The organism is Anaerobiospirillum succiniciproducens DSM 6400 (assembly GCF_000482845.1).
In the GTDB taxonomy this organism is placed as follows: Bacteria; Pseudomonadota; Gammaproteobacteria; order Enterobacterales; family Succinivibrionaceae; genus Anaerobiospirillum; species Anaerobiospirillum succiniciproducens.
Map to the genome: position 1 here is coordinate 1 of NZ_KI519512.1, position 105168 is coordinate 105168.

A 105168-nucleotide genomic window follows, 5' to 3' on the forward strand; every position below is an offset into this window, starting at 1 on the left:
AGTGCAATCAATATATTGCACGCAGTTTTTTAAGAGATCTTTACCAATACTCGAGTCATCCACGTATTGAGATTGATGCATCGCTTGAAGATGTAGTTACCTCTCTCTTCCCTGTGTTTAGCTTGGCCGTAGATTTACCTGAGCAACTGCACTCTAAGGTAAGCCTGATAAAGACAAGCTTACACAGCCTTTACATTGATCATAGATATATTAAGGAGCCCAGCTTAGATAATGCTATAGCCATTTTGTTCCAAGGTGGCTACTTAAGCATTAAGAAGGTTCTATACAACGATGCATACTTAGGTTTAGCCAATCATGAAGTTGCTTATTCTTTAGCCACTTTCTTAATTGGCGAGCTCAGAAATGGGCGACCAGCACTTGCTGATATCAATCATAAGCTCTTTAGCCTGCTTAGTGAGCATGAAGAAGTATTTGAACGCCTGCATCAAGGCCCTCAGAGGATTGCAGATCTATTAAATCTCATACTCAATTGCCTTGATGAAAAGCTCTTCCAAGAGCCAAATTACGATGACGTGCTTACATCGGCTATAACCATGTCACTGATATTTACTGGCTATGCCAAACAGCGTGACGTTCAGTCCCTTTTTGGCCCTGCAGATTTGGTGATTTATAAGCAAGATATTGGAGTCAAAGTACCTAACTTGTTAATTGAGTTTAAGCTAGCACGCTGCAGTGATGATGTCATCAAGAAACTTGATGAGGGCTCTAAGCAAATGGTAGATCGCAAGTATGGCTTTAGTTTGCTTAACTCAGATCCGCATCGCTATTGCATAGTCATTAGCAATGCTCTAAAGCAAGTTGCAGCTGTCTCTAGGATTAACAATGACGGCACTTATGCTATTGAGTATCAACACCCTGATATCAATGCCAATGGTATAGCCCTGACAAAATAGCACAATACAGCCTGCTAAGACGCCGTTTGTCATACTATACATAAGTTATGGCGACGAAAGGCAAGCGTCTTTGGCCTATTGATCGCGGCGCACTGCTCGCGACTATGGAGCATGTTTACTGTTTTTGGTCATGCTCAATTTCTAGGCAAAAGATCACTATGTTGCTGATAGCTGATAGATAGCTGAAAGTTGCATGATTGGTAAGGTGAGGGGATTTTGAAAGGGGACTCAGTGATGAGCGTAAGCATGAATTGATCTTGCCTATGCTCACATGATCTTGCATGCTTGTGTGCAAGATCTTAGAGGGATTGCCCATCAGCAGCCCTCTTGGACTTAAGAGCCTAAGAGGGTGTTTATTAAGCTAAATGATTGCTCATTGCCAAATAGCTTATGCTGCCAACATCTTACGCTGCAAAGATCTGATGCTTTGCTTGGCCTTGTATGTTCTTAACAACAAGTGCTGATGGTGCAATAGTGCAGCACTCTAGTGAGTGCTCGAGCACTTAGTTAGATGCAGTGGCTCTTAGGTTTGAGCATAGCAATTTCTTTAAGTGCTCGGCACTTGTTTAAGTGCATGGGCACTTGATTAGAGGGCGTTGCGATAGATCTGCTTGATGTCCTCGAGGTACAGAGGGCGTGGGCACTTGTCGAAGCCTGGGTTAAAGGCTAAGGCATGCTCGGCCATCTCATCAATGTGCTTGTCATCGATATTGAGAGCAGATAAGTTGTTTGGAATACCAATAGAGCTAAAGAATGCCTCAGTCTTATTGATAGCCTCATTAGCCATAGCATAGCGATCTTCTTGATCTTGCATGAAGAATACGGCCTTACCATAATGGCAGAAGCGCTCAACAGTATCGTCGTTAAGGGCATAGCGCATTAAGTGAGGAGTTAAGATCGCCAGACCAACACCATGGGTGATGTCATAAATAGCAGAAAGCTCATGTTCCATAGCATGACATGGCCATGGACGCTCGCCATTGCCTAAGGAGCAAATGCCATTGCAAGCTAAAGAAGAAGCCCACATCATCTGAGCACGGGCATCATAGTCCTCTGGGTTTTCCATAAGCTTTGGAGCACAATCAATGATGGTACGTAAGATAGTCTCGCAAATGCCATCAGAGATTAAGTTAGTCTCTAAGCAAATGTACTGCTCAAAGATATGAGACATGATGTCAGCTGCGCCAGCTGCGATCTGATACTTAGGCACACTGAAGGTGTACTGAGGATCTAAGATAGAAACCTTTGGGAAGAGCGCATCGTGGCAGATAGCTAACTTCTCATTAGTCTCAAGATTTGAAATCACTGCACCAGAGTCATACTCAGAACCAGTTGCTGATAAAGTGAGCACAGTGATTAAAGGCAGAGCACCCTTAACCTTGCGCCAATCCAGAACCAGCTCCCAAGCATCACCCTCGTAGCAAGCACCAGCACAAATAGCCTTAGCACAGTCTAAAACAGAGCCACCGCCTACAGCTAACACGAGCTCAATACCGTGCTCTTTGCACTTAGCTACACCATCACGTACGGAGTCAATACGTGGATTTGGCTCAACACCTGCTACTTCGTAAATGGTGCAGTCACTTAAACGAGCTAATACGTCATCATACAGTCCAGAGCGCTTAATGGAGTTGCCACCATATACGAGTAAGACCTTCTTACCGACAGCTACGACTTCATCGTGGAGCTTCTCAATCTGACCCTTGCCAAAATGAACCTTAGTTGGTGTGCAGTAAGTAAAGTTATACATAAAACCTCTTTGTTCCTTAACCTCAATTCAGCTCAAGGAGCAGCGTATCGCCACGCACGACAGACACATACAACTGCAGCACTACAACAGCCACTCAAAGCATGAGCGATGCAGTTCATAGCAAAGCTATCTAATGGAGCCAATCGCTATGCTTTACCGTGCTTTGCAATACTGCTACGTGCACTGAAGCTATGATCAACTAAGCTAAGCTCAGTAGTGTGCCTCTTACTTCATGGCAGTGCTTACACGTGCAACCTTTTTGCTATGACAAGATCATAGCAAAACATACCTAGCCTAAGGACAGGATCGATTAACTATGCCCTTATGCTCAAATTTTCAGCTCAAAACATCACTATTCTTTGTGCACAATTTCATCATATGACTGCAAATATTTGCAAAATCGCTGCAAGCCTTTTGAAGGTGCCATTTATACGGGATAGAGCTTTACTCATCTTTTAAATTGATTGAAATCGTTGCATGTGCCTAAAGTGCGCTTACATATGACAGGCTATGAACTTACAACACCAGTAGATCACAGCCATAAAAAGCTGTAGGCACATCCATTTCTCTAACTCATTTAGCCCATTAACTAAAGGGGCTAAGCATAGATGGCAATTAAGCAGATTAAGTGCTCAAGTGATGTAGCCTCACTATTATTTTCTTTGCTCTTCACTTAATTAATTTGACTAAGAGGGTACTTTTGGGGCGATTGTTCCGTTTTGGCCTCTCATGGCCTCGATGTGGTGCACTCATTTAATGTGAATGCGTGGAGCCGATATTTTTGCCGTTGCAGATGCGTTGGCATGAGCGTCTATGGATAAAGGTTTGAGTAACTTTGATAAAAAGTGTCGGCTCAGTAGGAATTTGATCCAACTCACACTTGATTCGTTTATGATTGTGGCTATCATTAATCGTCCTCGCAAGTGCAGATCAGTTTCATTTGCAACTTGTCAGGACAATAGTCTGATGCCAGTTCAGTACGATGCAGCTGCACCGCTGATCAGCTAATGAGAGCTCATGACTAGATGAGCCTAGCCATCTTGAGTACTACTTAAGACTCTTTTTAGTACTGCTCAAATCGCTATCACTCTTAGCGGCATTGTTAGAGGCAGCGCTACTGCACTTGTAAGTTTACTGAAAACTGATGTATCACTCTGGCATGCAAAAGCTAAAAGCCTTTGCAAAACCCAGTAGGCTGCAGCAGCACTTAAGCAAACACAAGCGCGTGAAGTAAAACGCTGTCAAAGGTTAATTCAAACAGGAGACGATATCCCTTCTTGAAGATCACGGGCCTAGTTGAAAGTAACTATTTACTGTCAGTTTTAGGCATGCTCTAAGAGAATATATCGGTTACTACATGTCAAAAGAAAACTTATCAAACGTTGATGCCATTCGTTCCAGCATGTCGCCGCAAGAGCAAAAGCGCCGCTTTGTTAACGCTGCTTTCTATGCTGTGTGTTTGATCGCAGGCATTGGCTTTGGTTTTCTGAACAATGAGTCTGTCAATCAGCTGATGGGCTTCATTGCCACTGTCTTCACTCGACTGTTCTCATTTATCGCAGTCCCAATCATTGCTTTAGCTTTAATCTCCACCTTAGCTAAGCTTGGTAAGGACAGCTCTTCTGGTCGTATCTTTAAGCACACCATCTTCTACACCTTAGCTACCACCATCGCTGCTGCTGTTGTGGGTGCTGCTTTATATGTCATCATTGCTCCAGGCAATGTACCTGCTGAGATCGCCGGTACCGCCACCGTTGGTGACATTAAGAATTTATCTTACTTAGACCACATCTTAAGCATTATTCCTAACAACATTCTGCAACCATTTGTTTCTGGCAACGTACTTTCAGTACTGATCATTGCTGCAGCTTTTGGTATGGCTTTAGCTTTAATGCCAGCTAATGCTCACCGCGATGGCCTGTTAAACACCATCTTAGGTCTGCAAGATGTTTTATTCATGCTCATCAAGTGGATCATTGCTATCCTGCCTATCGGTATCATGGGCTTTACTGCACAGCTCATCACCGAACTTGAGCATGGTGTAGCTTTAGGTTCTGTAGGCACTTACTTTGGTGTTGTAGTTGGCGCAAACTTAATTCAGGCATTCATTATCCTGCCTTTATTCTTAATGATGCGCGGCTTAAACCCATTGAAAGTAATCCGTGGCATGATGCCAGCTGTTGCAGTTGCTTTCTTCTCTAAGTCATCTGCCGGTACCCTGCCAGTTACCATGAACTCAGCTGAGAACAACCTCAATATTAATCCAAAGGTATCTCGCTTTGTTCTACCAATCTGCACCACCATCAATATGAATGGTTGCGCAGGCTTCATTCTCATCACCTCTTTATTCTTAATGCAGAATGCAGGTATTGAGATCACCACTGGCACCATCATCGCTTGGATCTTCATTGCCACCATCGCTGCAGTTGGTAATGCTGGCGTGCCAATGGGCTGCTACTTCCTGACCATTTCCTTAATGTCATCCATGGGCGTTCCTGTATTACTCATGGGTATCATTCTCCCTGTTTACGCTGTTATCGACATGATCGAGACTGCTGTTAACGTATGGTCAGACTCAACTGTAGTTAACATGGTTAACAAAGACTTAGATGGCAAGTTAGACGAGGATGAGGCTAAGCACAGCGTTGCAGCCTAATTCCCAAACTTACCTAAGCTAAGAGCCCCCAAAAGCCACTTAGCTAATGCCAAAAAGGCGGTGCCTCACAACACCGCCTTTTTGCATTTTTACAAAGCTACGAGCAGCACCATGCGTGTCCAACCTTTAGCAGCACTATGGAGTAACCAGCCTCTAGCAACGCCAGGATCTCTCCAAGCACTTACAGCACCATGCGTTTCGCTGCAATCGTCTACACTAAGCTGCGATCGCCTCTTTTCATTGCCAATCTTGCAATGCCTATCTTTGCCCGGCCAATCTTGCAAGGTCTATCTTTGCCTGGCCTAAATTTGGGCAGGATTAAGTAGCTCTACTATGCCTTTGTTGTGAGACAATCGGCCACTATAGTACAATGCGCGCAACTTAATAGTCTTTTTTAGGTCTGTTCGTACTTGCGTCTTTTTAGACGTGAAAGCGCCATAGTTATTGCTGAACATTGGTCGCTTATCATAAGAGTACTCTTTACTACACTAGCTACTCATGATCTTATGAGTAAGCCTAGCTTTTCCGTTTATCTCGAGGTTAGTCAGTATGCGTAAAATGTCAGTACGCCAGCAGGTGTACGTAGCTCGCATCGGTTATTTCCTATCAGGTTTTGCTGTAGCATGCTGGGCACCTCTGATCCCAATCTTGCAGCATAATCTGCAGCTCTCTACTGAAGCTGTGAGCGTCATGGTAGTAACCTTTGGTGTGGGTGCAGTTGTCGGCATGCTCTTAAGCGGACCCATCATGCGCTACTTTGGCTTTAAGATTACTTATGCCTCGTGCTGTTTTTTAATCTCTACCACCATCTGTATTATCGCGTGGATGCCAAGTTACGAGATTGTACTGGGCGCTCTGGTGCTGTTTGGTATCTCGCTTGGTTGTATTGATGTGGCCATCAATGTCTTTGCGGCCTATCTTGAAAAGCGCTATCGCCTACTGCTCATGTCAGTGCTGTATGCCTACTACTCCATGGGCGAGGTAATTGGCGCGATCTTAATGATGTTCTTGCTCACTATCGCTATGTCTCCATCACTGGCGATCTTGATGCTCATCTCCATGATCTACATTGCATCGGCTTACTACACTCCAGTTATCATCAACATTAAGTCGGAGAACAAGCAAGATAACCGCAGCTTTGTTATGCCTGTACAACCAGTGATCTCACTTGCCTTAATCATTGCTTTTACTTACGTAGTTGGTGGAGCGATCTTAGATTGGTCGGGACTGTACCTAACCATGGAGGCAGGTATTCCGCTTAACTATGCAACTCTGGGCTACGGCATTGTTTCAGCCTGTATGCTGGTATTGCGTATTTGGTCACGACCAATCATCAATGTCATTGGCACCTTCAACTTTGCTTTCTTTGGTGCCCTCATCATGATTGCTGGCTTAGTTGCGATGGTGCTCTTTCCAAACATCATCGTCATTATCATTAGCTTCTTTGCTATTGGTATTGGCATGTCTAACATTAGCCCGCTCGTTACCTCTGCCACAGGTAAGCAAGATAAGATGCCACTGGTACCTGCGATCTCATTTTTATCAGTGTGCGGCTACACTGGACTGTTATTAGGCCCTGCAGCCTTAGGCGGCATTGCCTCCTTCATCAGCCTTGGCGGCATTTTCCTCTTCCTTGCCGCCCTCACTGCAGTTAGCGCCGTCCTCATATACACCGTCCGTCGCGAGCTCAATGCCATCGACCCACGCCTCAACACCAACGTCGACTAACCAAACTCCCGCCACTCCTGGCCATAACAGCTCTTGCTATCTAGCAAGAGCTCTATGGTCAGCTGACTCCTCTTTGCCACCCCACTTCTTGGCAGCATCAAACCCCAAAATCTCTTATCTTTGAGCATGTACTATCACATCTACCAGTAGCCATTGGTACTATGTTTGCGTATCTATGGCATAATAATCATATGTGTTTTGCTCAGTAGCAGCGCCCGCACACTTGGTTGTTTTTTCGGGGCTAGTAATCTTAAAGAAAGAGGAGTGCATCATGGCAGATCTGAAACCTGAAGAGCGTGCTCGTCAATGGATTGATAGAAAGCTTAAAGATGCTGGCTGGGAAGTTATCAACCGCAATGACTTTGCGCCTAGCATGAATGCTGTTGCTATACGTGAGACTTTAATGTCAGGTGGTCTTGAAGCTGACTATGTTTTGTTTCTTAATGGCAAAGCAGCTGCAGTTATTGAGGCAAAACGTGAAGAGATTTCGCTTGATAATCCACAACTAATTGCACAAGCTGAGAACTACACTACAAAGGCATTAGAATGGGTGCCTCTATGGGAAAATCCTATCCCTTTTGTTTTCCTCTCCAATGGCAAAGAGATAGCATTTAAAGATTGTCGTAAGCAAGATGCCAAATACGAAAAGCTTAAGAATTTTAAGCGTCCTTGGGATCTGGCCAAAGCACTCTGTCTAAGCGAATTTGCCGGACTACCATACCTTGCACCTGAAGGTCTGAGATCTTGTCAATATGAGGCCATTTCCAATCTCGAGGCTTCTTTTAAAGATGGCAACCGCCGTGCTTTAATGGTTTTAGCCACTGGATCAGGCAAGACCTTTACTGCATGCATGATGATCTACCGTATGCTCGCTTTTACTCCAATGAGGCGTGTACTTTTCTTAGTAGATCGCACTAATCTAGGAAACGATGCCGCTTCAGCATTATCTGGATTCAGCTTAACAGACAACAAAAAACCTTTGTCAGAAATCTTTCTTATAAATAAGCTCGATAGTAAGAATATTGAGAAAAGAGCTAGTGTATTTATCAGCACCATACAGCGACTATACTCTGCTTTATCTGGCAAGAATGACATGCCATCTGAGAAAGAAGAAGATACTGATATCTATCAAAAAGAAGATGCTGATTTATTTGATGATCTGAACAAGTCAGTTGATTTACCAGACAATCCATGTCTACCAGCTGACTTCTTTGATCTTATTATCATAGATGAGTGCCATCGCTCTATCTATAGCAATTGGCAAAAAGTACTGACCTACTTTAAAACAGCCAGACTTGTAGGCCTTACTGCAACCCCAATTCCTGAAACTGTTGCTTTCTTTAATAAAAATATAGTTGCTAACTATAGTTACGAAGACTCGGTAAAAGATAATGTTAATGTGGGCTTTAACATTTACCGTATTAAAACAATGGTAAGCGAAGAAGGTGGTGAGATCGAAACTGGGGATACCATTCTCTCCACCATACGTGGCGAAGATAAATCAAAAGAACAAATTGCCATTTGCGATCGCGAGTTTGATAAAAACAAGCTAAATCGCAGTATTGTTGTTCCAGATCAGATTCGCAAAGTACTACAAGAATACAAAGATGTGGTCTACACAAGCATGTATCCTGATCGCGAACCTAACTATGACTATCTGCCTAAGACTCTAATCTTCGCCGTTTCTGAGGATCACGCCAAGATCATTGTTGAAATTGCTAAAGAAGTCTTTAACCGTAAAGTAGACGATAATAAGTTTGTCCAAAGAATTACTTACTCTTGTGATGATACTAAGAAGCTAATTCAGCAATTCCGTTATGACGTCGATTTTCGTATAGCTGTTACTGTTACTTTAGTGGCTACAGGCACTGATGTACGTCCATTAGAAGTGCTCCTCTTCCTCAATGATATACGCTCTGAGACTCTCTATGCGCAAATGAAAGGACGAGGATGTCGAGTAATTACACAGTCAGAACTTAGAAGCGTAACTCCCAACGCTTCAAGTAAGGATTTGTTCTATATTATTGATGCAGCTGGCGTCACCGAAAGTGAAAAAGTAATGCCAGGAATTGGACCAAGAGACGACAAGATAGTTCAGCCTTCCTTAACACGATTATTTGAGATGATGGCGCTGCGAAATCTATCAGATGATTTGTTTATCTTATTAGCCAATAAACTTAGCGTAATCGGAAAGAAAGTCTCGCCAGAAGATCTAGCTGACTACGAAAGGCTTTGTCCAATCACACCGACTGATTGGGCACAAATTATCTTCGATAGAATTGAAAAAGGAGATTTGCCTCCTTTTGTTTCAGCATCAGAGGACAATACTGAACGACTTGATGTTATTAGAGAACTTCTTGAAAATAGACCAGCACGACATAAACTAATCGAAATAGCCCGAGGCTATGTCAAAGAGCTGCCAAACATGGTAGACAATGTTACATATTCAGGCTTCTCAACTGAAGAGGCCAAGTCTTACACTCAGGCTTTCAAAGAATATATCCAAACTCATAAAGATGAGATTGAGGCACTACGTCTTATTTACAATCACGATGTAGGCAAGCTCACTCGCGATCATATTGACGAGTTAAAAAGCAAGCTTGAATTATCTATCTCTGGCTTTACAATTGACCGCCTATGGAATGACTTTGCTTTATTAGAGCAAGATAAAGTAAAACCACTAAAGAGCGATCAACAAGCCGTTACTAACCTTATTCAACTAGTTAGATACGCATATAACATGATATCTGAGCTATGCCCGCTAACAGCACTTTGCGCTCAGAGATTTGCACTTTGGTGCGGACAGGCGCAGCGTGATATATCTCCCGAACAAAAGGAGCTTTTTAGAGAAATAGCCGCTTATATTGCGAACAATGGCAGTAGTGATTTTAAAAACATCATTAGTGTACTGCCTAATACTGCAAGTGGCCTATTAAGGCACATAAGAGATAGAGCAAAGATAGATCAAGAGATCTCATCTCTCAACGAATTCATACTTAAGGTAGCGTAAAAGAATGACTGAAACCAATGAAACATCTATCGAATCAATAAAGAACAAGCTAGATCAACTATGTAATATTTTGTCTGGCGGTGGTGTTGGCTCTCAAGACTTCATTTCACAGCTCATCTATTTAATTTTTCTAAAAATGGATAAAGAGAAAGTTGAGTTATTTGGCGAAGAGACAATTATCCCTAAAGGTTATCGTTGGGAAGATCTTGTAAGCAATCATGGCGATGATCTTATAGTTCAATATGAGCAAACCCTAGATGTTTTAAAACGTGAAAGCGGTGTAGTCGGAACGATATTCTCTAAAGCTCAGAGCCGCATAAACCAGCCCGCCAATCTAGAAAAGCTGATTTCATATATCAATGAAACATCATGGCTGCTTTTAGACGATGACGTGAAAGGAGCTTTGTATGAAAGTATCTTGCAAAAATATGGTCAAGATAAAAAGGCTGGTGCAGGGCAGTACTTTACTCCTCGTCCACTTGTTGACGTAATTGTTGAATTAGTTAATCCTAAAATTGGAGAAACTGTAACTGACCCGGCGTGCGGCACTGGCGGTTTTTTACTCTCAGCTTTTAAACACATGCATAAACAGTCACTTGATGCAAAAAAGCTGGAGTTTTTACGCAATAACACAATTCATGGAAACGATATAACAGATCTTCTTGTAACAATGGCATCCATGAACATGTATCTGCATGGTATCGGCCTTAAAAAAAGCCCAATAGAGCACAAAGACTCTCTATTAAATGAACCAACCGAGCTTAGTAAGATAGTGTTAGCAAATCCACCCTTTGGAGTTAGAGCTGCTGGATCTATCGATATTAATCGACCTGACTTTATTAAGGAAACTAAAAACAACCAGATGAATTTTATGCAGCACATAATGTCACTACTAGAGCGTGGTGGCCGTGCTGGTGTCGTTGTTCCTGATAACGTGTTGTTCGATAAAGTTGGTACTGTAATTCGTGAAAGACTATTAAAGGATTTTAATCTACACACTATATTACGTTTGCCAGATGGATTGTTCTATGCGTCGGGTACAAAAACTAATGTTTTATTTTTCACTAAAGGTCAACCAACCAAAGATCTGTGGATCTATGACTATCGAACAAACGTTAAGCACACATTAGTTGAAAACCCACTAACTCGCGAACATCTTGATGACTTTGTTAAGTGCTTCAGCGCAGATAATCTCTCCAAGCGCAATGAAACATATGATAAAGACAACAATCCAAATGGCCGCTGGAGAAAGTATTCTGCGCAAGACCTGCTAGCTCGTGACCAGGTTAACTTGGATATCACTTGGATGAATGAGACCAAAAGCGAGGAAGAAACTCTTTCAATGGAAGAACTATTTACTCGCATGTCTGAAAAGGTAGCCACCATACAAAATGCCTTTGCTAAACTGCAAAAGGAGCTTGGCAATGATCTTTAAACGTATGCGTGAACATATTCTAGGCAAAGCAATTAGAGGTAAGCTAGTACCTCAACTTCATGAAGAAGGATATGTTAAACAGATTTGCAATGCTCCAACAAACGTACCTTTTGCAATCCCCTCCACATGGAAGTGGTGTTCTCTTGGAAACCTAGTTGATTATGGTAAAGCGGAGAAAATTTCATGCAACGATATACCTTCTTCAACATGGGTATTAGAGCTTGAGGATATAGAGGAAAATACTGGCAAGATCCTTGAGAAGAAACGTGATGTTGAAGTAAAAAGTAATAAGAACGTTTTTGAAGAAGGTTATTTACTTTATAGTAAGCTTCGACCTTATCTAAATAAAGTCGTCATAGCTGATGAATGCGGAGTTTGTACTACTGAATTAATTCCAATAAATGTAAAAAGTGCAAAAGCTCCTCTTTTACCAAAGTATTTACAGTTTTTCTTGATGTCTCCTGACTTTGTTGATTATGCAAATAGACACTCTCACGGGGCAAAACCTAGACTTGGGACAAATGACGCTAAAGCAGCAAATATTCCTATCCCACCTTTTGAAGAGCAAAATAGGATAGTTGCTAAGATTGAATCGTTATTTGGCGAGATCGACCGTGCAGAAGAGGCATATGAAGAATTGCAGTCCTTGGCAAACGTACTAAGAGGCCAAATTCTTCAAAAAGCCATCCAAGGCAAGCTTGTTCCTCAGCTACCTGAAGACGGTGTAGTTAATCAGATTGGCGATGCTCCTGCTGAAGTGCCTTTCGATATTCCTGACTCATGGAAGTGGTTAACACTTGAAGCAATAGGCTTTTGGAAAGCTGGTGCTACACCATCACGCTCCGTCAAAGAGTATTACGAAAACGGAACAATCCCTTGGCTAAAAACAGGGGATCTAACAGATGGCATAATTAGTACTGTAGAAGAACAAATTACGCAAGATGCACTTGATAGCTGCACTGCACATATAAACTCAAAAGGTTCTGTTCTTATTGCAATGTACGGAGCAACAATTGGAAAGCTAGGTGTTCTTGATATTGATTGTGCTACAAATCAAGCATGCTGTGCGTGCCAAGTTAATTCATCATTAATTTATAATTGGTACCTCTTTTACTATTTAATGTCTCAGAGAGCTAATTTCATTGCTCAAGGTGCAGGTGGAGCCCAAACTAACATTTCTAAAACAAAAATTACTGTATATCCAATCCCTCTACCTCCACTTGCTGAGCAGAAGCGTATTGTCGCGAAGGTCGAAGCTCTTTTCGAGCAAATTGACTTGATGACCAAATAGCTTATTCTAGGCACGACACGGCTGTCCCAGCTTGGTGCTGGGGGCTTAATGGAGTGCAATGCGTTTAGTGCAGCTTTGTAAATGGCTGCACTCTATTGTGGAAGGTTGTTATTGGCCACGGCTTCGGTTGCAGCAGCTACATCAGCTGGCGGCGCTGCAGTTGGCGCATCTGTTGGGACGGCGCTAGCTGCATCTTGTGGCGCGGCTATGGCTGCTTTTTGTGGACGGTTGCCTATTAAGCTGTTAGTGCGCGGTTCTGCATATTCAGGCAAGTCATCGTCGCTTAGGTAGTCATCCTCACTGTCTACTGCTGTTGACTGGTCATGAGCGGGCGCTTGGGCTTGATGGGCCTCTGTGGCCTGATTTGCATCGGGGTCTTGAGCTGCAGGTGCGGCTTGAGCGGAGTTTGCATCGGGCTCTTGAGCTGCCGGTGCTTGGGTGAGGCGGTTTTGTTCCATGCGCTTGAGGATTTCGCCAGCAAGGGAAAGGTAAGCGCGGGAGCCTAGGCAGCTGCGGTCATATAAGATGACTGGGCGCCCCATGGACGGAGCCTCGGAGATGAGCGAGGTGTACGGGATGATGGTGTTGAAAAGCAAGGTACCAAGATTGGACTTTAAGTCCTCGGAAATCTTCTTGGCAAGTGGCTCGCCTAAGCTATAGAGCGTTCTTACAATACCCATGAGACGCACATTACTCATGCCATCGGTCTTGAGCTTTTCAAAGAGACGCAGAAGTGAGCTTAAGCCATCTACCGCAAAGTAATCACAAGTAGTTGGGATGATGAGATCATCAGAGGCACACAGGGCATTAATGGTGAGTAAGTTGAGTGCTGGTGGGCAATCAATGATGATGAGGTCGTAAATAAGACGTAAAGAGCTTAAAGCATTTCTGAGCCTAAACTCTTTGCCCTCTTCATTGATGCAGGAGACGCAAAAGGCAGTTAAGTCGTCATTAGCTGGAACTAAATCAAACTTAGCTAAGTTATACGGCTTGATGCATGGAACTAAGGATGCCTCACTCATCAGGGCATTGCCAGATGAGATAAGTCCAGTAGGACGCTTACGCAGAATCGATACAGTAGCAGAGCCCTGAGGATCGAGATCGATAAGCAAGACGCGACGACGCGTACCAGCAAAGGCACACGCAAGGTTAATTGCAGTGGAGGTTTTACCCACACCGCCCTTGTGATTGGCAACAGATAGAACTATACATTCTGAGCGCATATCTATGCCTTAGCGATAGCACCACATCGCAAGATTGAAACAAAAAGCCTAAAAGCACGCTAAAGACTGCAAATCAGCTTGCACTGTGCATGTACTGCCAATACGGTTATGGCTACACATGCGCCTGTCTTTTAGTTATGTACTTTCAGGTTTAACCTACTTTAACGGACACACCAAGCATCATTGCCTGTTAGCTTATATTAACCATAAGAGCGGTTAAAAGCTACTAAGCTTGGCTTCCTTTTGAAATCTGAATCGTCTTTGCTACCAAAAGCTAGTGCCTCTTGAGGCCATAGCATGCAAGCTTGCATTGTGCTTTGGTAGTTAAAAAGACTTTAGCTATACGCATTAATACGCACAGCGAGCAACGTTATTAGTACAAGAGCTTGTACTTAGGAGCTAAGGTTCATTGTATTAGCAATTGTACAAAAGTTGAACTTACTTAACAGCTAATCTAGGAACCGCTCACAAAGTAATGCTTATGCCCGATTCATGCCACATGATGGTGCCATCCTTCTGACGCTTATCTTGAGCATGCATAAACGCTTTATTTATCGCCTTTACGCTGCACAACATTCGTATTGGATCAGCTCAGATCAAGGATCTGAGCCTTATTACTCATGTTGTATGTACTTGTGCCCAAATTCTGTCATTGGCGCTATGTGGATGTATTGCTTTTGGGGTGCACCTTAGGCCTAGCTTTATGAAGGGTCAGAGTAAGCGCTTGTGTATTGTCATGGGCTGAGCGTTCTATAGCGATTAATCGATAGTTGGCGGGACTCTGCTTTATCCGCCAATCGCCTGCGCTTTATTGTTTGGCAGTACATGGGTGGCTCTTTATTGTTTGGCAGAAAATTGGTGGCTCTTTTGGGTTGTGACGTGATGGTATGCCTGTGGTGGTCTGCACTTGAGGGTGGTTGCGTGCGGTTTTGTTTGATGGCAAGTGGAGTACGGGTGAAGATAGTATGCTCAAAGACGATATTTATAAGAAAAATCTGGGGTAGTTCTCAAATTCAGCAATCTAGATACAACCTTTTCACAATTGCAGCCTAGTTTATGTTCTTGCTGACGCTGCCTAATGATATAATTCAAGCTTTGTTAAGGTTTAGTCATCAACTCTCGATGTATCTTGGGATACGTCTCAACACAATCTTTGCAAAAGCCATTTAGCTGCACGCATATGCTGTTTTTATCAAGAGAGCATAAGCGATTCAAAGCAAATATTTGCTCAGGTGCGCTTGTTATTCGTAATGTAAACTCACTGGTACATTTGCCCTTTTGCTTGTATTACATCCTTTGCTCATAACATGCTTTTATGTGTAGCTACAGTCAGTTTGATGCACAGATTGTTACTTAGATATAGTTCTTATTTGATGTTACCCAGCGCTTAAATAGCCTTCTCATCGTTAAGCGTGTAGATGTGCATATGTAGCGCTAGCTTAGTAGCCTCATGCGTTAAGAGCTTATTGAGCATTGCTTTGTTGGGCTTGAAGAGCTTATGAGGCATGGCTTCGAGCTTTAAGAGCTTATGTGGCATGGCTTGGGGCTTTTGGCGTTAAGAGCTTGTGGGCTTGGCTGTTGGCTTAAGGCGTTGAACTTATCTAAGTATATTTAGGTAGGCAGTGTAGAGCTTGCTCTTAGCTGCTATCCATTGGCAGATGGCGGCTCTTTTGTTGTTTGCATCTGCACTATGGCGTTGACGAAAGATTCTTTGTTTGGGCAGGTACTACCATGTTCAATTTCCAATCTCGATCCGAAGCATATTCTTTATTTCGCAGTCGTACCCGCAAAGCAAAGAAGATCTTTTTGTCTTATGGCACCATTTTATTCTTCGTCTTCTCTATCTTCTTAGTGGCATCTTTATACATGATGCGCGAAAACATTATTGCTAGCTCTAACTCTGCTGGTAATGAGACTGCGCAGCGTTTAGATGTAGCCTTAAAGTACGAGTTTGTTAAAGAAAAGCAGTTCATAGAATTTATCGCCCACTATGCTGATGTCTTCTTAAAAACCCACCGTTCTGATGCTGATGGCGGTAAACGTGCCTTTGAGCTGTGGCTTAAGAAAACCAAAGATGAGTTGCAAGAAAGACAGCGTGACTTCATTATCGATATCTACTCCTCTATCAACGGCCAAATCGTTGCCCCAACCTATTGGGATGGCGATCCTTTCTTAATTCCTGAGGCCCGTACATGGTATCAAGAGGCCATGAAGGCAGAAATTGGTCATGCCACCGTGCTTGATCCATATGTCGATATCTTCACTAACACTGTTATCACCACTATTGCAGCACGTATTGGCAATACCAAGGACGTTATTGCCATCGACTTATATTTAGAAAAGTCAGCTCAGGCCCACTCCTTTGCCAATATGGTGCCGGAGAACTTTAGCTTCTATTTAGTCGATTCAGCCGGCACTGTGATCCTCTACTATGACGATGATGCTTCTGACTACTTTGCTGTGCAGGATTTTGTCTATAGTTTCTTTGACAGTCATGTAAAAAATCATGCTGAGGAAAACCACGAGCCTATCATCGATCCTACGGGCGCTAAACGTAACGTCTTTACCTCGTTTAACCCGATCACGGGCTGGTATACCATCACGACGAGCTTATACTCGGACGTGCTCTTTAGTTATCACACCATCTCCAACCTCTTCTTACTTTTAGTAGTGGTATTTATCATTATTGAAGTATGGATGGTATGGCGCGAGTATCACCTCTCCTCACAAATTGAGACCTCAAATGAGGCCCTCAAGGTATTAGGCAACTCTTATCAAATCATCTTGCGTGTTAACTTCAAGATGGGTACTTTCACGACCTTGAAAGCACCAGATCAAATGCGTCTGCGCTTAGTTACTCGCAATAGCTATGATGATCTCTTATCTGCCCTGTCAGATATGGTGCTCCCAGAGAGTTGGAATAATTTTTACAAGACTTTCTCCATAAACCACTTACGTAACTTAGCCTCACTGTCCATTCGCGACTTTGGTCATGACTATCAGCTTAAGCTTGATAATGACGATCGCTACAAGTGGTTCAATGCCCGTATTCTCTTTGACGAGTCTTTAGATCTCGATGAGTCAATCTTGTGCTTTAAGCTCATTGATGAAGAAAAGATCACCGAGATTGAAGAGCACAAGCTCTTAGCTGACGCTTTAGAGAACGCCAAGCAAAACGAAGAGTCTAAGAACGTCTTCTTTGCCAACATGTCTCACGACATGCGTACACCTTTAAACGGCATCATCGGCTTATGTCAGATTGGTATTAATCATATGAATATGAACGATACCGACTCCTTACCTGACATCTTCCGCAAGATGACTACAGCCTCTAAGCAGCTGTTAGCCTTAGTGGATGACATTCTTGAGGTGGCTCGTCCTCAAATGGAGAACCGCCAAAACCTCGAGCCTTTTGACATTATCAAGGCTGTTGAGGAAAACATTGATGTATTCAAGGTCAATGCTGCTCAGCAAGGCAAAGTAGTTAATCTTAGTTTCGATATTAAGCACAATGTAGTTATTGGTGATGCGGCAAAGTTACGTCAGATCTTAAATAACTTAGTGTCCAACTCACTTAAGTACTCAAACAAGGGCTGCGTGGTCAACGTATCGATTCGCGAAGTACTGCATCTGCACAAGCCATCCTTCATGATCGAAGTGTCAGATACCGGTATCGGTATGGAACGTAAGTTCCTCTCTAAGCTCTTTGATGCCTACTCTCGTGAGCACCGTCTTAACTCTGTACAGGGTACTGGCCTTGGTATGTCCATTGTTAAGAACGTAGTGACCATCATGGGTGGTGACATTAAGGTTAAGTCTGCGGTGGATGTTGGTACTACCTTTACCATCAACATTCCATTCCGCCTAGCTGATGACGATACTGCAAATAAGATTCGTCAAATTGCTAGCAGTGGTGCGGCTGACTTTAGCAATGGCGTTAATGCCGCATTAGAGCAAGCTGCCCTGCTACCTAGCGTTAACAAGAGTGATAACGCCGAAAAAGAACAGCACAGCGAGATAAGCACTAATGAACAAGCCACTGCTGAAGCTAATAGCGCTGATAACACTGCCCGTAATAGCACTGATGTGGCTGCTAACTTCAAGCTTGAAGGTCTGCATATTCTCGTGGTTGAAGATAATGAGCTCAACATGGAAATTGCCTGCGACATTCTGCAGATGAAGGGTGTTAAGGTAAGTTGCGCTTGGGATGGTGCTGAGGCCGTTAAGGTCTTCAAAGAGGCCGATGAGTACACCTTTGATGCCATCTTAATGGATATGCGCATGCCAAATATGAATGGCTGCGAGGCATCAGCTGCTATTCGTGCTTTAGGACGAGCTGACTCTCTGACCGTACCAATCATTGCATGTACCGCTAATGCCTTTACCGAGGATATTACCGCTACTCAAAACGCTGGTATGAATGCCCACGTCTCCAAGCCTTTAGACTTTACTGTCTTAGAGCGTGTACTGCAAAAGCTCGTAGCTACACGTAGAGATCTTGATGTTATGCAGGCCCTGCGTGCTCCTTCAGGAAGCACCGCCGACACTGCAGATGATACAAGCCACAGCCAAGATAGCTCTACTAGCTCTGCCGCTGCAGCATCTGAGCATGATGATGCTCAAGAGAGTGTTGAAGTAACTAGCGCCCCTGAGAGTGTAGCTACTGCAGATCATGACTTAGATACTGAACTTGCTAATAGCCATACAGCTGACAAGACCTCTGTAGCAGCTGCTGAAGATGTCAGCAAGAGCGTAAGTGCTGCTGATGCTGACTACAAGAGCTCAGCGATGGCAAATGCTGCAGGCAATGCTGCTGACAATGCAGCTGCAGATACAGCTGATGTTGTTGCAGCAGCTACTGCAACAAGTGATAGCGACGCTCACGAAGACACAAGTGACAAGACTGCTAATATAAACGAGACAGTAACATCCCACGAGCATAAGCTTACTGACTCTAGCGCTGCCGATAGTGCTGCAAATCAGGATGTCGACAACAAGAGTGCTGCTAAGAGCGATGAGCTTGATACTAGTGCTGCCAAGGCTCAGAGTGCTGCTGTTGCTAATGTAGATACTAACAGTGCTGCTCCTAACGAGGCATCTTTAGAACAAGCTAAGGGCGCTGCAAACGAGCAAGACTCAGAATGTAGCATTGTTAAGACACTGTCAGAGCCACAAGAGGCTCACGCAAGCGAGCAGAAGTCTCAGGCTACTAGCGGTGATACCGTTGTGGTCAATGAGGCTATTAAGAAACTTGCTGACTTAGATAGCATCAACCGAAGCGCTACAGTAAATGCCAAGAAAGATGCTAAGAGCATGACACATGATGCTGCAAGCAATGGTGAGATTCTTAACAAGGACCAAGCATTAGTTGGAGCAAAAACTAACGAACCTATTTTAGATGCTACTCATCGTATCCATGACCTCGATGATACAGTTAAGAAGTCGGTCTCAAATGCTAAGTACTATGAGATTGAGATCAAGGCATCCAATGAAGATGCAACGCCAAGCTTAATCCCTGTGGATAAGCTCTCAAGCTCCTTTAAGATTAATAAGCCTGAGATTAATAAGCCTGAGACTAATAGCGATAAGTCCAATCAGCTCAGCAGCGATCACGACTCAGCGCAGCACAATACCTTTATTAATCTCTTAAAGTTTAAAAAGGCAAGCGCAAAGCCACAGCCGCAGCCACAAGAAGTTGACAAGAAAGACATATCACAGGCTGTTAACTACAGCCAAGATGAGCACATGGTGCCTGAGAGAAAAGCTCCACCACCAAAGATAGCTCACGAAAAGTCTTCTAAGACCACCGTAAGTCTGCGCTCTCAGCTAACTAGAAACGACGATAACGACGACTTTAGCTAAAAAGGCTAAGTATTGCATCCTGCACTAGTAAATTACGCTCGTGCAAGATCTATCCAAGGCGCTAACTTGCATCTATCACAGCTTGTAAGCTCATGGCAGTGACCATGCGTTTAAGGGCATATGATCAAAAGCTTTTTGCCTACTGTTTATGCTCGATGCTTGTTGCTAGCTAAACTTTGCTTGCTAGCTATTCTTAGCTTTATTACTAAGCTTAGCTTGCTTGCTAACAATTGCTTGTTAGCCTGGCACAAGAGCTTTAAGGCTTCTTAGCTTCATGCACACAAGTGCTTTGTGAGCTTGCCACCTTGGCTCTCTTGCTAACTTGGCTCTGCTTGCCTGATTAGCTCTGCGCACGGTTTGTTAGTAGGCTTGGGTCTAGAAAAGCCCTTGCAGCCTAGGCTGTTAAGATTTATCCGCATGCTAAGGTGAGGCTATGTATTTTAGGCGTAGACTATATAGTGCGCTTGATGCATTGAGCACTGTGTTCGATGCTTAAATAGATTTTTGCTCGCTACGAGATATCTAAAAGAGCAAGGTGTTTAAGTGCTTTACACTAGGCGTGTGCACTGTCTATGCCTTAGCTACAAGAGAAGCTAATTTTTACGAGCAAGTCGTTGCTTAAAACGCAACATTGCTCCTACTCAAGTTTGACGAAGGTTTAAAAATGAATTTACAAGAACTCGGTACTGTTGTCGACATCGATGTTAAGGGCTCACTCGAGCGTTTTTCTAACTTTGAGCCAATGTACATCAAGTACCTCAAGAGATTCTTAACTGAGCCAACCTACGCTGCTTTAAAAGAAGCTATCGCTGCTCAGGACTTTAAGGGTATTGAGACTCAGGCCCACACCCTTAAGGGCATTTGTGGCAACTTAGGCTTTACCACCTTATTCGACATGTTCAATAAGGTAGTTCAGGCTGTACGCGCTGGCGACAATGACTTAGCCTTAAAGCTGTGCGCTGAGGCCGAGCCAGAGGTACAAAAGGTCTGTGACGCTATCGCTCAGCTCGACTAATCTTTGTCCAGAGCTAAGACCAACGTCTAACTACAGCATGCTTATTCAAACTAACAGCTCTCTATGTAGCACTTACGGGCAATAGCTTTAAAAGCTAGTGTTTTACAGCTAGTTGTGTGCAAGATACACAATGCATGTCTGTGCTGTGTACTAGAGAGCAACTTTGTTCTTAGAGACATTGCTTCAGCGCCAGAAGCACTTTAGTTTGTTGAGTGCCAGATGAGGCTAACATAGCAACTAGATAGCTTGATGCGACTTAATGTTATCTAAGGTCAATGCTTTTTCTTATGCTCAATTACTTTGCACATGCTTAGCTAATAGCAGCGGCTATGCTTAGAAGTTAACTCCATGGGCTTATAGCTAAAGGGCTGGTTTAACTCCTTAAGCACTGACATCCTTTATGTTTGCAAGAGTCTTAAGAGGGGCTAAAAATCATCATAGATATGCCGTTTTGTCATATCTTGTCATACAAGCTCGATTGTGTGCCTAGATCTCACTTTAAACATTTATTGCACAGACAATATTTCAGGTAACAAGCCCCTGATTCACTTAAAGCTATCATGTCAAATTGTTGTTTTTACTCAAAGAGGTCTTGCTAGATCTAAGGTGTAATTGTACTTGCGCCAAGATAATTGCCATATTTTATGAGCTATCAGACCATCTCAAGTGCGCTTAAAAATGGAGTTTTTCTCCATCTTAAGCTGCAAAAGTGAAAGCCAATCCGTCATTATTTATCATTAGGTGTTTTTCTATCCTTATGAAATAGCTTACAATAGCTATAGCAAGACAAGCCTCTAAAATGAGGCGCATTGGCCACAGCAAGCTGATGTTTATGCCAAAGCATAAGAAGATAAGGTCTCACAACAAGCATTTTCTTAGGAAAACGCACATACTTTTGATGTATCTAGAGTAAATTAAGTTAGCTGCTAATTTAGCAGATAGTTACGCGCTAAAGGCTCAATACTTTTCAAAACTTGCTCTAGTTGTGGACTATGTCATTTATGCATTGTTGTTTATTGCTATACAATAGCTTCTAGATGTTTATATGTAGATGCATAAGCTAACAATAGTGGCCCTTGCACAGATTTCTTTAATGCAGTAGCTTCTTTGCCAAAGCTAAACAGCTCTTAGCATTAAGACATGCAAAGTTATGTTGCTGCAAATTATGACAGAGTATAAGTAAACATTCATATGGGCATATGAGCACAAGCTTGTAGACACACGCTCATATGAATCAACAACCTAAATCACTAAGATCTTGCTTGCTAAATGAGCTTAGCAAAGTACTTAGTGACTTTTAGATCTTTCGGAGGTTTGATGGACATTCAAGATCAGAACACTATTCTTATCGTGGATGACATCGAGATGAATCGAGAGATTCTCGATTGCATTTTCAACAAGGATTTCAAGACCCCGCAGTTTGACAATGGTCTAGATGCATTCTTATACACGAAAGATCACGCCGATGAGATCGTGGCAGTACTGCTCGATATCACTATGCCTGTTATGGATGGTTACGGCTATCTTGAGAAGATCCGTGAGCACAATCTGTTAAATGGCGTGCCTATCTTCCTCATTACTGCAGAAGATCGCGATCAACAGTTAGCCGCTTTTGAATACCAGATTTCTGACATTATTGAGAAGCCATTCACCCCTGCTTTCTTATTAAAGCGTGTAACTTCTCAAATTGAGTTATTTAAGATTCATCGCTCCTTAGAGTACAAGAATCTTCTGCAAGAGCGTGAGATTGCCCGTAAGAACAAAGAGTTCTCCGAGCTCAACGTTAAGGTTATCTCTACGCTGGCTTTATCCATTGAGTTCCGTTCTGGTGAAACCGGTAAGCACGTTCTCTCCATCCGTAATATCTCTTATGCGCTGCTGCACAAGCTGCGTGAGATTAAGTTTGGTGAGTGCGCCTTCTTAAGCGATGAGGATATTAACAATATCGCTTACGCCTCCATCTTGCATGACATCGGTAAGATTGCTATTCCAGATGCCATCTTAAATAAGCCAGGTCGTCTCACTCCAGAAGAGTTTGACATCATCAAGACCCACACTGTACGCGGTGCTGAGCTGATTAAGAAGATTGGTATTAACACCTCTAGCGTGCTTAAGTATGCATACGACATCTGTCTGCATCACCATGAGCGTTATGATGGTCGTGGCTATCCTGAGGGACTTAAGGGCGATGAGCTGAGCATTTGGTCTCAGGTAGTGGGCCTTGCTGACGTATACGATGCTTTAACTCAAGAGCGTTGCTATAAGAAAGCCTTTAGCCATGAGACAGCCATTGAGATGATTTGCTCTAATCAGTGCGGTGTCTTCAACCCAGCTCTGATTGACGTGTTCAAGAACATCATCGATGAAATCGTAGCTAACGATCTCCACCAAGAGATCCCTGCTTTAGCCATCTCAGACTAAAAAAGCACACACAAATTACCTAAACGCCGTACCACAGCAAAAGTACGGCCTCAAGCAGCCTGCAGCAAGCTTAGATATCATCAAGCCACTGCAGGCTGTTTTGTTTTTAAAAGTACCCACTTGCAACCACCTCAGCCCTTGCAAGCGATAACACCTACTAAGCCCTACCCAAGCGCCCGTACATCCAAGCCATTCATCCTCTGCCAAAACTAAAATGACCATTGCCACATCGGCCACCACTGCCTTTTGCCAAATTGAAATGACTATTGCTACAGTGGCCACTACTGTCTTTTGAGCAAAAGAGATGGCCATTGCCACATCGGACACCACCGTCTTTTGCCAAAATTGAAATGGCTATTATTTCTGCGGGCTTCTTGGCCTTTTGCCAAAATTGAAATGGCTATTGTTACTGCGGACACCTTAGCCTTTTGCTCAAAAAGAAAAGGCCATTACTACAGTGGCCACTACTGCCATTTGCCAAAATTGAAATGGCTATTGTTACTGCAGACAACAATAATTGTGGCTCACAAGCCTCTATCCACAATTAGAAAAAGCGATATAGCTTTTTGACAAACTATAAATGATCTTAATTACTTAAGGCTAAGACTAGCTTAGAGACAGTGACACCTTAGAGCTTTGTGTCTAATTCTTTGGTGCTCAATATGGTTCATATGTGGTCATTTTCGATGCACGATGTACGCTCTTGATGGATGATACTTGTTAATTGAGTGCACGCATCAAATATTGTGGCTTATACACCTCATCGCTGTTACAATGGCGCTGACTTTTTCAGGCTCATTGTTCTTGTACATTTCTGTCTGACTACAGTCGCTTTTCTTTGCAGTGGGAGACGTTTTGCCTAAACTCTATTGGTTTTGAGTTGCGACGGAAATTGAGTGTAATACTCTTGGCTTAATTAAGCTTATCTGTTTGCGGCAATGCGTCAAACCATATTTTTTTAAAACCACATTTGGGGGAAACGGTAGTGCGTTTCAAACAAATTGCTGCCTGCTGCAGCGGCATCCTTTGCGCAGCTATGCTGAGCACTTCTGCTCAAGCCGATGAGGCCAATAAGGTCAACATCTGGAACTGGAGTGACTATATTGCTGAAGATACTGTAAGTAACTTCGAGAAAGACTCAGGTCTTAAGAGCAATTACGTCATGTTTGACTCAAACGAACTGGTTGAAGCCCGTATGCTCTCTGGCAATACCGGTTTTGATGCCATCATGATGACCTCATACTATGTTCCTCGTCTTGCCAAGGCCGGTGCCCTGGAAAAACTCGACAAGAGCCTGCTGACTAACTACGAAGGTTTAGATCCAAAGCGTATGGAGCTCTTAGCTAAGCTCGATGAGGGCAATACATATGCTATTCCATACACTGAGATTTCTCTTGGTATTGGCTACAACACCAAGAAGATTAAGGAAATCTTCGGTGAGGACTTTAAGGTAGATAGCTGGGATGTGCTCTTTAAGCCAGAAAACTCCGCTAAGCTCAAGCAATGCGGTATTGCTGTTTTAGACTCTCCTGTAGAGGTAATCTCTACTGTACAGCACTATCTGAAGAAAGATCCAAAAGGTCAAAGACGCAGTGACTATGCTGAGGCTCAAGAGCTTTTAACTAATCTTGCTAAGAACGTAGCCTACTTCCACTCAAGCCGCTACATCAATGACTTAGCCTCTGGCGATATCTGCATGGCTATCGGCTATTCAGGTGATATCCTTCAAGCTAAGGATAGAGCTGCAGCTGCTAAGCGTGACTATACCATTGAGTACGTATTCCCTAAGGAAGGCTCTTTATTATGGTTCGACTGCTGGGTAGTACCTAAGGGCGCTCCACAGCTTGCTAACGGCCACAAGTGGATTGACTACCTCATGCGTCCTGATGTTGCAGCTTCAGTTTCTAATGAGATTCGCTACATCCTGCCTGTAACTAAGGCTATGGATAATCTTGATGAAGCACTCAAGTCCAATCCATCTGTAAATCTCTCTGAAGAGACTTTAAAGACAGCCTACTTCCCTGAGGCACCAACTGCACGTCAAAGCAAGGTGCACAATCAGGTATGGAATGCCATGAAGCTCAATTCTACTAAGGATTCAGAAGAGGAAGGCACCGGCTGGGAGTAAAAGCCAAACCTAATGCATCAAACTGTATAGCCACATAACCAAGGCTATACAAGCACACAAGGCCTTGTAAGTAGCCCCAAACTACTTCTACAAGGCCTTTTGTTTATCCGCCCCAAGCAGATACTCTCTTGCCAAGGCACTGCACTCAGCCTATAAAAGGCCACAGCCTAAGCCTTCTACAAACGCCCTCTTAAGCAAGCAAGGCAACCGCATCATCTACGCATGCCCGCATAGCCTCAGTTTTTGCTTAACAAGCATCGCTAACCTGCACCCACCTGTATAAGACAAAGACCATAAGCACTGATTAACCGTGTTAAGGCAAGAATTACCAGCGTTTACTGAGCACAGTAAAGATACTCAACAAACTTTACACAATAGCTAAATTATAATCACCAAATCCAGCACAATATATATTACATAATAGTTGATAAATTTGATATATATGCTGAGCATCAAGCCTTACGTATACTAAGTTAATACGTCGTGGAAGTGTGTGAAAACAAATTTACTTTGATTGAACTTTACCCAAAGTTTCTATCAAATCTATTGTCTTAGCTTCTATTGTTTAGTTCTAAACGAACTAGAACTGCTTGATTAGCTGGTCAGGTTAGAACCGAGCTCTACGCGCGTTGTGGCCCCATCCGCAACTTATATCATCACCTCTTCTTTTAACTAACCATCATATTGATCTTTAGTCCATAAGCATTCAATGCCATGGAAAGATTGAGTGTGCTCTGAAATTAGCTTTGTTCTACACAATTAAAATTACGCATACCTGCGCCAAATCCTACAAATCGGCCAATAGATGCTTAGCCATAGTCACGATAGAACCATTTATTCGATTTGCCCATGCACTGCCAACGCTTAAGCAAACGCTCCTCAATACAGTGACATGTAAAAGATAAGCAAATCGTACCCGTGTTATTCGTTAAAACTCTTTGCAAAGAATGAAGCAAACTAACAACGCCATTAAGTTCTTAATGGCTCAATACCGCGCGATCTTCAAGAACGCCAATATCGCTATGGTAGCCGCCATGGCCGCTGCCGCTTTAGCTGCTGGTCAGGCTCAGGCTGCAGGCGCAGAGATCGATGTAGCAAAATTTAAAGCTATCGCAGCAAGTGAAGAGGGCTACATCTTAAACGGCAATGATTCTGATCCATATACTAAGATTAATATCTCTTCTGTAGATCAGGACATTAACAATAAGAACAAATTCACTTTAAACTTAACCGGTGGTGAGCACAAGATTGAAAGCAACGCTGGCACCGCAATTGTAGCAGTAACAGCTGAGAACGCTTCCATTAAGGTAAATGGCGATAAAGCTACCTTAAACATTGGCGCAAATGGTTCTGGCGCAACAGTAAAGCTTGCTTCAATTGATGTTGCACAAGGTACCCTAAATGTTGGCAAAGCTGGTGCAAGTGCCGCAACAACCCTTACTGCTAACACAATTAACCTTGGAACCGCAGCTACCGGAGAGCAAGCAAAAGCAACTCCGTCAGCAAAGCTCGTAATTGGCCTTAAGAGCACAGTTGGTGGTGATAAAACAACTTTATTCACCGCAAACAATGGCGCTGCTATAACTTTAGATGGCGGAGCTAACAAAGATGCAACAATTAAAGCCACTAATATTAAGCTTAATGGGGGCACATTAAGTATTGCAGATGGTCAGGGCCTCAAGCTTGATGGCAAAGTTGCTGTAGCTGCGGTTGAAGGCACTGATGCTCAGATTGTTAAGAATGCTGGTGAGCTCACTCTTACTAATAGCGCAACTTTTGGTAAAGGCTCAATTAAGCAAGAATCAACTGGTAGCATCCAGACTGGCACGGACTTCGACTCCGATCTTTCTTTAACATTTAACGCCGCTGACTGGAACAACGTCTTTGCAGGCAAAGTTAAAGCTACTTTTAAACAATCAACCAATCATACCTTAGGACTTAATTTCGAAGGTGAGGATAAGGTTGACTTAAACAAGGTTCTTGATGCTACATCAGGCGGTATCAAGGACAGCCGTATTACTGCAACAAATGGTGCTTTCTCTGTAACAGCTGAAAATGCCACTTTTGATAAGGGCGCAAAAATTGATACAGACAAGGGCAGCTTTGTTTTCAACACCCTTACAGCAGGCACTAGTAATAAGTTTGAGATTACTAAGGGCACTTTAAATATCAAAGATAAGCTAGAAGTAGCTGGTGAGAAGACCACTCTCTCAATCTCTGGCGCTAAGGCTACACCTGCAACCCTTACCCTTGACCGTAATGGTGCCAAGGCTTCAGGCAATGGTTTAGTAGTTGCTGAGACCATTACTCTTAACAGCGATAACATTGCAGGCTCTATTTTAAACGTAGAAAACGGCACTTGGGATGTTAAGAACCTGACTGTAACCAAGGGTACCGTTAACGTAAAAACAGGTGCAACCTTAGGTATTGATGGAACTTTAACTACTAAAGCTACAGACTCTGTTGTTAATGTAACTGGCGGCACTTTAGACCTTAACAAGTCTGGCTCTAAGGTAGCTATTGAATCTGCAACAGTTAAGCTTTCCAACACTGGTGTTCTGGAAATTGGAGCAGATAAGGTTCTCAAGAAGAATGACCAGGGTGCTTATGAGTTAGCTACTGGCTATGCAAAGAACTCTGTATCTGGTGACTCTAGCTCAACCTTAAAGTTAGTAAGCGCAGCAGACCAGTCTATTGTTGTTGCTGATAAAGCAGCTCTGGATAAGCTTGTTAGTGATATCGGCTTTACTGGCTTAATTTCAGGTATTTCTCTTGAAAAGGCTCCTGAAGATGGCGCAACCTTAGATAAGATTAGCGCTAACACAGATGCATTCAAGGACGTACAGGTTAGCGTTGGTAAAGAAGAAGTTAAGAAAGCATACTCAGTTGACAGTGTTGTTCTGACTGGTGATGCTGAAAAACTTACTTTAAGCAAGGATACATCTGGCAACACCACTGGTAGTGTTACCCTCAATGGTCCTAAAAACGGCATGTTCGTTTCTAAGGATGGCAAGGCTGCTGGCGTTTCATTATCTGACGCTGGTGCATCTGTAGTTCTTGCAGGCTCTGGTAAGATTGGCGCAATTGAGGCATCTGCCGCTGGCAACGGTAAGGTTACTGTTGGTAACCAGGCTGATGGTGGTACCGTTAGTGTTGCAGGTATTGGTAGCGCAAAAGCTGCTGTTGGTTCTTTAACTGTAAACGATAAAGTAACCCTTAACTCTACTGGTGATATCTCTGTTCAGGACTTTATCTTCAATGGTGACAAACTTACAGCTACTGAAAAAACCATTACCGTAGGCGGTTCTTCTAAGAAGGTTGAGATCAACGGCTCTATCGATGCTAAGGCATTAGAGGTATCCGCAGATCAGACTTCTGTAAGCATCGCCAATGGCGCTATCGTAGATGTTGATTCTTTAACTTTAAAGGGCACCACCAAGGTAACTATTGGTACTGACGGTACTGATTCTACTAGCGGCACTTTAGAGGCTGGCAAGCTGACCTTAGCTAAGGGTACCTTATTTGTAGACCCTCAGATTGGTAAGCCAGCTGCAATTGCTGCAGTTAAGACTCTGTCCAAGACTGAGAGCGATGGCAAGGGCACTGATGCCCAGGTTCTCGATGGTAACATCATCGTAGGCAAGAACTCCGCTGTTGGTGTTGGCTTCGATACTCGTGCTGAAGTTGAAGATCTCTTAATTCAGTCCAACTACATGGATCCTGTAACTAAGAGCTTCAAGGAAGGCACTGAAGCTTTACAAGCTGCTTTAATCCTGAACACCCCAATCAAGATCGATAATGGCGCTCAGGTTGTAATTAATGCCAAGGCAGACGTAAATACTGCAGGTACTAACGATCAGTTAGATATTGCAGCTAACTCAGCTCTGGTTATCAATGACTCTGTATTCAGCGTAGGCGCTGATGGCAAGAAGACAGGCACTGCAGTTTCATTTGGTAAGACTGGTGGTTCAGGTACTGTTTCAGCTGCTAATGGCCAGATTATACTTGCTGGTGACTTCGACGGTGCAGATACTGGCATTCAGATCTTTGGCAATGCCACTGGCGCTGAGAATGTAAACGTAGTTTCTGCAAACGGCGTATTAAGCGGTAGGCTTGGTGCAAATGGTGCTATTGCTTCATTAACTCCTGACCCAAATAAGCTCAAGGGCATGTTCACCACTGTCTCTGAGCCAGTTCGCAAGCTGTTACAGGAACGTGTTGCTAACCAGAACAATGCTTTCGATAAGTCACAGCTCGGTGCTCAGTTCTTAGGCTCTGTTACTAACGATCCAAAGGATCTTTCTGGTGTTAAGGCTGACGCTGCTGCTCACGCTGCAACCTACGCTGGCGCTCAGCAGGCTGCTGTTGCCTCTGTAACCACCATGGCTGACGCTATGTTTGGTCGTGTTGGTGCAGTTGGTGTTGAGGCTGCCTCTATTGCTGCTACCGGTTCACAGGCTAACGGCGGTGTATGGTTAACCCCAATGTACAAGTCTGTTGATGCTGACGGCTTCAACGCTCAAGGTGCATCCTACGGTTCAGAAGTTGACTTAGCTGGTGTTGCTTTCGGTACCGATACTGTAAACGGCAACATGCGCTTCGGTGCTGTCTTTAACATCGGTTCTGGTGATGCAGACGGCAAAGGCAACGGTAACGGCTTAAAGGACGAGTTTGATTACTACGGCTTTGGCATTTACTCAGCTATGGGCTTTGGCAACTTTGCTTTAGTTGGTGACGCTTCCTTAACCGTAATTTCACACGACGTTAAGGGCTTCGACCTCCATGGCAAGGCAGACACTAAGGCTGTAACCATGGGCTTAACTGGCCAGTACACCTTTGCTACCCCAGCTGTTGACGTAACCCCACACTTAGGTGCTCGTTTCGTTCGTCTGGACACCGAGTCATACGACCTGAACTCAGCTAAAGGCACTATCGCTACTACTGACTTTGACGTTCAGAACGTATTCTCTGTACCAGTTGGCGTAACCTTATCTAAGGCTTTTGTTGCTGGCGGCTGGTCATTAGCTCCTAACGCTGATCTGACCTTAACCTTCAACTCTGGCGACACCGAGGCTAAGTCCACTACCACCTTCACTGGTGCTCGTGCTATTGACCTCAATTCCGAGGTTATGGACGAAGTTACCTACGGTGTAACCTTAGGCTTAGGCGCTCAGTACGGTGCATTTGGTACCTCCTTTGGCATCAACTACACTGGTTCTGAGAACACCGATGCATTCGGCGTAAACGCTCAGTGCCGTTACATGTTCTAATTTGAACATCTGCAATAACTCTGTTTAAAGATCACGCCAAGGCATCTTAGGCTGAAAAATTTGGCGTGATCTTAATAAGCGACCATGACTGATGTATGGGATAGAACATCAATTGTGGTCGCTTTTTTAATGCTATTTCCTTTCTCAAGGCCTACTCTTATCCCTGTTCCCTTTCTAAGGCTATTTCTAGCCATCTCTTATTCGACCTGCCTATTCTTCTGTACTTCCTTTTCTTGCTTTTGATACGTGCCGCTATTGTTGGAGAGCCTGGCATTGCGCATGATTCATGGCTGTTTAGGCTGCATACATGTTCTTTCATTAGTGCTTATCTGCAGCGATACTTTGAGTATAGACTGCTTCATATTCTGCTGCTTTTGGCTTGCAGCGGGGACTCATGGCCTTTTTGGGAACATGGCTTTTGTTCCATTGCTAGAGCTAAATAGCCTTGTTGATGTCTCGTGTGCGGGCGCTGATAATGACAATCTTTAGAAGATGACCAATAAGTTGCATCAGCTGGAGAGACTTTGCCGCAGAGCCATGGACGTAGCCCTTGATATTGAAATCTTGCCTTCTATGATGCTGGCTATGAGATCAGAGCTTATAACTCATTACCTGAGTTTGCTTCAGTCTATGCAAGGGGTTAAATGCAAATAGCTGCAGTGGGTGCCACTAATCGTATCTAGCAGAGGTTGTGGCCTTGATAGGCATAATTGTACGGATGATGGAGAATGCTTGTTTAGGCCGGCAAGAAGTCGGCCTAGAGAATTGTAGATGCGTTGAGCTGTGGCTTTTGCGTTGGCCTTTTTCTTGGCTTTTGCCTTGGCATTGGCGTTGGCTTTGAGGGTTGCGTGCGTGGCCGGGGCTCGAAGCTTGTTTGCTTTTATTATTAGCGGAGGATCTTCATGGTCATCATGTAGTCCATGGCTTTAATGGCGGCTTGCTCGTGTAAGTAGACAAGACGCAGGTCATTAAGCTTGTACTTCTGGGCTACACCACGAATGTTACGGAAGTTAATGTACTCAAGAGCATCACCTAAAATGATGAGGTCTTGGAGCACACGTAAGTAACGGCAACGTGGCTTGATGAGATCTTGAGTGATTCTAAAGACCTTATCTGGACGATGAACAACCATAGCATCGAGGCCATGGAAGATCACGAACTCAAAGATCATATCGCGGCAAGGAGTAAAGTAAGGATACAGCTTGCACACTGACTCAATGAAGATAGCCTTAGTTAGCAGGCGCTTGAAGTAGTCAGGCAGAAGATCACCGTTTAAGTTTGTTGCACGGTTATAAAGATCGTACTGCAGTGAGGCTACTACTAAAGAAATCAGATTACGCGCACCATGACCGCCAAAGTGCTTAACGATATCTTCCATTGACTTAAATGAGAAGAATACGCTCTTATCGATACTCTTAGCCAAGACGTTAATGGACTGCCACATCTTGAATGAGGAGCGCAGTAACATATTGATTTGCTCAATATTTGGCTTAGGAGCGCACATAAAGCTCATTAAAAGACACAGCTGACGCTGTTCTAAGAAGAGCTCTTTAGTAGAGGCGTTGTAAGGTGGCTTAATTAAGCAAGGTGGCAGTGGGTTATACATACCACTACCGGTGACAATAGAGGCACCTAAGGAGAATGCTACACGCATTTCCTTTTGGCTTTGAATGTTGGATACGAGCATCTTCAGACGAGGCTGAATCTGCTTAAGACTTTGCACTGCAATAATATCTTTAGCGATATTTGGTGAGTGCATGTCGAGCACAACGTAATCAAAGCGAGGGATATGTTCAAGCCACTTCTCGCGAATGAGAGTCTCTAAGTCTGTCGCAAATGACATACCGAAGTTACTCATTTCGCGCATCTGTTGAACAAGGCTAGGAGTTACTGGCTGATTCGACGGCAGACGCACCAACATACGTGAGTAGTTGATGTCATGGCGGAAATCCATGAAGGTCGAGGTGAACTGAACATTGATAGCTACACCAGCTTTTGGACCTACGTACTTATCAAGTTGTGATTGCACGAGGTAACGGCCTAACACCTCAGCTGTGTGTTCAGGAGTGATACGTGTCTTTCGGTCGTTAGTAACAAAGGAGAGCTCGTAATAAAAAGCCTGACTTTGAGAGTTCCAATACGGAACTGTACTCATCAGCATGCTAGTTATCGGCTGCTGCTTCGCTTGGCCTTGAGCTTCGTTGGTATCAGACACCGCTAACTCTCCTGGATTGGGACTCACATACAACTGCCAAAACGATCTTAGGAATCGTTTGGTAGCGTGTATACAAGACTCTTATGAGCCATGCACACATACCTAAGCATTTGCTTAGGGATATCTGAAGATTTAAAGAGCGCTTAAGCTAAGTGCTTTTTAAGTGCCATCTTCAGTGTTGGTATGCATCTACATCCCAACTCCGTACTACGAATAGTTAAGCCTTAAAAGGTCTATAACTATCCCCCGAATCAACACATAGCAAATTCTTTATAACGCGACATAGCAGAGCATAGCTGTATGTGCTTAAGTAAATCTGCAGTGATGAGTGTTTTCAGAACTTTTCTGAAAACTTTTGTAATCATTTAACAGCTTCAACATATCAGTAGCCTTACGCTATCTTTTGTTGAGTGTTAGCGACATTGTACACCGCTAACTAACAATAATGCATAAAGACCACTAAAAGTGAGACAAACAACAGTAAAGATTAACCTAAATGCTCTGTCTAATTAGATGGACATCAACTTTAATATCTAGAAAGTTGAGGACACAAAATGCATCTACGTACAGCTTGAAGACAAGTTACACATGATTACAGCTATAGAGTATAGCAAAGAAAAATCTTAAATGTGAAAAATCCCCAAGGTAATGCATGTGTGTATCTAGGTTCTAAACAGACATTGTCATACACATCATAACAATACGCTGCGGTTATGTATGCTAATGACAAAGACTTAATCTATATCGTGCAAAAAATTACACACTTTGCTTTTGCACAGCAAGAATGCAAAATCGCACTAAGTTAATACCAAAACTGCAGCTAATCCACCGCCATAAACGGCAATTAGCAAGCACTTGCTCTCAAACTAGCTGTACATATGTTCATATCAACGCAAAGCCATCATTGCACTAGATAAAAGGGCATAATTGCCAACTTGCTTATGCAACAAGATGATATGAAACTACGTACTAATGCAAGCTGCATTAGCACTATGCTAAAGCTGTTCTAATGCTGTGCCTTTCTAGGCTGCATCTTATCTGACAGCTCTATCACTAGAGCCAGAGCATTTGCTACATGCTATTGTCAGCTTGGTAGCGCTTTAGTGCTCGTTTAAGCTGTTTCCATGCAATTTTGAGTGTGCAATATCTAAGCCATCAGCTAAACATAATGCTTTGACACTAGAGGCAATGAATAAACTCTTAGCCTCCTAACATCGCATAGATACTTATAATTAGAGCTCTTCTCACTTGGCATACAGAGCATTTTAGTTCTCATTAGCCATACATAAACATTCATTACTCTTGATGTTGTATTACAACTTTGTCTAGATATAGAGTCTCATAAGAGTCTTTTAGGCTGGCTGTTTCAGCAATTGCACGCCACATATTGCAGCACATTGCAGCTCTTTGCAGCTCTATTTTGCCAAATCCCCAACTCAACCGCTGCTCAGAACTGACTATGCATAGTGCTGCCTTAAGGGGCCTCCACTAAGCGTCATGCATTTGCAGTGCTAGTCCCCAAATAGACAAAAGGCGCAGTACCTATCATCAGATACTGCGCCTTTAAGGCCTTGCTGTCTTAGAGCAAACATGGCCTAAACATTATTTTGGACTGGTATTAAGCCTTGTCAGCGGCCTTTGGCTCTGCTGCAGGCTCGGCTGCGCCACTCTGTGCGGCAGGATCAGCAGCCTGCTGCTGTGCGGCTGGCTCGACAGCCTTTGGCTCGGTTGCGGTACTCTTAGCCTCGTCGTTAGTTGAGGTCTTTGCGCTTTGAGCAGCTGCTTTTTCCATGCTGAGGTTATTTATGGCATCTAAACGTGCTGCAGCCTTGGCAAGAGCATTACGAGCTAACTCCTCGGCTACGGAATCGCCATCATCTTCTGCCTCGGCTGAGGTCTTGGTTCTATTAGCATAGATACGGGCTGCATCCATGGCAATTTCTTCAGAACGCTCACCCCAGTGACGCATGGAGATGTCGTAATTACGTTGCAGAATAACCTTAGGATGCTTAACAGCAATGATGGTACGGTTGGACTTATCGTAAGTGAAGTATGACCATGCCCAATCAACTAAGGTTGCAATCTTGTTACGTACACCGAGGATGGACATAAGGTGTACCCACATCCAAATCATCCAAGCAATAAAGCCAGTGAGCTTTAAGCCAAAGATGTCAGCAACAGCCTTATTACGGCCGATGGTTGCCATTGAGCCTAAGTCTTTGTAAACAAAAGGCTGCTTCTCTTCATTACGCAGCTCGCGAACAAAGTTGGCAGCTAAGGTACGGCCTTGCTGAATAGCAGCCTGAGCCATCTGAGGGTGACCGTTTGGATACTCCTCAGTACGCATTAAAGCGATATCGCCTAAAGCGAAGATATTGTCGTAACCTTGTACCTTGCTAAACTCGTCAACAATTAAACGGTTGCCTGGACCATACTTATCCTCAGCAATACCCTTAATACGACGGCCAGTAACACCACATACCCAAATAATGGACTGTGACTTAAAGGAACGACCATCACGCAGCTTAACTTCGTGATCTTGGTAATCAGTTACCTTTGCATTGAGCTGAACATCAACACCCATACTAGTTAAGTACTTTAATGAGGTGGCAGATGCCTTCTCACTCATGGCAGGCAAAAGACGCTTACCGCCTTGAATTAAGTGAATCTTAAATAATGAGGTGTCCAGATCTGGATAGTCACGTGGCAGTACGTGCTGACGCATTTCAGCTAAAGCACCGGCAACTTCTACACCGGTTGGACCGCCGCCTACGATGATGACGTTTAACAGCTCAGCACGCTCTTGCTCTGAGGCGCAAGTATTGGCACGCTCGAAGGTGTTTAACAGTGCGTTTCTTAAACCTAAAGACTCGGCAATGGTCTTCATTGGCATAGATTCTTCTTGAATCTTAGTGTTGCCAAAGTAGTTAGTGGTAGTACCAGTAGCAATAACTAAATAGTCGTAGTCAAGCTTGCCAATAGAGGTCTGGATATAACGCTCTTCAGGGAAAACTTCACGCAGTTCACACATGCGGTAGTAAACATTCTTGCTTCCAGCAAACATCTTACGGAAAGGGAAGGCAATAGAGCTTACCTGAAGACCAGAAGTAGCAATCTGATAAATGAGCGGAGGGAACTGATGGAAGTTATTCTGATCGATCAGAACCACCTGATAGTCTGGGTACTTGGCCAGGCTGGTACATAACTTAAGACCACCAAAACCACCGCCAACTACGACAATGCGTCGTTTCTCAGCATCAGGGATGTTAAAGCTCATCTTTTTCCTCTTTTGCAAATGCTACTCAAGCCTACTTAACTAAAGTTAAACCATGAAACTAAACCATGTGTCTATTGATGATTTAGCTTAAAGGCCTTCGTGACCTTTAAGATCAATTGGTCTTACTTGCATGTAGTGCTTGTAATCTGACAGATCCAAATTCTAATACGCACTAGTGTACTCAACTACAGATAGGCTTAACACAGCAATAGCAAATATCTATCAAGTACTAGCGTACAAATAATCTTTTTAACCACTAAGTGGCTCAAACCCCATGTACCGATGAATGTGCAGCAACCGACAAGCTTAGAAGCAATCAAGAAAATATAACTAAGCACTTGTACACAGCAAATACAAAAAAGATGGCAGGGTATTACTTAGGCCATACAGTGTTATGGTTGCATGCAGCCTGGTATTAGGCAATGCATCATACATAAGGCAAAGGCCGCTCATTTGCCGACAAAAGCTATGCTTTAGCTCTTTAGCTCTTTAGCTTGAGGCATTTAGCAGCACTTAATTAGCAATCTTGCTTGGCTAAGGATCACGCATTATCTTTAATTAACGATGGCAATTCCTTAACCGCCTTATTGAAGCGCTGAATTATACGCCCATCATAGTGTTTGCAAAACAATAAACTTTCATGAAAGCTACTTTAATCCTTAAGATCAATAGCTTTACATGCATGATCACAAGCAAACTAATTTTACACTCCTTGTATGACAAGCTTAGCTAACAGCCACTATTCTGTAAAAAAAGCCTCAAAAAAATAAGGCTAAAGGTATCGCTACCATTAGCCTCATCTCATGATCTTTACTTAGCAAAAAACTTTGCTCAAGTCTGCTTGAGCCACGATATGCACTTTTGCCCCCGTTGCTACTGCATGACTTAGAACATGCTTTTATTGCGGTGCATAAGTAAGCATAAGCTAAAGCTTAACTACTTAGCGCCAAGCTGACTTTCATTTGGCTCGCTGACATACAGTTCGATGGAGGCATTGGCGATATCCTCGCCGATCATACGCATGAGCTTGCTTAAACCATCAAGCTTAGTCAGATTTTGTCTTTCTTTTGCGATAGCCTCTTGCAGCGCAAAACGTGCCTCAATGATTGGAGCACCACGAGGTATTTGTGGCTCGGTTACCACATCAAGTGCAATGGCATGACCAAGCTCGCTCTCAAAGCGCTGACGGGCATCATCCCAGAAGTTGTGGGCAATATATCCCCAGTCTGACTTCTCATCTAAAACTAAGAACCAATGGTTCTCATCATTTGGATCAATACGTCTTTCAGCGCCAGTTAAGATGGAGAAGTATGGGCCGCCCTCAGGATAGACCTTCTTTAAGAAAGCATACCAAGGATCCTTTGACTCTAAAGTCTCTAAGAAATCATCTTCGACCATGAGTCTCTTGCCTGGCATCTTAAAGGAATGGGCCTTAGTAGGAACAGCCGGCATATTACTGCCTACCACCTCAGTTGGGGTTAGTGCAGCACCATATGAGTCTAACGCGGCTTCGGCTGCATCAAACATTGGCCCCATATCCATGGATGCGCCGCCACCATCTACACCAAAGGTAGCATCATCAAAGTAATCATCATCTGAGCCCATGTTGCTAGCAGCAGCAACTGCAGCCATGTTAATAGAGGCACTAGACTCATAGAAGTCATCATCAGCGGCAATATAATCTGGACGCTGACCAAAGTCGTAATTGTCCTGATGCCCCTGATTGAAATTGCCATTACCTTGACCCTGACCTTGTCCCATCTGTCCCTGGCTTTGGTTATAGTTTTGACCATTACCAAAGTTTTGACCATTCCCCTGCCCCATCTGACCTTGTATTGGAGGCATGCCTTGTGGGCCACTTACAAACTGATTGCCTTGAGGTGCATGGCCATTGCCAAAGTTTTGTCCATTGCCTGGAGCCATCTGACCAGCCATTTGGCCAGGCATCTGGTTAGACATTTGGCCGTTCATCTGGCCTTGAATTTGAGCAGAAGCTTGGTTTGGCATTGGTGACTGAGTCTGGCCTGGCATTGGAGGCTGCTGCACTGGGGCTACGTTAGCTTGCTGGGCAGGAGCCTTGATTTGCTCTTGATTTGGAGCTTGTCCTTGTGGTGTGGATGGTTCAACTTCCTTAGGTAAGGTGCTCTCAAGTGCACTATTAGAACGAGCTAATAAGCGCAAGAGATCAGTGTGTGGCTTGGTGTAGTCTTGACCCTGAGCCTTGAGTGCTTCGATACGCTCTGAGCAAGCCTTAGCCATGTCGTGATCAAATTGCATGAGGTTTCTTTCATCGGCCTCACACGCACTTAAGTACTGCTCTACAGTGCCATTTTCTTGAGCAAAGTCGTGCTTTTCGCCGAAGAAAGGATTGATCTCACCATTAAAGATACGAGCTTTACGGCCACTATGGGCTTTATCACTATCTAAAAGGAAGTTGCTATCACTTAATTGCATGAGAGCAGTCTTTGGCGGACGATTGAGCTTAATATCCGTACCATTAACATTGATAACTGTTACGGAGGCAAGATTGTCCCATGGTGATGGTTGATTACCACCGCTAAGCTCAATTTCTCTTTCTACCTTATCGCCAAAAGAGTTAAGCAGATCTAAAGCTGACGCTGCTTGCTTTTGCTCTAAGGCCTTTCGCTCATCCTCGCTACGGGCTGACTTGATAGCTGCAGTAGCTTTTTCAAAGTCAGAAGCAGCTGCCTGCATCTTCTTTTGGCTATCTTGAGCCTGGGCATCATTGCTTATATCGCCGGTAGTTAAAGCTGTAGCATTGACATTGAGAGTGCCGGCATGACCTTGATCTGAGGCAATAACGGCACCGCCTTCAACAGCGCCTTCAGCCTCATTAGCTAAAGACATGGCCATCTTGTCTAAAGATGCAATGCTGCCATTATTTGCTGAAACAGCTGCACTAGCTGTGCTTACATTGCTAAGGCCTAGTCCATTATCAACAGCATTTGCAGTGTTTGATAAAACAGCTCCGCCTAAAGCTTTATCTCCCACGGCTTTGCTATTGCCATTATTATCAGTACTAGTAACTGCACCAGATAAGCTGTTAGTGAAGATATGAGCATGCTCATTTACTACAGGGCCATTATCCTGCTTTGACAGATCTGCAGCCTGAGGTAGCGCATCAGAGCCTTTTAGCTTTCTAAAGCGCTTCATCTCCTCTTCAGTTAAGTCCCAAGGTGGCAGATCTTCATCATTGATGAGACTATCTGTGGCTGCACCACCTCTAAGTGCAGTGCCATCTTGAGATACATTAGCTGCACTATCATCAGCTTGGAGTGCCCCACTGAGCAATGAGCCCACATTGGCATCTTGCTTATCATTTAAAGTCAGATCATCACTAGCTTTTTTACTCTCTGACTTGCCTGAAAGGATCTGAGCAGCAGGAGTGAGATCACCATGGTTTGGAATAAAGTCAGTACCCATGATGTCATCGATGCTTAGATCATCACCATGACCCTCAACCTCAGCAAGCGATGAGACCATAGCTGCTAAAGAGTTATTAGCCTGCTTAGATAAGGCAACACCTTCAGTACCTGCCGCTAAAGATAAACTTGCTTGAGCAGAAGCATCACTTACCTTTTTAACTTCATCGCCACCATCGTTTGAAGCGCTATCAAGCACTGCTGTGCTATCGGCACTTGCCTGCCCAGCTGCATTATCTGTTGCTTGCTGTGCAGCTGTGTTAGTAGATGCTTGATCAGCTGTGTTAGTAGATGCTTGCTCAGCACTTTGAGCTGTATTTGGATCAGATGCGCTAGCAGCGCCCTGCTCTGCTGCTTGGGCTGCTACAGACGCTAAGCTATCAAGAGGACTTGGAGTGTGGCCCTGATTAGTTGTTGCGCTTGCATTTGCGTTTGCAGCATCGCTTTGATTTTGAGCAGAAGCGTTAGAACTATCAGCCACATTAGATGAGCCCATGGAGGCAAATGGCGATGCATCTGCAGCTGCCACATTTGTATCTGTAGCACTGCTAGTTGCTGCAGAGGTACCGTTTGCAGTGGCTAAATTAGCTGCTGCGTTAGTGGATGCGGCATTAGCATCAGTGGAGCTAAGCTGTGGTGGAGCTGGAGGCGCTTCAAAGCTACCGCCAGGAGCAATCGAGCTATCGTTGTTGCTAAGCGAGATCGATGATACTAATTGAGCGCCTAAATGACGTGGATCATTTACATCATAGCCATGCGCATCTTGCTGGACAAAAGCAAAGTCCTCAACTGCATCATCAGTATTTGGCGCAGTGCTTTGCTCAGTTGAGGCAGATGCTGTAGATGACTGAGCACCTTGAGGTAGTGAGAGCTTATCCATGAGCATTTGCATGATGGATGGGCTTGGCTTAGCGCTGTCATTGAGCTTGAGTGCATCCTCATTAGATGCAGCAGCATCAACAGGCACACCACTAGCCTTACTTTGCTGGAAGCTTTGAATACCAGCAATGACATTATTTAAAGCATTGAGCTCATACTTGGTGTCGTGCTGATTACCTTTATGGCTATCTGCAGAAATCTCTGCCTCTTTAGCCACTAAGAATCTTAAGTATTCTCGGACGCGTGGGACTAAGGAGGTGAACAAGGCTCGATCAGATCGAATTGCTGACCACTCAGACTCAGGATCAAAGGTCGGAATCTGGCTAGCAAGCTGCTCAGATAAGAGACTAGATCTGCCTTGCTTGCGGATCTCGTCCATGGTGTTATCAGAGCTTGAGAATGCATAGCGCTCATCAGTGGACACCTTCTTGCGTCCATCAAAGGTACCAAGCTGAGTATGACCCTCGGCCATGCCGTTAGATGCAACAGCAGATGCACTAGCTGCGCTGCTTTGTACGGCTTGGCTTGCATCCATGCCACTAGAGGCTTGTGTAGATTGGGCCAAGCTTGATGCGTTGTCAGCTCCATTTAAAGCAGCTTGATTTTGCTGTTTAGTACTTTGCTCTAGAGCAAGAGCGGCTCTTTGACCTGAAGTTGGCAGAGTAAAGCCTTCACGCATACCGCCATCTGGTCCTTTGCCCTCAAAGGTATTCTCTTTTGGATAGGCAAAATCAGTGTTTGGAGTATGGCTATTGTCCTGTGAGGCAGTGTTTAGGCTAGCAGGCAAAGATGCACGCATGGAAGCAAGCTTCTGCTGTTCTTGCAAGGTACGCTGCTGTACCTTTAACAGATGCTCTTTGGCCTCAGAAACTTGCTTTTTAGATGCAGAAAGCTTCTGAGCTAAAGCCATAATCTCAGCTAACTGAGCATCATTAAGACCTAACTCTGAGCACAGTGAGTTAACACAATTTTGTACCGCACTATCACCAAACTCTACAGCCTCAAGTAAGCGCTTGATATCGCCCTCACCAAGACCACGTAATAAAGGCACAAATGGTACTGGCGCGGCAGATGCCGAAGCTTGTGCAGTGCCACTGTTGGCTACATTGGATGCAACCTCTGCTTTTATGGCTGCAGCTTGATTTTTAAGCTGATTGAGCGCACCGCTAATGTCAGTCTTCTTGGTGCGCGAGTAGAGATTTGCAAGCTCCGATAAAGGATCAGATAAGGCAGGATCTGAGTTTTGAATAGACGCAACTGCACTAGCGCCACCTGCTAATGAAGCAGTTGAGGCGCTTGTTGTATTGAAGCCTTCTGGATAGATCTTGGCAACAAGCAAAGAGAGCTTGTCAGTCTTTACGCTGTTTGACTCGCCTCTAAAGAGTTTTTTTTTTCAGGTGTAAAGGCAAGCAGGCGTAATAAGGTCATCTCAAATGCAGAACGACCATCGGCTGCATACTGATACTCTTGTACACCCTCAAGTACGATTTGATAGTACAGCTGAATCTGCTCAGGACGCATGCGGGAAGCGTAAGTACGCAGCATTGAGGTACCAAAAGAGAATACCTCAAGCTTAGTGTCGCCAATGAGCTGGAATAAAGCTAAATCGTGGAAAGCGATCACCAGCTCATCAAGCAGGCTCTTGTAGTTTGGAGCCTTGGAGCGAATGCTTTCGAGCAGAGTAGCAAATGCAGTTGGAGTTTGAGCGTTTGGATCAGACTTTACTGATAAGAGCTCAAAGATTTCCTGAATTAGAGCATCACCCACAGTGCCTAACATGGACTGTACGGACTGGCTGGTTAATGAACCATTACCAAGAGCAATGGCTTGATCGCATAAAGATAAAGCATCACGCATAGAGCCACGGGCTGCACGAGCCAGGGCAGTTAAAGCCTCTGCTTCGTATGTAATGCTCTCTTTAGTACAGATCTTAGTGAGCTGTCCAATAATCTCATCTGTGTTCAAAGAACGCAGACGGAACTGCAGACAACGTGAGAGTACTGTTGTTGGGATCTTATGCGGATCAGTGGTAGCTAAGATGAATTTGACGTATGCAGGTGGCTCTTCAAGAGTCTTTAACAGCGCGTTAAAGCTTGAAGTAGTGAGCATGTGCACTTCGTCAATGATGTAGATCTTATAGCGACCATTGATAGGTGGGTAATGAGTATTTTCAAGGAGCTGACGAGTGTCATCTACCTTAGTCTGAGAGGCAGCATCGATTTCGATTACATCAGGGAAGTTGCCTTCAGTAATGCCTTCACACGCATCGCATTTACCACATGGATGAGAGCTTACACCCTCACGGCATTGCAAAGCCTTAGCAAAGATACGCGCAATGGTGGTCTTACCGATACCGCGAGTACCAGTAAGTAAATAGGCATGGTGAGTGCGTCCAGCATCGATAGAATGAGAGACAGCTTTTAGAACGTGCTCCTGACCGACCACATCCTCAAACACCTGAGGACGATACTTACGGGCTAAAGCAAGATACTCACCGCCAAGGTCGATAGCCATAATGATTCCTTAAACTGTCTTAACAAAGACGCAATCAATGATGAAAACGGGCCATACGGCCCATCTTTGCACACTAGCGCTCTAGTTGCCTTTCAAAAAAAAGAAAAGCCCCTCTCGCTTAGCGCTGTGTCGATAATTCATGGACAAGCTTAAAAATCTAAGAGTTAACAGCTTATCCTGCTTGATGCTCTAGCCTAGTGACCTGGGAAGTCCATCAGGCTAACGCAATCAACACCGCACTCTTGTTTGATCTTATCATAGCCACCTAAATCGACCAAATTGATAACGAATGCAGCCTTAACTACTTCAGCACCACACTTTTGAGCTAATTTGCAAGTGGCAATCATAGTACCACCAGTAGCTAACAGATCGTCTATGCATAAAACACGATCGCCCTTGTTTACAGAGTTAGTGTGGATATGCAGCTCGTCGGTACCATACTCAAGAGCGTACTCTTCTTTAATAGTCTCGCGAGGTAACTTGCCCTTCTTGCGTACCATAACAAAACCAGCGCCTAAACGCTCAGCTAAAGGTGCACCGAAGACAAAACCACGAGCCTCAGAGGAGAGCACTTTGTCAATCTTCTGATCTTTGAAGATTTCATAGAACATGTCAGTGACCATTTTAAAGGCCTTACCGTTCTCACATAAGGTGGTAATGTCACGGAATAAGATACCCTTAATTGGGTAGTCCTGAATGCTAGTAATAGTAGACTTTAAAAACTCGACCTTGTTGTCGTAATCTGCAATAGTCTCAGACAAGTTCATGAAATTCACCAAAATCAATAATACCAATCAGATCTCTTGTAACCACAAGGCATGCTAAAAAGCACAATTATCCACTCAAGGCAAAGGCTCATGCAAAACAGGCTAGACCTTAAAAAGGCAAAGCCATATCCTCAAGAACATCAAGACAGTGCTTTATCCATAGCAGTACTTGTAGTTAGAGCAAGAAAGCAGCGGCGCATATTATACCCTTTACTTACGCTTTCTTTACGACCATAGATCACATCGCTGCAAAATCCGATAAATATCGTGTTATCGACACACACATCTTGCTATAACTCAAAATATAACAAGAAACATATCTGAGCAATGGAGCTAATCCCCATTGAGATGCCTATTTATAGCCACAGGTGCACTTGTTTACCAGCTAGCCTATCAAGTAAACAGCTGGTCTTTTAGTCAAAACGTAAGGTTGGTTTACAAACCTTTTAACCATCAAAACTGATAACTTAGCCTGATTAACATTGTTTTGCTTGTTATGGGGCGGTAAGTTTGGCACAATCGGACAATCACTTATTAACAGTGATGGGATTTATAGCTTGATGCGACAGAGACTAGCTTTTTGTCTACTTATGGCTATGAAGTTTCGTGTACCGGGCACACATCAATAGCCACCAACTTAAGACCAAGCACATCACCTTGTAGATTGACTTTCAGATCTACTAATCTTGATGTTTGCAATGGAACAGCTTGAGAGCTGTTTAGCTGATGCTGTCATTTTTTATGAGGCAGTGTCTTGTCTTGGTTGACTTCTGGTGGTCTGATAATTTGAGTGTGCGACTGACTACGGATGTTTGCTGATGAACGCCTATAACGTTAACTGGTGGGGAAATGGCTACTTTGATGTAAATGACAAAGGCCATATTGAGGTTTGCCCTGATCCTGATATTCCTGAGGCACGTGTTGATTTAGCTGAGTTAGTAGCTTCACGTGAAAAGAGCGGTCAAAGACTCCCTGCTCTCTTTTGCTTCCCACAAATTTTGCCGCACCGCGTACGTTCGATTAACAAAGCTTTTAAGAACGCTCGTGAGAACTATGGCTACCAAGGTGACTACTTCTTAGTTTTCCCAATTAAGGTCAATCAGCATCGTCGCGTTATTGAGTCTTTAACTCAAAGCGGTGAGCCACTAGGTCTTGAGGCAGGTTCTAAAGCTGAGCTCATGGTAGTACTTGCTCATGCAGGACGTACCCGCTCTGTCATCGTATGTAATGGCTATAAAGACCGTGAGTACATCCGTATGGCACTCAATGGCGAAAAGATGGGCCATAAGGTCTATATCGTCATTGAAAAGCTCTCTGAGCTGCAGTTAGCTCTTGAGGAGGCAGAGCGTCTTAAAGTATCACCTCGTTTAGGTGTACGTGCTCGCCTAGCCTCTCAAGGCTCAGGCAAGTGGCAAGCCTCAGGTGGCGAAAAGTCAAAGTTTGGTCTTTCAGCTACTCAGGTACTCGACTTGGTAGAGCAGCTTAAGGCCCAAGACAAGCTCGACTCACTACAGCTCATTCACTTCCACTTAGGCTCACAGATGTCTAACATCCGTGACATTGCCAACGGTGTACGTGAGTCTGCTCGTTTTTACGTTGAGTTAGCTAAGCTTGGTGCCAAGATTCAGTGCTTTGACGTGGGTGGTGGCTTAGGCGTTGATTATGAAGGTACTCGTTCACAATCCGACGGCTCAGTAAACTATGGCCTCGGTGAGTACGCCAACAACATAATTTGGGCAATCGGCGATGCCTGTAAAGAGAATAATCTGCCACATCCAACCGTTATCACTGAGTCAGGTCGTGCGATTACTGCATACCACACTGTTTTAGTCTCTAATGTCATTGGTGTTGAGCGTGTTGCTGACATTCGCCATGTGCATGAGCCAGCTCCTGATGCACCTCGTCCACTCAAGTCTATGTGGAATACCTGGACTTTAATGCATGAGCCTGAGCAGCATCGTTCATTACGTGAGTGGCTGCATGACAGTCAGCTTGATCTTGGCGATGTCCACCACGGCTTTATCACTGGTGATTACACTCTGCAAGATCGTGCCTATGCCGAGCAGATGTATTTAAGCATTTGCTATGAGCTCAAGAAGATGCTCGATCCGCTCAATAAGTCTCACCGCATCCTCATTGATGAGCTTGAAGAGCGTATGGCAGATAAGCTTTATGTAAACTTCTCATTATTCCAATCTCTGCCTGATGCTTGGGGTATTGATCAGCTCTTCCCTGTCATGCCACTTGAGTTCTTAAATGAACCAATGACCAGAAGAGCCGTATTGCTTGATATCACCTGTGACTCTGATGGTGCTATCGATCACTACATGGACGGTGATGACGTGGCTACTACCATGCCATTCCCTGAGTATGATAGTGATAACCCTCCATATATCGGCTTCTTCATGGTTGGCGCTTACCAAGAGATTTTAGGCAATATGCACAACCTCTTTGGCGACACCGAAGCTGTAGACGTATATGTTTATGAGGACGGCAAGGTAAGACTGCGTCTTAGCGATGAGGGCGATACTGTTGCAGATATGCTGCAGTATGTTCAGCTCGACCCATCTAAGCTCTTAAATGAGTTTACTCGTGAAGTACGCGATAGCGGCTTAGAAGAGCACTTACAACGTCAGCTGATTGATGACTTTAAAACTGGCCTGTACGGTTATACATACTTAGAAGAGGATCAGATCTAATGAGCGCCTGTGTTGTTAACAACCCAAATAAGCTGTGCGGCTTTCAGACCTTAAACCAAGTTGAAGACACTTCTTTAGTGGCTAATGCTTTTGGCTTTTTACGCACTCCTTTAGTGTTCAATCCTTACGATATGCCTGCTGATGTAGCAATCACTGGCGTACCTTTTGATATTGCCACTTCAGGCCGTTCTGGTTCTCGTTTTGGACCTCAAGCTATCCGCAATATCTCCACTCAGCTTGATTGGGAACACTGCCGTTACCCATGGGACTTCTGCTTAAAAGACAAGCTTAAGATCATGGACTGCGGTGACCTCGTTTATTCCTTTGGTGATGCTAAGTCTATGGCTGCAGCTTTAGAGGCTCACACCTTAAAGCTCTTAGAGTCAGGCAAGACCTGCCTTACCTTTGGTGGTGACCACTTCATCACCCTGCCACTGTTACGCGCTCACTACAAGCATTTCTGCAAGAACGGTGAGAAGCTGAGCTTGCTGCACTTCGATGCGCACTCAGATACTTACTCTAATGGCTCTGATGCTGACCATGGCACCATGTTCTACCATGCTCCAATGGAAGGCCTCATTGATCCAAACCGCTCTGTACAGCTTGGCATTCGTACTGAGTACGACAAGTCCTTAGGCTTTAACGTAATCCATGGCGCTATGGCCAATGACTTAAGCGTTGATGAGATCGTAGCTTCAATTGAAAAGACTGTTGGTGACAACAAAGTCTACCTCACCTTCGATATTGACTGCTTAGATCCAGCATATGCTCCAGGTACCGGCACTCCAGTTTGCGGCGGTCTTTCTACCGATAAGATCTTAAAGATCATTCGTAAGCTCACCAAACTCAATATCGTTGGCTATGACGTAGTTGAGGTTGCTCCTGTTTACGACAACGCTGAAATCACTGCTTTAGCTGCAGCTACCTTAGCAACCGACATGCTTTACCTGCATGCATCCAAGCGCTAGTACTAGCAACGCAAGCTAACACTAGCCTTGTACAAGCCGTTCTCTAAACATTAGAGGGCGGCTTTGTTGTTTTTAGCCTTGCCATTTTGTACACTTTCATGCGCTTTTTAGGCCAAAGGATAACTTCCTTCGCGCCTATCAAGCACTAAGCGCCAACAAGTCATTACAACAGCCTGAGCAAGGAGTTAGCTCAGTGCAGTAACTTGCCTAAAAGCAAGTTAGTTTGGCAAGTTATAGCGCCTCAATTGAGTAAGCATTGCACACTGAACAGAGATCAAAATAGATGAAGCACCATATTCCATGCATTCAGCCAAAAGCTGTTATCTTTGACCTTGATGGTACCCTCTTAGATACTGCCCCAGACATTATCGCCGCTTGCAATGCAACTTTAGAACACTATGGTTTTGACCATATCGATGAAGAGTTAGCACGCTCTAAGATCACCGCTGGTATGCGTGAATTATTACGCCTTGCCATCCCTCAAGACAAGCAAGATCAGAACATGATTGAAGGTGAAATGCGTGATTACTTTGCCAAGTACTACACCGATAACATCAATGTGTTCACCAAGCCATTTGAGGGCATGGAGCAGCTCTTAACTGATCTTGAAAAGGCCGGCATTAAAGTGGCCATTGTGACCAACAAGTACTTTGATATGGCACAAAAGGTTCTTTCAAAGTACAGCTTCTATCAAAACTTATCTCTAATCTTAGGCTGCGATAGCGTAAGCAACTACAAGCCTCATCCAGAGCCAATTTTACATACCTTAGAGCATCTGAATATTGGCCCATACGATGCTGTTTATGTAGGCGATCACTTAAACGACATCATGGCCGCAAACCGTGCCAAAGTGCACTCTGCAGTAGCCATGTGGGGCTATGGTCCTAAAGAGTGTGGTAATCCAAACGAGTGGCACGCCCACTTCATCCTCAACAGCGTAGATGAGCTCCGTCAGCTCTGCCTTAAGGACTAGAAGTAGTCATCATCCATAGCATTACTGCTAAATGGCCGTCTAAGTAGCCATCGACAGTAATCAAACAAATCTCTTCATGCGGTAGCCTTGAGCGTGATATACCGCATCTTTAGCCTCGTCAGCTTAAGAAGCTAATGAGGCTCTATTCCCGCCTTAATTAATTTGTTTGTGCCGTCTTTTGCACGTAATGATTAGCACTATTAAGTAGCAAATAAGCACGACTTTGCATCATTATCTTTACATATTTGGCAAATTTGCCAATAACTAGACTAAATATTTTGCCAATGAGACACATATTTAGTCTCTAATAGTCTATAGTGCTATGCAACTGCTTATCATTGCGACAATAAGACTTACTCAAGTAAGCCAATCTAGCGATCGTCATTTTGTTCCTTAGCCTCAAAAGGCTTATGGGCAAAACCATTGCTTGCTAAGTTAAATCTTGTCTATTTTATGCCGCAATGTTCTGCTTTTAGTTTTCCAGATAACACTGTCAAAATGCCACATTTAGAGCTTAGGTTTAGAAAAGCAACTATAAGTTAGTGCTCATCAAGCATCGTTTAAACGCTCTATCAGCACACATCATTTCTTATGGCTGTGCCATTAGTACATGGAAGAAAACTGATATCAACAGTCAAACTGACTTGACATCAAGATTGAAAGTGCTAGCTTAAGGCGATTTATTAGCCTTCTTTTGCTCAAAGTGAGTGCTATATCTCACATTTTTTCTTGTACTTTGCGTATTGTTGCTTGTCCTTTGGTCTGATGCTCCTAAGTGTAGGCAGCCTCATTGTGTTAGTACCGTGTCCTGTAGCTCGTTCAGGGTTAATTTATGAGAAGTTATAGTATGCGTAGTAAAGCATTTTCACCTGCAGCTCAAAAGCTAGCAGGCATCTCATGCGCATCATTAATGGCAGTTTCCACTCTATCCTTGCCTAGTGCATACTCTGCTCAGGTCTACAACAAAGATGGTGTTAGCTTTGATATCTTTGGTTCTATTCAAGCAGCCTATGTTGATAGCGACACGTACAAAGACATTGCTCATCAAGAAAACGATAGCAATAGCATCTACGCCTCAGGTGAATTAGGCATCTCTGGACGCTCAAACATTACTCACGGTCTCGATGGCATTATGATGGCAATGTGGGAAGCTACCTCCAATGCAGATGGTTCTTCTCCAGGCGATCTTGCCTATACTCGCTACATGTATGCTGGCCTTGATGCATATCAGTACGGCACCTTGCTTTTAGGTAAAGCTGATAATGCTTACTACTCAGTTGCTGGCGTTACTGATATTTTCAACGTGATGGAGGGTCATGCCTCAGATTACTATCTGCTTGGTGATCAAAAGCCTGCATCAATCATGTACTCACTTCGTGCTTTAAGCTGGGACTTAAAGCTCTCCTACATGATGACTACCCATGAGCTTGGTGATACCCCACTACGTGCTCAACATGGTATGGCTGCATCTTTATCCACTAAGTTTGGAAAAAACGTTACTTTTGCCTACGGTATCGACTACTACCATTTTGATTTTGGTGGCGATCCAACTAACTCTGAAAAGTTTTTTGCCCATATGCTCAGCGCGGATGGCAGAACTTATGAGGATGCTCTTAAAAAGTCACAAGCACAGCATGTAGGCTCTAAAACAGAATACGGCGCATCTTTATCTTACGGTGTTTTAGGCAGCGGTCTTTACGCAGCCTTATACGCAGGCGCTACTAAATACGATTATATGAATCACCATATCTACACTGTAGATACTGCACTCAACTATGCTTTTGATAACGGTCTGAGCCTCTCTTTAGGCTACGGCCTTAAGCACTATGACGGTATTGATATCGTCTCTGAATTGGGTGTTGGTGTGGCTTACAAATTTACACCTGCATTTACTGTCTTTGCAGAAGGTCAGTTTGATCTAGACGGTGAAGCAATCAAGTTCTACGGCCTCGATATGACTAAGAATCTTGGCTTAAATGAGAACAAATTTGCGTTCGGTGCTGAAATTTATTTCTGATTGAGCTAATATTTGCATTGTATTAGGTCATTCTTTACTTCAAGAGAATTTAATCATGTCCAAATTAGGTGCTTTACTGAAGGCTAGTGCTATTGCAGGCGCTTTAGCGCTCACTACTAATGCGATGGCAGCTTCATTCACTGTCCCTGTCAACTACTCTATCAAGCTTGTTGACGGTCAGGACTCTGATTACGACTACAACCGCTTCAACAGAACCCTTAACTTATCTGAAGGCCGTCACCAGATCGTTTTACTGTTTGAAGGCAACTTCGGTAATGCACGAAGCTCTCGTATGTTCCAGGCAGCTAATCCTATCGTGGTAGAGATTCCTAATATGCCTGCTGATGCAGAGTACTCATTCACTTACGACTACCCTCGTGATGAGAATGAGGCAGACGTATACACCAGATCTCAGAAGATTAACCTGATTGACTCTAAGAGCAAAGCACCTTTAAACGCAGAGCAGGCCTCTTACTACATCCTGACCTCCACTTCTGGTTTTGCTATCTTACGTGACTATCGTGAGGACTTAGCTTCTATCAATCGTTTATACGCTCCATCTAATGTATTAGATCAGATGCGTAGCAATTCTCCTCGCGTAGGCGTTACTAACAATGGTGTGCAGACCGTTCAGGCACGTGCTGGTAACTTTAACCAGGCTCCTGCTGCTGCTACTGCCATGACTGCAAGTGCTGCAGTTGCTGCTCCTGCTGCTGTTTCTAACCAGGCTCCAACTGTACAGGCTGGCGATGCAAACATGGCTACCTACAATCAGTTAGTCAACCTCTACAACCAGGCTGACGACGCTACCAAGCTCAAGTTCTTCAAGTACATCATGTCCAACTAAGACATAAGTACCAAGACAAGCTAAATACTGATATCAAGTATCAGCAAGATCGCAGTGTCTTCCCCTTGATATCCAACAAGCCCGCTTCGCGGGCTTTGTTGTTTCTAACGCAATCAAATCTCAAGATCACCGCCTCTAAGATCCCCCACCTCACTTCAAAACTCTACGTCAAAAGCGATTTTTCAAAAGTCTAATCCAGCAGGATCACCAACATTATGGCTGTTATGTTATATAAATCCACCGATTGACAAACAAGCTATCAAGCCAAATTTAAAAGATCACAACATCCTTTCCCTGTGCCGCAATAAAAACATCATATATAAGCCATTTTATAAAAAGATAAATCCACGACTTATAAATGCTCCACTATTGTCATATTTAATGATAAATAATTCCGTTAACTAAGGTAGTACATAGGCTCAACGCCTATAAACGATTATTTGCCGTCTATGGATCAAAAGCTTTTTAGGATCTCACTTTGACGACAAACATCAGGAGATAAGATCATGGCAGTATATGTAAACACCAATTACAGCGCCCTCCAAGGACAAAGATACCTTTCTAACGTCAATAATAGCCTGACTACTACATACCAAAGATTATCAAGTGGTATGCGTATTAATAGCGCTAAAGATGACGCTGCAGGCCTCCAGATCGCTGATCGTCTGACCTCCCAAATCAACGGCCTCAACCAGGGTAACCGCAACGCATCCGACGGTATCGCCTTAGCTCAGACCATGGAAGCAGGCATGGATGAGATCGCTGGCATGCTTCAGAAGGTACGTACTTTAGCTGTTCAGGCCGCAAATGGAACTAACACAGCTGAGGATCGTGGTGCCTTAGCAAAAGAAGCTTCCTCATTAGTTGCTGAAATGCAGCGTATTTCTCAACAGACTACATATGCTGGCAAAACAATCCTCAAGGGAGCTAAGACCGACGACACCATTTATACTAAAGATGCCCAAAATGGCTCTAAGGGCGGCGTCATGACCTTACAAGTCGGCTCCAATAAGGGTGATACCATCTCATTTAGTGTTGCCAACTTTACTTTCTCTGCACTTGCTGTCGGTGCCTCAAAGGGTTTCAAAGGAAATGAGATCAAAGAGGCCTCTAAAGGTACATTGGTAGCTTTCTCAACAGCAACCGCTGCACAGATGCTAATTAATTCTATGGATACTCTTATTGCTAAGGTTGATGCTCAGCGTGCCAACTTAGGTGCCATCCAAAACCGTCTTGAAAGCTCCATCCGCAACCAGTCTAACGTTGCTGCTAACGAAGCTGACGCACGTAGCCGTATTCGCGATGCTGACTTTGCTGAAGAGTCTGCAAGCCTTTCCCAGCAGTCTATTATCCAGCAAGCAGCTGCTTCCATGCTGATGCAGGCTAACACCCGTCCTCAGCTTGGCCTGAGCTTATTAGGTTAATCGGAGGATAGTCACATGGCAGTATATGTTAATACCAATTACTCAGCTCTTCAGGGCCAGCGCTACTTAGGCAACGTCCAGAACCAGCTCACGACCACATACCAGAGATTATCAAGCGGTATGCGTATTAACAGCGCCAAAGATGACGCTGCTGGCCTCCAGATCGCGGATCGTCTGACCTCCCAAATCAACGGCCTCAACCAGGGAAACCGTAACGCATCAGACGGTATTGCCCTTGCGCAGACCATGGAAGCAGGCATGGACGAGATCTCTGGCATGCTCCAGAAGATGCGTACCTTAACCGTACAAGCTGCAAACGGCACTAACACCGCAGAAGATCGCAAAGCTCTTGGCAAGGAAATGGAGTCCCTAGCAAACGAAGTTACTCGTATTGCTACAAAGACTACCTTTGCAGGCAAGACTATCTTAAATGGCAAGATCGACGGCTCTATTTTTGGCGATAAGCAAGTTCAGAATAATCCTGCTGGTGAAAAAGGCACTATGACCTTCCAAGTAGGTTCCAACAAGGGCGATACAATCTCCTTTGATTCTGAATCCGTTGTTCTGTCAAAGCTTGGTAACGGCGGCGACTTAATGGGCGAGACTGATAAGTTTTTATCGTTTAATAAGGATACTGGTGCTGTTACTGTAAACATGGACAAAGCAGACTTCGGAAACGCTGCTGCAAATAATTACATCGGTAAAGCTATTGAGTTATTTGACTCAATGATTGCTGCAATCGATAGCAAGCGTGCCGACCTTGGCGCTCTGCAGAATCGTTTAGAGTCATCTATCCGTAACCAGTCTAATGTGGCTGCTAATGAGGCTGATGCGCGTAGCCGTATTCGTGATGCTGACTTTGCTGAAGAGTCTGCTAACTTATCACAGCAGTCCATCATTCAACAGGCTGCAGCTTCTATGCTGATGCAGGCTAATACCCGTCCTCAGCTCGGTTTAAGCCTCTTAGGCTAATAGGAGTTAGATCATGGCTGTTTATGTCAATACAAACTATAGCGCCCTTCAAGGCCAGCGCTACTTAGGCAATGTCCAGAACCAGCTCACAACTACGTACCAACGCTTATCAAGCGGTATGCGTATTAACAGCGCTAAAGATGACGCTGCTGGCCTCCAGATCTCAGATCGTTTGACATCCCAAATCAACGGCCTCAACCAGGGTAACCGTAACGCTTCTGACGGTATCGCTCTTGCGCAGACCATGGAAGCAGGCATGGACGAGATCTCTGGCATGCTCCAGAAGATCCGTACTTTAGCTGTTCAGGCTGCGAACGGAACCAATACCGCTGAAGACAAAACAGCTTTATCAAAAGAAGCAACATCTTTAGCCAATGAGATCAGTCGTATCGCGTTACAAACAACTTATGCCGGCAAGACTATCCTCAGAGGCCAGAAAGATGATGAGTCGACCATTTTCTCAAAGGCTGCAAATAATACTGATAATGGTAAGGCAGGCAAGTTAACTCTTCAAGTTGGCTCCAACAAGGGAGATACTATCTCATTTAGTGTTGAGAGCATGCAGTTTTCTAAGATTGGAAGCCGTGCTGATCCAAAATTCAAAGACAACTTCGTCGATAAGAATGTCATTAAGGTTACTGCAAGCGTTATTTCAATTGATTTCACTGTAAAGAGTGCCGCAGATATAACTATTGGCCTTATGGATTCAATGATCGCCAATGTTGATGCACAACGTGCCGATCTTGGTGCTTTGCAGAATCGTTTAGAGTCATCTATTCGCAATCAGTCTAACGTTGCTGCTAACGAAGCTGATGCACGCTCACGTATTCGCGATGCTGACTTTGCTGAAGAGTCTGCTAACCTTTCACAGCAGTCCATCATTCAACAGGCTGCTGCTTCTATGCTGATGCAGGCTAATACCCGTCCTCAGCTCGGTTTAAGCCTCTTAGGCTAATAGGAGTTAGATCATGGCAGTATTTGTAAATACAAACTATAGCGCCCTCCAAGGACAACGCTATTTAAATAATGTCAACAATTCGCTTACCACAACTTACCAGCGTCTGTCAAGTGGCATGCGTATTAACAGCGCCAAAGACGACGCTGCAGGCCTCCAGATCGCCGATCGTCTTACTAGCCAGATAAATGGTTTAAATCAGGGAAATCGTAACGCTTCAGACGGTATCGCCCTTGCTCAGACCATCGAGTCAGGCATTGACGAGATCTCAGGCATGCTCCAGAAGATCCGTACTTTAGCTGTTCAGGCTGCAAACGGCACCAATACCAAGGAAGATCGTGACGCATTAGGCAAAGAGGCATCAGCTTTAGTTGCTGAGATGCAACGTATTTCTCAGCAGACTACTTACGGTGGTAAGAAAATCCTTAAGGGTGCAAAGCAGGATGATTCCATTTACACCAAAGATGACACTAATGGCTCTAAGGGCGGTAAGTTAGTACTGCAGGTTGGCTCTAACAAGGGTGACACAATTTCATTTTCTGTTGCTAACTTTACTTTCTCAGTTTTAGCTAAGAATGGTTCTGCTGGCTTTACTACTACTAAGGAAACATCCAAAGGCGGTGCCATCACTTTCTCTACAGGAGGTGCTGAGGCTTTAATCCAGTCAATGGACAAGATCATTGCTGCTGTAGACTCTCAGCGTGCCGACCTTGGCGCTCTGCAAAATCGTCTTGAGTCATCTATCCGTAATCAGTCTAACGTAGCCGCTAACGAAGCTGATGCACGTAGCCGTATTCGCGATGCTGACTTTGCTGAAGAGTCTGCTAACCTGTCACAGCAGTCCATCATTCAGCAGGCAGCTGCTTCTATGCTGATGCAGGCTAATACCCGTCCTCAGCTGGGCTTAAGCTTATTAGGCTAATAATGCTTTAGCGCGAGTGCGCAAAGTCTTTTTTTATATTAAGGCAGCCTTGGGGCTGCCTTTTTTTGTGTTTGTTGGCTTAATGTTTAGCTATGAAGCTCATCATAGATTTGTTCGGCCATCTTTGGACTGATGCCAGGGACTTTCTTGAGCTCATCAATGCCAGCACGCAATACCTCTTGCATGCCGCCTAAGTGCTTTAATATAGCCTGACGACGCTTTGGACCTACTCCTGCAATGCTTTCAAGCTTGGAAGTCCGTCTTGCTTTAGCGCGGCGATTTCTGTGTCCTGTAATGGCAAAGCGATGGGACTCATCTCGAATATGGATCACCAACTGCAAGGCTGGTGAATTTAGAGTGAGATTAATGCGCTCGTGACTAAAGGCTCTAATAAGAGTCTCAAGACCTTCCTTTCTACCCTCTCCCTTGGCAACAGCTACTATGGTTGGCATTGGTGTCTTAGCATTAGCAAAGGCATTAGAGATTACCTCCTCAGCCTGGGATAACTGACCTGGGCCACCATCAATAAAGACAAGCTGCGGACATTCACCACCATCAGGATCTTTAAAGCGCCTTGTTAGCACCTGATGCATAGCCGCAAAGTCATCTCCAGGAGTGATACCATCGATATTGAACCTGCGATAGCGAGAACTATCTGGGCCTTCTCGATTAAACACTACGCACGAGGCTACAGTAAGCTCACCTTGAGTATGGGAAATGTCATAACACTCCATACGCTCAACGCCACTAATGCCAAGCAAGCTCTCTAGTTCTTTAATACGATGCTCTGCAGTGGCAAATGACTGCACCTTAGCACTAAGAGCTACAGACGCGTTAGTCATGGCTAGACGTACAAAACGATGCTTAGCACCTCGCACGCCACGGGTGAAGCGTACATTCTTATCAAACTGTTTCTTAAGCGCCTCTTTGAGTACGCTCAGCTCGTCTTTGAGCACTACAGCGCCCGCACCATCGACGGAAGTGTCATCGACAGCATCGCCTGTATCGGCTGTGTTGGCTGCATCGCCTTTATCGGTTGTATCGGCTGCATCGATGCATGATGTGTGGGCATCATCTGTTTCCTCTGCTTGTTGCTCTGAGATCGTAAGATGTGGTGTTTTGGTGTCTTTGTCCGAGTGCTCGTCGGTGAGGTATTCTTCTTCAAGATCAAGCGCATCTACAACATCATCATGGAGCTTACCTTGCAGGCGATCGTGGCGCTCTTGTGGATCGATATTGTCCATGGCCTTGATCTCTGCAACGAGGCTCTTTGCGCCAGCAATACGCTCGTCTTTATCCCCTGGCACGATGGACTGCTGCATACGACGGGATCTTGAGGATACCTGTCCTGGTTTTAAGTTCTCAGACTCATCGCTACCAGCATTAGCATCTGCGCTAATTAGATCACTTGTTACGCCATCTTGTCCTGTCTCATCATCTGCTGCATTTACGGCATTGAAATCAAGATCAATTACCACCTCATCAGGGATAAGGTTGCTGTGAGTATCATTAAGATAGAAACGGCTTAAGAACGATAAGACGAGCTCAGTATTATTTCTAACTTCGCTTGTGAGCTTTGGAAAGAACGAGCGAGTTCCAAAGATGCGGCCATTTCGGATAAAGAGCACGTGGATACAGGCCATACCCTCTGCCATAGCAAAGCCAATGACATCTAATGGATACTCGATACCCGAGACAATACTATTAGCCTCTTGTACCTTTCTAAGCGAGGTAAGCTGATCTCTAAGCGCTGCGGCCTCTTCAAACTCCATACGTGCAGCATGCTCTTCCATCTTTTTAACAATAGCGCTCAAGAGCTCTTGATTGTGGCCTTGTAAGAAAAGTTTAACGAGCTCTACTTGCTCAGCATACTGTGCCTGTTTTTCTTTAGACATAGGCACGCAAGGAGCTAAGCACTTACCAATTTGAGCCATGAGACAAGGTCTAGAGCGATGAGCATAGACGGTATCTTCACATTGACGAATTGGAAAGAGCTGCAGCATGAGTCTAAGGCTGTCTTTTACTGCAGATGAATCCGGGAATGGGCCAAAGTATTCACCGGCTTTACGGCGTGCTCCACGGTGGTAGTAAATACCTGGATGCTCATGCTGAGAGGTAAGCAAGATATACGGGTATGACTTATCATCTCGCAGCAAGATGTTAAAGTGCGGCTGATACTTCTTAATGAGCTCATTTTCAAGAATCAAAGCCTCACTTTCAGAGAAGGTAACAGTAAACTCAATATGAGCAATATGCGAGACTAAAACCCTGGTCTTAACGCCTTGATCTTGCTTTAAGAAATAAGAGCTTAAACGCTTCTTAAGATCTTTAGCCTTGCCTACATAGATGACCTGATTGCGCAGGTCATACATGCGATAACAACCAGGACGATTTGGTACTGTCTTTAAGAAAGCCTTGCTATCAAAAAGCTCTGCACTACCATCCTCATCTACCTTGGCACCCTCAACTTGTCCTTGGATTTCGGCGTCAGCCATATCCATTTGAGGCTCAGCTACATCTGATCCAAAGCCTGCTTTATGGGCATCGTCATAGTTGCCATCTTCATCAGGAGCAAACTGAATGGATCTTCCAGCCCCGCGTAACTGACGCTCTTTAATTTTGCTAATCTCGTAGGCAATACGACTCTTATTGCGATTACCAAAGATTTCATCTTCAGTTGCGCTCTCGAGATCATCAAAGCCATCCTCAAGGTCATCGCTTAATGGGCTATCAAGGTCTTCCTCTAAGGCATCCTCAAGGTTATTGCTTAATGAGCTATCAAGGTCATCCTCTAAGGACTCATCAAGCTCGTTTATCGAGGAGCTCTCGAGATCTTCTAATTCATCGTCATCATCAAGATCTGCGGCATAAGCACCAATACCAATCTCCTTAGCTGCACAAGCAATAGCATCTAAGGTTGTATCTGTTGCTTTGCTGTCTTTATCCTCCACTTGAGCGTTAGCAAGCGTAGCATTAACTGCTTGTGACTTTGCAGAGCTCTGAGTTGTGGATGCTAATTTAGCTTTAGATTTATTTGATGATGTGCGTGGCACGGCTAGTCCTGTTAATTGCTCCAAAAGGTGGCTACAGTCTATCAGGATTAATGGTCGATAACACGTACAATGCGATCTTGTCTTGTTTAGTGCCTAGCTATGAGTGCAGTTGGCTTACAGTGCTGGATTTCGGGCGGGAGTAAAGTTCTGGATTTAGCGCTGGATTTAGCGCTGGAGTAAGGTAATTACTTTAGTGGTGGGAATTTTGATAAGGCAAATGCAGGCGGCGCTGTGGCTGCCTGCATTTTTTTTAGGCTACCTTAGGTTTGGTAGCCTGTGGGGGTGATACAAGCTTTATGCTTGTATTACTTGAGGTAAGAAGCTGGAGCTGGAACTACAGCACCCTTGTAAGTGTCAAGGATGAACTTAGCAGTTTCCTTGGAGGTGAGCTCCTCAACTAATACCTTAATGTCTGGGTTCTTGGCGCTCTCAGAGTTACCAACTAAGATGTTAACGTATGGAGAGTCTGCATCCTCAGAGAGTAATGAATCAGTAAGAGGATTTAATTTAGCTGGAATAGCGTAGTTACTGTTAATAATTGCAGCATCAACGTCAGCTAAAGCACGTGGCAGCTGAGCAGCCTCGAGCTCTTGGAAGTGTAAGTTCTTCTTGTTCTCGGTAATATCAAGAACAGTTGCTACTACAGAGGTTGGATCCTCAAGGGTAATTAAGCCTTTCTTAGCAAGTAATAAAAGAGCACGGCCACCGTTGGTTGGATCGTTAGGAATAGCGATAGTAGCACCATCCTTGAGATCGTCGATTGACTTTAACTTCTGGGAGTAAAGGCCCATTGGCTCGATGTGAACGCCAGCAACTGCTACTAAGTCAGAGCCGTGATCCTTTACAAATACCTCAAGGTAAGGCTTGTGCTGGAAGAAGTTAGCATCAAGCTCAGCAGCATCTACAGCTAAATTAGGCTGTACATAGTCGTTAAACTCGGTGATCTCAAGCTTAACGCCTTTCTTCTCTAATGCTGGCTTAACAAACTCTAAGATCTCAGCATGAGGAACTGGGGTAGCGCCAACCTTAAGAGTACCTGCAAAGGCGTTTGAAACAAAGCTAGCGGATGCGACTAAAGCAACGGAGAGTGCAACTAAAGTTTTCTTCATATTACTTTTAAGCGAGGTTTTAGCTCGCCCCCTTGAACAATAACCTGAAAAATTTCGTTGGATTCACTATAGCGAGAAACAATCATGCTCACAACCTAGTGTGTATGTGCCTTACCACTTTTGTGCTTTATTTTAGTGCATGATTTTGAAAATGGCCAGTAAAGTGAGTTTTTAACAAGCCTTATATTTAAGCCATCCGTAAACTATTTGGCCATACAAATGTGGCGAAATGCGACTTTCTACAAAAAATTCACTGCGCGAATATGGAACAGCGCCCACTTTTCGCGCAAATTATCAGGCTATAAAGCCCATATTTACGTGCTTTTGAACCCAAAAAACAGCATGATTACGCCATTTTTGAACTACTTCACAAAGACAAATACCTATTTGCCACTGCAACGACTTGCAACGCATTTGCAGTTCTAAACGCATTAATCTCTTTAGCCTATGCCTCCGATAAATCATCAACTAGTGATGAATAATGCATTTATTCAGATAGTGCACAGCGCTGCTGGCTTTTGAAAATACTATCGCAAGCACTTAAGCTACTTTTATCTTAGTGTACTTAAGACGGCTGTATCTTAGGTAAAAAGACAAGCTTTATGCTCCCTTGCTTTCAATGATCTCAAGCTATGACTTACTTTCTTGCCATGACTTTTTTCATCTAATGTGTCATAGCCATTGAGCGACTTAAGCTGTAAGCGCCTTGACTTGGCTGTTAGCAATTAACAGTTAGTGGTTAGCTTGTATCAGTTTGGCTTAGACGTTAGTAGTTAGAGGTTATCTGGTATCTGTTTGCCTGAGAAGTTAGTGATTAGCAGTAAGTCTTTAGTTTTTTTTGTGTTTTGATGAGCTTGGAGGCTAGATAAACAAAAGGCAATGGCGCGAACTTTTGAGCACGCCATTGCCTTGTATATTGCTGGAGTTGGGCTCATCAAGTGATGTTGATGAGCCTATTGGACTCATCAAGTGATGTTGGTGAGCCTAAAAGCTTACTTACATCTTGTAGCGAGCTACCTTGTCTACTAAGTAGATGAGGTTTTGCCATGCAATGTCACTATGAGAGTTTAAGCCAATCTCACAAGTAGAGGAGCTTGAGTAACCGCGCTTGAGATTTGGATTCTTCTCTTGCTCGTTGTCATAGTACTCATTGAACAGACGTAAGGCGCTATCGTTAAGCTCTGGGCGAGTAAAGCCCTTGTTACCGGCAAAGCCGCAGCACTTGGTTGAGCTATGTACATAGACCTTACCAGTGGTACATGCCTGAGCAACTGCCTTTAAGGAGCTATCCCACTTACCCTTGACGGTGGAGCACATTGGGTAAACAGCTACGTCCTCATCAATCTTACGGATAGAGATACGCTCAAGCAGTACCTTCTCTAAGAATACTGGCATATCCATGAAGTTGATGGAGCTGTCAGACTCCTTAAGACGCTTTAAGATCTCGTAAGAGCAAGCAGAGTGATCGCAAACTACGATGCAGTTCTTGGCAGTCTTGGCCATCTCGTGAATGATGTTCTGCAGCTCAGTTGCCTTTTGAGATTCTACCTCTGGATAGTCCTTGTAAGACTTACCGCAGCATAAGCTCTTAACCTTGTGAGGGTATACAACATCAATACCTGCCTTCTTGCACAGGCCCTCAAAGACCTCCTGCAGAGGACGCTTATCGAAGCGCTCATCACGTGGGGCAAAGACACGGTTAATACATGAGGTAAAGTAGATAACCTTCATGTCGTTGCCTGGAATGATCTTATCGTTGAAGCTATAGCCATTGCTCTTAGGCATAGTAACTGGGACGAATGGAATCTGTAAGGTCTCATTCATCTTGCGAGAAATCTTAGTTACAGTCTCGGAGCCTAAGATAGTTCTAGCAGCATTAGCACCCATTAAGGAAGCCTTAGCAAGACCAATGGTAGTACCGTACATCTTAGATGAAGCCTTAGCTACTTCCTGACGGAATGGAGAGCGCATGAATGGCTTTAAGCTCAGAGCAATCTTGGCAGTATCAATCTCTAATGGGCAGAGAGTAGAACACATAGAGCAAGTAGCACAAGTCTCGATACCAAAGTACTCATAGCCCTTCTTGAGCTCTTCAAGCTGAGCAGTTTCTTCAGCTGTACGGTGGTTCATGTTCTCAAGACGTACGATCTCCTTACGTACAGCAATACGCTGACGAGGAGTTAAGGTAAGCTCACGGCTTGGGCATACCTTCTCACAGAAACCGCACTCCATGCACTTATCAATGAAGTCTTCAACTTGTGAGGTTGTCTTGAAGTTCTTATTGTGAACATTCATGTCATCGGTGATGATGACATCAGGGTTGATAAGGTACTTAGGATCGAACAGTTCCTTAATGGCAACGTTAACCTGATAGGCTTTCTTGCCCCACTCGCGCTCCACAAAAGGAGCCACCATACGGCCTGTACCGTGCTCAGCCTTGGTGCTACCATCTAAGGAGCATACAGACTCAACTAAAGCCTCCATGAAGGCAGCAAAACGTGCTGACTCATCAGGATCTGATAAGTCTGGAGTAATGATGAAGTGAACGTTACCAGCTAAAGCGTGACCGAAGATGGAACCAACGAAGTCATACTTCTTGAAAAGCTCAGTAATCTCGGCAATACCTTTAGCAAAGTTGTCAGTTGGGTAACATACGTCCTCAGTGATAACTGCAGTACCAGATGGACGTAAAGAAGCTGACAGCGGCAGAATGGACTTACGAATAGTCCAGTTTGATTCCATCTTCTTAGGATCAGAATCAAAATGAGTGCCGTAGATAGACTTAGCAGGCTCGATTAAAGCTGTAACCTTAGCAATCTTCTTATCTAAAGTTGCCTTGTCAGCAGCTTCAAGCTGAACTAACAGTGCACACTGACCTTCCTTAATGTCCTTTAACTCAGCTGGAGCATTATCAAGATCCTGAGCTGACTTTAAGCACTGATAATCCATGATCTCAGCAGAGCTGACGATATCTTGGTTCTTAGCTAAAACCTTAACTGCAACTGCAGCTTGGTCTAAAGAGGCATAGTGCAGCAGAGCACAGGACTTAAAGGCGCTATCTTCAACGCACTCGTACTCAACACGAGAGGTGAAAGCTAAGGTACCTTCAGAGCCGATAAAGATGTGGTTTAAGATGTCCTTAAGCTCGCTAAAGTCAACTAAAGAGTTGATGCTATAGCCAGTAGTGTTCTTAATCTTGAACTTACGCTCGATGAGCTTTACGAGTTCTTTGTCAGCAACTACGGTATTGCGCAGTGCCATGAGCTTTTCAACAAGCTCACCATGAGTCTTAACGAATGAAGCTAAGTTCTCACCCTCAGGTGCATTATCAGAGGTATCTAAGATGGTACCGTCACGTAAAATCACACGCACAGACTTGATGGTGTTGTAGCTGTTTTGCTTAACACCACAGCACATGCCTGAGGAGTTATTGTTAAAGATACCGCCGATCATGGCGTTGTTGATGGTTGCTGGATCTGGGCCAATCTTTAAAGAGTAAGGCTTTAAGGCCTCGTTAGCTTCACAACCGATAACACCGCAGTCAAGGAAAATTGACTTCTTGTCGTCGCTCACCTTGATCTTCTGCCAACGAGCATTAGCAATAACTAATACGCTTTCAGATGAGGCCTGACCGCTTAATGAGGTACCTGCAGCTCTGAAGGTAAGTGGAGTTTCAAACTCTTGGGCTAAAGCACAGATAGTCTGAATCTCGCTCTCATCAAAAGCACGAATAACTACCTTTGGAATATAGCGATAGCAAGAGGCGTCAGTACCATAAGCAAAACGACGTAAAAGGTCGGTATAGACACGATCATTGAAGTGCTCTTTAGCCTTAGCAGCAAAGCCCTCAAAGTCCAATTTGAGCTGAACCTTATTCATAAAAACACAATCCGCAACCATTCTCCGTACTTAGCGGCTCATTACTTAAAATGCCTATCTAAGTGGAGGGTAAATTTCACAAGGGCAAATACACAGCAATAAAAAACTAAGGCACTAAAAAGCGCACTGACTTTGCCTTGCGCATACTATAAAGAGTATGGACAAATCCTAAAACCCGGCCTAAGCAGGCCATCAATAGACATGCACCGGCATACCCAATTTCCTAGATACACCAATACAGCTATAGTCGCAAGATTCTAGCAATGGCATCTATATCGAAAAAGCTACATGATGATATTTCTTATCGTTTAACCTCAGAGATTCACGATTCTTTGACAACAATCAACAAAGATCCCCATAAATGATCATTGTTGCCCACCTCATGAGAGCTAAAACACGCACTCATCAGACCTCAGTGCAAAACATAAAAATAGACCTTGCTGTTAATAGCTCTATAGCGGCAATCTTAGTTCTCTATGAGACTTTATATGCGCTTAGACCATTGCCCCAAAATGTGATGTACAAGCCGATATCGAGGAGCTTGTCGTTATTGAGTACACTGCAGGTGATATGATCACTACTAAAAAATATACTATTAGACCATGCTATGGGACTTGGCACTGAGGTGTCGCTATGGATGACCTTGATGAACTACAAATTAACACACGTATTTGTCTGTATGTAGAAGACGAAATCGACCCTGAGAACCTCAAGATCTATGCTGCGACTCATCAACGTGTGACCAACGAGTTCTTCACAGCTCGTTGCTATTACGATTTTGAAAAGGCCTACAAGAAAGTTGCTTCATACGAGCTTGGTGAAGATTTGTCTGAAGACTTTGCTATCACATACTATGAAGATGCGGTGCGCTTGCTCGACAGTGTCCATAAGAAACGAGAGTCTTTAGAAAAGGCTCTACAAGAACATGGCTTTGCGGATATCTGGCTTGGCAATGAAATTGAACGAAATGCCGACTATATGGGCTATGACATTCAATTTCTCAATGAGCTTGAGTGGTGCCTATGCGATGCTAACAAGATGCTCTTTGAGCATCTACAAATGATTTTGCTCAAGATGCGTAATGAGACATCTCTACGCAATGTTGACCCATTGAAGATCCAAAACCTCTTCAAAGAAGTAACAAAGTGGGGATTTGAAGGCCCAGAGATATCACGTGACGAGATTGACTTGGTCGTCAGAAACATTATCAGACAACTGCGTGTTTTATCTTACTTAAGAGCCCGCATCTGCATTGAAGCTCCACCTGAGCGTAAAAGTTTCATAGCCAAATCTGTAGAGTGCGTACCACTGCTGCGTCATATAGTTTTTGATGAAGGTGGCGATCTCGACTTTGCTGCAGCTATGTCAGTGGCTCTAAAGGGTGACTATTTACGCGATAGAGCAATAATTAAGGACGATGCTCCTGATGACACCATCTCTTTGATAGCAGCATTTGCCTACAACAACATGGAAGATATGTGCATCAGTGTTGCCAATAATCTGAGCGAAGAAGAGCTTAGAGCACGCTTTGAGAACTCATACATGTCCATTTTGGCAGCCATGATTGAGTCAGAAATGTATCGCATGGATTCAACTATTTACTCTCTCTTCCATCCTGTGAGCTTCTATCTGAGCAATATTGTCTACAACAGTGTTATCCATGTTGAAAATCTGTGGGCTGAGGAAGAGGAACGCGAAAAACAAGCTCCTAAAAAACGTACTAAGCGTTGTATAACCGAGCACGATAGACAACAGCTACACAGTGATTGCGTCATGGTCAAAGATCTGCTCGTCCTAACCCTTTTACTCCCCTTTGCTGCAGCATACTACATCATCAATCTACCGCTCTTTTTGCTAACCTTAGTTTTGGCAATCCCCATTGGCATTTCAAACTTTATCGCTAATCTCATCCGAGGCAAAAAGAAGAAGAAATAGCCCCAATATAAGCAGCAGCAAACACAAGCTAACGCTAAGTCGCTCGCTAAAACTCCAGCTCGCAATCATTCTCAAGCACTGCTAAAGCACATGCCTATGCTTATGCTTATGCTTATGCTCATGCTCATGCTCATGCTCATGCTCATGATTAGGCATAAGCCTCTGCAGCATCTTGGCTATGCTGCGATCTTTCTTTGCATCATAGTTTTGCAGTGAAGCAAAATACATTACGATCTGAAGTGAGCTTCGCAGCCTCAAAATCACCCCATGATCAAGCCTGAAAATATGATTATAGGAACACCTTTACTTCAAGACACCAAGTTTTCTTAGGAAAAGTTCATCTCTTTTAATGGTCTCAGCTGTAATATGTTTGCTCGCATACGGTGATTTAATTTGCAGTGTAACTGCGTCAAACCACTCGAGCATCTGGGAGATTGATACTCTGTTTAGCCAATTTAACAAAGACTTTTCTAGCTTTAGCTCAGATTGTGATTTAACCCCATCCTCTTGACCAAGGCTTTGCTTTAGTTCATTAATTCTGTGGCTTAAGAAGCAGTAATAACTTGCGCTAATGAATTGAACGAACTGCCTGCCTCTTAGACGCATCTGAGAGCAAACGCGTGGACAATCCCAATCTGCTATGTTCTTTTGAATCACATATAAGTATTCAATACGATTTCTCAAGCGGTAGTACTTCAGCGCTTCGAATGTATCCTTTTCAAAGTCAGAGACAAGTACGAAAAAGCCTAGCGCTCCCCAGTGTTCGTTAATCGCATCATTGTTGGGCTGAACATCAGTGACATTGCCAGCATCATCTTTGCTGATGATTAGGAACTTTTCTACCATGCGCTCACCATGTGTGGTAAGTTCTGATCGAGACTTGACTGAGTTGATTAGTTCGTCAATTTCTTGTGTGAAGATAGCTCTCTCACTAGCACCTCTTGAATCAGAGAAGAAGAAGTGCAAGTACATATTCTTCGTCACTTGCTGGATATCTCCAGCCTTTAACTTTTCTTGTATTTGCTCATGCGCCAAATTGTAGACATGTTCAACCTTTACGGTCATGCCATAAGTATCGGAATCAAATGGACACTTGTTGCCATATGAGTAGATACTTTTCTTAACTTTCTTGAACTGCTCTTCAATCCACCCAGTCTTTACTGACATACGAGACAAGAACGAAATGCAATACTTCACAAACAAGGCACAATTCTCTTCGTTATGAAAGCCATTGTTAGTCACTACTAGTGGTTTTACATCTACTAGAGCCTGCATTCTCATGATTGCATTCCTGATTGAAATGGCATCAGGAATATTGCTTGGCTGTTGTTCAAATGCAATTGGCTGCAGGTTTTCAACAGACATGATTGTGAGTTGCTTTTGAGAAGGCAGTCGTCCAGTCTCTTTGCTGAAACCGTACCTAAACTCATACTGATTCGCAGAGTACGTGTCAACCGATGTAGTGTCTAGAGCAATGATTGGTCTCTTAGTGCCACAACTTGAAAAACGATGATTGAAGTATGACTGTATGCCACTTTCGTTCATAGCAACGTCTTCAAACAAACGACTGCAGCTGTCTTCAGACATACCGTCTCTGTATGGGGTTTCATGCTCGAACTGCCACTTCTCCAAGTGAGAAATAGCTTGCCTATCAGTCGCTACAAAGTATTGCGCTAGTGTCTCTATCTTTTGTGCATCACCCTCAGGAAAACATGAGTGCAAGTGCTCAGTGATACCTGACTCTATTCCTGCCCATTTCAAGATTTCAGTGGCTCCCGTACGTGTTCTAGAAGCCTGAACTATAGGCTCAACATCTTTAGAACCTTTCAAAGATTTCTTCTTTGGCCTTGTCGGAATCATCTCATTTTGGCCAGATGGAATTTTACCTATCAAGGTCTTCTTAACAGTGTAGGTTTTCATGGTGTCTGGGTTATACGCAGTAACACGCTCATAGACATACACATCACCATTATTTTGGGTGACTCTTACTTGCCCATTATGAGTTTTTCCTGTTCTTGTACGTCCCATGACACTTACCCTCTTTTAATATAGAGCCCCCATTATATCATAAATCAATAATAGGAACACTATATTGAGGAGAAAAAAAAGACCTAATTTGAAAAAGATGGTCTTTATTCTTGATTTCGTGCCTCTATAATATGACTTTCAGGGTGCATAGCAAAGATGCATTGCTTAATCTGAGTGTAGTTTTGGCCTTGCCTGCTAGGCAAGGCGAGAGCAGCCATGGGCTCTAGATGCTATGCATGGCTGCGGTAGAGGGGATTAGTTGATGCCTACGTTCCAAGTGGTGGAGGACTTTTCGTAGGCACTAATGGCGTCTCCATGCTCTAAAGTAAGATCAATATTATCGAGGCCATTTAAGAGGCAGTTGCGATAGAAAGGCTCTAAATCAAAGCTATAGCGCTTATCACCGCACTGTACATACATCTCTTCAAGGCTGATGGTGACGCTAGCACCTGCGTTTTGCTCAAGATAAGTGATGAGCTCGTTGACCTCTTCACCCTTGAGCTTGACGGTCAGTAATCCATTGCCTAAAGCGTTTTTGTTGAAGATATTGGCAAAGGATGGAGCAATCACCGCTCTAAAGCCAAAGTCAGTTAAAGCCCATGGGGCATGCTCACGCGACGAGCCATTACCAAAGTTATCTTGAGCTACGAGAACAGATGCACCTTGATACTCTTTCTTGTTGAGATTGAAGTCAGGATTTAACTGAGTCTCGGCATCATCAAGGTAGCGCCAATCATGAAAGGCATGCTTGCCAAAGCCTTTTCGCGTAGTAGCGAGCAAGAACTGCTTTGGAATGATCTGATCAGTGTCGATATTAGCTGAGTTTAATGGCACAGCAACACCAGTATGAACGGTAAACTTTTCCATGGATAAAACCTCAAACTTAAGGTGCACATCAAAGATGCTCTAGGCATTGACTGCCTCATGCTCGCATCATTGATTGCAATCTCTTGCGCACCCTGTTGCTGTTACTTACTTGTCGTCGTGGTCGATGAAGTCACGTACATCGCACAGACAGCCCTTGATAGCACAGGCAGCTACTGACGCTGGGCTCATCAAATGAGTACGCGCACCCTTGCCTTGTCTGCCCACAAAGTTGCGGTTTGATGAGGAAGCTACGCGTTGACCTGACTCGGCCTTGTCATCATTCATAGCAAGACACATGGAACAGCCAGGCAGACGCCACTCAAAGCCAGCATCAATAAAGATCTTATCTAATCCCTCACGCTCAGCTTGCTCTTTAACCCAAGCAGAACCAGGCACAGCTAAAGCACGTACCCATGGAGCTACTTTGCGGCCTTGCAAGATGCTAGCAGCAGCTCTAAAGTCCTCAATACGGCCATTGGTGCAAGAACCAATAAATGCCACCTCAATACGAGCACCTGTGACCTTTTTGCCCTCACTAAGTCCGATGTACTCCAAAGCATCAGCAAGTGACTTCTTAATTACAGGATCCTTTTGTGCGTCGATCTTTGGTACTGATTTTGAGACGCCAATTACCTGACCTGGATTGGTACCATAAGTAATCTGCGGCTCGATTAAAGCGGCATCAATATCCACTACCTTGTCAAAGACAGCGTCATTATCAGTCTTTAAGGTTTTCCAGTACTCAACGGCCTTATCAAACTCCTCATTTTGTGGTGCAAACATACGACCACGCAGATACTCAAAGGTCTTCTCATCAGGTGCAATCATGCCCACCGGAGCACCAAACTCGATGGCCATATTAGATAAGGTCATACGGCCTTCCATGGATAAGTTATCAATGGTTGGGCCGCAAAACTCGACTGCGTAGCCAGTACCGCCAGCAGTTGTAAGCTTGCCGATGATATATAAGATCAGGTCTTTAGCGTAAACACCTTTCTTTAAGCGACCATGGCAGTAGATCTTCATGGTCTTTAACGGTACCTGCTTTAAAGTCTGAGTGGCCATAACATGCTCAACCTCAGAAGTACCGATACCAAAAGCTAAAGCACCAAAAGCACCATGAGTGGCAGTATGGCTATCACCACAGACTAAAGTAGTGCCTGGCAAAGTAAAGCCAGTTTGTGGGCCAATGATATGCACAATGCCTTGATTAGGATCGCCAAGACCAAAGAACTTCACGCCAAACTTCTGTGTATTGGCCATCAAAGTCTTGATCTGATCTTGTGCCATCGGAGAGCAAGCTTCAATGGTGCTCTCTTGTGTTGAAATATCGTGATCTACAGTGGCCAAAGTCAGATCTGGTCGTCTCATCTGACGATGTGCGATCTCCAAGCCTGAAAACGCCTGAGGGGATGTCACCTCATGAACTAAATGTCTATCGATGTAGATAGTTGGACACTCACCTTCTGCTTGATATACCACGTGAGCGTCAAAAACCTTTTGATACAGTGTCTTGCCCATTTGCCTTCTCTTATCTTTGCTAATCTCGTCAAACCATTCCCCACACCATCAGACCATCACACTGCAGCGCCCGCACCACAAGATTGCAAGTTCTTACTGTCATTGCCGTCCATGCTGTTATGGCTGTCATGGCTGTATACGACAGCATGACTATGTAACAGCACTACGGCGCATTATCATGACTGCTTAGGCTGCAGACAGATGCGCTTTGTGCCTAAGCTTCGATGCCTTTGGGGCATGCAAAGCTGGACTCTTGTAGCTTCTTGCCTATAAGTTCATTGCAAGTAGCTCTGGTGGCTGATGTTTATGGGGTTAATTACAGGGCGGCTACAATGGCTTCGCCCATTTGTTTGGTGGTGACAAAGTCACCTGAGCCTGCTAAATCGCAAGTGCGCATGCCTGAGGCAAGCACTTTGGAGACAGCCGCCTCAATGTCTTTAGCTGCAGCTTCTTGCTTTAAGGAATAACGCAGCATCAAGGCAGCTGAGAGGATTTGGGCAATTGGGTTGGCAATACCCTTACCTGCGATATCAGGAGCTGAACCACCAGCTGGCTCGTATAGGCCAAAGCCACTCTCAGAGAGGCTTGCAGATGAGAGCAGACCCATGGAGCCTGAGACCATGGCAATCTCATCAGAGAGAATGTCGCCAAAGATGTTATTGCACAGCATCACGTCAAACTGATGAGGAGCTTTTACCAGCTGCATAGTGGCGTTATCTACATAGATATGCTCAAGCTCGACCTCAGGGTAGTTTTGATGCACCTCTTCAACAACTTTGCGCCATAAAATGGAGCTACTTAAGACGTTGGCTTTATCTACAGAGGTGACCTTCTTTTTGCGTAGCATGGCGCTTTCAAAAGCGGTCTTGGCAATACGCTCGATTTCATAGCGATAGTAGATTTCAGTGTCATAAGCACACTCATCTTTACCCTCGCCCTCAATACCTTTTGGCTTGCCAAAGTAGATACCGCCGGTTAACTCACGTACGCATAAGATGTCAAAATGCTTAGCGGCAATGTCAGAGCGCAATGGACTTAAATGCTCTAAGCCCTCAAAGATACGAGCGGGTCTAAAGTTACAAAAGAGCTTAAAGTGCTTTCTCAGTGGTAAGAGTGATCCGCGCTCCGGACGCTCATCTGGAGGCAGTGTCTCCCACTTTGGACCGCCTACTGAGCCAAACAAAATGGCATCAGAGTTTTCGCAGGTTTGCAAAGTATCCTCAGGTAGAGCACAGCCTTGTGCATCAATAGCAGCACCGCCTACATTCTTAAAGGTGTAGTTAAGAGTAAACCCATGCTTGGCACTTACTGCATCTAACACCTTGATGGCCTCTGCCATCACCTCTGGACCAATGCCGTCACCTGGCAAAACTGCAATCTTGTATTCCATTTATAACCCTTGTTTTCTAAATTTGGCATCATTCTCCACGCTCATGCATGCGCATATGGATGTGTAGATGAATGGCATCTACATCATCATTTGCATTTGCATATACATGTGCAGACGTCTTTGCGCCCCATTGCCTGAACTTGCGCATAAGCAACTCAACATCGGCTCTTGAGCGCTAGTACTAGCCATGGCTTCTGCCATCAATGACGGGCAAGCGATCATTGCTAAATGCTTGCGATTTGGCGGAGTACATGGCCGTTGCAAGCCATCATGCCTAGTACGAGGCATGCACTAGCGCTTGTGTTGATGCGCCATGCTTATAGCTTTCTGATGCGTAAGACATGCATGCGTGGTAGCAATGCCTCAACATCAAGCTGTAGCGTTAGCCTTGGTAGATGCCGTGGGCGTGTTTAGCGGGTTGTTCTAAACGCCCCTCAACACTATGTAGATTGCACAGTGCTGCTTATGAGTAAAAGAGCTCATAAAGACCAGGTGTCTTGGTAAGAACCTGGAACTTGGCTAAGTTGGGTTAAAGGTTAGCTAAGCTGATGTTGAGTCTGATGCCTAAAAAATCTGTAAATTGCGGCAAAGCAGAGGATGTGTTTTTACCTTTTGCTTTGCCTAAAAAATTCTGACTTGGTTAGTTTGCCGCACCTCAACAAGTGTTCTTAAGAGGCCACCGGCAATGCTCTATTTATATCTGGCCACGCACCAAGGAGGCAGCTTTAGCCTCCATTGCTGCGATAGCCTCTTGAGAGTCTGGGTCAGCTGGCATGCCGTTGTGCGATGCTGCCTTTTCAAGCTCAATAATCTGAGCACGATAGATGGCATTGCATGCATTAACTAAAGCTAAAGCTGAAGACTCGATAACGTCAGTGGATAAACCGCGACCGTGGTATTTACGGCCTTTGTACATCACATCGACATCTACCTTGCCTTGGGCATTCATGCCGCCTGAAGTGGCAGATAAGTTATAGTCGACAAGCTTGCAATCAATACGAGTCAAACGTGTAATGCAGTTAAATACGGCATCGACAGGACCATCGCCAGTACCAGAATCGATAAAGTACTCATCACCGATCTTCATACGTACTGAAGCAGTTGGAATGGTGCCAGAGCCGCCACAAATTACGTTGAGGTTTTCAAGCGTAAACTGAGTCTTGTCCTCCATAGTCTGGCTAAAGAACAGCAAGGACTCTAAGTCGTAATCAAAAACCTCACCTTTCTTATCCGCAAGCTCTAAGAAGCGGCTATATACATCATCTAAGTTAAAGCTATCATCTGCATAACCAAGCGCATTTAAGCGTGACTTAATCATGTGTCGACCAGAGCGGGCTGTCATGTGCAGATTGTTCTCTTTAAAGCCCACACTCTCTGGGGTGATGATTTCGTAAGTGCTGCGATTTTTTAACACGCCATCTTGGTGAATGCCGGAGCTATGTGCAAAAGCATTAGAGCCTACGATAGCCTTATGTGGCGGCACCTTCTCATTGCAAATACCTGCAACCATTTGAGATGCTCGTGCAATGTTAGTTGGCACAATATTGGTGTACAGGCCGTTAAACAGAGTCTTACGAGTACGCAGCGCCATGGCCACTTCCTCTAAGCTGCAGTTACCTGCTCTCTCGCCTAAGCCGTTAACACAAACCTCTACCTGACGAGCACCGTTTTGCACGGCAACTAAGCTATTGCCAGTGGCCATACCTAAATCGTTATGGCAGTGCACTGAGATCACCGCTTGATCGATATTTGGAACACGGTTAAACAAAGTAGCGATGATGTTGCCAAACTCGCTTGGTATGGTATAGCCCACGGTATCAGGGATGTTTACGGTTCTTGCTCCTGCTTTAATGGCGTGCTCGACCATACGGCAGAGATTGTCTATCGGAGTACGACCTGCATCCTCACAAGAGAACTCCACATCATCGGTGTATTGACGCGCATGTTTAATGGCATGCTCAGCCATGCCTAAGATGTCATCAAAGCTCTTACGTAACTTGTCTTGCACATGTACATCAGAAGTTGCAATGAAGGTATGGATTCTAAAACGCTCACAAGAGCTTAATGCCTCCTTCACAGCATCAATATCACGCTCTACTGCACGAGAAAGACCGCATGGAATAGCATTTTTGAGGTTTTGGCCGATAAGCTTAACCGAGGAGAAGTCACCAGGAGATGACACAGGAAAACCTGCTTCAATGACATCAACACCTAACTGCTCAAGCATAAGAGCAATCTGCAGCTTCTGACGCTCATTTAATGACTGCTGCAGGGCTTGTTCGCCATCTCTTAAGGTGGTGTCAAAAATAATCACTCGATTGTTATCGACCTTATCCATAAGCTTTCCTTGGATGCCTGATTGCTACTTATCTAAACCAACTCATATCTTGACAACTAAGCGACCTAAACAAGGCCGCAGCCATCGATTGCAACGCGTGAAACGCTCAACGCGTAAACGCTAAGCGTGCTAAACAATCAACGTGTTAGACGCGCTAAACGCTCATTTTTGCCGCAGTGTCTCTTGAGTTGGTGGTGTGTATATTGTGGTTAATGGGAATAAAAAAGGGGCCTAGTTTTTTTACTACCAGGCCCCTCTTTTGTTTTAAAAAGGTATGACAGATCGAGTCACTCAGAAGCCTGGCAACTTAAGTAGAATAAGTCGAATTAGGGAAATGATTACGATCATGTCTACACCTTTTAGTTAAGAACTCACCTTAATGAAACTAAGCACGCTTCTTTGAGAAATCCGCTTTTGAAGAACTACTACCTTTTATGCTACATGCTCATAAAGGCTGTGCTTAATATTCTTATCTAGATGGCCTTAACCACTTTTTGTAATTGATTGATGGATTGAGTTTAACCTGACCATTTTGGCAAGCTCAATCCTCTTACTTATCAAATACGCTGTTTGCACACTTTAGAAACATGATTTGTACTGCTTGCACTTAAACAGCCACAACTTTGCACCGCTCCGACACACAAAAGTAATCCACAAAAACCTTTTTAACCTCATTGTCACTTAGATAATTGCAATAGTCACCACTCTTTCAAATGCACCTTAACCCAACACATGGCAAGGCATAAAAAGAAAGGCGAGCGCATTACAAGACTTATCTTGCTTTGCGTTCGCCCTCTAAAACAAGCGCCTAACCTAAATAAGAGCGCTTAGTGAGTTTGATGAATAAGTAGCTACTACTCTGCTGCGCTTGGGTTGGTCAGCTTAAGCATAGAGTCGTCGATGATTTCCTTACGGGTAACAGGACGACCTAACTTATTACTTAAGTAAATGCCCTGAGCAATCAACATACAGCATAAGGATGAATCGATATTGTTGCGCAGACGGACATTCATACCATCTTTTTGGTTTTTGATGGCATGGATCATTTCCTTTAAATGCTCGATGAAGTAGAAGTATGAGTAGTTATCATCAGTAACACCCTCATAATCATTTTGAGCATAACGGGCCATGGTCTCTGGACTTTCTAAGGTAAAGACATCATTTACAGCACGGAATGAACTTGGCTTGATACCAGGGTTAATTTCAACACCGCCATGAGTCTGAATGCCTAAGGTATGACCATTAGTGCCTACAATATGTACATAGGCTGACTGAGCTGGGTTAACGCTGTTAGAGACTAAGATAGTTGCAGTAGCACCAGACTCGAAAGTCACAATACCCTGAGCAGTATCATCTACCTCAATATATGGATGGTTAACGTTACGCCAAATACCGTAGACGCTCTCAACACGACCCATGAAGTAGCTAAGCAAGTCAAGCTCATGTACTGCTTGGTTCACTAACACGCCACCGCCTTCTTCTGCCCAAGTACCACGCCACTCATTAGAACGATAGTACGCCTCATCACGCCAGGCTTGCACATTTACAATACCAAAGGCTGGCTCAATACGGCCATCTTCAATAGCATTACGAATACGCTCGCACGGACGGAAGAAACGGCTTTGAGAGATAACTGAAACTAAAGCACCAGAACGCTCAGACTCTTCTTTTAAATAAGCTGCCTTTGCAAGAGAAATATCAATTGGCTTTTCGATAATGCAGTGAATGCCGCGCTGTACAGCGTGGAAGGCATTATCAACGTGAGTCTTGTGTGGAGTAGTGATATAGACCAGATCAGGCTTTACCGTATCTAACATAGCAGGAACGCTATCAAATACGGTCTCTTCTAACACCGCCGGCGCAACTCCCTCACGTCCGCTAAAGGAGCTTAAAAAGAGCATAGCCTTTTCGATGTTGTGGTTACATACACCAGCTAGCTCTTGTCCACAGGCTAAGATAGCCTCAACGTGTTGCCTAGCAATGTTGCCAGTGCCAATTACGGCAATTCGTAACTTACCCATTGTCAACCTTAAAACAGTGATGAATAAAGCATGCTACAAAATAAATAAACCCATGCTGAAAAACGACGAGCTATCTGCATGCTCCATCCTCTGTAGCGCCATTAACTAACAGCGTCTAAGCGGCAGATCCAAAAGCAAGACAACTAAAAATTCCAAGCACGGGTCGATTGCATTTGCCATTGAGTACAAGCTTGTAAATGCTAATGTACATTGGCAAATGTTCTACCAAAAGCACAGACATTGGCTTTACAAACAGCAAGCTAAAAAGATTGGACGCCAACCTTCTTAAGAGTCTTTTATATGTAGCCAAATGCCTCAAGATCAAGACTAAGGCAGCTTAGTAGGAAATACCTAGCTTCAAACTGTGCCTATTCCTTAGACTGCACTTTAGGCATAAGTTTTCCTAAAGATCTAAGAAATTTGGCAAATTAGGATCCTGATCATGCATATGATACTTGATCCTTGCCTTTGATTTATAACTTTGTATCTAGCTAAAGTACTAAAAAATTCCCCAATCAAGCTTACAAGAACTTAACCATCCTCAACATCAATATCCTTTAGAAGTTCATCGCTTCAATTAGCAAGAGATCACCGCAAACAACAAAGCAATTATGCCCAGTGACAACTGTTATCTGCAGTACATGCAGATCGCCTCTATATCGGCATGATTTTACTAATCGCGCTGTTACGCGCCGCACCTTGAAGTATTCATTTGCCATTACATAAGATCACAGCCAATCGTATCAATTTGCGCAATTAACAGGTCATCATTCTGATGTGCATTAAGTAGCTCCCCATCTCCTCGCATTGACTGTAAGACGTGGCCTCTGCTGCAGGTACAATTGTCTCGGAACACTTGGATTTAGCGCTGATCTACTAGCTGTAAAGTGCTAGCTGAGCTTAGATAGCTAGCTGTGCTTTGTTCAATCGCTGTGGGGTGCTGGCTGTGCACAGTCAGCTAGCTGTGCTTAGTTCTATCGCGGTGAGGTGCTACTGTGTCATGTGTGCAAGGTCTTGAGATGTTGAAATTGGGTCTATGATGCGCTCCATGAGTGTCCATCTATAGTCTCAAGAGGCAATTTAGTGCACTGATGTGAAACAAAAATCAAAAAATAACACGATCAATGCCTCTATTTTGGACATAAATTCTTTTATTTCGCCATGTTGTATCTACAAAGTGCATTACAATTACCAAGCTAGCCTATCACTTAATGATCTGGCTAAACATTTATGCACTTTACTTAGCTCCGATGATTACTTGATGCGAGCAGTTAATCACGGCTCCTAGCTTCTATTCACATACCATGTGTGTGGCTTTGCAATTAAACATAGCCTCTTTGGTGCTAAGTATTTAGTTCTATCTACAGGAACTACTTTTATGAGCCTTATTCAGCAAGCTTTATCAAAGAAGGCACTCAGCGGTGTAGCGATCGCTACTTTATTACTGCTTGGTAGCGCTTTTAATGTATCTTCAGCCTATTCTCTTGGTGGCCCACGTTACTCGGGTGTATCTGAGCGTGATCTTGAAAAGAAACAACAAGCTGAAGAAATTAAGGCTCAAGAAGAAGTAAAGATTAGCGATATTGAAAAGACAGCTAAGGAAAAGGAAGCTGAGGAGATCAAAGCTTTATTAGCTGCCAACAAAAATCCTATGCTGCTCTATGGCGATCAGAAGTTAACTCGCTTCTTAGGCTGCCTCAACTGTACTCCTGACTACTATATTTCTATTTGGAATACTGAAAGTCCATTTGGCTCTCCAACTGGTCATATCAGCATTTGGAATAGTAACACCGAGTACGGCTCCACTGTCTCAAAGATCAGTCCTTGGAATAAGTACTCTTCAAATCCACCAGCTATTATTGATCCTGCAGGTAAACTCTATGGCTTCTTAACCGCCAATACCTCGATTGATAATCGCTTTATGAATAACTTTGCTGAGCACCTTTACTACAGCCACGACTCCATCCGTCTTGATCCAAACAAATGGTTCAAGCGCTTCTTTGCCATTGAGAGTATCAAGAAAGTCGGCACCATTTCTCTTGAAGAGCTTGAGGCTATGCCAAAGCCAGTTACAGAAGAGGACATGTTAGAGCCAGCTCCACAGCAGCCTACTCGCGCCGATGGCATCAGTGGCCATGACGTTAAGTCCTTATTCAACTAAGATTGATACAGACAACGCTTACACTTTAGGCCCGTACTTTTGCCGCTAACATGGCTCCTCCCTTTTAAAAAGGCAGCTTTACGCTGCCTTTTGTCGTTCTAGACCACGACAAAACCTACTTGACTGCCGCTCGCGTTCATCATGTCTTTCCCCGCTAGTGCATATATTTTCCATCATCATTTGCGCTTGTTTTGTCCATACCCGCTATCGCATATATTGTCCATCGCCAGCTCGCAAGATCATGCTACCTGTATAGAGCTTACTTCCACATCTTCTGAGATTTCAAAACAGCACTCATATCTTATTTTCGTAAGGAGTAATTAACAATGGGTGACTGGCCAATTAGTGTTGCTAGTGCTATTTCAATGGCAAAGCAATGACCTTGCTCTAGGCGCAAAAGCAACCTTGCTGCAGTGTGGAAGATGGGAGTGCTGAAGTTTTGGTTGCTACTGCATGTTTTTTTTATTGCAGTACGGCTGCTTTATGCGTGCAAAACCATCACAAATTGGTGCGCTGTGATGACTTGTTTGGGCGTTGATGGAGTCATTTTTTAGTTTTATGTATGTATAGTGCACAAAATAGATGCAAAGGCAGGTTCATTTTTGTGAAAGTAAATTTTGGTGCATCTTTATAGAGCATGAGTGCTTTTCGCTTCATTTTTGTTACTACAATCAAATCACGCTCTGAGCAAAAGTTCATAGCTGTAGATGCTTTAAGGTCTTTACTAAGCGAAGCTATCTATACCTCTTGCTATGACAGCTCAGCTCCTTTTACCCACACTGAACTTAAAACTATTTAACTAATCGCTACTTAATGTATTTTTCTTTTAGTAGTAGTGATTGAAGCTAGAGACTGAACCATATCGCTAGCTTTGGTTAATCTTGCTGCATAGACCTTATGCAAAGAGATTTAGTTTTTGTACAGTCAAGAGCTTAAGACATTTCGTTTGAGCGTTGATTTTCAACTACAACCCGCCGCAAGGCCGAGGCTTATATGACAAATACTAATTACGCCTCCTGCACAAAAGCAGCCTTGCATCAGACCAAGCGAATGCATCGCACATTTAAAGAATGGATGTGTTATCGCAATAAAGGTCAGATGCAAGCTAAGCAAATGCAGGAGCAATTTGGAGGCTTCTATGCATAACTTAGCTAAATTGAGCGCATTTTTCGGCAAAACCTTTGCTTTTTGGGTTATTGCCGCCGCAATTATTGCTTTCTACTTCCCAGAGAACTTCAAGATTCTTGCTCCATACATTAGCATTCTGCTCGGTATTGTAATGTTTGGCATGGGTCTTACCCTTCGTGCAAAAGACTTCTCAGAAGTGATTAAGCGTCCTATTGATGTCATTATTGGCATTGTAGGTCAGTTTGCGATTATGCCTCTTTTAGCTTATGCCTTATGCATCATTTTAAACCTCTCTCCTGAGGTCTCCGTTGGTGTCATATTAGTTGGCTGCTGCCCAGGCGGTACCGCGTCAAACGTCATGACTTTCTTAAGCCGTGGTGATGTTCCTTTATCCGTAACCATCTCTGCTTGCACCACAGTGCTTGCTCCGGTGGTCACCCCAACACTCATTTACTTCTTTGCAGATCAGTGGGTTACCGTAGACCCAATGGCAATGTTCATGACCATCGTTAAGATGATGGTGCTGCCTATTGTCGCTGGTGTTTTAGTTAACACCTTCTTTGGCAAACACGTGCAAAGCGCACTGCCAGCTCTGCCATTGATCTCAGTTTTTGCTATTGTCGCTATCGTTTGCTCAGTGGTTGCTGTAAGCCACGATCAAATCGCTAGAACTGGTCTTATCATTTTCGCAGTCGTAGTACTGCACAATGTTTTAGGTCTTGCATTAGGCTATGGCCTGGCCAAGCTCTTTAAGATGGATTTAAAGAAGAGCAAGGCTTTGTCTATTGAAGTCGGAATGCAAAACTCAGCCTTGGGTGTAGCTTTAGCCATGGCTCATTTCAATCCTTTATCTGCAGTGCCTTCAGCCATCTTCTCAGTATGGCACAACATTTCAGGCCCAATCTTGGCAACCATCTTTGCCAATATGGCAGATGAGGATGAAAAGCAAGCTAAGAGCTCTAACAAGACTCAAGAACAATCAAACAACAGCGCTAACTTAACTGAGGTATCAAACGCCTAATTAACACTCACGGAAGTAAGCAAACAAAGCCAAAGCCGCACCAAGCAAGCTGCCTAATGAAGGCATGCTTGAAAGCATTCAAGATCAGCGCTTGCTTAGCCTTAAAAGAGGTATCGTTCGATCTTGAGGCCATAGCCATATACAAGCTATGGCGGCTTATATAGATGCACGCTTTGTCTTCTAGCGCATTGCGATGAACCTCATGCCCATAAATTTATGGCTAGAGAGTTCTACAGGTTCTTTGCATTTAATAGTGCAAACACTCAATCAAAGCGATGTTACTGATGCTTTACATTCCATACCGCATTAGCTTGATGGTAACCGCCATTAAGCTCAACGCAACTTAACCAAGTGTTTCGTTATTTAGGCTCTGACGCACCTTTTGAAGAAATACCTTTCAAGGCTCTAGCTTTTGCTCTACCCGAGTTTTAAGGTTTGCCTTGCTTCTTTTTAAGGTTATATTTGATTACCGTCATCAAGTACCCAAGCGTGCTTAAACCTAAGCCCCAAGCGTACTTACAGTTTAGCGTTAAGAGTACCAATTCATAGCAATAAGAAGTAAACAGCCACTACCCCATCTAAGATATAGAGTATGGCTATGCACACATGTACCATCATGCATGGCCTAACAGAGCACAACGACATCCTCTAAACTCTATAGCTTTATGTTCAACAGCATTAGCTTTGAGCATGGCATTGGCAACACAGTTTTTGCCAGCTCTCAGGCTTGATTTGATGCTGGGCCTTAATTACTTTTTACTGCCAACGAACAGCGTTAACATAAGCTTAAGAGGCTACAGCCTTAATTAAGCACGGTGCTCTAAATCGTAGAGCACCAACAGCGATATACAGTGTTAAAGCGAGTAACATCGCTCTGCTGCAGTCATAAAAGATCATGACGCAGCGCGTTTTATACAAGTTTTATTTTTAGCCAAGGCCCATGCCTTGGCCTTATGTACAGATTTTTTGCAGCCACTGAGTGCCCTTAGCACAATGCATAAGAAGGCACTCAGCCCTTTTAGACTAAAGCTTATAGTTCTCAAAGAGCCAAGCTTAGTCACATAGCACTTATAAGCCATGGGGCTTTGAGGTGGCTCATGACAGATTTTTATTAAATTGCAAACCGCAGAAATGTCACTGTCCTTAAGTTACTAGGATGGATAAGACAACAAGGCGTTAGCATCAACTTAGACAAAACTAAGCGCACGAAGAGGGCATTGTTATTTGCCTTGGCGCTGTAAATCTTTGTTAGGTGTGTACTAACGCTAAAGTTGCCTTGGGACTTTCAGGTTTCTTGGAGTAGATAATGAGTTTAAATAACACCCCAACCAAATACATCTGGTTTAATGGCAAATTAGTTGAGCATGCTGATGCTAAAGTTCATGTTCTGACCCATGCCCTGCACTACGGCACTGCCGTGTTTGAGGGCATTAGAGCTTACTCTACTCCAAAGGGCCCTTGCATTTTCCGTCTTGACGAGCACATTGATCGTCTCTTTAACAGCGCTAAAATCTATCGCTTCCCAATTCCTTACACCAAAGAAGAAATCAAGCAGGCTTGCTGCTCTGTAATTACCGACAACGGCCTTGAGTCAGGCTACATCCGCCCATTAGTTTTCTTAGGCGAGATTGGTCTGGGTGTTCGTATTCCTGAGGGTGCTGTAGCCTCAGCTATGGTTGCAGCAATGCCTTGGGGCGCATACTTAGGCGAAGAGGGTTTACAAAAGGGTGTTAAGGTGGGCGTTTCTTCTTGGAACCGTTTAGCTGCCAACACCATTCCAACAGAGGCTAAGGCTGCAGGTAACTACTTAAGCTCTGTTCTCATCTCCAACGAAGCTCACCAAAACGGCTATGTTGAGGCAATTGCTTTAGATACTGATGGCTTTATCTCCGAAGGCTCAGGTGAAAACGTATTCTTTGTAAAGAACGGCGCATTATTCACCGCCCCATTCACCAATGGCCTGCTCCCAGGTATTACCCGTCACTCCATCATCACCATTGCCAAGGATTTAGGTATCCCTGTTTACGAGCAGAAGATGCAGCGTGAGATGTGCTACTTAGCTGATGAAGCTTTCTTCACCGGTACTGCAGCTGAAATCACTCCAATTGCATCTATTGATGGTATCGACGTTGGCCCAGGTCATCGTGGTCCAATCACCAAGCAGATTCAGGACGCATTCTTTGCCTTAGTTAAGGGCGAGTCTGAGGACAAGTACGGCTGGCTCACTCCAGTTAAGTCCTAAAAGGCGTCATACAAACCACCACTAGACGAGTTCTACCAAACTTAAGCTCCGACGCTTATTTATAACCTCACGCAAACCATTCAGTGGCGTGAGGTTTATAACCATATATGTTGCACTCCATTGCACTTTAAATGGTGTGAGTCTTATAGCTATAGATGTTGCACTCATTTGCAACTTTAGTGACGTTGGGTTCAGAGCACGTAATGGCTTTGGCCGTATGCAGCTTATGAGCTGCGCTTTTAGGTGGTTTGATTCTGTTTGCAGGGGCTATTAGCCCCTTTAACGTTTATTTACCTTAGCAGCAAAAGATCTGTCCTGCTAAGTTCAGTGCTGATGGTGTTTGATATTGCGGCACTGCAAGGAGATGAAATCCATGGCGGAATTACGTTCCTCAGTTACTTACAAGACCAAGAAGATGGCCGGTGCCCGTGCACTGTGGAAAGCCACTGGTATGAAGGATGAGGACTTTGGCAAGCCTATCGTGGCTATTGCCAACTCTTTTACTCAGTTTGTTCCTGGCCACGTACACTTAAAAGATATTGGCCAGATGGTAGCTCAGGCTGTTTATGAGGCTGGTGGTATTGCGCGTGAGTTTAATACCATTGCAGTGGACGATGGTATTGCTATGGGTCACTCCGGCATGCTCTACTCCCTGCCAAGCCGTGAGATCATCGCCGATAGCGTTGAGTACATGTGTAATGCACACAAGGCCGATGCGCTCATCTGTATCTCCAATTGCGACAAGGTTACCCCTGGCATGCTCATGGCTGCCATGCGTCTTAACATCCCAACCATCTTTGTCTCCGGCGGCCCAATGGAAGCTGGCAAGATCGAGGGCAAGCATAAACTAGATCTCGTTGATGCCATGGTGGTATCAGCCGATCCAAATGTCTCTGATGAAGAGATTCAGGAAGTTGAGAGCGTTGCCTGCCCAACTTGCGGTTCTTGCTCAGGTATGTTTACCGCTAACTCCATGAACTGCTTAACCGAGGCCTTAGGTTTAGCTCTCCCTGGTAACGGCACTATCGTCGCAACCCATGCACAGCGTAAAGAGCTCTTCTTAAAGGCAGGTAAGATCATCGTTGATCTGGCTAAGCGCTACTACGAGGGCGAGGATGACAAGGTACTGCCACGCTCAATCGCAACCAAGGCTGCCTTTGAAAACGCCATGACCTTAGATATCGCCATGGGCGGTTCAACTAACACTGTACTGCACTTACTTGCTGTAGCTTGTGAGGCTGGTGTTGACTTCACCATGCAGGACATCGACCGCTTAAGCCGTAAGGTTCCTCATATCTGTAAGGTAGCTCCATCTACTCACGAATACCATATTGAAGATGTGCACCGCGCTGGCGGCATTATGGCCATCTTAAATCAGCTCAAAAAGGCTGACTTACTGCACCTAGATTGTCGCAATGTACTGCAGATGAGTTTAGGTGAGGAGCTTGAGTCCTACTGCGTTGAAAACAACGCCTCTGATGAGGTTAAGAAGTTCTTCTTAGCCGCTCCTGGTGGTAAGCGCACTATTGAGGCTTTCTCACAGGATAACTACTATCAAGACTCTGATAGCGATCGTGCCGCTGGCTGTATCCGCGATAAAGAACATGCCTACTCACAAGACGGCGGTCTAGCGGTGTTATACGGTAATTTAGCTTTAGATGGATGTATCGTAAAGACTGCAGGCGTGGATAGCTCTGCATTGAAGTTTGTAGGCCCTGCTATCGTCTATGAGTCACAAGAAGATGCTGTTGAAGGCATTTTAGGCGGTGAGGTTAAGGCAGGCCATGTCGTTATCATTCGTTACGAAGGTCCAAAGGGCGGCCCTGGCATGCAAGAGATGCTCTACCCAACCTCATACTTAAAGTCCATGGGTCTTGGTAAGTCTTGTGCCTTAATTACTGATGGTCGCTTCTCAGGCGGTACCTCAGGTCTGTCTATTGGTCACGTCTCTCCAGAGGCTGCTAATGGCGGTAACATTGCCCTCATCCGCAATGGCGACATGATTAAGATTGATATTCCAGGTCGTGAGATTTCTGTAAGTCTTGATGAGGCTGAACTTGAAAAGCGCCGTGCTCAAGAAAAGGAGCGTGGTGCTCAAGCCTTTAAGCCACAATCTCGTGTCCGTGAAGTCACCACCGCTCTTAAGACCTACGCCTCCTTAGCATCCTCAGCTGACAAGGGCGGCGTACGCGATTTAAGCAAGCTTGGCTAATCAAAGCTAAGGACTGATAGCTAACAGCATTCTCTTTCTCAACGCTAAGGCTATCAGTTAACGCACAAATACTAGCTCATACAATAACCTAAACGTATTGATTTCAAAGCCTGACTAAGAGTTATCTTGGTCAGGCTTTTTTTTCATATTGCAGATACAAAAATGCCCCGCAATTATTAAGTAATGACGGGGCATTTTGGCGCTCTAAGGTGAGCGCTATATCTGCTGTGAGCGCTATATCTGCAGTCAGCACTTGTTCCTAGCTGCAGCGCGTGTTGGTTGCTAGCTGCAGCTTTTGATGTTTTTTGCTTGCGTTGTGGCGCTTAGCTTAGCGGTGGTCGACCTTACGGGTCAGATAGTCACCGATGAACTGCACTAACTGCACCATGACAATCAAGATAAGCACGGTGGAGATCATCATATCTAAGCGGAAACGCATGTAACCGTAACGAATGGCCACGTCACCAAGACCACCGCCACCAATGGCACCAGCCATTGCAGAGCAGCCGATGATTACAATTACGGTAATGGTGAAGTTTTGGATAAGCTCTGGTAGTGCCTCAGGCAGTAACACTCGAGTTACGATCTGACGAGGGGTTGCACCCATGGAGGTTGCAGCCTCGATAAGGCCAGTTGATACAGTTCTTAAAGAGGTCTCAACTAAACGACCAGTAAAAGGAATAGTACCGATCACTAGTGGCACAATCACCGCAGTGGTACCGATGGAGGTGCCCACGATAAACTTGGTAATTGGAGTAATAGCCACCATCAAAATGATGAATGGAATAGAACGCAGTGCATTAACAATGGTGCCGAGAATACGGTAAAACACTAAATTCTCGAAAAAGTAGCCTTTTGAGGTGATGAGCAGTAACACGCCTAAAGGCACACCAAAGATAATGGAGATAGCAGACGATGCGCCTACCATGTATAAAGTTTCCAAGGTGGCATTAGTTAACAGGTCAGCCATCTTGGAGTACTGACCTAAATTAAGCGATGTCAGCAAGCTGCTTACGAGTGTCATAACCTAAAACCTCAACCTTGTGAACACGAGCCTTAAGCTCATCCATGGCGTGCTCGATCTCAGCACGAGAGCCGCATACTTCAACCACCATCAGGCCAAATGGCTCGCTCTTAATGTGGTCAATGCTGCCGCCTAAAATGGAAATCTTAACCTTGCAGAGCATGGCAACTTCCACGATCACTGGGGCATCTGCCTTTGGACCTAAGAAGAGCAGCTCGATAACAGCCTTGGCACCTTCTGAGTACTCAGAGACAATCTCAGTGTGACGTAAGAGTTCAGGCAGACCACGACGTACTGCAGCAGAAACTAAACGCTTAGTCAGTTTCTCCTTTGGATCGGTAAAGAGATCTAAGGTTGTGCCCATCTCGGAGATGACACCACCATCAATCACAGCCACACGGTCACAGCACTCTTTGATAACTTCCATCTGGTGAGTAATGATCACGATGGTTAAGTTGAGCTTGTCACGCAGTTGCTGTAACAGCTTTAAGATGGACATGGTGGTCTTTGGATCTAAAGCTGAGGTAGCCTCATCGCAAAGTAAAACCTTTGGATTGCTAGCTAAAGCTCTAGCGATACCCACACGCTGCTTTTGACCGCCTGAGAGCTGTGCTGGATACATATCAGCCTTATCACCAAGCTCTACTAAGTCTAAAAGCTCTTTGACACGAGAGGCGATCTCTTCTTTAGAGTGATTGCCCTCTAAAGTCAGTGGGAAAGCTACGTTATCGGCCACAGTGGCAGAGGAGAGCAGATTGAAGCTCTGGAAAATCATACCAATCTGGCTACGTGCATGACGTAACTTGCCCTCGCTCATGGCAGTCAGATCTTGACCATCAACGATGACCTGACCAGAGCTTGGACGCTCGAGCATATTGATATGACGGATCAGTGTGGACTTACCTGCGCCAGATAGGCCGATCACACCGAAGATCTCGCCACGCTCAATCGAAAGTGTAATACCCTTGAGCGCACGTACCTCTTTTGGAGTACCCGCGTTGTACACCTTCTCGATATTCTTAAGCTCAATCACTTTAAGAACTCTTCCTGTGCAAAAAATTTAACATCGTGCCTGACAGAAGCTAGCACCACAATATCTAACTTGTTTCTTTTTACCACGCTTAAGAGCATGTTCAGATGCTAAAAACAGTGTTAACACTTTGCGTGCTGATTTTGAGCATCGTTCATACTCAACTAAAAGCACCATAGCTGCTGTCATAATCCTAACTAAGAGCCAATCTTTCTTGAATCTTGCTAGGAGCGTAATCTGTGAACAACTAGGCCTAAAAAACACTTCTAGGAACTAGTAGTTTTAGCCTCTACCTTGAGTATGTAGCGTGCACCATAAGGCTCAAAAAGCTAATCTAGCTGAGCACTTAGGCACTTGCATCAGCACAAGAGCATCAAAAGGTCAGTAAGAACTACTCATTAACGTGAGCACCACTGCCTAAAAACAGCTTACAGAGGCCGTTTTTCTTTAATTCTTAGGGGGATGCCATTTTATCATAAGATTAGACGAACATCACAATTTAGCACCATATAGCTAGCAATTTAGCCCGTTATGTTTTTCCATAGTGCGTTCTGCCACGCTTATCTATCGCTTAAGCCAATCTTCCCATATCCAGCCTCAATGAGCGAAACACATCTCCACCATCATCCACCATGCAAATTCCCAACAGATTGCATAAAAACAAGACTCTTAGCAGCGCAATAGACGCCAGATCCCATGGCAATGGCTGTGGATATAGCCATAGCCAATGCAATGGCCGAGGCGTTGCCATATCCATTGCCATAGCGTCATGGCAAATAGCCATGCACATAAATTGAGCACCATACGCAACAACAACCTGGTCACTGAGCGTCCGACATTGTTTAAGAACAATGCCACTATGCTGCACTGTGGTTAGCTAAAATAGTTGTCTCTTTAGCTTTTTTTTGCTAAGAAAGATGCCACTAAACGATGCACATTGGCCAAAATGATGGTCTTTAATTTGAAAAATTTTGAAAATACTCTTAGCGCTGATCTTGAGGATAAAAGGCCTCATCGCCATTGCTATAAACGGCAAATATATCGACTTTTTACAAAAATATGCGTATCGATTGCATGAGTGTGGGCGTTCATTTTGATGTAAGTATTGTTTACTTTGAGGGCATAAGTATTAGGCTTTAGCGCGTTTTGCCTTAGTTTGATGCTAAAATGCATGCAGGTCACAGCATATGTAGTTTGTTTAGATAGCCTAGTTTAGACATCTAATGTCACCCTTTTGCCTTAGACTTAGCGTGCAATGCGATACAAATGGCGTTTTTGCCCATATGATCTGCACTCTACCGTTTAAGTGCTGCGGGTCTATCAGGCCTAGCTACCTATAGACTTTGCTTTCTTGTACCGACTCTTGAGTGAGTCACCGCATCTTTACGCCACATAAAAGCCTCTGACCTAGCGACGGAAGTGCAAAAGCATCGCTAGAGTTAAACTTTACTGTGACCTCCCTTAGTTTTCAGCAAAGCACTGTAAGTTTCAGCATCAGTTGTATCTGTGACCCTTATTTCATAGCAACAAGCGTGACCTTTGTTGCCTATGTTTATTTGATGCCAATGCTAAAAGTGTCTTTGCAACTAGAACCTTGGTAGTAGCTTAGTGTGTATGGTATTTAGCATCTAACACCCTGCGTGAATGCTCGAGTTAAGATGTGCCTATCTTATGAGTAGTTACCCTTAAAACCTACACACCGTCATTGCATCATGCTCAAAAATCATGAGCCTAAGAAAGCTCTAAATGATGGCTTTATTAGGCCAATAAAGCTTTGATGCGCAAAAGAAGAGTCCTTGCTGTGAGCACTTGTAAGTCTCATAGCATTAGAGTTTTCAGGACGTAGAAATGTTTGAAGATCAGAGCAACTCTAATATCGATAGCTCCAAACAGGACTTAGCCTCATCAGATGAAAAAGCGTCTTATGCAAAAGATGCAAGTGAGTCTAATGTGGCTGATGAGTCTGTTAATGCCTCCCCTTCACAGGAGCACTCAGTAGATACCACTGATATCGACATTGACGATCTTGATTTAGAGACCTTAGAGCGTCTTACCAATCCTGAAGCCTCTGACAATGACATCGAGTCAGCTATTAAAACCATTGCCTCACACTCTGATGATGCTACCCATAAGACAGCTGACCAGGCCAAAGATGGCGTAACAAGCGATCTTGCCGCAAGCGTGGCTAGCGATCTTGAGTCCGATGCCCCAATAAATCTTGAGTCAGATGCCCCAATAAATCTTGAGGGCAATGGACAAACCTCAAGCGACGATGCCATAAGCTTTAGCGTTGATAGCACCAGCAGCGTTGCTGCTTCTGAAGATAGCGCTGATAACTTAGCTAATGCCGTAGCTAAGAGTAGCTCTAGTAACTCTAATGGCGTGAGCGTTGATATTGAGCTTGAAGATCAGCCACGCATTCAGGTGTTTGATGAAAACGATCATGAGCTCTCACCTGATGACATTAAGTACGATGCTCAGAGTGATGCAAGTGACGAGAATACCGCCGTATATGGCAAAGATGAGCGCTTTGCAGATGTAAATGCAGAAGAGGCATTTGGCCTAACTTCAGATGAAAATGTTGAGGCCATTATTGCAGCTTTAGAAGAAACTGAAGCTGAGAACAATAGCCTGCAAATACAAGATCAAAATTCCGCTACTACAAGTACTGATGCTGCTATGGCCGCTGAGAGCTACAGCAACCAAAGCTACAGCACCGACAGCAGCGGTTCTGATAACGAAGGTTCTGCAAGCTATAGCACCGACAGCGACAGCTCTGAAACTGTCGCCTTAGATGATTCTGCTGCTCAGTCAGTTGCACCTGAGGTTGGACGTGAGGCTATTGCTGCTGCGTATGACGTTGCGGATGCTGCTTTAGAGGACTCTCATGCCGCTGCTGCAGATGAAAGTGCTGATGAGGCACTTTCGGAGGCTTCATTTGTCTCTGCAGCGACTAATGATGACGATAGCTTCCTGTCAGATATTGAAAGTGCACTCGAGGACTCTGAGCTCTTTGAGCAAGAGCTTGCTGAGAGTGTGATGCAAGAGTCTACTCAGGCACATAACTATGGTGTCACAAGCGCCACATTATCTGACGATTACAAGATCTCCATAGACAATCATGACCACCTGCATGAGGATTATGAAGTTATTAATCCGCATCCTGCTGCGCTTGAGTCTGCTGCCGAAGCTGCGCGGCGCTTTAACGCCTTAGCCGATCAGGCCGATGGCATTGAGAGTGTTGAAAGCGAAAACGATTTTTCACAAGCCGTTGAGTTTGATGACTCTGAGCTTGAGCAAGCGGTGCTCGAACAAGAGGCTGCTGACTTAGAAAACTTAAGTAAAGAAGATGCTGCCGCCATTACTGCTGCAAGCAGCGTTAATCATGAATTTCAATCAGACGATGAAGTTGTAATGAACAATAATCTTACCCCATCAGATGCACAACTTACCTCAGAGCAAGACTTACAAGATCAAAAGGTAAGTGATACCACTTCATCAGGTGCAAGCGAGAGTGCTTCTTATGAAGGTGCTAATCCGCTTAGCAATGCAGATGATAGTAGCTTTAGTTTAGCTACATCCCTTAAAGATGCACAAATGTCTGCAGCCGATGCTAACAACGAATCTCTAATCTCAGCAAGTAAGACTCAAGATAGCACTGAGAGCCAAGCTGATGTTCCTAGCGAGTCAATAAAGAGTGACACTAGCGCTGCTGACGGTGCAAAGGCGTCTGATTCAGACAATCCTTTTGCTAATCTTGAGCACTTTGATGAGCAAGAAGATGATTCTCTTGACTCAGATCTTGCTGCCCAAATGGCTGCCGCTCAAGAGGCTATGTCACAGCAGCTTGCAAAGGAAGCTGCCGAGCAAGATATCAAGTTAGTCAGCGCCGACAAGTTCCGTAATGACGAAGTCTCCATCATGTCTGATGCCATGATGATGTCTAATGAAGGCCATACTGCTATTCAAGGTCTTGAAAAGCGTCAGCAGCCACCTCAGCTGCCACGTAAGAACAGCTATATCACAGGCCTTTCTGATGATGAGCTAGAGATGATTCGTCGCATCAAAGAGATGAACAGCTCTAAAGGCTCTAAGAACAAGCCTGCGCAAGGTTATGCCATGTCAAGCGACGGTGAAGAGCACTCTACTGTCCTCTATGGCAATGCCGCACAAGCAGCATCTGAGCGTATCTCACAAGAGGCCGCATCTGAGCGCATGCAACAAGCAAGTGCTGAGTCTTCACAAAACTATGACGATAGCTTAAGCGGTGTTGCTGCGCCTATTACTCGTGATAGTTCTTTTGCCTCTCAGGACGATAATGCTCAGAACTATGCTTACAATGACGGTACTGTACAAAGCGCTGATCATTACGATGAGTTTAGCCCTCAGGACGGCACATACTCTAATAACGACGTTTATAACGAACAGCAAAACGTAGCTAATAATGGCTTTAATGGCTCTGACAATGGCCAAAATCCGTACTCGTACAATGAGTATGATGAGAACGAAGTTCAGGCAATGCCTGCACAAAGAGCTCAAGAAGAAGTTGATGATGGCCCGGTTTACTATGTAGGTCCAAAAACTGAGCGTGTAGTTGAAGAACAGCCACGTGATGAGGACAACATCTACGTTGGAACCTACGCTGACCGTATTGCTAAGCAAAAAGAGGCTGCTCAATCAGCACGTCAAGCTGCTGCTTATCAAGCTCAAGACAATATGGGTTCTATGTCTGTACAAGACAATAACTCTCTTGCTGATGAGACTTTTGCAGCTGCACAAAACGGCAATAATTATGTAATTCCAGGCAATCAAGAGCCTCAGTACTATGTAGGTCCATCTAATCCTCCAGTTGAGGAGCCAAGCTCCTTTGGTGAGTATGAGCCAAGCCCATATATCACTCCAGGTGTTAGAACTCCTGAGGAATTAGCTGCAGAAGCCGCTGCTCGTGAGGCAGCCATGCAAGCACATGCTCAAGAGCAAGCCCGTATTGCAAAAGAGCAGCGCCGTGAGCAAGAAGCTGCACGTATGGCCGCCTTAGCTGCAAATAGCGTTGATGAGTCTGATTTAGCTGTTCCTGCAGGCATGGGCGATGGCGGTGCTCTAAGCATGCAAAGCGCCTCAAGCGATCAATATGCAGGTGAGCCTTACGATGATGGCCCTCGTTACTACGTTGGACCAAAAGAGCCAAGCCGTCCAATGCAAGAGGCTCAAAGCGAGGCTCCTATCTATGCTGTTGGCCCTGACCACTCCAATGCAGAGGTTGAGGCTAATATCCAGGCAACTCGCTCCAAGCTCTTACATGACCGTGCGCTACCACCAAGCTATCTTGATGATGATTTACAAAACAACCCACCAGTAGCTACTAAGAGTGCTGAGGATATTGCCTATGAAGAGGCTTTAGCCGAGGCTGCGCGTGAGTCTATGGCTGCACCGCATAGCCAAGTCATTGAGAATGCTCGTAAGTTAGCTGCTGAGCAAGAGTCACGTTATGCCACTAAAGAAGATGTTGGCGACGGCCTCTTTGCTCAAGATGCCTACCCTGTTAATGGAGAGACAGACGGCACTGATGCACTCAAGGGCTCATCATCTGATGGCTTAGCTTTAGAAAGCTCTTATGCTCGTGCCTCTCTTGAGAATGCCAATGACGAAGAGCTTAAGGCTTTTGAGCGTAATCCTTATGGCTATGAAGAAGATAGCTACGAAACTCGCTCTGATGATACAGATGGCTATGATGATAGCGATTTATCTAAGCGACAAGGCTCAATGCGTCGCGATGAGAACGGCACTGCTAACTTTGCAAACTTAAACCTGCAAGAGAATGTAGGTTTAGGTATGACCGTGTTCTTATACTTACGTCAGTTACTCGCTGCTTTCTTTACTCATACCAATCTACCAGTGATTGCGCCAAAGACAGCAGCTCGACTCGGCCCTTGCTACCCAAGCTCCATGCCAGTGCCTTACTTATTTGTAGGTTTACTCTCAGGCTTTGTTGCATCACTTGCTGAATTACTAGTTAATGTTGACACAGTTGGCACTATATCTTTCATAGTGTTCTTGCTCTGCACTGGTCTAACTCCATATCGAGGTATCTACCGCATCATCTCTTATATCAGTAGACGTCGTCATGATGTGGTTATTGTGGCTGCATCTGTGACTGTCCCAATGATTATCTTCATGTGGCTGTCTAACATTCTGATCTTAAGTGTTGATGGTATTGCTGAGGCCACTGCAGCCTATGGCATTGTGGCTATGCTTTCTGCTGCATCTGCAAGCACCTTATCTTGGAACTTACCTCAAGATCCTATGGACTCTTCAGGAACCATGACCACCAAGGGTCTGCTGTTTGTGATTGTTCTAAGCATCATGGCCTCATTTGGCATCATGCACTACATCACCGGCCTATCCTTGATTGCACTGTGCGTAGCAATGCGACTCATCTTCGGCATGCTCATCGCTGGTAACAATGGCACCTCCCATCGTTCCTACGTACATGCCCTGCAGCTGCTCACCATGTTCATTCTGCTCTTTGATCTCATCATCTTAAAGAGCCAGGGCTACAATATCCTGAGCGTCTCTTCTTTAGAGTTCATTAACCAGCTTCGTGGTGCAATGTAATTCCACCTCAGGCCATGCAAATACATGCCATGGCCACTTCAAGCTAGTGCCATCTTGCGGCACTAGCTTGCCACCCTAGATTGCCTGCCTCTCTTGCCACAACATCTCATCAAACAACTGCAAAGCTCTAAAAACGCCCCATCCTTCCACTCCAGCTGTTTACGACTACAGCTATAGACACAGTTAAGACATGCCGTGGAAAATAACTCTGTGTTTAGCAAACAGCAAAACAAAAGTCGCCTACCTCATACCAACAATTCTTGTCACGGTGACGATCTCGATAATTATGGCTTTTCTACCTAATTATTGTCTCTTTTTGCCTTGTATTTTGCTCATAGATAAAATCTGTATGACAACGGTAACGTTAATGACTAAGGTTTTTTGCTTTTGCATGGCAAACGCCTTAAAATCTTGAAGTTCTATGCACTTTGCCATTAAGAGCCTCATTGAATATGAGCACATAGTTATGCGTCTCAAGCTTTGGCCATAAGATCATAGCTAGGCATAGCAAAATGCTTAGTGCCTGCATAGCGATAAGATTACAGCAAGACATAGCATTATGCTCGGTACTTGCACAGCTATAAGATCAGAGCTCTGCATAGCAATATGCTTGGTACTTGCACTGCTATAAGATCAGAGCTCGGCAGAGCAAAATAGACACATAATTTAATGCAACAGCTCGATTGTTACAGTTACAAAGTTTGGCTGCCATAAGCCAAATTAGCTTGCTCAATAGTCGCTGTTGTTTGTAGTTGGTTAGTTAAGAATCGGAGTTAAAACATGGCTCATGTAGAGAGAATGCAAACTGAGTGTCCGCCGGATGCCCATAAAGTTATCCGTCCACCTGAGAATGAGGTAAAAGCCACCATTTGCGTCAAGCTCAACGACTCCGAAGCTCAGAAATTTGGCGCTGAAGACTTTTGCAATGCTTTAAGCTTAATGAGTGCAAAGCCACTTATTTGCTGCAGCGAAGAACTGCGCAAGACCATTGGTGAGCACAAGGCTGCAGCTGAAATCGAGCCTCAGTACTTAGTTATCGATGGCGACAAGGCTTATGTAACCTCAGATGACGGTTCACAAGGCCCTACCCGCGACTTTATCGACATGACAGCTGATAGCTCTTTATATGCTGACTTCTTAAATCAGCTCAAAAAGGATCAGTTCATCTTAGTTGACTCATACAGCATGCTCATCTGGCGCTCCATCTCCACTGTATATCCATGGGATGGTCTCCTTGCTGGTGACTACGTACGTCAATACCTTAAGGCTGCAGAGCTTGTTAACGATGAAGATCTCGACCTCTTCTTACAGGTTCGCTATGGCCGCATCGATGGCTTCTCATTAAAGGGTACTCACGCTAACGCCTACCGTTTCTTACAGTTAGAGCGTAAGCTGTTCTTACAATACCCAGATGAGGACGAGGATTAATCCTCAATAACACTGATTACCAACCAACAAAGCCTAGATGGCTTTGTAGGCAAGCACTTAGCCATAGCATCATAATGTCTATGTCACCTGCCGTCGCACCGCTATCAAGCAGCCACAATGTTCTTGATACTTAAACAGCGACGGCTTATTTGTTTCTAGGCAGCCGTTTAGCTGCAAACTCATCGTGAATTACTGCAATAGCATGATCAAATAGGCCATGCTCTCTTTGAGTGCCATAGCAGCATCTACGCGACAAGAATGCACAAAACGCAACTTTGTAAGTTATGCGCCATATAATGGCCCAATGCGTAGAGTAACTAACAGCAAGGATAAGCTCTTACAAACTATGTAGAGCAAATGCACTCTTTGCCCCAGCGTATAGCTAAGATGAACTCTTGGCCACGATGAATAATAAAAGTCTATGAGTGAGAAAATGTCAGATACATTAGAACTGGCCAAGGAACTGATTTCACGCAAGTCAGTTACCCCAAACGATGAGGGTTGCCAAGACGTACTCGAGAAGATCTTAGGTGATGTTGGTTTCCACTGCAGAACCTTAAGAGAAGGCATGTACCCAACCTTTAACCTGTTGGCTCTGTGTTCTAAAGACGAGAAGGCTAACTTTGTCGGTGATCCTAAGATCTTAAATGGCAAACCAGGCCCATACGATGCAACTGGCATCGTCGCTCCTGGTCCATTCACCATTTTCTTAGGTCACACTGATGTCGTGCCTGCTGGTGATGTTAACGCTTGGAGCAATGATCCTTTTACCCCTGTAGTAAAGGATGGTTTCTTATATGGCCGTGGCGCTGCAGATATGAAGAGCTCAGATGCCGCCATGACTATTGCTCTTAGAAACTTTGTGACTAAGCATCCTGATTTTAAGGGCACCGTTGGCTTGCTAATGACCTCTAACGAAGAGGGTGATGCAGTTGGCGGCATTCCTTTTGTTGCTGAGTGGTTCAAAAAAGAGCGTCTATACCCTACTTTCTGTATCGTAGGCGAGCCTTCCTGCTCGAAGAAGTTTGGTGATACCGTAAAGATCGGTCGTCGTGGCTCTATGACTGCTCATATCACCATCAATGGCAAGCAAGGTCACGTTGCTTATCCTGAGCAGATTGACAATGCCGCCCACAATGGCGCTCGTCTTATTGCAGCATTGCTTGAAAAGCACTTAGATGATGGCAATGAGGATTTCCCACCAACCTCCTTTAACGTTACTAACTTTAACGCAGGTGTTGGTGCAGAGAACGTAGCTCCTGGTACTTGCCAGATCATGTGTAACTGGCGCTTCAATCCACTGCAGACTCCATTAAAGCTGCAGAAGATGGTGGAAAAGACCATGGAGAAGTTACGTATCTACGCTACTGTAAGATACGTGATTAATGGCCTACCGTTTATCTCTGAGCGCGATGGACAGCTTGTTAAGGCTATCACTGAGTCAGTGAAGGAAAAGACTGGCGTAACTCCAGACATGAATACCTTAGGCGGTACCTCAGATGGTCGCTTCATCGCTCCATTAGGCACTCAGGTAGTAGAGTTTGGTCCGCTCAATGGCACCATCCATCAGGTCAACGAGTGCACTGAAGTTGAGAACCTCGACACCTTAACTGAGATCTACGAAAAGACCTTAGAAAAGCTGCACCTCTAAACACCATGGCAAGGATCATAAGGCAATAACCTTTAGCAAGTATGCAGCAAAGCAGATTGCTACTGCATACTTGCTCATAGATCTACAATGCCAAGCCATAAGCATCATCATTCTGGCTACGGTGTTCAATCTTGCCGCAACCAACAAAAAGGGGAGCCAATTGCTCCCCTTTTTGTTATGTATAAGCGCCATATCAACAGCGCTAGAAATCAATTTTAGGCAATACCAAGAAGATACTGCTCAACGTCTAAAGCTGCTTGACAGCCCTGACCAGCGGCAACAATAGCCTGATGGTACTCAGGGAATGAACAGTCGCCAGCAGCAAATACGCCAGGGCATGAGGTTGCAGTTACTGGAGTCTTACTCTTGTTAGTGACAATGTAGCCCTTAGAATCAAGATCAATCTGACCCTTGAACACTTCAGTTGCAGGATCATGACCGATAGCTACGAATACGCCATTAAGATCAAGCTTGCGCTCTTCACCCTTAACATCTAAGACAATACCATTTAAGAGATCATCACCAACGTACTCTTTAACGTTAGCGTTTAAGATGAGCTCCATCTTGCCTTGTGCGGCTAACTCATTAACACGATCAACTAAAATCTGCTCAGCACGGAAGCCTTCACGACGGTGAATGAGGTATACCTTTGAGCACAGGTTAGCTAAGAATAATGCCTCAATAAAGGCAACGGAACCGCCACCGATAACAGCAACAGTCTTATTACGGAAGAACATACCATCGCAAGTAGCGCAAGCAGAGATACCACGGCCTTTAAACTTTACCTCAGACTCAATGTTTAAGTAACGAGCACGTGCGCCGGTAGCAATCACAACTGCTTTAGTTAGGATTTCTTCACCACCAGAAAGCTTTAAGCGCTTAATCTCACCTGAGAAGTCAACCTCTGAAACCACATCAGAAATAGACTTCACACCCAGCTCGTTAACATGCTTAATCATGTTCTGCATGATGTCAAAGCCACTAGGATCACCTAAAGCACCAGGCCAGTTGCCTACCTCAGGGGTTGTAGTGAGCTGACCACCCTCTTCAAAACCCTTAACCATAATAGGATTTAAGGATGCGCGAGCTGCGTAGATAGCAGCAGTACAAGCAGCTGGGCCAGAACCAATCACTACTACATTTGCAATATTATCTTGTGCCATATTTTACTCCTGAGCATGTTGGCTCATTATAGACCATCTGACGAGGCAAAACATGCAGCATTACTAGCTGCATGCCTTAAATCCTAAGCCAAAAGACAAACTCAATTTGTGGCCAAACGGATACACTAATTCTTGGCTTATCTAAAAAGCATTGCACCACATACAAACATGCATCTTCACTTAAGCCATGAGGCACAAGGATCTAATCTAAACTCGCTATAGACTAACAATCATAGATTCACTGTGGCTGACTAAACTGCCTTGCTGTATGCATATGGTTGAAACCATAAAAACACATGTATACAAGTGTATTGTCAGATTAAGGCAAAGTCAGTCAACACGCAACACAAACACCCTGCAGTCGCATGATTTTTATCATCTCCAGAAAGCTTTTCTAGCTTCATGTATCAATGCATTGCCATAAAGCCATCATGATTACCTTATTAATAAAACATATCCTTTAACATTTCTCGTAATAATCAACTTAAGGCAATATAAAGAGCTTAAATCGCATCGAGATACCAACATTTAACCGCGATAAAAATCGAATCCACAAAACCATTTATCAAAACACCGCAACACAGTTGCAAAAGGCAATGAGTAAACCTCATCTAATTTGGCATTGGATATGCTTTTTACTAATTACCATCAAGATCAGTGTCCATGAGCACTGCTCTTGTGAATGCTTAGGCAACAAGTATTGCCGCTTATAACAAACAAATAAGCATATATCGTATAGCACCAAGCTTACGATACTACGCAGCTACTATGTCTAAGCTGCTCAAAGGAGAGACCATCATGGCATTGTATGTTAATACCAACGTTAGCTCGATTAATGCTCAACGTAAACTCGCTAACTCAACCTTAGCACTTAACACCTCTTATCAGAGACTGTCATCTGGTCTTCGTATCAACAGCTCCAAGGACGACGCAGCCGGTCTGCAGATCTCCGATCGCTTAACTGCCCAGATTAATGGCCTCAACCAGGGTAACCGTAACGCCAATGACGGCATCGCCTTAGCTCAGACCATCGAAGGTGCTCTTGATGAGACCACCAACATGCTCCAGCGCATCCGTACCCTCGCTGTTCAGGCCGCCAACGGTACCAACACCGAGAAAGACCGTAAGGCCCTCCAAGAAGAAGTTAACGCTTTATCAGACGAAATTACTCGTATTGCTCAAAAGACTACTTTTGCTGGCGCTCAAGTTCTTGATGGCGGTAAAGGTGTAGCCAATGGCTTAATGAGACCAGCAGATGGCAAAGCTCCAGCAGCTGCAGAAAAATGGGAATATTTCTTCCAGGTAGGAGCTAACGCAAAGGACGAAATTAGCCTTCAGTGCGGTGCTTTTACAATGCTGGCTATTTACTCACAAACAGAGCTTAGTGCTGGAAAAAATGTTGAAGGCAAAGATGTGGGAGCAGATCCTGCATTAGCTGGAATTTCTAAAACTAACAACTCTGTACACTGGGTAGTTGATAAGCCAAGTATGGCACAACGTACTCTTTTCTCAATTGATAAGTTCATTGAGTTTGTTGATTCTAAGCGTGCGGCCCTAGGCGCAATCCAAAATCGTATGGAAAGCACCATCCGTAATCAGAGCTCAATTTCTGAGAATGAATCTGATGCACGCAGCCGTATTCGTGATACCGATTTTGCATCTGAGACTGCAGCTTTAACACAGAATCAGATCATTCAGCAGGCTTCACAAACTATTCTGACCCAGGCCAACCAGCGTCCAACTGTGGCACTTAACCTCCTTGGCGGCGGTCAATAGTTAAACCAATTTAGTACCTCGATATCTTAAGGCCGCTTTATCTCCTTGTGCGGCCTTATTTAAGACGAGATTTTATTGAGAGTCCATTTGCAAGCAGCATCTTTAGCTGATGTTTTCAAATGCACTTTTGCAAACAGTATTTGGGAGCTAAGAAGCTATATATCATGGCTCCAAAAATTAGATATGAGTAATCGATTATGGCTTTATACGTTAATACCAACGTTAGCTCCATCAATGCACAGCGCAAGTTAGCTAACTCAACTCTCGCCCTGAATACCTCTTATCAGAGACTGTCATCAGGTCTTCGTATCAACAGCTCTAAGGACGACGCAGCAGGTCTGCAGATCTCTGATCGCTTAACTGCCCAGATTAATGGCCTCAACCAAGGCAACCGTAACGCAAACGACGGTATTGCCTTAGCTCAGACCATCGAAGGTGCTCTCGATGAGACCACCAACATGCTGCAGCGCATTCGTACCCTCGCTGTTCAGGCCGCTAACGGTACTAACACTGCCAAAGATCGTCAAGCTCTCCAAGAGGAAGTAAAGTCTCTTTCTCACGAGATCACCCGTATCGCCCAAAAGACCACCTTTGCTGGCGCTACAGTTCTTGATGGCGGTAAAGCTCCAAACAACTTAATGCGTCCAGTTGCAGGTCAGCAAGGTAACCCTCCAACAAAGTTTGAATACTTCTTCCAGGTTGGAGCCAACGCCAAGGACGAAATCAGCCTGCAGTGCGGTGCTTTTACGATGGAAGGCATCATGAGCATGGCAAATGAGGGTGTGCCCGCTAATGATCAAATCAAATTTGCCGATACCATTGCGAATGCCGGTAAAGATGATCATTTTGGTCTCGTAGTTGAAAACAATAAGAACACAAGTGCATATTGGGTTGTTGCAACACCAGAGGCGGCTCAAAGAACATTAGCCACCATCGATAAGTTCATTGAAACTGTTGATTCTAAGCGTGCGGCCCTAGGCGCAATCCAAAATCGTATGGAAAGCACCATCCGCAATCAGAGCTCTATTTCAGAGAATGAATCTGATGCACGCAGCCGTATTCGTGATACTGACTTTGCTCTTGAAACTGCTGCTCTGACACAGAATCAGATCATTCAACAGGCCTCACAGACTATTCTGACTCAGGCCAACCAGCGTCCAACCGTTGCGCTTAACCTGCTTGGCGGTCGATAGGAGATAGCAAATGGCACTATATGTTAATACCAACGTTAGCTCCATCAACGCTCAGCGTAAGCTTGCTAACTCCACTTTAGCCCTGAACACCTCTTATCAGAGACTGTCGTCAGGTCTTCGTATCAACAGTTCCAAGGACGACGCTGCTGGTCTTCAGATCTCCGATCGTTTAACAGCCCAGATTAATGGCCTCAACCAGGGTAACCGTAACGCAAATGACGGTATTGCCTTAGCTCAGACCATCGAAGGTGCGCTCGATGAGACCACCAACATGCTGCAGCGTATCCGTACCCTCGCTGTTCAGGCAGCTAACGGTACTAACACTGCCAAAGATCGTCAGGCTCTCCAAGAGGAAGTAAAGTCCCTTTCTCACGAGATCACCCGTATCGCCCAGAAGACCACCTTTGCTGGCGCTACAGTTCTTGATGGTGGTGACGCTCCAAATAATTTGATGCGTGAAATTATGGGAGCAAACGGTCAAGGTACCGGAAAATACGAGTATTTCTTCCAGGTCGGAGCCAACGCTAAGGACGAAATTAGCCTTGAGTGTGGTGCTTTTACAATGCTTGGCATCATGAATATGACTAATGACGCCAAAGGAGCCAATGCAACAAAACTTGCAATAGCCGATAATGAAGCTGATGCAGGTAAAGCTGATAAATTCGGATTAGCGCTTTCTGCTAACAATGCACAAAAATCAACTGCTTACTGGGTTGTATCAACACCATCTGCTGCACAAAATACTCTGAAATACATCGATGAGTTCATTCAAACTGTTGATTCTAAGCGTGCGGCCCTAGGCGCAATACAGAACAGAATGGAAAGCACCATCCGCAATCAGAGCTCAATTTCTGAGAATGAATCTGATGCACGCAGCCGTATTCGAGATACAGACTTTGCTCTTGAAACTGCTGCTCTGACACAGAATCAGATCATTCAGCAAGCCTCACAGACCATTCTGTCACAGGCTAACCAACGTCCAACCGTTGCGCTTAACCTTCTTGGTGGCGGTCGATAGGAGGTAACAAATGGCACTGTACGTCAACACTAATGTTAGCTCCATCAACGCTCAGCGTAAGTTAGCTAACTCGACTTTAGCCCTGAACACCTCTTATCAGAGACTGTCCTCAGGTCTTCGTATCAACAGCTCCAAAGACGACGCCGCAGGCCTTCAGATCTCTGATCGCTTAACAGCCCAGATTAATGGCCTCAACCAGGGTAACCGCAATGCAAACGACGGTATTGCCTTAGCTCAAACCATCGAAGGTGCTCTCGATGAGACCACCAACATGCTGCAGCGCATCCGTACTTTAGCTGTTCAGGCAGCCAACGGTACCAACACTGCAAAAGATCGTCAGGCTCTCCAAGAGGAAGTAAAGGCCCTCTCACACGAGATCAGCCGTATCGCCAAGAAGACTACCTTCGCTGGTGCTCAGGTGCTCGACGGCGGCGGTGCCAACACCCTCATGCGTGAAGTTGCTCAAGCTGGTGGTGGCGGCGGTGGTCAAGCTGCTAAAAAGTATGAGTACTTCTTCCAGGTCGGAGCCAATGCCAAGGACGAAATCACTCTTGAATGTGGTGCTTTTGATATGAAGGGCATCATGAGCATGATTAACGCTGGCATCCAAAATCAAAACGATAAGCTATCATTTAAAGATACCGATGCAAATGCAGGTGGAGCTCAAGGTTTTGGTTTAGTTGCAACTGCAAATAACAAATTAAGTCTTGCTTATTGGGCTGTATCACTGCCTTCGACTGCACAGAAGACTCTGCAGTACATCGATAAATTCATTGAAATGGTTGATTCTAAGCGTGCGGCCCTAGGCGCAATACAGAACAGAATGGAAAGTACCATCCGCAATCAGAGCTCAATTTCTGAGAACGAATCTGATGCACGCAGCCGTATTCGTGATACTGACTTTGCATCTGAGACTGCAGCTTTAACACAGAATCAGATCATTCAGCAGGCATCACAAACAATTCTTAGCCAGGCTAATCAGCGTCCAACTGTAGCGCTGAACCTGCTTGGCGGTTAAGAACAATAGATAAGTTGTTGCTTATCTAAAGCTTTAGCTTAACAACTAACTATTGAGGGCAGTTCCTTTGGAGCTGCCCTTCTTTTTTATCCATTGCAAAAGATTGTGACCATGAAAAAAGGCCCTGAGCGGTGAAGCAGAGGGCCTTTAATGCAATAGTAATGAACTTCTTTTGCTGCCTTTCACAGCATTATCGTAATGCTATGAAGGCTAAAATCTAATGAGTTAAAACTCGATTATTACTTCTTAGGAGCGGCCTGTGCGCCAGCCTTGTGGTCGGCAGCCATCTTGTGAACCTTGGTCTTGAGGTCAACAACGAAGTTGCGGATGTCGCGACGAGCCTTGTTCACATCGTTTGCGTACTTAGTAATAGTAGCTGCGTCTTCACCAGCGTTAACCTGAGCCTTTAAGACCTGATCCTTAACAAATAGCTGATCCTGTAAGTCCTGGAGCTTAGCTAACTCAGGAGCAACAAATGCCTCAACCTCAGGGCCTAAGCAAGCCTTTAAAGGCTGGTTATGCTGTGGGCACCAGTCGTTAAGCATACGACGCTTGTGGTTGTTAATCTCATCTACAGTGAACTTCTTAGGACCACGTAAAGGCTGATCTGCACCCATTGGACGAGGACCATGAACTCTTACTGCATGACGTGGTGCTGGTACACCCATAGCTGCAGCACGAGGAGCTGGAGGTGGTACCTGGGCAGCTGCAGGAGCAGGAGGAGCTGGTGGCACTGAAGCAGCAACAGGGGCAGGTGGTGCTGGAGGAACTGGAGCAGCCACAGGTGCTGGCGGTGCTGGAGGCACTGGAGCAGCAACCGGTGCTGGTGGTGCTGGAGGTACTGGAGCAGCCTCAGGAGCTGGAGGAACTGGTGCAGCTACAGGTGCTGGTGGTGCTGGAGGAACCTGACCACGCATTGCATGGTGATGACGTGGTGGCACCTCGCCGCCCATTAAATGACGTGGTACTGGAGCACCGGCACGAACAGCAGAAGCTGCTTGTTGTGCACGAGGACAGTTCACATCAAAGTTTGGGCAATCAAGATTGCCGTAACCTGGAACGATCTGAATCTGAGTAGCAACAGGTGCTGGAGCTGCTGGAGCCTCGGCGGCTTGAACACTAAATGAAGTTGCAGCTAATACTGCAGCAGCGGCTAAACTCAACTTTAAAGACATATCAATCACCCAATATATAAACAAACCTATCAAACTTGCTGCTAACTTCCATAAATCAACTCATATAGCCCTAGCACAAGTTTGACCATACTGCAGAAAATTGCAGCGAAATATACCTACTTTGTTATTGTAGGCAATGTCTTTGATATACACATAATAAAGATGTTAAATTAGCTGTTGCTTAGGTTTGTTATATTTCGTTATCTATGCATAAAAATCTAGATACAGATCATGATTTTGCAAAGTTATGCGAGCATGTTTGCCCATAATTAATGCACTAAAAGCCATACACCAACACTGTATAAGAGCTTTGTGAGCGATTTTTAAAACAAAGCAATTAGCTTGATAGCTTGAGCATAGTATTAATGCGCTCTTGAGTCATAACTTCACGAACATAACGGCTGAATGGCAAGTCAGCATTCTCTACGTAAGCTATAGCCGCTTCAACATCGTAATGTACTAAATATTTATCTGCTGTTTGAGCATGCGAGATATGCCAAGGCTCTGGGCCTACAGCTATCTGACCGTTTTCAATTCTCTTTGCAACATTACTTGCCTCATCTGTAATGCAAGTAGATAACACTTTCACCTTTTCAGATGAAGAACTAGCATCATCTAGCTGAAGTTTTGGCATATAAGGATTTGAAAAGCCAAACTTTTCTATGCTTTCATTCAGGTAGACACCAAACTCACTGAAATAAGAGTCACTCAGATATTCATGATACGTAAGCTGTAAACTCTGTCCTTGAGGAAGTCTATCTTGAGCATACACATCTAAATCAGCGCCAATATGATGTCTTGAAAAACCTGGCATAGCTGAAAAAAGCAAAATTGCCTTTAAGCGCTCCACCGCATCATCAGGTATTGCTTGTAATGGCTGCTCATGAATATCAAGGATCTTGCGCTCACCGCGAAACTTAGCTGACACAATACGAGCTTGAGCCTCAAAAGATCTAAATGCTGAGCATGCTTGTAAGTTAAAGCCTTGCTTTCTAGCGTCGTCTTTTAGCTCCAAGAAGGCCTCTTTAACTTGAGGTAAACACATTAAGGGCGATTCTTCAGAAAGTTTTACCAAGCCATTGTCTGATAAACCCAGGCACCTTTCCTTAAACAGATCCATCTAAATCCCCCCAAACAAAAGCGACACCAAAATAGCTTCTAAAACTAAGCAACTATAACTTGTGTCTATAAAAACAAAAAGCCCAGGTTTTACCCTGGGCCTTTGATGGGCTTACGCCCTTAAATTTAGTTTTGACTACTTAGTGGTAGCTGGTGAACTGGTATCATCAGCGCCTGGCATTTCAAACGCATCGTCTGACATATCGCCAAGACCGCTTGCAAATGCGTCATCACCATCGATGTCACCAAAAGTGCTCTCATCGAATCCTGGTAAATCACCATCTGCACCGAACTCTGCTGAATCATCATTGGTAAAACCAAAGTCTTCATCAGAGCCTAATGAACCAAATGCATCATCTGCAGATGCGTCGGCTGCATCAAGACCACCGAAAGCATCGTCACCTGAAGCATCAGCTGCGTCTAAGCCACCAAAGGCATCGTCACCTGAGGCATCAGCTGCGTCTAAGCCACCGAAAGC

General features: G+C 44.4%; 53 protein-coding genes and 1 pseudogene. 32 read left to right on the forward strand and 22 right to left on the reverse strand.

What is annotated here, in order from left to right; genetic code table 11:
• On the forward strand, nt 1-914 hold a 914-nt coding region (locus H524_RS17515), incomplete at its 5' end, for a hypothetical protein (protein WP_044122465.1).
• A gap of 586 nt (nt 915-1500) precedes the next feature.
• Here the strand turns inward: H524_RS17515 and H524_RS0112435 are convergent.
• Nucleotides 1501-2664, reverse strand: coding sequence for an iron-containing alcohol dehydrogenase (locus H524_RS0112435; protein WP_027940415.1), 1164 nt, complete (start codon nt 2662-2664; stop codon nt 1501-1503).
• 1357 nt (nt 2665-4021) lie between these two features.
• Here H524_RS0112435 and H524_RS0112445 point away from each other — a divergent pair.
• The 5 genes from H524_RS0112445 (at nt 4022) to H524_RS17155 (ending at nt 12784) form a co-directional block, all read left to right on the forward strand.
• Nucleotides 4022-5320: a dicarboxylate/amino acid:cation symporter gene (locus H524_RS0112445; protein ID WP_027940416.1), complete on the forward strand. Its 1299-nt coding sequence runs from the start codon at nt 4022-4024 to the stop codon at nt 5318-5320.
• 549 nt (nt 5321-5869) lie between these two features.
• Nucleotides 5870-7048, forward strand: a complete 1179-nt coding sequence (locus H524_RS0112450; RefSeq protein WP_027940417.1) for an MFS transporter — start codon at nt 5870-5872, stop codon at nt 7046-7048.
• A 271-nt stretch (nt 7049-7319) separates the two neighbouring features.
• Nucleotides 7320-10058, forward strand: a complete 2739-nt coding sequence (locus H524_RS0112455) for a type I restriction endonuclease subunit R (RefSeq protein ID WP_052339101.1) — start codon at nt 7320-7322, stop codon at nt 10056-10058.
• A gap of 4 nt (nt 10059-10062) precedes the next feature.
• The gene (locus H524_RS0112460) at nt 10063-11493 is read left to right on the forward strand and encodes a class I SAM-dependent DNA methyltransferase (RefSeq protein ID WP_027940419.1); all 1431 of its coding nucleotides are present in this window, start codon (nt 10063-10065) and stop codon (nt 11491-11493) included.
• The gene (locus tag H524_RS17155; RefSeq protein ID WP_169726167.1) at nt 11483-12784 is read left to right on the forward strand and encodes a restriction endonuclease subunit S; all 1302 of its coding nucleotides are present in this window, start codon (nt 11483-11485) and stop codon (nt 12782-12784) included. Before H524_RS0112460 ends, H524_RS17155 begins: the two co-directional genes overlap by 11 nt.
• A gap of 92 nt (nt 12785-12876) precedes the next feature.
• Here H524_RS17155 and H524_RS15915 read toward each other — a convergent pair whose 3' ends face one another.
• Nucleotides 12877-14007: a ParA family protein gene (locus tag H524_RS15915; protein WP_052339102.1), complete on the reverse strand. Its 1131-nt coding sequence runs from the start codon at nt 14005-14007 to the stop codon at nt 12877-12879.
• A gap of 1731 nt (nt 14008-15738) precedes the next feature.
• On the opposite strand from H524_RS15915, the gene H524_RS0112485 reads away from it, so the two are divergent.
• From H524_RS0112485 to H524_RS0112515, 5 genes are all read left to right on the forward strand, one after another.
• Entirely contained in the window at nt 15739-19869 is a 4131-nt protein-coding gene (locus tag H524_RS0112485; protein ID WP_044122466.1) for a hybrid sensor histidine kinase/response regulator, read from the forward strand.
• A 664-nt stretch (nt 19870-20533) separates the two neighbouring features.
• Nucleotides 20534-20884: an Hpt domain-containing protein gene (locus H524_RS0112495; RefSeq protein ID WP_027940422.1), complete on the forward strand. Its 351-nt coding sequence runs from the start codon at nt 20534-20536 to the stop codon at nt 20882-20884.
• Nucleotides 20885-22201: 1317 nt separating this feature from the next.
• Nucleotides 22202-23305 carry an HD domain-containing phosphohydrolase gene (locus H524_RS15920; protein ID WP_052339103.1) on the forward strand — a complete coding sequence of 368 codons (1104 nt, stop codon included), beginning with the start codon at nt 22202-22204 and terminating at the stop codon, nt 23303-23305.
• A gap of 985 nt (nt 23306-24290) precedes the next feature.
• Complete coding sequence (locus tag H524_RS15925) at nt 24291-25433, forward strand: polyamine ABC transporter substrate-binding protein (RefSeq protein ID WP_052339104.1); 1143 nt, start codon at nt 24291-24293, stop codon at nt 25431-25433.
• Nucleotides 25434-26380: 947 nt separating this feature from the next.
• Nucleotides 26381-30703, forward strand: coding sequence for an autotransporter outer membrane beta-barrel domain-containing protein (locus H524_RS0112515; protein ID WP_027940424.1), 4323 nt, complete (start codon nt 26381-26383; stop codon nt 30701-30703).
• A gap of 886 nt (nt 30704-31589) precedes the next feature.
• Here H524_RS0112515 and H524_RS0112520 read toward each other — a convergent pair.
• The 5 genes from H524_RS0112520 to apt all read right to left on the reverse strand — a co-directional run bounded on the left by H524_RS0112520 (nt 31590) and on the right by apt (nt 43798).
• A complete protein-coding gene (locus tag H524_RS0112520; protein WP_027940425.1) occupies nt 31590-32918 on the reverse strand; it encodes a hypothetical protein in 1329 nt (442 codons plus the stop codon).
• A gap of 1618 nt (nt 32919-34536) precedes the next feature.
• Entirely contained in the window at nt 34537-36195 is a 1659-nt protein-coding gene (locus H524_RS15930; RefSeq protein ID WP_084281791.1) for an NAD(P)/FAD-dependent oxidoreductase, read from the reverse strand.
• Between the two features lie 936 nt (nt 36196-37131).
• Nucleotides 37132-41856: a hypothetical protein gene (locus tag H524_RS0112530; RefSeq protein WP_027940426.1), complete on the reverse strand. Its 4725-nt coding sequence runs from the start codon at nt 41854-41856 to the stop codon at nt 37132-37134.
• A gap of 17 nt (nt 41857-41873) precedes the next feature.
• Entirely contained in the window at nt 41874-43031 is a 1158-nt protein-coding gene (gene dnaX, locus H524_RS15935; protein WP_052339105.1) for a DNA polymerase III subunit gamma/tau, read from the reverse strand.
• 194 nt (nt 43032-43225) lie between these two features.
• On the reverse strand, nt 43226-43798 hold the full coding sequence (gene apt, locus H524_RS0112540) for an adenine phosphoribosyltransferase (protein WP_044122468.1): 573 nt from the start codon (nt 43796-43798) through the stop codon (nt 43226-43228).
• A gap of 818 nt (nt 43799-44616) precedes the next feature.
• On the opposite strand from apt, the gene speA reads away from it, so the two are divergent.
• The 9 genes from speA to H524_RS0112590 all read left to right on the forward strand — a co-directional run bounded on the left by speA (nt 44617) and on the right by H524_RS0112590 (nt 55575).
• A complete protein-coding gene (gene speA, locus H524_RS0112545) occupies nt 44617-46497 on the forward strand; it encodes a biosynthetic arginine decarboxylase (RefSeq protein WP_044122470.1) in 1881 nt (626 codons plus the stop codon).
• Nucleotides 46497-47465: an agmatinase gene (gene speB, locus H524_RS0112550; protein ID WP_084281792.1), complete on the forward strand. Its 969-nt coding sequence runs from the start codon at nt 46497-46499 to the stop codon at nt 47463-47465. Before speA ends, speB begins: the two co-directional genes overlap by 1 nt.
• Before the next feature lie 283 nt (nt 47466-47748).
• The gene (locus H524_RS0112555; RefSeq protein WP_027940430.1) at nt 47749-48438 is read left to right on the forward strand and encodes an HAD family hydrolase; all 690 of its coding nucleotides are present in this window, start codon (nt 47749-47751) and stop codon (nt 48436-48438) included.
• Between the two features lie 847 nt (nt 48439-49285).
• Entirely contained in the window at nt 49286-50455 is a 1170-nt protein-coding gene (locus H524_RS0112565) for a porin (protein ID WP_027940431.1), read from the forward strand.
• Between the two features lie 55 nt (nt 50456-50510).
• Nucleotides 50511-51302: a DUF2057 family protein gene (locus H524_RS0112570; protein ID WP_027940432.1), complete on the forward strand. Its 792-nt coding sequence runs from the start codon at nt 50511-50513 to the stop codon at nt 51300-51302.
• A 506-nt stretch (nt 51303-51808) separates the two neighbouring features.
• Nucleotides 51809-52726, forward strand: a complete 918-nt coding sequence (locus H524_RS0112575; RefSeq protein WP_027940433.1) for a flagellin N-terminal helical domain-containing protein — start codon at nt 51809-51811, stop codon at nt 52724-52726.
• A gap of 15 nt (nt 52727-52741) precedes the next feature.
• Complete coding sequence (locus H524_RS0112580) at nt 52742-53698, forward strand: flagellin N-terminal helical domain-containing protein (protein ID WP_027940434.1); 957 nt, start codon at nt 52742-52744, stop codon at nt 53696-53698.
• A 13-nt stretch (nt 53699-53711) separates the two neighbouring features.
• A complete protein-coding gene (locus H524_RS0112585) occupies nt 53712-54653 on the forward strand; it encodes a flagellin N-terminal helical domain-containing protein (protein WP_027940435.1) in 942 nt (313 codons plus the stop codon).
• A gap of 13 nt (nt 54654-54666) precedes the next feature.
• Nucleotides 54667-55575, forward strand: coding sequence for a flagellin N-terminal helical domain-containing protein (locus tag H524_RS0112590; protein WP_027940436.1), 909 nt, complete (start codon nt 54667-54669; stop codon nt 55573-55575).
• A gap of 86 nt (nt 55576-55661) precedes the next feature.
• Here the strand turns inward: H524_RS0112590 and uvrC are convergent, their stop codons facing one another.
• The 3 genes from uvrC to H524_RS0112605 form a co-directional block, all read right to left on the reverse strand.
• Nucleotides 55662-58628 (reverse strand): excinuclease ABC subunit UvrC, encoded by a 2967-nt coding sequence (gene uvrC / locus H524_RS17800; protein WP_052339106.1) that lies wholly within the window; start codon nt 58626-58628, stop codon nt 55662-55664.
• Between the two features lie 305 nt (nt 58629-58933).
• On the reverse strand, nt 58934-59737 hold the full coding sequence (locus H524_RS0112600; RefSeq protein WP_027940437.1) for a MetQ/NlpA family ABC transporter substrate-binding protein: 804 nt from the start codon (nt 59735-59737) through the stop codon (nt 58934-58936).
• 996 nt (nt 59738-60733) lie between these two features.
• Nucleotides 60734-63616, reverse strand: coding sequence for an FAD-binding and (Fe-S)-binding domain-containing protein (locus tag H524_RS0112605; protein ID WP_027940438.1), 2883 nt, complete (start codon nt 63614-63616; stop codon nt 60734-60736).
• Nucleotides 63617-64249: 633 nt separating this feature from the next.
• On the opposite strand from H524_RS0112605, the gene H524_RS0112610 reads away from it, so the two are divergent.
• Nucleotides 64250-65551: a hypothetical protein gene (locus H524_RS0112610; protein ID WP_027940439.1), complete on the forward strand. Its 1302-nt coding sequence runs from the start codon at nt 64250-64252 to the stop codon at nt 65549-65551.
• Nucleotides 65552-65854: 303 nt separating this feature from the next.
• Here H524_RS0112610 and H524_RS0112620 read toward each other — a convergent pair whose 3' ends face one another.
• The 6 genes from H524_RS0112620 to H524_RS15955 all read right to left on the reverse strand — a co-directional run bounded on the left by H524_RS0112620 (nt 65855) and on the right by H524_RS15955 (nt 75716).
• The gene (locus H524_RS0112620) at nt 65855-67579 is read right to left on the reverse strand and encodes an IS1634 family transposase (RefSeq protein WP_027940440.1); all 1725 of its coding nucleotides are present in this window, start codon (nt 67577-67579) and stop codon (nt 65855-65857) included.
• 255 nt (nt 67580-67834) lie between these two features.
• Nucleotides 67835-68446 (reverse strand): 3-isopropylmalate dehydratase small subunit, encoded by a 612-nt coding sequence (gene leuD, locus H524_RS0112630; RefSeq protein WP_027940441.1) that lies wholly within the window; start codon nt 68444-68446, stop codon nt 67835-67837.
• Nucleotides 68447-68551: 105 nt separating this feature from the next.
• Complete coding sequence (gene leuC / locus H524_RS0112635; protein ID WP_027940442.1) at nt 68552-69967, reverse strand: 3-isopropylmalate dehydratase large subunit; 1416 nt, start codon at nt 69965-69967, stop codon at nt 68552-68554.
• 316 nt (nt 69968-70283) lie between these two features.
• The gene (gene leuB / locus H524_RS0112640; protein WP_027940443.1) at nt 70284-71357 is read right to left on the reverse strand and encodes a 3-isopropylmalate dehydrogenase; all 1074 of its coding nucleotides are present in this window, start codon (nt 71355-71357) and stop codon (nt 70284-70286) included.
• A gap of 694 nt (nt 71358-72051) precedes the next feature.
• Nucleotides 72052-73695 (reverse strand): 2-isopropylmalate synthase, encoded by a 1644-nt coding sequence (leuA, locus tag H524_RS15950; RefSeq protein WP_084281793.1) that lies wholly within the window; start codon nt 73693-73695, stop codon nt 72052-72054.
• Between the two features lie 854 nt (nt 73696-74549).
• The gene (locus tag H524_RS15955) at nt 74550-75716 is read right to left on the reverse strand and encodes a Gfo/Idh/MocA family protein (protein ID WP_052339107.1); all 1167 of its coding nucleotides are present in this window, start codon (nt 75714-75716) and stop codon (nt 74550-74552) included.
• Between the two features lie 1378 nt (nt 75717-77094).
• On the opposite strand from H524_RS15955, the gene H524_RS16895 reads away from it, so the two are divergent.
• The 4 genes from H524_RS16895 (at nt 77095) to ilvD (ending at nt 84480) form a co-directional block, all read left to right on the forward strand.
• On the forward strand, nt 77095-77877 hold the full coding sequence (locus H524_RS16895) for a hypothetical protein (RefSeq protein ID WP_052339108.1): 783 nt from the start codon (nt 77095-77097) through the stop codon (nt 77875-77877).
• A gap of 1138 nt (nt 77878-79015) precedes the next feature.
• Nucleotides 79016-80026, forward strand: coding sequence for a bile acid:sodium symporter family protein (locus tag H524_RS15965; RefSeq protein ID WP_044122471.1), 1011 nt, complete (start codon nt 79016-79018; stop codon nt 80024-80026).
• Nucleotides 80027-81332: 1306 nt separating this feature from the next.
• Nucleotides 81333-82268: a branched-chain amino acid transaminase gene (locus H524_RS0112680; protein WP_027940444.1), complete on the forward strand. Its 936-nt coding sequence runs from the start codon at nt 81333-81335 to the stop codon at nt 82266-82268.
• A 373-nt stretch (nt 82269-82641) separates the two neighbouring features.
• Nucleotides 82642-84480: a dihydroxy-acid dehydratase gene (gene ilvD / locus H524_RS0112685; protein ID WP_027940445.1), complete on the forward strand. Its 1839-nt coding sequence runs from the start codon at nt 82642-82644 to the stop codon at nt 84478-84480.
• 328 nt (nt 84481-84808) lie between these two features.
• Here the strand turns inward: ilvD and H524_RS0112690 are convergent, their stop codons facing one another.
• Nucleotides 84809-85504, reverse strand: coding sequence for a methionine ABC transporter permease (locus H524_RS0112690; protein WP_245580469.1), 696 nt, complete (start codon nt 85502-85504; stop codon nt 84809-84811).
• Nucleotides 85470-86537 (reverse strand): methionine ABC transporter ATP-binding protein, encoded by a 1068-nt coding sequence (locus H524_RS0112695; protein WP_027940447.1) that lies wholly within the window; start codon nt 86535-86537, stop codon nt 85470-85472. The genes H524_RS0112690 and H524_RS0112695 overlap by 35 nt, the downstream gene beginning before the upstream one ends.
• Before the next feature lie 1845 nt (nt 86538-88382).
• On the opposite strand from H524_RS0112695, the gene H524_RS0112715 reads away from it, so the two are divergent.
• The 3 genes from H524_RS0112715 to dapE all read left to right on the forward strand — a co-directional run bounded on the left by H524_RS0112715 (nt 88383) and on the right by dapE (nt 96228).
• Nucleotides 88383-93149, forward strand: a complete 4767-nt coding sequence (locus H524_RS0112715) for a hypothetical protein (protein WP_027940449.1) — start codon at nt 88383-88385, stop codon at nt 93147-93149.
• A gap of 780 nt (nt 93150-93929) precedes the next feature.
• The gene (locus H524_RS0112725) at nt 93930-94577 is read left to right on the forward strand and encodes a hypothetical protein (protein ID WP_027940450.1); all 648 of its coding nucleotides are present in this window, start codon (nt 93930-93932) and stop codon (nt 94575-94577) included.
• 433 nt (nt 94578-95010) lie between these two features.
• Complete coding sequence (gene dapE, locus H524_RS0112730; protein ID WP_156907625.1) at nt 95011-96228, forward strand: succinyl-diaminopimelate desuccinylase; 1218 nt, start codon at nt 95011-95013, stop codon at nt 96226-96228.
• Between the two features lie 215 nt (nt 96229-96443).
• On the opposite strand, the gene trxB is transcribed toward dapE, so the two are convergent.
• Nucleotides 96444-97391 (reverse strand): thioredoxin-disulfide reductase, encoded by a 948-nt coding sequence (trxB, locus tag H524_RS0112740; protein ID WP_027940452.1) that lies wholly within the window; start codon nt 97389-97391, stop codon nt 96444-96446.
• 798 nt (nt 97392-98189) lie between these two features.
• Between trxB and H524_RS0112745 the strand changes: the two genes are divergently transcribed.
• The 4 genes from H524_RS0112745 to H524_RS0112760 all read left to right on the forward strand — a co-directional run bounded on the left by H524_RS0112745 (nt 98190) and on the right by H524_RS0112760 (nt 102396).
• On the forward strand, nt 98190-99167 hold the full coding sequence (locus H524_RS0112745; RefSeq protein ID WP_027940453.1) for a flagellin N-terminal helical domain-containing protein: 978 nt from the start codon (nt 98190-98192) through the stop codon (nt 99165-99167).
• A gap of 197 nt (nt 99168-99364) precedes the next feature.
• The gene (locus tag H524_RS0112750) at nt 99365-100360 is read left to right on the forward strand and encodes a flagellin N-terminal helical domain-containing protein (RefSeq protein ID WP_027940454.1); all 996 of its coding nucleotides are present in this window, start codon (nt 99365-99367) and stop codon (nt 100358-100360) included.
• Nucleotides 100361-100370: 10 nt separating this feature from the next.
• Nucleotides 100371-101378, forward strand: a complete 1008-nt coding sequence (locus H524_RS0112755) for a flagellin N-terminal helical domain-containing protein (RefSeq protein WP_027940455.1) — start codon at nt 100371-100373, stop codon at nt 101376-101378.
• 10 nt (nt 101379-101388) lie between these two features.
• Nucleotides 101389-102396 carry a flagellin N-terminal helical domain-containing protein gene (locus H524_RS0112760; protein ID WP_027940456.1) on the forward strand — a complete coding sequence of 336 codons (1008 nt, stop codon included), beginning with the start codon at nt 101389-101391 and terminating at the stop codon, nt 102394-102396.
• A gap of 239 nt (nt 102397-102635) precedes the next feature.
• Here H524_RS0112760 and H524_RS17680 read toward each other — a convergent pair whose 3' ends face one another.
• The 3 genes and pseudogenes from H524_RS17680 to H524_RS17520 all read right to left on the reverse strand — a co-directional run.
• Complete coding sequence (locus tag H524_RS17680; protein WP_052339109.1) at nt 102636-103571, reverse strand: hypothetical protein; 936 nt, start codon at nt 103569-103571, stop codon at nt 102636-102638.
• 337 nt (nt 103572-103908) lie between these two features.
• Nucleotides 103909-104691: a M15 family metallopeptidase gene (locus H524_RS16905; RefSeq protein ID WP_084281794.1), complete on the reverse strand. Its 783-nt coding sequence runs from the start codon at nt 104689-104691 to the stop codon at nt 103909-103911.
• A 135-nt stretch (nt 104692-104826) separates the two neighbouring features.
• Nucleotides 104827-105168: pseudogene (locus H524_RS17520) on the reverse strand (hypothetical protein); the annotation flags it as partial.

Bases quoted from the DNA above. Each gene is read 5' to 3' on its own strand.
- H524_RS0112435 (WP_027940415.1), bottom strand. From the start codon at position 2,664: ATGTATAACTTTACTTACTGCACACCAACTAAGGTTCATTTTGGCAAG.
- H524_RS0112445 (WP_027940416.1), top strand. From the start codon at position 4,022: ATGTCAAAAGAAAACTTATCAAACGTTGATGCCATTCGTTCCAGCATG.
- H524_RS0112450 (WP_027940417.1), top strand. From the start codon at position 5,870: ATGCGTAAAATGTCAGTACGCCAGCAGGTGTACGTAGCTCGCATCGGT.
- H524_RS0112455 (WP_052339101.1), top strand. From the start codon at position 7,320: ATGGCAGATCTGAAACCTGAAGAGCGTGCTCGTCAATGGATTGATAGA.
- H524_RS0112460 (WP_027940419.1), top strand. From the start codon at position 10,063: ATGACTGAAACCAATGAAACATCTATCGAATCAATAAAGAACAAGCTA.
- H524_RS17155 (WP_169726167.1), top strand. From the start codon at position 11,483: ATGATCTTTAAACGTATGCGTGAACATATTCTAGGCAAAGCAATTAGA.
- H524_RS15915 (WP_052339102.1), bottom strand. From the start codon at position 14,007: ATGCGCTCAGAATGTATAGTTCTATCTGTTGCCAATCACAAGGGCGGT.
- H524_RS0112485 (WP_044122466.1), top strand. From the start codon at position 15,739: ATGTTCAATTTCCAATCTCGATCCGAAGCATATTCTTTATTTCGCAGT.
- H524_RS0112495 (WP_027940422.1), top strand. From the start codon at position 20,534: ATGAATTTACAAGAACTCGGTACTGTTGTCGACATCGATGTTAAGGGC.
- H524_RS15920 (WP_052339103.1), top strand. From the start codon at position 22,202: ATGGACATTCAAGATCAGAACACTATTCTTATCGTGGATGACATCGAG.
- H524_RS0112515 (WP_027940424.1), top strand. From the start codon at position 26,381: ATGAAGCAAACTAACAACGCCATTAAGTTCTTAATGGCTCAATACCGC.
- H524_RS15930 (WP_084281791.1), bottom strand. From the start codon at position 36,195: ATGAGCTTTAACATCCCTGATGCTGAGAAACGACGCATTGTCGTAGTT.
- dnaX (WP_052339105.1), bottom strand. From the start codon at position 43,031: ATGGCTATCGACCTTGGCGGTGAGTATCTTGCTTTAGCCCGTAAGTAT.
- apt (WP_044122468.1), bottom strand. From the start codon at position 43,798: ATGAACTTGTCTGAGACTATTGCAGATTACGACAACAAGGTCGAGTTT.
- speA (WP_044122470.1), top strand. From the start codon at position 44,617: ATGAACGCCTATAACGTTAACTGGTGGGGAAATGGCTACTTTGATGTA.
- speB (WP_084281792.1), top strand. From the start codon at position 46,497: ATGAGCGCCTGTGTTGTTAACAACCCAAATAAGCTGTGCGGCTTTCAG.
- H524_RS0112555 (WP_027940430.1), top strand. From the start codon at position 47,749: ATGAAGCACCATATTCCATGCATTCAGCCAAAAGCTGTTATCTTTGAC.
- H524_RS0112565 (WP_027940431.1), top strand. From the start codon at position 49,286: ATGCGTAGTAAAGCATTTTCACCTGCAGCTCAAAAGCTAGCAGGCATC.
- H524_RS0112570 (WP_027940432.1), top strand. From the start codon at position 50,511: ATGTCCAAATTAGGTGCTTTACTGAAGGCTAGTGCTATTGCAGGCGCT.
- H524_RS0112575 (WP_027940433.1), top strand. From the start codon at position 51,809: ATGGCAGTATATGTAAACACCAATTACAGCGCCCTCCAAGGACAAAGA.
- H524_RS0112580 (WP_027940434.1), top strand. From the start codon at position 52,742: ATGGCAGTATATGTTAATACCAATTACTCAGCTCTTCAGGGCCAGCGC.
- H524_RS0112585 (WP_027940435.1), top strand. From the start codon at position 53,712: ATGGCTGTTTATGTCAATACAAACTATAGCGCCCTTCAAGGCCAGCGC.
- H524_RS0112590 (WP_027940436.1), top strand. From the start codon at position 54,667: ATGGCAGTATTTGTAAATACAAACTATAGCGCCCTCCAAGGACAACGC.
- H524_RS0112600 (WP_027940437.1), bottom strand. From the start codon at position 59,737: ATGAAGAAAACTTTAGTTGCACTCTCCGTTGCTTTAGTCGCATCCGCT.
- H524_RS0112605 (WP_027940438.1), bottom strand. From the start codon at position 63,616: ATGAATAAGGTTCAGCTCAAATTGGACTTTGAGGGCTTTGCTGCTAAG.
- H524_RS0112610 (WP_027940439.1), top strand. From the start codon at position 64,250: ATGGATGACCTTGATGAACTACAAATTAACACACGTATTTGTCTGTAT.
- H524_RS0112620 (WP_027940440.1), bottom strand. From the start codon at position 67,579: ATGGGACGTACAAGAACAGGAAAAACTCATAATGGGCAAGTAAGAGTC.
- leuD (WP_027940441.1), bottom strand. From the start codon at position 68,446: ATGGAAAAGTTTACCGTTCATACTGGTGTTGCTGTGCCATTAAACTCA.
- leuC (WP_027940442.1), bottom strand. From the start codon at position 69,967: ATGGGCAAGACACTGTATCAAAAGGTTTTTGACGCTCACGTGGTATAT.
- leuB (WP_027940443.1), bottom strand. From the start codon at position 71,357: ATGGAATACAAGATTGCAGTTTTGCCAGGTGACGGCATTGGTCCAGAG.
- leuA (WP_084281793.1), bottom strand. From the start codon at position 73,695: ATGGATAAGGTCGATAACAATCGAGTGATTATTTTTGACACCACCTTA.
- H524_RS15955 (WP_052339107.1), bottom strand. From the start codon at position 75,716: ATGGGTAAGTTACGAATTGCCGTAATTGGCACTGGCAACATTGCTAGG.
- H524_RS16895 (WP_052339108.1), top strand. From the start codon at position 77,095: ATGAGCCTTATTCAGCAAGCTTTATCAAAGAAGGCACTCAGCGGTGTA.
- H524_RS15965 (WP_044122471.1), top strand. From the start codon at position 79,016: ATGCATAACTTAGCTAAATTGAGCGCATTTTTCGGCAAAACCTTTGCT.
- H524_RS0112680 (WP_027940444.1), top strand. From the start codon at position 81,333: ATGAGTTTAAATAACACCCCAACCAAATACATCTGGTTTAATGGCAAA.
- ilvD (WP_027940445.1), top strand. From the start codon at position 82,642: ATGGCGGAATTACGTTCCTCAGTTACTTACAAGACCAAGAAGATGGCC.
- H524_RS0112690 (WP_245580469.1), bottom strand. From the start codon at position 85,504: ATGACACTCGTAAGCAGCTTGCTGACATCGCTTAATTTAGGTCAGTAC.
- H524_RS0112715 (WP_027940449.1), top strand. From the start codon at position 88,383: ATGTTTGAAGATCAGAGCAACTCTAATATCGATAGCTCCAAACAGGAC.
- H524_RS0112725 (WP_027940450.1), top strand. From the start codon at position 93,930: ATGGCTCATGTAGAGAGAATGCAAACTGAGTGTCCGCCGGATGCCCAT.
- dapE (WP_156907625.1), top strand. From the start codon at position 95,011: ATGTCAGATACATTAGAACTGGCCAAGGAACTGATTTCACGCAAGTCA.
- trxB (WP_027940452.1), bottom strand. From the start codon at position 97,391: ATGGCACAAGATAATATTGCAAATGTAGTAGTGATTGGTTCTGGCCCA.
- H524_RS0112745 (WP_027940453.1), top strand. From the start codon at position 98,190: ATGGCATTGTATGTTAATACCAACGTTAGCTCGATTAATGCTCAACGT.
- H524_RS0112750 (WP_027940454.1), top strand. From the start codon at position 99,365: ATGGCTTTATACGTTAATACCAACGTTAGCTCCATCAATGCACAGCGC.
- H524_RS0112755 (WP_027940455.1), top strand. From the start codon at position 100,371: ATGGCACTATATGTTAATACCAACGTTAGCTCCATCAACGCTCAGCGT.
- H524_RS0112760 (WP_027940456.1), top strand. From the start codon at position 101,389: ATGGCACTGTACGTCAACACTAATGTTAGCTCCATCAACGCTCAGCGT.
- H524_RS17680 (WP_052339109.1), bottom strand. From the start codon at position 103,571: ATGTCTTTAAAGTTGAGTTTAGCCGCTGCTGCAGTATTAGCTGCAACT.
- H524_RS16905 (WP_084281794.1), bottom strand. From the start codon at position 104,691: ATGGATCTGTTTAAGGAAAGGTGCCTGGGTTTATCAGACAATGGCTTG.